Source organism: Streptomyces sp. NRRL F-5126 (genome assembly GCF_000721265.1).
In the GTDB taxonomy this organism is placed as follows: Bacteria; Actinomycetota; Actinomycetes; order Streptomycetales; family Streptomycetaceae; genus Streptomyces.
Genome location: NZ_JOFZ01000014.1, coordinates 1 through 111,755 on the forward strand (window position 1 = coordinate 1; position 111,755 = coordinate 111,755).

Consider the following 111,755-nt stretch of genomic DNA (forward strand, 5'->3'; position numbering starts at 1 on the left):
ACCCGATGCTTCCTCGACAGTCGCATCCTTGCAGCTCAGCGGCACCTTTCTGCTACCAGGGCATCAGCTCAACCAATTCCGCTGAATAGTCGAGGTTGGCTCTGCTCGGACACGTCTCGCCACCAACAATCCAGGCCCGATGCGCGGAAGTCAGTAGCCTCCGTCCGCCGAGGCAATGACGCCAGCTGCGGCGAGCTCCGGCAGGCACGGCCGGACCAACTGCAGTGCCCGGTCCCAGGCTCGCGCGCCGAGATGGTGACGATCAGCCGTAGTGATCGCCTTCGCCCAAGCGCCCGGGCCATCTGGCGGCAGAATCAACCCACCGTCGGCGACCGCCTCGGGGATGCCGCCCCGGTCAGAGCCGAGCGTAGCCACACCGTGGAGTCCAGCCTCGATGATCACCCGGGGGAAGGCGTCTTCCACCTGAGAGGGCACCAGTAGCAGCCGGTGAGAGGCGTACACGGACACCATGTCGTACGTGCGTGGGATGTAGCGGACGTTGGGGTAGTGCATGAACTCGGGGGCGGTGTCCCACCAGCCTTCCACGAGGGTGAAACGCTGTTCGGGGAGCCTTCGGATCAGCTCGTGCACGAGCGCAGACCCCTTCGCGGGGACGGGGTTGACCATGAGCACCCCGTCCCCGGGCGTCCTCCGGTCGCGACCCGCCGGGGCGAAGGGCGGGTAGAAGATCACTGGTTGCGTTCCGGCCGGGCAGTGCGCCCGACCTGCCACGAAGCGCGACGTGGCCAGAGCGACGTGCGGACGACCTTGCAGGACGTTCATACCGGTGGTCGAAACGGAGTGGAGCCAACCGGCCACGCGCGGGCTACGAATCCGGGCAAGGGCTGCCAAATCGTCCGATCCCTCCAGCGAGGTGATCACGAGCTCTGGCGCAAGAGTTCTGACCAGGGCCGTAAGCGCCGTGCACACGCGGTCCTGGCTGACGGCGTGGCAGTCGACGCCGTTCCACCGGTAGCGGATCTGGCCTGCGGCCTCCTCCCAGGGGACGTGGTTGGCATCGAGATGAGTGCGTAGGACGGTCGCCTGGCAGGATCCGTCCCACGGGGCTTGGTGGCTTCCCAGGTAGATGACGTGCCAGCCGGCGCGAGCGAACTCCTCGGCCAGCAGTTGTTGGGAGACCTCCGCGCCGCCGATCAGCAGCGGTGGAGGGGTGCGCCGCCAGGCGAACAGCACCGCAGGCCCGTTCATGCCGCCACCCAGAGGCCGACCAGGGCCTGCACGAGGGCGGCGTTCTCCTCGCGGCTCCCGTCGCTGGGAACGATGGTCACCTCGGCAGCGATGGGGGTGCGGGCCGGGCGACAGAAATAGTCACGGGTGTGGCCGAGAAAGGCGCTGTCGTGGAGGAAATAGTCCGGCTCGACGGCTTGGTGTCCGGCGGCCTTGCGGCGCGAGGCCAGCACGTCCGCGGGGGCGTCGAGGTAGAGGGTGTGGTCGGGTCGCAGGTGCGGCAGTCCTGCGACCCGAACGCGGGCGACATCGTGGACGCCGAAGCCGTACATCTCGTCCAGTGCGTAGGCGTGGGCCAGGAGGGTGTCCACCGACCGGTCAAGGATCACCGGGCCCTGGTGGGAGACCAGGTGCCGGGTGCGGTCGGCTTCGATGCTCATGAAGGTATCGAACGCGGCGAGTTGTTCGGCGGCGGAGGTGGTTGCGGGCCGCGGGATGTCCTCGGCGCGGGGTATGGACTTCACGTAGCAGTCGGCGAAGACCGCTTCCCGCATGTACGGCGCTTCCCTCAGCCGACGGAGGGCGGTGGTCTTCCCCGCGTAGGACGGCCCTTCCACAGCGATGATCACGCGGTGCCTCCCAGGCGGTAGAAGCGTTCGGCGTACGTTCCGGAGCCGTTGTCTCGGCCGGCGGGCAACATGTCGGCGGCGACGGTGTAGGCGTGCCGAATGGGCCGGTACATCTTGGGCGCGGGGTTCATCTGTGATCCGTGCATGTGCAGCAGCGTGAGCTTGTCGAGCACGGCCCCCGTGATGTCTGCAATCTGGGGCGTGAGAGTGTCGCCCGTGCGCTGGTGGAACAGGTGCCGGTCACAGCCTGCGAGCGCGTAGGTGGGCCAGAACGCCACGTCTTCCCAGAACCAGCGGCAGCCAAGCCGCCGAGCCGCTTCGTGCGCCAGAAGGTGGTCCGGGTGGCGCGTCACCGCTGCCGGAGCGATCAACTCGGCCTCGGGGTGTTCCTTGAGCACTTCGGCGAGTTCACCGGTGATCGTGCTCGTGAGCAATTGGGGGTGCGCCCGGTAGGGCGGGTCGGCGTCTTTGTGTCCGAGCGGTACCCGGTCGGCGGCCAATGGTCGCAGAGCCGAAGCTGCCTCCTGATCGCGCAGACGGGAGACTGACTCGACATCCGAGTGGAGCGGTTCCAGGGACGGATGGACGCTGCGGGATCGAGTGAAGACCGTGATGACGGTCAGCGGGCGGGGGTGTGTGAGGAAGTGCCCGGCGGCCGAGAGGACGAAGTCGTCGTGGTGTGGCTCGATCACCACAACCGGTCGGCCCGTTGGACGACGGGCCGTGATGCGGTAGGCGGCACCGGTCAATGGGGCGGTCAGGTCCATGATCTGGCCACCTTCGAGTGCGGCCATCCATGCCTGGTGGGCGCCCAGCAGGTCGGTAGGGAATCTGTAGATGCCGTCGGTGTCCGGCACGGGAAGTTGCGGCACGAGGCGTCTCCTTGTCTCAGCGGACGGTGGTGGTGCGCCAGTGGCGCCAGAATCGCGGCGAGGTCAGGGCCAGGCGGGCAGTGAGCGGGTTTTGCCACCACAACATCCGCAGACTCGACCACTGGTCGTAGCGGCGGGTGGAGGGCCGGACCCGCAGCTCGTCCAGGAGGGCGACGGGAGCGCCGGTACGGTGGCCGTGGCGGGTCAGGCGGGCGAAGAACTCGACATCTTCGCTCATGAAGTAGTCGGTGCGGTAGCCACCTACGGCCTCGAAGGCTTGCCGGGTGCAGAACTGGGCAACACCCTGGGCGCCGCCACGACGAGTGCGGTAGTGATCCCAGTAGGCGCACAGCAGACGAGCAGCCAGCCGGTTCGGTGTATAGAGCGGCGGGATGGCACCACCGGCGGACCCGGTGCGCATCGCATGGGCTGCTGCGTCGATCGCCTCAAGCGGCACGGCGACGTCCGCGTCGGTGAAGAACAGCATCTCGCCCTGCGCCGCATTGGCCCCGGTGTTGCGTACCCGGCCGATTCCGCGGCCGGTCTCGCTGACCACGCGTACGCCGAAGGAGGCAGCCATGTCGGCGGTGGCGTCGGTGCTGGCGTTGTCGACGACGATGACTTCGCCTGGCAGACCGCTGATCCCCTGCCAGTGTCGCAGCGAGGCCAGGACGGTGGGCAGGTAACGGGGCAGGTAGGCGACTTCGTTGTAGGCCGGGATGATGATCGACAAGGCGGTCTGGCTCACGGAGCAGTCCTCTCTGTGCGTACGTCGAGGCTGAGGGCCTGGCGCATACGCGCTGCCCAAAGAGCGCGGTGGCGCCCTTCCCGCTGAGCGGCGTAAGTCCAGCCGCGTACGGCCTGGAACGCGGTGAAGGCGGTCACGAGTTGGAGGTTGACAGGCCGCCCGTAGGCGGCGGCCAGGAACAGCCGGTCGGCGGGTTCGAGCACGGAGCAGGTGACCAGCGTCTGGGCCAGGTCGTACTCGGCCACACACAAGGTGGTGGCCTCGAAGTCCACAAGACGTTCGGGAAGGCGGCTTCTGCCGCTGGTGACCGCGGGGGTAGCTGAGAGGACCGCGTTCTCCAGGTGCAGGTCTCCGTGGCACCACACCATCCGATCTTGGGAGACGCCTTGGGCGATGACCTCCAGCGCAGTGGTGAGCTGGGCGAAGACGGCACGTGGGCAGTGCCTGGCCAGCGCGCTGACCTGGTCGCTGAGGCAGGGTGCCAGCCGGACGCCGCGCGGTGGCGCGATGCTATGAAAGGCGTTCATCAGCAATGCCAGCCGGACGAGCGCCGCAGACTGCGGCATCTGGCCCGCCCGCACAGCGTCACCCAGAGTGCGGGATCCGGCATCGGTGGTGATCACGGCCGTGGTACCGAGCCCTGGGACCGGACCGCTGGCGACGACACCGGGCACGGCGATACGGCCATCGGCGGCGATCGCGTGCAGCAGGCGGGTTTCCTCGGCAGCACCGTGCCGCCGCCCCGCAGCGAACAGCTTGACGATCGTGCGGCGGCCATCGTCCAACCGCACCCGGTAGACGACCGTATCCGTTCCAACGGAGATCCGCTGCACTGCCGCCGGCGCGACCCGCACCAGCGCGGTGCACGCCGACTCGACCGCCGGCGCGCAGGCGGTCCCGGTCACCAGTCGCCTACCAGAGACAGGTGACCTGCGCGCCGCACGTACCGCAGTGTGCGCCGCATGTGCGACCGGTAGGCCGCCACCTCGCTGGTACCGGGGCACGAGGGTAGCCATGGCTTGTGCTCGCCCACGAAGTGCAGCACGCACGCGTCCTGGCAGTCCGCGGGACGGCGCAGCACTCGGCGCACCCAGTCACCGCGCTCCAGGAACCGGCCCACCTCGAACCGGTTAAAGACGGGCGCCACCGGATGCACCCGTCTCGAGGCCAGCAGCCACAGGTTCAGCGCGCACTGATCGTTGTGCAAAATGTGTCGGCGCCCAGCACGAAGCGCGTGACTGACGCCCGCGCGCATCGGTGCAAGCATCTGCCCGGGCGCCCACAGCATCCCTGCGTTGAAGTACGGACGGTCCACCAGGTGCGGCCACCGCTCGGACACACCCGGCAGAGCCCGGCCCCGGCCCACAGCCGGGTTGAACTCGTCCACCACCGCGCCGACCTGATCCGGTGGAAGGCCGTCCAGCGGGACGGTGACATCACCCGTGACGAGGACATCAGCGTCCACGTAGATCAGATACGGCCTGTTCACGAAGCCAGTTGTGAAGGCGAACCGCAGGTACGTCGTCACCGAGATGTAGGCCCCGTCCACCATGACACTCTCGGTGGGCGGTACCTCCCAGCGGATGTCGAAGGAACCAAAACCGCACCGATGAGCCATGTCCGCCATGACCTCCGCGTCCTGTCGGCGAAAGTCCAACGTCAGCACCCGGACGGCTGCTTCCCGCCGCTGTGCGGCGTCCAGTCCGTCGGCCAGGGAGGTCAAGGCCACCAACGACGGGACCAGGTAACGCCGGTCTACACACATCCCTATCGCGTACACGTGCAACCCTCCACAGGTCTCGGCGCCGCAAGCGGTCGCCCAGCATCGGAATCCCGCGATTGGCCGGCTGGGTGTCCGGGGAAGATGACCCGGTGCCGGTCGAGGTCGCCGACTCGGCGAGGACGGTGATGCCCACAAGGTTGATCGTGAGCAGGGCAATGCCAGCGAGGGTGCCGTCCAACGATGGCCTTCTGGCGCGGCTGTGGCGGGTGATCATTCGCCCGCCTTCTGGATCGCGCCAAGGTGCGTTGTCCACTCCATGCCGCCACCGGGCGGCAGCAACCAGGCCACCGGTGCCCCCTTGCCGTTTGGTTCGGGGCACACTGCCCGTAGGAGGCCTGTGCGACCAGAGGCAGCGTCCACCACCTCCAAGCCGATCCACGGGTGTTCGTGATGGCCGAGTCCCACACCCCGTTCGGCGCTCACCGCGCGCTCTCCGGCGGTTGTTCAAGGTCGGCGACGGATGCCCACCACGGCTGTCCCTGACCAGTGGGCCGCAGCAGGACGCGCGTAGGTCGCTGTATCGACGCCGATGCGTTGACCTCCCCCAACTCGTCGCGAAAGAGCTGCACGAACCCCAGCTGCCGACGGCCGGTGTCCAGCACAAGGACGCCGACGGTCAGCCAGGGCGGCACGGAAACGGGTGCGGGCTCATACAGGGTCATGGTCATCGCCATCGCCTCGGTCTCGGGCAGGGGGAAGCGCACAGCACGGCGGTACGGCTGTCAGCCGCAGCCGGCACTCGACGCTTCCGGGGGCTCACTTACCGTGACTCAGGAGCCGGCTCGGGAGCAATAGAATCTGCTGGGAATCAGCCCCAGCAGGGAAATTGGCACATGCCGAAGCAAGCTCATGGCTTCCGCTGCGCGCGCAACGGCTGTCAGGCTGGACACATGTCGGCGACGGCGCGCACATGCGCCAGAAGAGAGGGCACATGGCCGCGAGACCGCAACCAACGGCCAGGCGTATCGGCCTCGGTCACGAACTGCGGCAGATGCGCAAAGACGCCGGTCTCACCATCGCGGAGGCTGCCAAGGGCCTGCGCTTCGATGAGAGCACGCTCCAACGCGTCGAGGCAGGCTGGAAATCGTTCCGGCAGGCTGGGCACCTCCGAGACCTGCTGGAGCGGTACGGGGTCACCGACGAGGACGAAGTCGACCGGCTGGTCGCCCTCCAGCGCGAAGCCTCCAGCCGTGAGTGGTGGACCGGCACCGGAACGACCATGCTCTCGGGCATGCCTCGCTTCCTCGGCGTGGAGTCGGCTGCCCGGGAGATCCGAATCTTCCATCCCACGGTCCTGCCGGGGCTGCTCCAGACCGAGGCTTACGCGCAGGCCGTGCACGAGGCGCACAAGCCCATCGATGAGTCGACCACCGAATTCATCCGCCAGAGCGTGCAGTTGCGCATGAAGCGGAAGGAGGCGCTGACTCGCGACGAGGACCCGTTGAAGGTCTGGGCCGTCGTGTACGAGCCGGCTCTCCGCTACAACCTGGGCGGCGCCGAGACCATGCGGGAGCAGTACGCCGCGCTGGCCGACCTGGCCGGGATGGAGAACGTGACGCTGCAGGTCCTTCCCCAAAGCGCGACCGGCTACGTTGCGTTCCATGATGTCAACATCATGATCCTCGGCGACGGGCTGCCGACTACGGTCCAGACCGACACGGCCTGGTTCACCGTGGCCGTGACCGACAAGCCTCGTGAGGTCGGCCGGTTCTCCCGCATGTTCGACGCGATGGTGGCGGCAGCCCTGCCACCGAGCGACACCACGAAGTTCCTGCACCAACTATCGAGAGAGATCGCAGAATGAGCACTCACCCTGTCGCGGTGGCGGCATCGGACCTGGAGGACGCCAATTGGATCACTTCGTCCTACAGCAACGGCGGGGGCAACTGCGTCGAGGTGGCTGAACTCGCCCACGCCGTCGCCATCCGCGACTCGAAGAACCCCACCGGCCCTGCCCTGACGCTCTCTCGGCATGCCTTCGCCGCTCTGCTCGCCACGACCCGCACGGAAGGGTAGGCACCCAGAGACACCGAGGCAGCCGCCTTCCCCCGATCGGCTAGGGGAAGGCGGCTTCGCCATATCTCACGAGACCAAAAAGCGCTCGTCTGCACGAAGTCTTTGTCACGCAACAAATCGGCCAGGCCGCTCTGAGAGAACATGACTCTTGCAGCGCCACATGCACACCTCAAGGAACCGCTTTTACAGTGCGCAATTTAATGGTGCTTCCTGAGCTGTAGTCTCCGTGCTCCCACTCTTTCCGCAGAAGGTCTACCGCACGCCGGTTTTCGCACGCCGTCACGATCCGGTCTCTCCTTTCTCCGGTTACGCCCGTCGCACGTCCAGGCGCCGCTGCACACGCCTGTTGCCAGTCAACGGAGGTTCGCAGCATGGAGGAAGGCAAGACGCGGCCGTGAGGTGCGATGCGATAGCGGCGTGGCCGTCGGCCACGTCAGGGACGGAGCTGCTGTGGATCAACTGGAGATTCCCGAGGGGTTCGAAGAGCAGAAATGGCGATCACTGGTCCGTCGCGGCCGCCGGGACATGCGGACCAAAGGAATGGCCAACTTCAGTCTGGGAGATACGGCGCTCGAAATTTCACAGACGGACGGCTACGATGAGCAACGGGTGCGCAGCGTAACCAAACTGTGGGCGAGGCAGATCAATTGTCCCTATGAGCAATTGGTCACATACCGGCGCGTTGCCGCCGCCTGGTCACCTGAGCATCGCCGCGAAGACGTCTGCTGGACCGTGCACCAAACGCTGGCCCCACAACCGAACCGGTTCGAACTGCTCGCCAAGGAGCCCTCGGACGACCTGGACGTCGAGGGTCTGGGCCGTTGGCACACCGACGCGGCTTCCCGTGCCCGGCAGAACCTGCCGGGCAGCCCCAGCGGCACCGAGGAGCGCATCGAGCACGTCAAGCACATGCTCCGCAAGACGCCGGAGGCGGCGGCAGCACTGAACGCGCTCTCGGATCGGCCCGACGTCATCGAGGCCGCCTTGGAGTACCCCACCTTCCGACGGGCGTACCGCGAGGCATCCGTCGCGCGCGGTAGCCGCCTGGCGCAACAGGCAGAGACGGTAGCTCCGGAGCCGAGGCTGGCACCTGATACCCCGGCGAGCAAAGGCACCGCGGAAGGGCACACGGCATCGGAGGAGGAATCCCCGCCGTTGGCTGACGTGCGTACAACGCCGTCCTCGGTGCTGCGCGCGATCGGGCTGAGCACCAACTTCGCGGTGGCCATGCAGAGGGCCGTCATCGACCTGCGCGACGAGATGCTGACCACTGAGGACGAAGCAGCGCTCACCGAGAGCATCCGGCGCGTACGCGCAGTCTGCGACTGGTGCGAGCACGTGGTCACCACAGGACAGACGGACATGGACGAGGGGCTCGCCCGGCTCCTGGGAAGTCAGGACGAGCGATGAACTCACCAAGGCGCAGGCGCGCCCCGTCCGACCTCGGCCCGGAGCTGTGGGATCTCGTCGTGGATGCCGGCGATGACGGGATGGAGCGGGAGAAGGCGCTGGAGTACATGAGCCCCGCTCAGTTCGATGTCGCGAAGGCATGGGATCGGGACGTGCTGTGCACGCTCAATCAGGAGTGCTTCCTGTACGCCCTGGGCCGCTACTACGTCACCCAGGACGTGGAGTTGGCGATTCTGGCGCTCAGCCGGGAGGTCGCTCTCCTGCATGGCCGGGCAGTGCGCCTCCACGTCAGCGCCATCCAGCCACTGCCGCCACAGGCACAGAACGACCCGCGTGTGCGCATCGCCCGATCGGCGCTGACCGAGATCATCAACGCCGTCGCTTCGCTCCGCCGAGCGGGCTTCTCCATCGGCACGGCAGCCACTCACGCTGCTGATTGATCAACGCGGCAAGAGGATACCTGCGCGCCGAAGCCTCTCAGCGGCCTCGAAATGGTCCACTTTGAACGCTGCGGCCATCATCGTGTGGACGCACTCCCAACCACGGTGTCACGTCGTCCCCATGCACCTTGTCGACCCGAGGTGCGCAATTACCACGCACCGAAATGGCGTGTGCCCATACCCTCGCACCATGACGACCACATCTGAGGAAGATCAGTACATCAGACGGGTTCTTGCGCTACTGGACCGCGCCAAGGCGTACCAAAACCTCACCGAATCCGACTCCAAGGAGTGGCAGGTGCAGCCCGGCAGTGCCCTCGCCGGGGACGACGCCAAAACCGACCCCTACCAGGTTTCCCACAACGCGTGGATCGCCCTGACCGTGGCGGTGGACCATCTCCACTGCTTCCGCTCTACGTTCGCCAGCAGCCCGCGGGACGATTCGGTTTCGATCACGCTCCACACCCACGGGCAGTACTCGCTGCTACGCGGCGCCTTCGAAAACAGCGCTCGTGCGGTATGGATGCTCGGACCCTCGCAGCGGCTCGTACGTGTACAGCGACGGCTGTGCATGCAGGCGGCCGAGAACAAGAACTCCGACCGTATGAACGGACTACTGAAGCAGCAGCCCAGGTGCCCTCTGAATGTAAGAATGCAGCAATTGACTGACCTCGTCGTCAAGGCAGGAACGAAGCCCGACGACGCCAAGCAGGCCCTCAAGCCAGCAACGTACTCGGAGATCGTGCGCGAAGCAGGGGCTCTGGCCTCGATGCAGGGCACCGAAGCCGAGGTCGTGTGGAGCAGTTGCAGCTCGCTGGCACACGGCGATGTCTACAGCACGTTCAGCGTCTTGGAGCACGACATCGTCGACACTCAAGGACGCGTGAACCTTACGAAGATCACTAGTTCACCCAAGGTGCTGTTCTGGGCCACAGACCGAACTATCGCGATGATGCGACACGGCTTCGAACTGTTCAAAAAGCGTGCCGCCCGTCATCACTGACGCGGGAACCGGTACGACGGTCTCAGGGGTTGGTGTTGGTCGCCAAGCCGATGACAAGCTGAGGCCAGGGCACATCCGGGGCACATGAGCCCGGGAAACTGCGTTGACCCGTGGGAACTACCAAGACGAGTTTCCGCAGGTCAACACACATTTCCGTGCGAAGCCCCAGGTCAGGGCCACGCTGCCGCCAATCGCTCCACGAGTGGCAGGACTTCTCGAAGCGGCTGCACGAGGCGGGGCACCAGCCGTACTGCCTGGTGTGGCCCTGAGCGGGCCGCGCCGCGCGAGCACACCCGGCGGGATCGCGTGGATGGGCGCACACGCCACGACGGACAAGCGTGCCGGCCTGCCCGGGATGCTCGGCGGAATCTCACTCACGTGCGCCCGCGGCGTCGACGCGGACGAGTTCCTCATCGCGCTCGGCGCCGACTTCGACGAGCTCGCCGAGCGCATCCCGTACAAGGACCTCACCCGGCGGTTGGGACGCCTGGACAAGCCCTCGCCCCACGTCAACGCCGTCATGTACGGGACGTGCGGTGACTGGGTCCACGTGCTGGAGGACTGGGGTATGGCGACATGGGCAACCGGCTACCGAAAGGTGGACTCCATGCGGCCCGGCCCGGACGAGGAGGTCGTCTGCGCAACGATGAACTGGTGGAGTCCCCCGCAAACGATCATCCATGCGCCGGGCGACGGCCACGCCTGGCGGGCCGAGTTCGGAGAGGACACCGGCCGGGCGTCCGCCCTGGATGCGGCACTCCAAGCGGCGGGCGCGGTGTTCCCGTCCATCGGGGACACGGACGAAGCCACGGTGGCGGCGTACCACGAGGAGCACGGGGAACGCCTCCCCTCCGCCGTGTTCACAGCCGTCGGCGCCTACTGCGGCCTGTCCATCGACTCCGCGGCTGTCCAGGCCGGCGAACTGCCGTCGCTCCTGATCCCCATGGCCTGACGGGGCTGCCTGCCGAGGGCACCGCTCCCCCCAGGTCGCGCCGGGGGCACATCACGAAGGACTGGCATCCCCTTGGTACAGCCTGCTGTACCACCGATCGGGCTGCTTACGGGATCGGATCGAAGGGCGCCGCTCCCTAGCGTCGATGTCATCGCACACGTCGCTGAAGGAGTCCTCATGACGCACACCGATCCCTACCGTCTCACCCCTGGTGGCAAGCGGGACGACGCACCGGAGCGGACCGGTGGCGGTGCGGGCGTGGTTCGCGCGCTGCTGTGGGTGGTGCTCGTCGTCAGCGTGGTCGGGAACACCGTGGCATCGGCCGTCGGGGGCGGTACGGGCGTGCATCTGGCCGCCGGTGCGGTCACCGTGCTGTGCGCCGCTCTGCTGGTCGTGGGGCGCGTGCGGAGGAACCGGTGAGCGGCTGGGGGTTCGGGGGCTTCGGGCGTGGGGCCGCCGTGCGGACGGCCGAGGCAGCGCGGCCTGCCGTACGGCCGGAGGCCGCGGCGGACGGGCCCGCCGTCGCGTTGAGCCAGGTCAGCAAGGTGTACGGGGGCGGCGTCCGGGCCCTGGACGATGTGTCGCTGACCGTGTGGCCGGGTGCGTTCGTCGCCGTGATGGGGCCGTCCGGCTCGGGCAAGAGCACGTTGATGCACTGCGCGGCCGGTCTTGACTCGCCCACGTCGGGCAGCGTGCGGATCGACGGGCACGAGATCGCCGGGCTCGACGAGACACGCCGCACCGAACTGCGGCGCGACCGCGTCGGGTTCGTGTTCCAGGCGTACAACCTGATCCCGTCGCTGACCATCGCGGACAACATCACGCTGCCGCTGCGCCTTGCGGGCCGGGGCCCGGACCGTGAGTGGGTGCGTGCGCTGGTCGAGCGTGTCGGGATCGCCGACTGCCTCGACCGCCGGCCGGCCGAGCTGTCCGGCGGCCAGCAGCAACGGGCCGCCGTCGTGCGCGCCCTGGCGGCCAGGCCCGCGGTGGTGTTCGCGGACGAGCCGACCGGGGCGCTCGACCTGCACAGCGCCCGCCAGGTCCTGCAACTGCTGCGCGGGCTCGTCGACGAGTTCGGGCAGACCGTCGTGATGGTCACCCACGACCCGGCGGCCGCGGCCTGGGCCCACCACGCCGTGGTGATGGCGGACGGCCGGGTGGTCGAGGCGCTCGACGCGCCGACCGCCGCCTCGCTCGCCGACCGGCTCATCGCGCTCGGGGGACGCTGACTCATGCTGCATCTCGCTCTGCGGATGGCCGCGCACAGGCTCACCGCGCTGATCGCCGTGGCGTGCGCGGTACTCGGCGGCGCCGCTCTGCTCACCGGGACGGGCGTGCTGGCCGAGTCGGGCCTGCGCTCCCACGTGCCGCCGGGCCGGCTCGGCGGCGCGGACGTGGTCGTCGCGGCCGACCAGGAGTTCCACCCGAGCGGTGACCTGCCGATCGCACTGCCGGAGCGCGCCACGCTCCCCGCCGGTCTCGTCGGCCGGCTCGGCAAGGTCGACGGGGTCACCGCGGCTGTCGGCGACATCGGGTTTCCCGCCGCGCTCGTCGATGCCCGCGGCCGTGTGCTGCCGGCCGAGGACCCCGGGGCCTCCGGCCATGGCTGGTCGTCGACCGCGCTGCTGCCGAAGCCGCGGATCGAGGGCCACAGGCCGTCCGGAGCAGGCGAGGTCGCCGTACCCGCCTCGGCCGGTTTCCGGGTGGGCGAACGGGTCCGTGTCGTCACCGGGGACAGCGCGCGCAAGCCGTCCTCCTCCTACCTGGTGTCCGCCGTCGTGGACGCGCCCGGCGCCGGCGTCTACTTCGCGGACGGCACCGCGCGGCGGCTGTCGGGCCGCGAGGACGGGCCGCGGGCCGGGACGGTCGACCTGATCGGCCTGCGTGCCGCGCCAGGCGCCGCGGACTCCGTGGCGGCGGCGGTTCGCGAGCGGGTGGCGGGCACGGACCCGGTGGCGGGCCGGGACCTGAAGGTACTCACCGGCGAGGACCGCGGTACGGCCGTCGCCCCAGGGCTGAGCGCCGCGCGTTCCCTGCTGCTCCTGCTGGCGGGTTCGCTCGCCGGGATCCTGCTGATGGTCATCGGCTTCGTCACCGCGGGCGCGCTGAGCGCGTCGATCGCCGGGCAGCGCCGCGACCTCGCGCTGATGCGCGCCGTCGGCGCCACGCCGCGGCAGATCCGCCGCCTCGCCGCCTTCCAGGCCTCGGCGCTCACGGTCGCCGCCGCCGTGCCCGGCATCGCTCTCGGCTACCTGCTGGCGGGGAGTTTCTCGCAGGTACTCGTCGACCGTGACGTCCTCCCGCCCGGACTGCCGCTCACCGTCAGCCCGTTGCCCGCGCTCGCCACCCTCGTGCTGATGCTCGCCGCCGTGCAGGTGTCCGCACGCTGCGCGGCCTGGCGCACGTCCAGGCTGCCTGCCACCGAGGCGGTCGCCGAGTCACGCAGCGAGCCGCGCACACCCTCCCGCGCCAGGACGCTGACCGGCCTGCTGCTGATCGCGGCCGCGACCGCCTCGGCGGTCACCCCGCTGCTGGTGCGCACCGCGCTGGGCGCCACGTCCGCGTCCATCGCGGGCATCGTGGCCGCGATCGGTCTGGCCCTCGCGGGCCCCGCACTCGTCAAGTCCGCGGGCGGGGCGGCACTGCGGCGCATGCGGCCCGGAGCATCCGCGCCGAACTGGCTGGCGGTGTCGGGTCTGCGCGCGCACGCCCTGCGGTTCTCCGGGGTCATCAGCCCCCTGGCCATGGGCATCGTCTTCGTACTGACGTACACGATGACGCAGACGACGGTGCTGGCGGCGACGCGGCAGGACGTACGGGCCGGCTCACTCGCCCAGTACACACTGAGCGCGCCGCGGCTCGGCGGGGTGCCCGCGGACACGCTGCCGACCGTACGGCGGCTGCCGGGGGTGGTGGCCGCGGAGCCCGTCACCTCCACCACCGCGGTGTGGCAGTACCAGCAGTTCGGCGAGACAACGAGCGAGTCGGCGTCCGCGATGATCCTGCCGCCGGGTGCGGCCGGTGTGCTCGATCTCGACGTGCGGGAGGGGGATTTGACGCGCCTGAAAGGTGCCACGGTAGCCGTGAGCAGCGCGGTCGCCGGTGCACGCGGTGCCGAGCCGGGAAGGCGAGTGCGGCTGCTCCTCGGGGACGGCGCGCGGGTGACGGCCCGGGTCGTCGCCGTCTACGGCCGGGGTCTCGGCTTCGGCCCGCTGGTCCTGTCCCGGGATCTGGCCGCGGGGCACACCACCGTGGCCGCGGCGCAGAGCGTTCTGGTGAGGACCGACGGCAGGCCGGCGACCGAGGACGCGCTCGCCGCGCTGGCCGGGAAGCGTTCCGGCCTGGTCCTGTCGGGAGCGGGTGCGGGGGCCGGTGCGGGGCAGCACACACCGCCCGAGGTGTGGATCAACCTGGCCGTCATCGTGGTCCTGCTCGCCTACCTGCTGCTCTCCATCGCCAACAAGCTGGTCACGGCCACCGTCCAGCGGCGCACCGAGATCGCCGCGCTGCGTCTGGTGGGGACGACGCCCGGTCAGGTGCGCGCGATGATGCGCCGCGAGGCCGCGATGATCGCCGCGATGGCGTGCGGGGCGGGTCTTGTGGTGTCGGCCGTGCCGCTGGCGCTGCTGGGGCAGGGGTTCCTGGGCCGGCCATGGCCCGCGGGCCCCGCCTGGCTGCTGCCGGTCGCCGTCGTCGTCCTCACCGCGACGTCCTTCGTCACCATCGAGATCCCCACCCGGCGGGCCCTGCGCACCCCGCCGGCCGAGGCACTGCGCGCACCGTGAGGGCGCACCGTGAGGGCAGGCGCCGCGGCGTCCCGGTGGCGGCCGCGGGCGTGGGGCGCCCGGCGCCCGGCGCAGGGCGCCGGGCGTCAGGCGTCAGGCGTGCAGGTCGACCACGACCTTCACGTCGTCGCTCTTCTTCTGCAACGCATCCTTGAAGCCGCTCATGGGGACGCGCCGCGTGATGAGGCGCTCCAGCCAGGCGCGGTCGGCGCGGGCGAGCGCGTCGGCGGCCTGTTCGTATTGGCGGCGTGCGGCGTTGACCGTGCCGAACAGGACGGCGTTCTCCAGCACCAGGCTCTTGTTGACCTCGTCGGTGCTGATGGGCACCGCGTGGGTGCCGCCGGAGATGCCCGCCAGGCAGATGACGGCGTTCGGGGCGATGACGTCGGTGAGTTCGAAGACCAGCGGCCCGTGACCCGTGCACTCGATGACCACGTCGGGGCGCAGGCCGGTGTCGCGGGCGTCCCCGGTGTGGAAGGTGGCGCCGAGGTCCGCCACAAGGCCCGGCTTCGGGCCGCTGTCGTTGAGGTCGAGCACGTGGACGTCGAGGCCGCGTTGCATGCCGAGCAGCGCGGCGAGCAGCCCGATGGGGCCCGCGCCGGTCACCAGGGCCGTGCGGGGCCGCCAGGACGCGCGGGAGAAGATGCGTTCCGTCTGCTCCCAGGCCTTGGCGACGACGGACGTCGGCTCGAGCAGGACGCCGCAGTCGCCGAGCCCCGGGTCCACCTTGACGGCGAACTCCGGTTCCACACGCCAGCGTTCCGAGCCGTAGCCGCGTCGCTCCTTGATGCCGCGCTCGGTGTACTTCCCGTTGCGGCAGAAGTCCCACTCCCCGCGCGAGCAGGGCTCGCACGGTACGGGGTCGGGGCGCCGCACGATGCCCACCACGCGGTCACCCTCGGCGAAGGAGCTGCCCTGCGGCGCCCGCAGCACCGTGCCGAGCGATTCGTGGCCGATCAGCAGCCGGTCCTCGCCGGGCGGGGGCGTGCCGTAGCCCTGGTGCACGATGTCGGCGTCCGTGCCGCAGATGCCCAGCAGGTCGCCCTGGACCAGCAGGGCGCCCTCCGCCTCCGCGGGCTCCGCCACGTCCTCGGCCCGCACCTGGCCCACGTCGCCGGGCACCACCGTGATCGCCTTCATTCGTGCCGCCTTCCTCGCCCCGGGGTCTTCGGGTTCCGGCTTCCCGGGATCCCGCACCGCCACACCCGCGACGCGTCGCACCGGGCCATGCGCGCCGCGCCGTGCTCAGCGTCCAGCGTCACCGCTGCCGGGTGGGCACGCAAGCGCGGCGGGCGCCCGGCGGGTACCCGGGAGCTCTCGCGGGTACCCGCAGCGGTGCCGCGGCGCCGTGCGGGAGCGGGACGCGGCTCGTACGCTTGTGTCCGCGAATGCCGAAGGGTCGTGGCGCGGCAGCCCGGGGCCCGGGCGCCCTCGGCGAAGAGCCGCGGTGAGTCGCATCGGAGTGAGCCATGAGCTTCCACACGCGAGAAGCGGTCCGCCTGACCGTCATGCTGGACGACACCGACGCCTGGCACCACAAGCCCATGTGCAGCGAGATCGTCCACCGGGCCCACCGCGCGGGGCTGGCCGGCGCCTCGATCTTCCATGGCGTGGAGGGCTTCGGCGGGCGGCAGGTCGTCCACACGACCCGGCTGCTGTCCATGGCCGACGACCTCCCCGTGGCCGTGATCGTCGTGGACACCGATGAGCACGTCGAGGCGTTCCTGCCGCAGCTCGATGAACTCGGCATCGAGGGCCTGATCACCGTGGAGCCGGTCCGGGTCGTCTGCTTCGGCGACGATGACGAACAGGAGCCGAAGCGGTGACCGTCCGCACACCCGCTCGTCCTACGTCCCCGCTTGCGCCGGCGGCATGAGCCACCCGGCGCTCCCGGCCCCGCGGCGCGACGCCCGCGGTCGTCGGCACCGTCGCGGGCGTCGGCGAGGCGGCCGCGTGATGCCGGGCCCGGTTCTGGGGCGGGCCGGGGCAGCGTCTCGGGCTGAGTCCGGGGAGGGCCGTCGCGGACGCACACGCGCGGACGGGCGTGCACGCGGCTGACCGGGACACGGCGGGGCGGCGAAGCCCCGCGCCGGCCGGCGTACGACACGGGGCGCCGGGGGCGCGCCCGGCACGAACATCGCGGATCCTCTTCCCCAATCGCCTTGCTCCTTCCATGATTTGGTCGTCAATGCCCGGCCGCGGTTCGGCCGTGGGCCGGGAGACGCATAGGAAGGCCGACCACAGGCCTTCTCGTCGCGAAGCATGGAGGAATCATGTCCGCACGGCTTTCCAGACGGCTCGGTTCGGTGACATTGGTGAGCGCCTTGGCGATCGGAGGGCTGGGGCTGACGGCCGGCACCGCCCAGGCGGCCGGCTGCGACAGTCCGCCCCTGGGCTCCATGTGTGTCCACGTCCGCCACTCCAACGGCACCTACGACTGGCTGGGCCCCTGGTACTACTGCGAGGTCCACAACATCGCCCAGAGCGACGAGGTGACCTGGATCAGGGACAACCAGTACGCGGGGACGAAGTCCTGGGCCTATGTGGACCAGAACGGAGGGGGCGCGTCCGAGTCCTTCACAGCGCGCTACTACGCCAGGCCGCCATGGTGGGATGTCGCCGAGATGCCCGGCCCGTACTCGATCAGGGTCTGCTGATTCCGGACGCTCGCCTCGCCGGCGGATCGCTGTGACGTCCCGTCCGCGTCCGGTGTGAGACCCCGGCGGAGTCGTCCGGCCGCGAGGGCGGCGCGGCAGGCCGCCGTCGCCGCCCTCCCCGGCCCGTGCCGCCGGGTCTTCGGCTCCTGGCCCCTGCCCGGCCTCCGCGCCCCGTGCCCGCGGGTCTCATCCCGTCACCCGGCCCGGCCGCATCCGCGGTTCGCCGTGACTTCCCGCAGGCACCGCGAGTGCGACCCGGGTCAGGTCACCCCGGTGTGGCGCCGGTGAGACGGCCGACAGGGCAGGCCCTGCGCGATGGCACGGACGGGCGGTGCAGCTCCTGAAGGACCGCGGGCCGTGACGGGCGTCCCGGTCGCCCGCCGCGTCGGCGGGTGACGCGCCCGGCCTGCCCCGCTTCCTCTGCTTTCACGTAACGGCAGGTCGACCCGCATGTCACAGCCCCGTCTTGACGTCGCGCCGCCTGCAACGGCCGAGCCGACGGGCGATGTCCTATGGAGCAGCAACGCCCGCCGAGCCGGCGCGAGCGGGCGAGACGACACAACCCCCCAGGAGTACCGATGAGCGCCAAGAAGATCGCAGCCCTTGCCCTCACCGTCGCCGCGGCCGGCCTCTCGCTGACCGCGTGCGACAGCGGCGGCCAGCCGAGCGCTTCCGCCGGGAGCAGCACGTCCGCCACCGGGGGCAGCGCGCCTGCGGCCGCAAGCTCGACCGGCGGCAACGGCTCGGGCTCGGACTCCTCCGACTCCGGCTCGGGCTCCGGCTCGTCCAGCTCTGCCAAGGGGTCGAGCAGCGGCAGCAACCTCTCGGCCAAGGGGGGATCGGCGACGTCGGCCACCAAGTGCAAGACGGACGACCTCGGCTTCTCCGTCGCCTCCACACCGGGCTACAAGGACAAGGAGCTGGCCATCACGCTGACGAACAAGGGCTCCCGCACGTGCAGCATGCACGGCTACCCGGGCGTCCAGCTCGTCGGCCCCGACGGCCTGGGCGACAGGGGGCCCAACGCCGAGCGCAACACCGAGTCGGCGACGGCTTCCACGGTCACGCTCAAGCCCGGCGAGGAGACCGGCTTCACCCTGGGCTACATGCCGGACCCCAACAACTCCGGCAAGAAGTACACCCGGCTGGACATCACCCCGCCCGACAACACGGTCTCGGACACGGTGGAACTGCACAGCCTGGCCTTCATCCCCGCCAAGGCCTCCAAGGACATCCGCAGCCTCGTGGTCAACCCGGTCGGCTTCCACTGGGGCACCGGAAAGTAAGCAGACCCGCGGGCGTGGGAGTCGGCGCGGGCGCCCGGCGCGGCGCCGTCCCGGCGCTGCCTCAGGTGGCCGACGCGCGCGAGGCGCGCCACATGGTGTGCTCCCGGCTGATGGCCTCCTCCGCGTCCGCGACCTCCGCAGCCCACGTCTCCTCGTCGTCGATGTGTGTCAGCCGGGCGTGGATGGCGAGCAGTTCGTGGCTCGCGATCGTGTAGTTGCGGGCCAGCGGCTGGTGCTGCTTGGTGCCCAGCCACGCGGCGCCCGCGCCGACGATCGCCGCCGCGATGCCGGACAGGTCCCACGACCACGCGTCGTACGCCCGTGCCAGCGCCAGGGCGATTCCGCAGACCTCAGAGGCGACCAGCACCATCCGCCAGGCCTGCGCGCGCGAGGCGTTCCAGCGGGCTTTGCGGGCGTACCAGTCGTACTGCTGCATGATCCGGGCCGAGAGGTAGCCCTCCTTGCGTGTGGCGAGGTCTTCCGAGCGCAACCGCCGCATGCCCGCGCTCACCTGCGTGGTGACCGGAGGTATCAAGGTGGCCTCGGGGACGGACAGCAGCAGGTCGTTCTGGCGGTGTTTCAGTGCCTCCTCGGCGCCCTCGTCCGAGCAGGTACGCGGAAACGGATGCGCCCCAACGGCGAACCGCCACGCCAGTGTTTTGACGGACTCGGCCACGGCCCTGCCGTTCACCCACTCTTCCTCGGGCCTTTGCAGGGCCAGCCACACCTCGACCATCAACGCGAGCGCGAACGCCACCGCCACGCCGAGTGCGCCGGCCTCGACGCCGGCCACGTGCAGGGAGACGACGCCGACGACGGCGGCGATCAGGGCGAGCGCCAGTCGCAGCGAGGACGCCCTGAGGTAGTGCCGCTGTGCGCGCAGAGAGGCGGAGTCCGCGGCGTGGAAGAGGCCGGGCAGGTCCGCGTCGGACAGTGCGACCGTGCTCGGCGCGCCACCGCCGCCCTGTGCCGGCCGGGGCGGCGGCCCAGGTGTCTGTGTCGGTTCGGACATGCTCGCTCAATGTTCCTTTCCGCGTGGGCTGCGGCCCAGTTCGCCGAACTTCTCACTGAATCGGGTGAGGAAGGAGTACGTGATCCGTCTGCCAGGATGCGGGTACGCGGTGGCGAACGAAACGAACTGCGGTGCCCAGTCCGCGTCGAAGTGCACCGCGCCGCGGATCCCGTACCGGTACCGCCGCCGCCTCTTGGGCGGGGGTACCGCCGGCAGCGGTTGTGGAAGAGCGCCCCGGGCGCGGACGGCCTCACGCAGCTCGGCGTACGCGTTCTCGTCGTACGGGACGAGCAGGATGATCCGCTGCGGCGGGACGTGCACGGCGGCCTGCTCGAGTTCCCAGCGCAGTTGCTCGCCCGGGCCGAGCCCCACCAGCAGCAACTGGGTCGTGGACATGAGCCGCACCACGGTCTCACGCCACCCCGTGTCCGGGAGGTAGACCCGTGACGCCCCGGCGTACGGGAGCCGCTCCCGCGGCCGGCCCACCGCGACCATGGGCCCGAACCACCTGACCGAATGGGCCAGTTGTTCCTCGTCACTCAGCAACGACCTTGCCGGGCCCCCGATGGCGGCGAGCAGCGACGGGGCGAGGCGGGCGCGCTGCGGATCGTCGGAGAAGCTCCGCAGGTACAGGACGAACGGCCCCTCGCCCAGCTCGTCTTCCACCAGAGCCACCGTCAGATGGCGCCGGCCCCTGCGCCGCGTCCATGCGGCGAGGAAGTACAGCGGGACGGGCAGCACGAACGAGGCGGCGAAGACGGCCAGGCCGATCGTCCCGACGGACCGAAGCGTCGTATGGAGGTGTTCGGCCAGCAGCAGGAGGATCACCACCAACCGCAGTGGCCACCCGATCGCCACCAGGACCCAGCCCAGCGGCCGGGACTGGTGTGGCACCGTCACGGTCACCGACGCGCCGTCGCCCCGGTCTCGCCCGTCGCCCATCCACACCCCTCCCCCGCCGCCAGGGCGGCGCGCAGCCGAAGGCGGCCCCCGCCGATCCTCACGCGGGAGGAGGCGCGCGCGCAACAGCCCCCGGCCTGTGGCCGGAGGCGGAGCTGCGGGGGCTCGGGGATACGCGAGCCGGGGAGAGGGTGTCAGCCGGTGGTCGCGACGAACTCGGGCTGGTCGAGCAGGCGCAGCCAACTGCCGCCGGGCTGGCGGCGGACGACCTGCGCGCGGGCTCCCGCCCCGTCCTTCGGCGGGGTCGAGGTGAGGGCGACGCCGTCGCTGACCAGCGTCGGCAGCGGCTGTTCCGGCTCGAAGTGGGGGCGGTTGGCCAGCACCTTCTCCCACAGCACGCGGATCGCCTCCCGGCCCACCGTCCGACCGCCCGGCGGGTAGGCCATCACCGCGCCCTCCTCGTAGAGAGCGGCGACCCCGGCGGCGTCCCCGGCGTTGGACCGCTCGACGAACAGGCGGGTGATGTCCTCTGGCCGCATGGCCTTCTCGTACTCCGGCATGGATTCCTCCTGACATCGGCGCTCCGGCACTTCGACGCTCTCCAGCATGACCACCCATCGACCAGTAGTCCAACAGATGGATATTCTGAATGCCAGAAGCTACAGTCATGATGTGGAACTCAGGCAGCTCGAATACTTCATCGCTGTCGCCGAGGAGCGGAACTTCACCCGGGCGGCCGAGCGCGTGCACATCAGCCAGTCCGGGGTCAGCGCGCAGATGCGCACGCTGGAACGCGAGCTCGGCACCGAGCTGTTCGACCGTTCGGCCCGCATCGTCACCCTCACCGCCGCGGGGAAGGCGGCGCTCGAACACGCCCGCGCAGCGCTCGCCGCCGCCGGGGCCGTCGGGCGGGCGGTGGACGAGGTGACCGGCCTGCTGCAAGGCCGGCTCACGGTCGGAATGGTCATCGGCTGCACCATCACCCCGCTTTTCGACGCCCTCGCCGCGTTCCACCAGGCGCATCCCGGTGTGGAGGTCTCACTGCGCGAGGACAGCTCCGACCGGCTCGCAGACGGGGTGCGCGAAGGCACCGTCGACCTGGCACTGATCGGCGCAGCGGCCACTACCCCCGAGGGGCTCGACGCGCTGACGATCATCAGCGAGCGGCTCGTCGCGGCCGTACCGGCCGGGCACCCGCTGCGGGAACAGCGGCACATCGCCCTGCGCGACCTGACGGCCCATCCGATCGTGTGCATGCCGCCGGGCACCGGCCTGCGCGCGGTGTTCGACCAGGCCTGCGCCGCCCAGGGCCTCAAGCCCGAGATCGCGCTGCAGGCCAGCGCCGCGGACGCCATCGCCGACCTCGCGGCCCGCGGGCTCGGCGTCGCCGTTCTCAGCGAGTCGATGGCCGCGCGCTACAGCGACCGGCTCACCGCGCACACCATCGAGGACGTCACTACGCCCGCGCTGCTCGCCCTGATCTGGAAGCACACGCACAGCCCAGCCGCGCGGGCCCTGCTCGCGCACAGCCGCCGGGCCTTCGCCGCACCCGGCCCGACGGCGCCCGTCAATCGTTGAGGTCAGGAATCGCCGGCGGTTGGTCAACCGCCTGGTCAGCTGGTACTGGTGCGGTGACCGGGTGCGTTCGGTCAGGCGATGCCCGGCGGGTTGGCGATGATCATGCGCCAGCCGAGCCCTGAGGTGTGCCGAAGGACGTTGGTGGCGGTGCCCTGGGTGTCGACTCGCTGCCCGTCGGGAGTGGTGATGTGCAGCGTGTAGTCGACCACGATCAGGACCACGTCGTTCTGCCGGAACACGTGCCGGGTCCGGTTCTCCAGCCGCGCGTCGGCCGCGATGAGTCGCTTCAGCTCCTGGCCGACCTGTTCGTGCCCGTGAACCACCGATCCATCGGAGGTCCGCATGGTCGCGTCCGGGTCGTAGAGGCTGTGCAGCCGGTCCAGGTCGCCCGCGTTGAGTGCCTGGTCGAACGCGCCGGCGAAGGTCGCCGGGTCGGTGATGATCGCGTGGTCCACCGGTGTTTCCTTTCCTTGGCCCACCGACGCGATCAGCGCCCGCAGCGTGGCCAGAGACGTGGCCTGTCCGCCGACGACGAGGTCACCGTCGGCGATGTCGATGAAGCGGACCCAGGTGCGCTGGGTGTTCTCGTCGGTCGGTGCGCAGCCCTCGACGGCCATGAGCTCCCGGGTGATCCTCGCGCCCAGGTCCAGCTTCGCGTCCTCGGTGAGAGCACCACGCAGTGTGCTGACCTCCACGTAGTAGTGCGGCTTCCGCGGGAGGCCGGTCGCCTTGAGGAACGCGGTCGCGGGCAGCTGCTCGAACAGCACCCAGGTCAGTTCGGGTGCGATGGCGCTGTCCCCGAATCCCTCGGCGGCACAGGTCAGCCCACCGAGCACGGCGGCGATCCGCGCCGGGTCGTGACCGTCGAACGCGGCTTCGCTCGTGGTGATCTTGACCAGTGCCATGTCAGCCGACCTGCTCGACATACGGCGTCGCTGTTCCGGTGGTGATGCGAGAATCGGTCATTCGCAGCTCAGTCATACCTGTGGCGCCTCCTCGTACGATCGCTGAATACAGTGATCAGAGTAGGGATCAGCGCTGGTGGAGAAGGGACGTTGTCTGGTGAAAACAAGACAGGCGATCCGCCGGGTGCCGTTCCAGGCGCCGACACCGTTCGGTATCGAGGTGATGACCATCGCGCAGCTGTGGGCGATGGCACCTCCGGGCTACCTCAGCTCGCCACAGCGCCCCGCCTTCCACCTCCTGGTGTTGGTGACCAGCGGCTCCACGACGCACACCGTCGACTTCGAGAAACACCACCTGGCCACGGGGTCGATGCTGTGGGTGCGGCCCGGCCGGGTCCAGGAGTTCGGCGAGCAGGCCACCGGCGACCTGGTGTTGTTCCAGCCGGACTTCCTGATCCCCGGCACGCACGCGGCGAGCCTCGCCGGCGACCACGGCGGCCCGGTCGAAGCCACCGGTCCGTTCGAGCCGGCCCGGCGCGCGCTCCGGCGTGAATACACCCGGGCGGCCGGCTCCGGGCGGCCCACGGTCGTGCAGACCGAGACACTGCGCCACCTGCTGTCCCTGCTCATCCTGGAACTGGCCCGGCACGCTCCGGACCCCAGGCGGCCCGATCCCATCGGACTCGACGCGCGGTTCCGGGACCTCCTGGAGCGGGACTTCGCCACGGCCCATGATGTCGAGCACTACGCCCAGCGGCTCGGCTACTCCGCCCGCACGCTCAACCGGGCCACCCAGGCCGCCACCGGGGAGTCACCGAAGCAGGCCATCAACCGCCGGCTCGTCCTCGAAACCCGCCGGCTGCTCGCGCATACCGACCAGCCCGTCGCCCGCCTCGCCCGCCGCCTTGGTTTCCGCGACCCGTCGAACTTCTCCGCCTTCTTCATCGTCCACACCGGACAGTCACCCACCGCTTTCCGCGCCACTGCCCGGCCGGCGGGCGGCAGCTGAGGGGGCGTCCATAGACTGACACACCCCCTGCTGCGGCGTTCGGCAGTGCGGCCGGCAACGCGCTTTGTTCACCGATCCGGTGCCGAAGCAGCAGGAGCCGGCCTCGGGACTCGATCTCACGGCCTGCCGATGTCCACCGCCCAGACCCCCGTGCCGTCGTACGCCTCCGGGATCGCGGTGAGTACCTGCCCCCCGCCCTGGTCGGCAGCCGAGGCGTAGACCGCGTGGGCGTGCCGCCAGTCGACGCCCGCCACCGTTGCCTGTTCGACGGCGGCCGCGCCGGCGAAATCGAGGGGCAGGAACTCCAGGCCGGGAAGCGCCCCCGTGTGTGCGGCCGCACCTGGAAGCTCCACGCTTGCCGCGATCAGGCACAACGCGGGGACATGCACGCGCCGAAGCGGGTCGTCGACCTCGACCACGGCCAGTCCGGACAGCAGGCGGTGTCCCTTGCACAGGGCGATCACCGCCGTGTGATCCAGGACGATCACCGACGTCCTCCCAGGCGACCGGCGGCTATTTCGTCTCGCCAGGCCTGAGCCTCACGTACGTCCGCGTCGGTCAGCTCGGGCCGCAGGTTCGCGCGGACGTACGCGATCGCCCGTGCCGTGCGCTCGGCCCGTTCGCCTTCGGTGGGAGTTGCCGCGACAACTCGTTCCACGTACGCGCGAGTACTGAGGCCTCGCTCCTCGGCCAGCGTACGAAGGCGATCTCTTATACCCTCATCGATCTTGATCGTGGTGTCGGCCATGAAACCAGAATACCGATGAATACCTCGGTTGGCGTCCACGCCTCGAAATCGTGGAGCCAATGAGCGCTTCCCAGGAGCGAAGCTCGGTACGCGCGCGGTCCACGTGGTGAGCGATCGCGTCGACCGCGTCATCGCCGAAGGGCAGGCAGGGGCGGTTCGTCGGCATGCAGAGCGGCGAGGGCGGCGGCCTCGGCCCTGGCCGGGGGCCCTGGATCGGCGCGCGAACTCACCTGCCCGTTCGGAGGAAGCGCCACCGGGGTCGGCGCTTCAGGAAGGCGCGCCCATCGCCGCGCTGTCCTCATCGGTGACCTGGACGCCGAAATGCTCGGCCAGGCAGGCGCGGGACCGCTCGGCCCGCCCCTGCCTCTCCTCCTCGGTCAAAGTCGACTCTGCGACACGACGCCCGTCAGGAACGCGTGGAAGCCGGCGGGCGCGAACGCGAGGACCGGGCCGTGCGGGTCCTTGCTGTCCCGGACGGCGCGCCCACCCCGGGGCAGCGCGGCGACCTCGACGCAGTTGCCGTTGTTGCCGGAGTACGACGACTTCACCCACGCCGGCCCAGCCGCCGGAACGGGCTTGGTGTTCGACTGCATGATCTAACCCATCTGTTTTGCGGCGTCCGTGATCAACGCCCGCGATGCCCTGACGTTAGCAGCGGCCATGTTGAGGCGGCGGAAGAGCGTCGTGTACACCTCGACCTCGGCCGGCTCCTCGTAGTACAGCGTGCTTGTCGGAGATTCGCTATAGGCAATGTCGGTTTCGGACGCCGCGGGGAAGCCCATCACGACGAACGGGCCGAAGAGACACGCGTTCATCGGGTCCTCCCGCGGCAGCACCTGGAGTTGGACGTTGGACCTGCGACTGTCCGCCAGCAGTGCCTCCAGCTGGGCCTTCATCACGGCCCGCGTACCGACCCGGTGGTACAGCACACTCTCCGAGACGATCACCCAGAGCTGGAGCGGGTGTTCCTTCGTGAGGACCTGACGGCGCTCGCCGCGCACCGTGACCTGTGTCTCCACATGTTCCGACGTGGCGTCGGGGACCTGGAGCCCGATCACTGCCCGGGTGTACTCCGGCGTCTGGAGCAGCCCGGGGACGAGGTTCGTCTCGACGTTGTACAGCTCGCTCGCGTCGGACTCGACGGCGGCGTACGCGGCGTAGGCGCCGTCGACGGCGTTCGCGTACCGCGACCACCAGCCCTTCTGCTTCGACTCCCGGGACAGCTTCTCGATCTCGGCACGCTCGTCCGGGTCGGTGACCCCGTACAGGTCCATCAACGCACGGAGGTCCGGGAGGCGGACGCCGGACTGGGCGTTCTCGATCCGGCCCACCTTGGACTTGTCCGAGTCCAGCACCACGGAGGCGTCCGCATGCGTCATCCCGGCGGTGGTACGCAGCTCGCGCAGGCGGCGGGCGAGCCGGCGTTGACGGATCGTCGGGTTGGTGTTGAGCGGCATGGCGGGTCCTCCCTCGGCCCTTCAGGAGCAACCAGTGTGACGTGGCATCACCACGCAGGCAAGTAATAGTACTTTCCATGAAAGTGTTGACTTGACACTTTCACTGAACCACGCTGCATCATGTGTCCATCACAGCGGTGCGTGACGGCGTCACCACACTCCGGTCAAGTGCCGCCGCGCGAGGAGAAAACCATGACGGAGCCTGTCCACGGCTACATGCGGGCATATCCCGGCACACCGGACGACGAGATCGAGGCCGACCAGGAGCGGATGCGCGCGTGCGCCGTCGAGCGTGGGTGGGAGTTGGTGGAGATCCACGAGGAGACCACAGCGGGCAGCCTCGCGGCTCTGGACGAACTCGTCGTCTCGTTACGGCGTACCGGAACGCGGTCGGTGCTCGTACCCTCCTTTCAGCACCTCGGGACGAGCCTCGTGCTCCAGGCCCACATCGTCGACCACCTCCTGTGGGCCACGGGTGCCGAGGTGTACAGCGTGGGAGCGCGCCGATGAGGGGCCGACACCCCGCCACAGCGCACGTGGTGTGCCGCGTCGCGGGGGTTCGGCTTCCGGCGGTGCTCGAAGCGGCTGCCCTCGCACGCGAGTTCGTCCGCCAGACGCTGACCGCCTGGAGCCTTCCCGATCAGCGAGGCGACACTGAACTGATCGTCTCGGAGCTGGTGGCGAATGCCGTGACACACACCAAAGCCGTCGACGTCATGACCGGCCCGTCGGTCGAGGTGCGGCTGCGGCTGCTCGGCGCCGGCAGCCTGTGCGTCGAGGTGTGGGACGCGGGGGACGGCGACCCCGGCGTCCCCGACCAGAGCGACGAGGCGGAGAGCGGCCGGGGCCTCTTCCTCGTGGAGGCGCTGAGCCACCGGTGGGGCACCCGGCGCATGGACGGTCCCGGCAAGGTCGTCTGGGCCGAACTCCCGCCCGCATTCGACCCGTTGCCCGGACCAGACCTCGGCGTGGCGAGTGGAGCACCCCCGAGCGGACCCGGCGCGGCCGTGCTCCGCCGCGTACTGGGCAGCCTGAGACGTGCGCACACGCCGTGCTGACAGCACCAGTAGTGCGACAAACCCTTCAGGTCGCGCGCAGGCGCCGTGAGGGGGACGGAGGCCTCAGCCACGCCGGCGGAGGTACGCCTCCAGCTCGGCGGCACCCGTCAGCATCGCCCGCCCGCGGGCGGACAGCCGGTTGCGCCAGGCGGAGAGCGTGGCCTCCAGCGGTTCGAGGCCGCCGGCGGCCCGCACCTGGGCGATCAGTGGGGCGATCTGCTCCAGCAGGTAGCCGCCGCGCCTGAGCTGGTGGGCCAGGCGGGCGTCCCGTACATCGGCCTCGGCGTAGACGCGGTATCCGGTCTTCGGGTCCCGGCTCGGGCTCACCAGGCCTGCGCTCTCCCACTTGCGCAGGGTCGCGGGACGGAGGCCGAGGCGTTCCGCCAGCGGGCCGATGAACATCTCGCCCGCGCCGGGCACGCGCGCCTCGGCCAGATTCAGGTCGCGTAGGGCCCTCTCCACGGCCCGGAGCGTCCTGCGGTCGTCGAGGAGCTGGGCGTGGCTCTCGTCGATGAGGCGGAACGCCTCGTCCGGCATGCTCTCGTTCACGGCCCGCATGATCGACGCCGCCGTCCGGTGGCCGTGGCCCGGCAGCAGGGCGAGGAACGCGCGCAGGGCTGCCGCGTGCAGGGGCGTGTAGGTCCGGTAGCCGTGGGCCGTGCGGTCGGCGGCCGGGAGGATGCCGGCCTCCTCGTAGTTCCTGACCGCCTGCGTGGACAGACCGTGCCCGCGCGCCAGATCGACCGGCCTGAGACGCTCACCGCTTTGAAGCTTTTGTGCCACGAATCCGGACAGTACCGCGTCGAAGTCTCCATTGAAAGTTCAACGATACGGTTGAATCCATGGCTACTGACATCGAGGACGCCCTCCATGCCGTCGACGCATCGGCCGTCATGCGGCTGCTCCCTCGCCGGCCGGAGTTGCTCGCCCTGGGCGAGCCCACCCACGGTGAGGACGCTCTGCTCGACCTGCGCAACGAGCTGTTCCGGCAGCTCGTCAAGCAGGAGGGCTACCGGACGATCGCGATCGAGAGCGACTGCATGCGGGGGCTGGTCGTGGACGACTACGTCACCGGGGGCGCGGGCACCCTCGACGACGTCATGGCGCACGGTTTCGGCCACGGCTTCGGCGCCTCCGCCGCCAACCGCGAACTCGTGGGCTGGATGCGCACGTTCAATGACGGCCGGGCCGCACAGGACCGGCTGCGCTTCGCCGGGATCGACGGCCCGCTGGAGATCACCGGCGCCGCGAGCCCCCGTCAGGCACTCACCGCACTGCACCGCTACCTCTCGGCCCATGCGGACCGGCACCTGCTCCCCTGTACCGCCGAAACCCTCGACGGCCTGCTCGGCGCCGACGACCCGTGGGTCGACTCCGCGGCGATGACGGACCCGGCCAGGTCCGTGGGGCAGTCGGCCGAGGCCGCCCGGCTGCGGCTGATCGCCGACGACCTGGTGGCGGTACTCGACGAGCAGGCGCCGCACCTGATCGCGCGGACGTCACGGGACGACCGGGACCGCGCCCGCCTGTACGGGCGCACCGCCACAGGCCTGCTGCGCTACCACCACTGGATGGCCGAGGCCTCACCCGCCCGCATGGCGCGACTGCTCGGCGTGCGGGACTCCATGATGGCCGCCAACCTCCTCGCACTCGCCGAACGGGGCCCGGCACGCCCGGCACTCGTCCACGCGCACAACGGCCATCTCCAGCGGCCCAAGAGCTCGATGCGGATGTGGGAGGGGCCGGTGGAGTGGTGGAGCGCCGGTGCGCTGGTGAGCGCACGCCTCGGTGAGGGGTACGCGTTCGTGGCCACGGCCCTCGGCACGCTCCCGCACCGGGGCGTGGGCGCCCCGCCGCCGGACACCGTCGAGGGCCTCCTCTACGCGCTGCCGAAGGAACGCTGTCTCGTCGACGCACGGCAACTGGCCACCGTCATCACCGACATGCGGCCCGAGCCTCGCGAGTCGCCCTGGTTCGGCTACGCCCCGCTCGACCCGGCCCACCTGACCGCGAGCGACGGGCTCGTGTTCGTCAAGGACGTCTCGCGGCGCTAGCGGTCCGACCAGGCGGGCCGGGAACGGGGATGCGCCCCACGGGGTGCGCCTCGTCAGGGGTGCGGCCCGTTCCCGGCCCTCCCGCTCAGCCTCGGAGCAGTTCCTCCCGCACACTCCGCGCACCCGCGATCAGGTTGTCCAGGGATGCCCGCGTCTCGGCCCAGCCCCGCGTCTTCAGCCCGCAGTCGGGGTTGACCCAGAGCCGGTCGTCCGGAATCGCCCGAAGTCCCTTGCGCAGCAGGGCGATCACCTCGTCCGTGGACGGCACGCGCGGCGAGTGGATGTCGTAGACGCCCGGTCCCGCCTCGCGGGGATAGCCGTGCCCGGCGAGCTCATGGGCGACCTGCATGTGGGAGCGGGCGGCCTCCAGGCTGATGACGTCGGCGTCGAGGTCGTCGATGGCCTGGATGATGTCGCCGAACTCGGCGTAGCACATGTGGGTGTGGATCTGGGTGTCGGGCCGCACACCGCCCGTGGTGAGCCGGAACGCCTCGGTGGCCCAGGCCAGGTAGTCGGGCCGCCCCGCGGCCCGCAGCGGCAGGGTCTCACGCAGGGCGGGCTCGTCGACCTGGATCACGGCGGTGCCCGCCGTCTCCAGGTCGAGCACCTCGTCGCGCAGGGCCATGGCGACCTGCCGCGCGGTGTCGGCGAGCGGCTGGTCGTCGCGGACGAAGGACCAGGCCAGCATCGTCACCGGGCCCGTGAGCATGCCCTTGACGGGCTTGCCGGTGAGTGACTGGGCGTAGGTGGTCCAGCGGACCGTCATGGGCTCAGGGCGGGAGATGTCCCCGGCCAGGATCGGCGGGCGCACGTAGCGCGTGCCGTACGACTGCACCCAGCCGTGGCGGGTGGCGACGTACCCGGTCAGCTGCTCGGCGAAGTACTGCACCATGTCGTTGCGTTCGGGCTCGCCGTGCACCAGCACGTCGAGGCCGGCCTTCTCCTGGAAGGAGATCACCTCGCCGATGGCGGACTTGATGTGCTCCTCGTATCCGGCGGTGTCGAGCCGGCCCGTGCGCAGGGCGGCACGGGCGGCGCGCAGGTCGTCGGTCTGCGGGAAGGAGCCGACGGTGGTGGTCGGCAACGGCGGCAGCCCCAGCCGGGCCCGCTGCGCGGCGCCGCGTTCGCCGTAGGTACGGGACCGGCGGGAGTCCGCGTCGGTGACCGCGGCGGCGCGGGCGCGTACGGCCGGGTCGCGGGTGAGGGCGGAGGCGGCGCGCGAGGCCAGGTCGGCGCGGTTCGCGCTCAGTTGGTCCGCGATGGCGGTGGTGCCCTCGGTGATGCCGCGGGCGAGGGTGACGACCTCGGTGGTCTTCTGCCGTGCGAAGGCGAGCCAGCGGACGATCCGCGGGTCGATGTCGTGCTCCAGTGTCACGTCGAGCGGCACGTGGAGGAGCGAGCAGGATGTCGCGACGTCCACCCGGTCGGCCAGGCCGAGCAGGGTTGCGAGGGTGGCGAGGGACTTCTCCAGGTTGTTGATCCAGATGTTGCGTCCGTCGACCACGCCCGCGACCAGGGTCTTGCCGGGGAGGCCGCCGATCGACGCCAGATCGTCGAGGTTGCGGGCGGCCGGGCCCGTGAAGTCGAGGGCGAGGCCCTCGACGGGTGTGGCGGCCAGCACGGGCAGTGCCTCACCGAGACGGTCGAAGTAGGAGGCGACCAGGAGCTTCGGCCGGTCGGCGAGTGAGCCCAGGTCGCGGTAGGCACGGGCCGCGGCGTCCAGTTCCGCGCGGGTGCGGTCCTGCACGAGCGCGGGCTCGTCGAGTTGCACCCACCCGGCGCCTGCCGCCCGCAGGTCGGCGAGGATCTGCGCGTAGACCGGCAGGAGCCGATCCAGCAGCGTGAGGGGCTCGAATCCTGCCGGGGCGCCCGGCGCGGCCTTGGCCAGCAGCAGGTACGTGACGGGGCCGACGAGTACGGGCCGAGCGGCCAGGCCCAGGTCGAGGGCCTCCCGGATCTCTCCCGTCTGCTGGGAGGAGTCGGCGGTGAAGACCGTGTCAGGGGACAGTTCGGGCACCAGGTAGTGGTAGTTGGTGTCGAACCACTTCGTCATCTCCAGCGGCGCGGCCTCCTGCGTGCCGCGTGCCATGGCGAACATGCCGTCGAGGCGGTCGGTGTCGACGGCGCGCCTGTGGCGCTCGGGGACGGCACCGACCATCAGGCTGGTGTCGAGCACGTGGTCGTAGTACGAGAAGCCGCCGGTCGGCACCTCGGTCAGGCCCGCCTCGGCCAACTGACGCCAGGTGGCAAGGCGCAGGTCGCGCCCGATCCGGCGCAGCTCGTCGGCGCCGATTCGGCCCTTCCAGTACCCCTCCACGGCCTTCTTCAGTTCCCGGCCGGGGCCCTGGCGCGGGTAGCCGTGGACGGTCGCCCGTACGGCGGGGGGCTTCGCTGTCACAGAACTCTCCTTCGCGAGTCGCTCTCGTGCGACCCGGCGGCGCCGTGCGACGTGAAGGAAGGATCTGCCGGAGGCACACCGCGCGACCCTCGCGCCGTGTCCTTCCGACGAGTACCAGACCCACCCACGAGGCCACCGGTGTCTCCGCGCACGGATGGCCGCACGCGGGCAACGGGCAGGTCTTCGGACTCGCGAGCACGGACACCTCAAGGCGCGGGCGTCCACCTACTGGCCGTCGCTTCCCAGGCCCGACGGGCCCAGTGCGTGTGACGGCGGTCGTTCCCGCTCACCGCTGCGGGGCAGTCCCGGATTCCCACCGGGTTCCCTCTTACGACGCTCCCGCCTGGCGGACGGATGCGAACCAGCTGCGCCAGTCAGCGTAACGCGCGCCTGCCGTCATGCGCGGCCGGCAAGGACGCAGTCGCCGCAGACGGCCTCCCTGCGGCCGCCCGGAGGCGCTGCCCGGTAGATGAGGCAGCAGCTACGGCGGCGGAACCGCACGCGCCCTTCGCCGCCCGTGAACGTCCCGCGCAGGGGCGGCTGCGCCAGAAAGGCCCTGACAGCCGTGGTGACTTCGTCCCCGCGCGCAGGTGCCGCTGCCGCCAGGGCGGCGCCCGCGCCGTTCACCGCGGAGGCCACGTTGCCCCACAACGTGGCTCGCGGCACGGACAGTTCGGCCGCCGCTTCCAGGAGAGGCACCACGAGCTGCGCCACTACCCGGCCGGCGGTCACGGTCGGTGGACCGGGCGGTGGACCGGGCGGTGGACCGGGCGGTGGACCGGGCGGTTCAGCGCCCGGCGCACCGGGGTGCGGCAGGGAGAGCGGGAACGCGGAGCCGAGCTCGGGCTGCCACCACAGCTCACGAAGCGCGGGGACGGGCACCGCGCCGTACAGGGCGGTGAGCGCGAGGAACGGCGAGACGACGCGGGCGGTCAGTCCCAGGTGGGTGACCGACGCGGCAACACGCCGGCCGGCGGCGTCGGGCCGCAGCCCGCCGGCCGCCGCGAGATGGCCGCGTACCGCCTCGACGCGTGCGGCCAGCGCGGACGCCTGGGTCACCAGTTCGCCCAGGGGTTGCCACGGCGAGCGGCACGCCGATCCCGGGGTGTGCGAGGCGACGGCGAAGAACGGCCCGCAGGCCGCGAGCTCGTCGAGCACCGCGGCCCGCGAAGGGCTGTCCGTCATGCTCCGGTGGCCGGCTGGGTCTGCCCCGGGCGCCCCGCGGCTGTGGAGGGGGACGGTACCGAAGCGGGTTGGGCACGGCGCGCCAGGAGACGCTCGGCCATGGGCGCGAAGACCAGCCCGAGGACTCCCCACAGCAGCAACTGGGCCGCGACCGAGTAGAAGCGGAAGGAGAACAGCACGTCGGCCGGGAACCCGGGGTAGACGATCGTCCCGTGGGGGTCCTTCAGCGACAGCGGCGTCTCGGTGGCGTGGTGTCCGTACTGCTGGACGTTCACGGACAGCTCGCCGAGTGAGGGCAGCAGCGCCATGACGGCGCCGATCACCACGATGTACCCGAGACCGGCGAGCAGGGTGGCGTTCCAGTTGCCGAACCGTTCGGCGAGCCGCCTGCCGGCCCAGACCGCCAGGATCAGCAGCACCAGCGAGCACCCCACCATCACCAGGTACAGGTTCCCCCGGTCCCTGATGGTGTCGGGATGCCCGATGGCGGGCGGGTTGGCGGGGTACTTCACGAACGGTACGAGGTAGAAGCCGAGGAACCCGCCGAGCGCGACGAGCATGGCGAGGTTGCGGGCACGCAGCTTGCCGACCCGGCCGAGGCAGATGGTGTAGGCGACGGCGAACAGCGCGCCCATGGCCATGCCGAAGAAGATCATGCCGACGCCGATACCGACGTCCGCCTGGATCGTGCGGCTGAAGATGTCAGGACCCGCGGCCTCGGGTGCCAGCCCGGCGGCCTTGTCCAGCACGCCCTGCGCCGCGTCGCGGCCGCTCTCGTAGTCGATGGCCCTGTCGATCTGCGGTTCGGCGAGGATCCGGGCGAAGATGAAGGCGAGCACGCCCGCCACCGCGCCGGCCAGGATGCCGCGCAGGATGAGTCGTTTCTCCATGTTCAGATGTCCACTCTCTCGTACTGCCGGCGGCCGGCGCGGGCCGGTCAGTGGCAGGGGAAGCCGAGGAAGTGGCGTGCGTCGTGCACGAACTCGTGCACGTGCATGTCATTGCCGAACACGGAGTAGGCGCCCTGGTCGACGCCTATGAAGTAGTACACCGCGAATGCGACGACCGCCGTGCCCACCAGCCACATCACGGCCTTGGAAACGGGCAGGACGAGCGGCGTGGCGGACGAGTTGGCGCTGGGCGCGGACATGCTGCTCACGGGGAGTCTCCTTCGGGGATCGTGCGTCCCACAGTCGGTGGAGCGTCGTGATGGCGAAGTGTCTGACTGCGGGCCGAAGGCCCGATCACAGTGGCGCGACCGTGCTGGAATCTCACCAGCTTCCTTATGCCATCCCTACTCCATGAGCGTACGGAGCGGACCGGCGGTGAGTCAATCGGCGTTCGAGCCAGAATGCGCGAGCCGTCCTGCGACGCCGGCGCGCCCGGTGCGGCTCAGCCCTCCTCGTCCGACTCCAGGTCGCCCTCCGTCTCCAGGAGGACCTGCCGCAGTTCCGCCAGCACGCGCGGGTCGGGCTTCGCCCACATGCCGCGTGACTCCGCCTCCAGGAGGCGTTCCGCCATGCCGTGCAGGGCCCAGGGGTTGGCCTGCTGGAGGAACTCGCGGTTCTGCTCGTCGAGTACGTACGTCTCCGTGAGCTTGTCGTACATCCAGTCGGCGACCACGCCCGTCGTCGCGTCGTAGCCGAACAAGTAGTCCACGGTCGCGGCGAGTTCGAACGCGCCCTTGTAGCCGTGGCGGCGCATCGCCTCGATCCAGCGCGGGTTGACGACCCGCGCGCGGAACACCCGGGACGTCTCCTCCACCAGGGTGCGCGTGCGGACGGTCTCCGGGCGCGTCGAGTCGCCGACGTACGCCTCGGGGGCCGTGCCCTTCAACGCGCGGACCGTGGCGACCATGCCGCCGTGGTACTGGTAGTAGTCGTCCGAGTCGGCGATGTCGTGCTCACGCGTGTCGGTGTTCTTCGCCGCCACCGCGATCCGCCTGTACGCGGTCTCCATCTCCTCGCGCGCCGCCCGCCCTTCGAGCCCGCGCCCGTACGCGTAGCCGCCCCACGCCGTGTAGACCTCGGCGAGGTCGGCGTCGGTGCGCCAGTCGCGGCTGTCGATGAGCTGGAGCAGCCCAGCCCCGTACGTGCCGGGGCGTGAGCCGAAGATGCGGGTGGTGGCGGCGCGTTCGTCGGCGCCCGCCGCCATGTCGGCGCGCGCGTGCGCCCGTACGCGGTTGTCGTCCGCCGGCTCGTCGAGCGACGCGGCCAGCCGCACCGCGTCGTCCAGCAGGCCGATCGCGTGCGGGAACGCGTCGCGGAAGAAGCCGCTGATGCGCAGGGTGACGTCGGTCCTGGGGCGGCCCAGCTCGTCGAGGTTGATCGGTTCGAGACCCGTGACGCGTCGGGACGCGTCGTCCCACACCGGCCGGACGCCGAGCAGCGCGAGCGCCTCGGCGATGTCGTCGCCCGCCGTGCGCATGGCGCTCGTGCCCCACAGGGACAGGCCGACGGAGTCGGGCCACGTGCCGTTGTCGTCGCGGTAGCGCGTCAGCAGCGACTCGGCGAGCGCCTGGCCCGTCTCCCACGCGAGGCGGCTCGGCACCGCCTTCGGGTCGACGGAGTAGAAGTTGCGGCCCGTCGGCAGGACGTTGACGAGGCCGCGCAGCGGCGATCCCGACGGGCCCGCCGGCACGAAGCCGCCGTTCAGCGCGAGGACCGCGTGGTCGATCTCGTCCGTCGTCCCGGCGAGGCGCGGCACGACCTCCTGTGCGGCGAACGTGAGGATGTCGGCGACCGCCTCCGGCTCGCCCGCCGCGACCTCGGCCACGGCGGACGGCGCCCAGTCGGCGTCCTCCATGCGCTGGACGAGGGCGCGCGCCCGCGCCTCGACGTCGTCGGCCGCCGTGCGCGTGGCCGCCGACTCGTCGAGGCCGAGCGCCTCGCGCAGGCCCGGCAGCGACCGGGTGCCGCCCCAGATCTGCCGGGCGCGCAGCACGGCGAGTACGAGGTTGACGCGGGGCCCGCCGGTGGGCGCGGCGCCCAGCACGTGCAGGCCGTCGCGGATCTGCGCGTCCTTGATCTCGCACAGCCAGCCGTCCACGTGCAGCACGAACTCGTCGAACCCCTCGTCGTCGGGGCGCTCGCCGCCGTCGAGCCCGAGGTCGTGGTCGAGCTTCGCGGCCTGGATCAGCGTCCAGATCTGCGCGCGCACGGCGGGTAGCTTCGCGGGGTCCATGGCGGCGATCTGCGCGTGCTCGTCCAGGAGTTGTTCGAGGCGCGCGATGTCGCCGTAGGACTCGGCGCGCGCCATGGGCGGGACCAGGTGGTCGATCAGGGTGGCGTGCGCGCGGCGCTTGGCCTGCGTGCCCTCGCCCGGGTCGTTGACGAGGAACGGGTAGACGAGCGGCAGGTCGCCGAGCGCCGCGTCGGGCGCGCAGGCCGCGGACAGGCCCGCGTTCTTGCCGGGCAGCCACTCCAGGTTGCCGTGCTTGCCGAGGTGCACCATCGCGTCGGCGCCGAAGCCGCCATCGGCGCGCGGCGCGGAGATCCACCGGTAGGCGGCCAGGTAGTGGTGCGAGGGCGGCAGGTCGGGGTCGTGGTAGATCGCGATGGGGTTCTCGCCGAAGCCGCGCGGCGGCTGGATGAGGATGAGCAGGTTGCCGCGGCGCAGGGCGGCCAGCACGATGTCGCCGTCCGGGTCGCGCGAGCGGTCCACGAACATCTCGCCGGGCGCGTCGCCCCAGTGGTGCTCCACGGACTGCCGGAGCTCGGAGGGCAGCCCGGCGAACCAGCGGCGGTAGTCGGCGGCCGGGACGCGCACCGGGTTGCGCGCCATCTGCTCCTCGGTGAGCCACTCCTGGTCGTGGCCGCCCGCGTCGATGAGCGCGCGGATCAGCTCGTCGCCGTCGCCGGAGGCGAAGCCGGGGATGTCGTCCGTGTCGCCGAAGTCGTAGCCCTCGGCGGCCAGTCGGCGCAGCAGCGCGACCGCGCTCGCGGGGGTGTCGAGCCCGACGGCGTTGCCGATGCGTGAGTGCTTCGTCGGGTACGCGGACAGGACGAGCGCTATGCGCTTGTCCGCGTTGGGCACGTGCCGCAGGCGGGCGTGGCGCACGGCAGTGCCCGCGACGCGCGCGGCGCGCTCCGGGTCGGCCACGTAGGACGGCAGGCCGTCCTCGTCGATCTCCTTGAACGAGAACGGGACCGTGATCAGCCGCCCGTCGAACTCGGGCACCGCGATCTGGCCGGCCGCGTCCAGCGGCGACAGGCCCTCGTCGTTGGCCTCCCAGTCGGCGCGCGAACCGGTCAGGCACAGGGCTTGCAGGATCGGCACGCCCAGCGCGGCGAGCGCGCCCGCGTCCCACGACTCGTCGTCCTCCCCCGCCGACGCCCCGGCGGGCCGGGTGCCGCCGGCCGCGAGGACGGTGGTGACGAGCGCGTCCGCCGGGCGCAGCGCGTCGAGCAGCTCGGGCTCGGGCGTGCGCAGCGACGCCACGTACAGCGGGAGCGCGCGGCCGCCCGCCGCCTCGATCGCCGTGCACAGGGCGTCGACGAAGGCGGTGTTGCCGCTCATGTGGTGGGCGCGGTAGTAGAGCACGGCGACGAGCGGCGCCGCCTCGCCCAGGGAGGCTTCGGGCGCGGTCTCGCGCTCCAGCACGCCCCAGGACGGCGCGGGCGCGGGCGGTTCGAAGCCGTGTCCTGTCAGCAGCACGGTGTCGGAGAGGAACCGCGCCAGCCGGTCCAGGTTCGCCGGGCCGCCGTGCGCGAGGTAGGCGTGCGCCTCGGCGGCGATCCCGATCGGGACGGTGGACGCCTCCATCAGCTGGGCGTCGGGCGCCTGCTCGCCGGTCAGGACGACGAGGGGCTTGCCGCAGGCGCGGAGCGCGTCGATCCCGTCCTGCCAGGCGCGCACGCCGCCGAGGAGTCGCACGACGACGAGGTCGGCGCCGTCGAGCAGCCCCGGCAGGTCGCCGAGTGGCAGGCGGGCGGGGTTGGCGAACCGGAACGGCACGGGGCCGCCTTCGGCGTTCGCGGCGCGGGCGGAGAGCAGATCGGTGTCGGACGTCGACAGGAGCAGGAGCATGCGGCGTCTTGCCTTCCTCGGGGTCCGCGCCCCGGGCGGTGGGAGGACGGCGGGAGTTCCTGGCTCGCCCGGCAGGTGCTGCCGGGCTCACAGTGGCGGGACCGCGCCGGATTCGCACCGGGCTTCCTCCCAGACGCCGTCGCTGGTTGTGTCGATAGTAGGCGCTCCTGGTCAGGCGTGGGGAGGGCGCACATCCGGGACAGAGCCGTCCCGGGGGGACTCCCGGGTACGTGGGTATGCTCGCCGCCATGCCAGCCACCACCCCGCCGACCGGCGCGAACCCGCACGGCCAGGCCGTGCGCGAGCGCGGCGACGCCTGCCCGGGCGCGCTGCGGCTGCACGCGGCGGACGACGGCCGGCTGGCCCGGCTGCGCCTGCCCGGCGGGCTGTTGACGCCCCATCAGGCGATGGCGCTCGCCGACGCCGCCGAGCGGCTCGGCGATGGCGGGATCGACCTCACCTCGCGTGGAAACGTTCAGCTGAGAGGGCTCTGCGACGCCGGCGCGGGCCCTCTCGCCGAGGCGCTGCACGCCGTCGGGCTGCTCCCCTCCGAGCGGCACGAGCGCGCACGGAACATCGTCGCGTCGCCGCTCGCGGGAGAGGACCAACACCCCTTCGCCGACGTCCGGTTGTGGGTACGCGCACTCGACGCCCTGATATGCGGGAGCGGCACGGCGGCGGGCCTTTCCGGCCGTTTCCTGTTCGCGCTCGACGACGGCCGGGGGGATGTGGCCGGGCTCGGCGCGGATGTGACGTTGCTCGCAGAACCGGCCGGCGCGACCGCGCTCCTGCGGGTCGGCGGCGACCGGCTCCGGGTGCCGCACGCCGACGGGCCGCGCGCCGCGCTGGCCGCCGCCGAGGCGTTCCTCGGAGCGGCGGCCGCCTCCGGTGCCTGGCGCGTGCGGGAACTGCCCGAGGGGCACGATCTGTCCGCGCGCCTCGCCGCCGCGCTCGCGGTGGCGGGCGTCACCGCGTGGCCCGCGCAGCAGGGCGGGCCCGAGCCGCAGGGCGGGTCTGATCCGCAGGGCGGGCCGCCCGCGCTGGGTGTCATCCGGCCCCCGGGACAGGTACGCGCGGCCGTCTCCGTCCAGCCGCGGCTCGGCAGGGCGACCGCCGCGCAGTGGCGGCTGCTCGCGTCGGCGGGCGGCGACGACGGCGAAGGTGACGGCGGCGGTGACGGCGACGGCCTGCGGATCACGCCGTGGCGCGGAATCGTCGTCCCGGGCCTGACGCCAGGCGCCGCGGACGAACTGCTCGCACGTGCGGCGGCGGCCGGACTCGTGACGAGCGCGGACTCCCCCTGGTACGGCGTCGGCGCCTGCACCGGCCGCCCCGGCTGCGGCAAGGCGCTCGCGGACGTGCGCGCCGACGCCGCGGCATCCCTCGGCGCGCACGCGCCCGGCCTCCCCGTGTACTTCTCGGGCTGCGCGCGCCGCTGCGGGCACCCGCAGGGCCGCTACGTCGACAAGGTGGCGACGGCCGGGGGCACGTACACGACGACCACGACCACGACCACGACGGGGACAGGAACGGGTACGGGATGACGACGCCCACAGGATTCGACTACGAGAAGGACGGCTCCGAGATCTACCGCCGCTCCTTCGCGACCATCCGCGCCGAGGCGGACCTGTCAGGGCTGCCGGGCGACGTGGCGCAGGTCGTGGTCCGCATGATCCACGCCTGCGGGATGGTCGACCTCGTCGAGGACGTCGGCCACACCGCCGGCGTCGTCGCGCGCGCCCGCGAGGCGCTGCGCGCGGGCGCGCCGATCCTGTGCGACGCGAAGATGGTCGCCAGCGGCGTGACCCGCAGGCGGCTGCCCGCGGACAACGAGGTGGTGTGCACGCTCGGCGACCCGTCCGTGCCCGCGCTCGCCGCCGAACTCGGCACGACGCGCAGCGCGGCCGCGCTCGAACTGTGGCGGGAGCGCATGGGCGGCGCGGTCGTCGCTGTCGGAAACGCGCCGACCGCGCTGTTCAGGCTGCTGGAGATGGTGGAGGACGGCGCGCCGCGCCCGGCCGCCGTCATCGGCGTGCCGGTGGGCTTCATCGGCGCCGCCGAGTCCAAGGACGCGCTGGCCGCGCACCCGTCGGGCCTCGAACACCTGGTCGTACGGGGCAGGCGCGGCGGCAGCGCGATGGCCGCGGCGGCACTGAACGCGATCGCGAGCGAGGACGAACGGTGAGCACGCACCTTGAACTGCCGCAGAGCGCCGGTACAGGACGCCTCTACGGCGTCGGACTCGGCCCCGGCGACCCGGAGTTGATGACCGTGCGCGCGGTGCGCGCGATCGCGGAGGCCGACGTCGTCGCGTACCACAGCGCCCGCCACGGCAGGTCGATCGCGCGCGCCATCGCCGCCGGGCACCTGCGCGCCGACCACATCGAGGAGCCGCTCGTCTACCCGGTGACGACCGGGACGACCGACCACCCCGGCGGCTACCAGGGCGCCATCGACGCGTTCTACGAGGAGGCGGCCGCGCGCCTCGCCGTCCACCTCGACGCGGGGCGCACGGTCGCGGTGATCTCCGAGGGCGACCCGCTCTTCTACGGCTCGTACATGCACATGCACAAGCGCCTCGCGCACCGCTACCCGACGGAGGTCATCCCGGGCGTGACCTCCGTGTCCGCTGCGGCGGCGCGCCTCGGTGCGCCGCTCGTCGAGGGCGAGGAGGTGCTGACGGTCCTCCCGGGCACGCTGCCGGAGGAGGAGCTGGCCGCACGGCTCGCCTCGTCGGACTCCGCGGTCGTGATGAAGCTGGGCCGCACGTTCCCGGCGGTGCGGCGCGCCGTGGAGCGGGCGGGGCGGCTGGACGACGCGCGGTACGTGGAGCGCGCCACGATGGACGGCGAGCGGACGGGACCGCTCGCGGACACCGACCCGGAGTCGGTGCCGTACTTCGCGGTGACGGTGCTGCCGAGCCGCGTCGACGCGCGGCCGCGGCCGCAGGCGTCCGGGCAGCCTCCCGCGGCCGGGCGCGGCGAGGTCGTCGTCGTCGGCACGGGCCCGGCGGGCCCGCTGTGGCTGACGCCCGAGGCACGCGGCGAACTGGCCGCCGCCGAGCACCTGGTGGGCTACACGACGTACCTCGACAGGGTGCCCGTACGGCCCGGGCAGCGGCGCCACCCGTCGGACAACAAGGTGGAGTCGGAGCGCGCCGAGTTCGCGCTCGACCTGGCGCGGCGCGGCCACCGGGTCGCCGTCGTCTCGTCCGGGGACCCGGGCGTCTTCGCGATGGCGACGGCGGTGCTCGAGGTCGCGTCGTGCGACCCGTACAGGGACGTGCCGGTGCGGATCGTGCCGGGCGTGACGGCCGCCAACGCGGCCGCGTCACGCGCGGGTGCGCCGCTCGGCCACGACTACGCGGTGATCTCGCTCTCCGACCGGCTCAAGCCGTGGGAGGTGGTCGCGGCCAGGCTGCACGCGGCGGCCTCGGCCGACCTGGCGATGGCGCTGTACAACCCGGGCTCGAAGTCGCGGACCTGGCAGGTCGGCAAGGCGCGCGAGCTGCTGCTCGAACACCGCACGCCCGACACGCCGGTCGTCCTGGCACGGGACGTGGGCGGCCCGCAGGAGAGCGTCCGCATCGTACGGCTCGGGGACCTGGACCCGGCGCAGGTGGACATGCGCACGATCCTGCTCGTGGGCTCGTCCCAGACGGTCGCCACGCGGCGCGCGGGCGGCGAGATCGCGTTCACGCCACGGCGCTACCCGGAGCCCCCGCGAGGCCCACGGGGTCCCCAGGGCTGAGCGCCGCGCAGTGCGCGCGGCCGCCCGCGCCGCTGCCCCGGGGCCGGGAGCGTACTGCCTCCGCACGCCTACAGTCCGGGTATGGCAGACGCCACCTACCCCCTCACGCAGACACGCGACATCGCCGAGGCGGAGCGCCGCGGGAACGACCACGGCGGGGCCGGCATGACGCACGAGTCGTTCATGGCCGAGCTCGAAGCCGAGGACCTGCGCGGGCGGACCACCGCCTGGTGACGCACGCGCGCAGGTGACGCGAACGGGGCCGCTCCCCGTTGCCTCGAACAGGTCATTCTCGGTCCGTCCGGTGGCCGCGCGCCGCCGCGGCGGGAAGAGGTGTGGGGCCCCCACCGCACCAGCGAGCAGAGGACCCGACAGCCATGCGCGACTCAAGCGACTCAAGCGGCTCGAAAGACTCCTTCGTCCTGGACGTCACCAGGATCCGTGAAGAGGCCCGCAAGAAGATGGACGCGGGCCCGATCACCAACACCTACGGCCTCGACAAGGACCGGGTCATCGCCGTACTCAACGACGTGGTCGCCACCGAGGTGGTGTGCTGGCTGCGCTACACCCGCCACGCGATCTCCGCCGTCGGCATCGACCGCGCCCAGGTGTCCGCGGAGTTCACGGAGCACGCGGCCGAGGAGATGCAGCACGCCGTCCGTGCCGCCGAGCGCGTCTCGCAGCTCGGCGCGGACCCCGACTTCGACCCCGCGACCCTGGTGAGCCGCTCCCACACGGACTACACCACTCCCCCGCACGACGACCTCAAGGCGATGCTGAAGGCCAACCTCCTCGCGGAGAGGATCGTCATCTCCACCTACCAGGAGATCGTCCGCTGGCTCGGGGACGACGACCCCACCACGCGCCGGCTGATGGAGTCGATCCTGGAGGAAGAGGAGGAGCACGCCGACGACCTCACCGACCTGCTCGGCGTCTGACGGCTTCGAGCCAGGCCAGCGCCTCGGCGACGGTGTCCGCTGTCCGCACGCCCTCGGGCGCGGGCGGGCGGCACACCACGAGCACCGGCAGCCCGGCCTCGCGGGCGGCGGCCAGCTTGGGCGCGGTGGCGGACCCGCCGCTGTCCTTCGTGACGACGACGTCGATCGCGTACCGGCGCAGCAGCGCGCGCTCGCCGTCCAGGGTGAAGGGGCCGCGGTCGAGGAGCGTGTCCAGGTGGCGGGGGTGGGGCGGCTCGGGCGCGTCCACCGACCGTACGAGGAAGCGCAGGCCGTCCAGGTGGGCGAAGGCGCCGAGGCCCATGCGGCCCGTGGTGAGGAAGACGCGGCGCCACGGCCCGGCGGCGAGCGCCTCGGCGGCGCCGTCCAGGGACGCGACCCGGCGCCAGTCGTCGCCCGGAACGGGGACCCACCCGGGGCGCCGCAGCCGCAGCAGGGGAACATGGCTGGTGGCGGCGGCGCGCGCCGCGTTGGCGGAGATGGTTACGGCGAAGGGGTGGGTGGCGTCGATGAGTGCGTCCACGCGATGCTCGCGCAGCCAGGCGGCGAGGCCGCCGGCCCCGCCGAAGCCGCCGATCCTGACCTCGCCGGGCGGCAGCACGGGGCGGGCCACGCGGCCCGCGAGGGAACTGGTCACGCGCAGGCCCGGCGCCACCCCGGCCCCGACTCCCGCCAGCGCCTCGGCGAGGCGGCGGCCCTCGGTGGTACCGCCGAGTATCAGCACGTGCCGCATCGGACGCCTCCATGGCTAGGCCCGCCGGGGCCGGCGGCCGGGACGCCCAACTCAAACACACCGGCCTGCGGCCCGGCTGGACGACCGGGGCCTGCGCGACCGCGGCCGCGACCGCCGCGTACACCGCGCTGCTGTCCGGCGGGTTCCCGGACCCGGTGACGATCACGCTGCCGCGCGGCCAACGCCCGTCGTTCGCACTGGCGATCGAGGACTGTGCCCAGGACAGTGCCACGGCGGGCGTCATCAAGGACGCGGGCGACGACCCGGACGTCACGCACGGGGCGCTGGTACGCGCGACGGTACGGCGGCTCGCGCCGGGCGCGGGCGTGGTCTTCCGCGCGGGCCCCGGCGTCGGCACGGTCACCCGCGCGGGGCTGCCGCTCGACGTGGGCGAGCCGGCGATCAACCCGGTGCCGCGGCGCATGATGACCGAGCACATGGCCGAGGTCGCCGCGGCCCACGGCGACGGCGCCGCGGCCGACGTCGAGATCACCGTCTCGGTGGACGACGGCGAGGAGATCGCCCGCTCGACGTGGAACCCGCGCCTCGGCATCCTCGGCGGCCTGTCGATCCTGGGCACGACGGGCATCGTGGTGCCGTACTCGTGCTCGGCGTGGATCGACTCGATCCGCCGAGGCGTGGACGTGGCACGCGCGGCGGGCCGCACGCACCTGGCGGGCTGCACGGGCTCGACGTCCGAACGCACCGTCACCGAGGTCTACGGCCTGCCGCAGGACGCCCTGCTCGACATGGGCGACTTCGCGGGCGCGGTCCTCAAGTACGTACGCCGCCACCCGGTCGACCGCCTCACGATCTGCGGCGGCTTCGCCAAGCTGTCGAAGCTGGCCGCCGGCCATCTTGACCTGCACTCGGCGCGCTCGCAGGTGAACAAGGCCCTGCTGGGCGAACTCGCCCGCGAGGCAGGCGGCAGCGCTGACCTCGCGGCGAGCGTCGCCGCGGCGAACACCGGCCTGGGGGCGCTGCGCCTGTCGGAGGCGGCGAACGTCCCCCTGGGCGGCGCGGTGGCGGCACGCGCCCGCGACGAGGCGCTCACGGTCCTGCGCGGCGCGGCGGCGCCGATCGCGGTGGACGTCATCTGCATCGACCGCGCGGGCACGATCGTCGGCCGCGCGGAGCCGCGCTGACGGACGGGGCAGCCCGCTCCGGCGGCCCGGCCCGGCCCGGCCCCGCCACGGCAGTGGCGCGGCACCCGGCACGCCGACGCACTGGAAATGCTTGTAGGGAACGCTTTCAGTGTGGCAGCGTCCAAGGCTGGGCCCGTTCAGCTGCGCGCGGAACGACCGTGACGCGCAGGGGGCGTTGACAGCGAGTGAGACGGGGGTCTCTCACGTGAACCATCAATTCGCCGGATCAAGGCCGCGGAATTTTGCGACCGTGCTTGTTGCCCTCTCCGTCACTTTCCTGGCGGCTCTGACCTTTGCCACCCCCGCGTCGGCCGGCAACGGCCCACCGTGGGGAACGATCGTCAACCACACGGGAAGGCACCTCGGCGGCGCGCACTTCGGCCACGGCAAGTCCGAGTGCAAGATCTGGAACAAGTACGAAGACCGCCGCTACGCCCCGACAAAAATGGCGTGTGACATCGACACGATCGATCCGCACACGACCACGGGGACCTTCGACGACATGGACGGCGTCACCGTTCGCACGAGCGGGTACTACTACGTCCGGTTCTACTTCGTGTACTCCAGCACCACCAGCGGGTCCACGCACATGACGTCGTACCACAAGGCGCATGAGAACGTGTGGACGAAGTTCCCGGGGAACGGCACCGCCAACTGCTACAGCGGCACGCACGCGAAGTGCACCATCACTGTCGTCTACTGACGATCGGCATTCCGAGAGGAACCCGGGGCTGAGCCATCCCGTACAGCGGACGGCTCAGCCCCGCCGCATCACGCGGCAACGCTGACGATCCGGGAGAAGCGCCCCCGAGCAGCCGCCGTCACGAACACGTCCCAACTTCCCGCCGGGAAAACCAGAACGCCGGCCGAGAGCGACTTGCTGTCACGCACCGGCACCGCGCCGCTCGCGGCAGCGAGCGCAGGCGCCCATTCCAGGCAGTTGCCGCCATTGCCGTTGCTGTAGCTGGACTTCACCCAGGCCTCACACCGGACGTCCGAGGCAGTGGTGTTCATCTGACAGAGCCTCCCGGGCCGAACGGATCATGGCCGCCGAGTCCCGCGGCGGCAGGGCGTGTCCCCTGATGCGATCGTAAGCCCGGCGCCTGCCGGTGGCCTCCTCCAAGTCCTCGATCAGCGTGCCCGTTCCGATGCTCTCCTCGTACGCGACCGTTGTGCGGTCGTCCAGGGTCAGCAGGGTCAGCGAGCCGCCCAGCAGGGCGTGCGCCCCGTGGCTGAACGGCAGCACCTGCACACTGGTCGTTGGCGTGTCCGCCAACTCGATCAGGCGGGCGAACTGTGCGCCCATGATCTCCGCGCCGCCGACCGGCCGCCGCAACACCGCCTCGTCCAGGATCATCACGAGCTCAGGCGCCGGGTTCGCCGTCAGCAGCTTCTGCCTGCTCAGCCGGGCGTTCACCAGCGACTCGACGTGCTCCTCCGGGGCCCGGGGATCGCTCTCGCGGAAGATCTCGCGCGCGTAGTCCTCCGTCTGCGCGAGGCCCGGAACGGTGTGGCCTGAATACTCCTCGATCACCCGTGCCCGCGCCTCCAGCTCCATCCGCCTGCGGTACTGGTCCGGATGGATCTCGCGGCGCGCCAGCGCGTACAGCTCCTGGAAGATGCCGTCCGTCCCGAACGCCGCGTCCAGGGCGGGCGGCAGGTCGGCGGGCGGCATGTACTCGGCGCACTCGACGCGCGACAGGTGGCTCCTGCTCATGTGGACGACGGCCGCGAGGCTGTCGAGCGTCATGCCGTTCCTGTCCCGGAACACCCGCATCTTCGCGCCGAACAGGTGGCGCGCCGAGAGGTCGGGTGTGAGTTGGCGCGGTGGGCGGGCCATGTGCGTACTCCCGTGGGCTCGTTGGAACGGCGGCTCACGAGAGGCGGGCGCCCGCGATTTCTCACGTTCGGACCCACGACCGCGAACCCTTCCGAGGCTAGGTCAGTTGCGAGCAGATTGTGAGGAGTTCGCCACACTCCGCAATCACGAGAGGTACGTGCCGCCGCAATGAGCCGAAGCCCCAGCCGACGCATGCTGTCCACCCTGACCGAAGCCTTCGGCGCCGATGGGGCGTTGATCGTCCCCAAGGGCGGCATCGCCTCGGACGGGGGCGAACTCCCGCCCGGGTCCGCGCTGGAGTGGCCGCCCTGCCGGTGCGGGGGCCCGACGTGCCCGGACCGGGGCCACGACGACGAAGGCGGCGCACAGGACTCGCACCTGCGGCTGCGCGCCCGCCTCGACGAGGTCAACAAGCGCAGCCGCGCGGGCAGGGACGGGCTCGGTGTCTATCGGGGTTGACCCCCGGCATACACCGGGCCTATTTTCGTTACGTACCCGTTTCGTTTCATAAATGGAGGTGAGTGGGTGAGCATGCCTGGCAACCACGGCGCGGAGCCCGCCCGAGGCAGGCCTCGCGACTCCGGCCGGGATCTGGCGATCCTCGACGCGACGCTGAGGCTGCTGGTGGAGGTCGGATACGACCAGTTGTCCATCGAGTCGGTCGCGGCCGAAGCGGGAGTGGGCAAGCCGACGATCTACCGGCGCCACGCCGGCAAGGCCGCGCTGGTGGCCGCGGCGGTCGAGCACCGCGCGGGGAGCACCCCGCCCGCGGTCCCGGCCGGTGACCTCCGGCAGGCGCTGCTGGCGACCGCGGGGTGGCTGGCCGAGCAGATCGCCGAGCAGGAACTCGGGTTGCTGGGCGCACTGTTCGCCGGCATGCGCGGCGATCCGGACCTGGCGGCGGAGATGCGGCGGATCCTGCGGCGCGACGAAGCGGCGATGACCGAGCAGCCGTTCGGCGGGGTCCAGGACGAGCACCTCGTACCCGGAGCCGCCGGGCTGTTCGCCGAGATCGTCCCGGCGCTCATCGTCCACCGGCTGGTGTTCGTCGGGGAGCCCTGCGACCAGGGCTTCGTCGAGCACATCGTCGACGACATCGTGCTGCCGCTGATCCGGCGCCGAGGAACACAACACAACGGAGGCGACACAGCATGATCGTCATCACCGGCGCGACCGGCGCCCTGGGCGGCGCAACCGTCCGTCACTTGCTCGAACGCGTTCCCGCGGCCCGGATCGGCGTCAGCGTCCGCGACGTCACCAAGGCACAGCACCTCGCCGATCGCGGCGTGCGCGTACGGCGCGCCTCCTACGACGACCCGGCCGCGCTGCGGGACGCGTTCGAGGGTGCCGAACAGGTCCTGCTGGTCTCCCAGAACGACCCCGCCGCCGACGGCATCGGCCTGCACCGCAACGCGATCGAGGCCGCGGTCGCCGTAGGCGCGCAGCGCGTCCTGTACACCAGCCACCAGAACGTGCGGCCGGGCAGCCCGTTCGCCCCCGCGCACGAGCACTCCGCCACCGAAGCGCTGCTCGCAGCATCGGGGATCGCCTGGACGTCGCTTCGCAACGGCTTCTACGCGCACAGCCTCGACTGGCTGCTCGGCCCCTGGCAGCAGACGGGCACGATCGCGGCACCGGCCGACGGCCCCGTCTCCTGGACCGACCGCGCCGACGCCGCCGAAGCCGCCGCGATCGTCCTCGCCGGCCGCCGCCCCCTCGACGGCCCCGTCACGCTCACCGCGCGCCGCGCCGTCACCTTCGGCGACATCGCCACGACCGCGGCCGAGCTCACCGGCCGCGACGTCACCCGGGTCGTCCTGGACGACGAGCAGTGGCTCGCCGACCGGATCGCCTCCGGCACACCCGAGCCGATGGCCCGCATGCTGCTGCCGTTCTTCGACGCGGCGCGAAGCGGCCACTTCGCGGAGACCGACCCGCTGCTGGCCGAACTCCTGGGCCGCGAACCGCACACGGTCGCCGACCTCCTCGCCGAGCGGGCCAACGCCTGAGTTCAGGGCGCGGCTTCCATCACCTCGCGTGCGCGCCGGGCGAACTTCTCGCGGCTCACCTCCACCGCGTCCACAGCGCGTTCGAGGCCGGTGCGGTAGCCGGCGTCCGGTAGCTGCCCCTGGAGCGCCCGCTCCAGGTACGTGCGCAGGGACCGCACCTCCGACCACACGTTCACGGCCTCCACGGCCACGGCCTCCGGCCCCATGAGGTCCAGCCGTGCCTGGGCCTTGTAGAGCGTGTCCACCGCGGTGCCGAGTTCCTCGACGGCCTCGCGCAGCACGTCGGCCGGGGGCTGAGCATCCCGGACGGCGGCCGGTACGCCGTCCTGGTGGGCGATGCGGTGCAGCACGGCGTCGACCGGCTCCGCGGCCTCCATGAGGGCGAGGTACACCTCGCGGCGTTCACTCCGCAGCTCACGGCCGTGCTCGGCCTTGCCCTGGTCGCGCGCCAGACGCCGATCCGATGAGGACGTCAGCCACGATGTGCACAGCGTGCCGACGACACCCACTGTGGCTCCCACGATGGCCGCCCAGCCCTGGTCCATGCACACATCCTTCCGCCCGGACGGCCACGCGAAGCCTCTTGCCCTGTAACTTCCGCGGTTCCGGGGCTTGTTCGGCGGAACGATCGACTCGGTTTGTCGCACAACACACCTAGACTCGGAGGAGTCGTCCGCACATCGTCCGAGGGCGACCAGGGGCCGTGGCCCGGCTGGAGGCGAGCAGATGACCGCAACATCAGCGCACCCGCCAGGCGATCCGTCGGATGATGCAGCAGGGCGGTTCGCCTCTGGGTTACGGGCGCTGCGCCACTCGGCGGGCAGCCCGACCTACCGGCAGATGGCCGCCCGCACGGGGCAGTCCACCAACGCTCTGTCCGCGGCCGCGCAGGGCGGGCGACTACCGCCCCTGGAAGTCGCTCTGGCTTACGCCGAGGCCTGCGACGGGGACCGTGCGGAATGGGAGCGGCGGTGGCGGGCGGCGAGGGACGAACTCGGCACGGCGCCCCCGCCGACACGGCGTCCGCGGTGGTGGGCCGTTGCCGTCATCGGTGCTGTCACGCTCGGCCTGGCCATCACCGGCGTGCTGATCGTGAGCCCCCCGCAGGACAAGCCACCGTCGCCCGGCCACGCCAAGGCCGCACGCCTCTTCGCCCCGGACGACGTCTTCAACCGGCCGCACCCGCATCCCCACCTGGCACCCGACTCCGCGGAACTGGTCGACGACCTGCTCGCGCCTGGCAAGGTGCAGTTGTACGCCGGCACGGCCGGCTTTCCGGTCTACCGGGCCACGTCGCGCACCCCGACCTACAGGGTCACCCCGCGCGAGCACCTCGGCAGTTGGGGTCCCGACCCGTTCGCAGGCATCCGCTTCCCCTGGGACGCGGCCTGGAAGGCGCCGAAGCGCGAATGGACGGTGGTGATCGCACCTGACGGACGGGCGATGGAGTGCTGGCGGATCAAGGTGCAGGCAGGCAGGCCCAGCTGTGAGTGGGGAGCCGTGACCGACACGCGCCGCGCGTCGGTCGTCGAGAAAGGGCAGGCCACCGGGAGCGGTCTCTCCCGCCTCGCCGGAATGGTCACACGTGACGACTGGAAGGCCGGCCGTATCGAGCACGCCCTGAGCTTCGGCGCTCCTGACAACGACGGCCGGCACGTGTTCCCGGCGGTGGCGAGCGACGGCCGGGAGCAAGGCCGCTGGCACGAGGGGCAGTTCATCTGGCTCGATCCCGCGTACGACATCGACTCCGATCCCACGCTCAAGCCGTACGAGCGGATGGTCGCGAAGGCGCTGCAGGACTACGGCGCCTTCGACGTCAAGAACGCCGACAGGTTCGGCTTCATGTCCGAGTACGGGTCGAAGCCGCCGGGCGACGGCGATGACACCGACGTGTCCCTCGCCGACATCAAATTCGCGAAGTACCTGCGGGTCGGCACGGTCCCGCCCGCCTCGTAGGAGGCTGAGCTGCGCAGAGCACGCCACTCCTGGAGTTCCAAGAGGTTCCCCTCCGGATCCGGTGGTAACAGCCGGGCAGGACGGCGGCGGCCGTCACGGGGCATATCTTTCTCCCCTTGCGTAACTGCCTACTGCTAACCTGCGGCTTCACACTCCGGTCATCATCCGCACACCCCGACATCACCGTGCCGAGGTGTGCAGGGCGCGCCCCGCCCCTGCATCCCGAGGACCCGCCATGCCTCCAGCTGAGCCATCGCCTTCCGTCGAGCCGCCGTCTGCCGTCCCGACGCCGACCGGTCCGCAGTCCGACCCGTACGTCACCATGCCCGCGCTCGTCCCGCTGCGTACCGCCGCGCAGGCCGGGGACTGGCCGGCGACCGAACGGTTCCTGACCGGCCTCGGCGACGACGACCGGGCGTACGCCGTGCGGATGCTGACGGAGATCGAGGACACGGAGGGGTACCTGGAGCGTGCCGCGGCCGAGAATCCGGACGATCCGCTGGCCAGGACCCTGGTCGCAGCGCGCTACGTCGTCGTCGGCTGGAACATCCGCACCCATAAGATCCCCAAGTACGTGTCACGGGATCAGTTCAAGCGCTTCCACGAATGGCTGCGACGCGCAGAGGAGTTGCTGATCGGCATCTGCGCCGACCACCCCTCGTACGCCCTCGCCTGGAACGCACGCCTTGCCACCGCCCGAGGCCTCGAACTCGGCCAGAGCGAGGCGCGTCGCCGCTACGACCGGCTGGCCGCGCACCATCCGTACTACTTCGCCTCTCAGCGCCATCTGCTGCAGAAGCTGTGCCCGAAGTGGGGCGGCACGTACGAGTCGCTGCACGAGTTCGCCCGCACGTGCGCGGACGCCGCGCCGCCGGGGGGCCTGGCGGGTGCGCTGGTCGCCGACGCGCACCTGGAGCACTGGCTCGAACTGGACGAGCCGGCGGACGCCGAGTACATCGCCTCCCCCGAGGTGCGCGACGAACTGACCGAGGCCGCCGCCCGATCAGTGCTGCACCCGGACCACCGACCGGGTTTCTGGGACGTGACCTGCCACTCCCTGTTCGCCATGGTGCTGTCGGCGGGCGGCCATCACGCCGAGGCCGTCCCGCACTTCAAGGCGCTCGGCGAACGGTTCGACAGGCACCCTTGGGGCTTTCTGCCCGGCGATCCGGAGAGCCAGTTCGTCAACCACCGTACGACCGCGCTGACATTGACAAGCTGACAAGCTGAGAAGGGGCTGACCGATGCCGGAGAACACCACCACAGTCGCCGGTGCGGCGCGGGCGGACGGCGTGCGGGAAACGGAAGTGTGCGGCATACGCGCCTTCCTGGCCTCGCCGGACGCGAAGGAGTCGACCGAGGGCCGCGAGGTCTCCGCCGGGCTCGCCTTCCGCGTCGGTACGGTGGACGAGACGTACGCGACGCACGGCATATCCCACCTGGTGGAACACCTGGCGCTGCACCGCCAGGGTGTGACCGAAGCACACTACAACGGCGCCACGACCAGCACGGCCACGGTCTTCCACGTATCGGGGACCGAGGAGGAAGTGGTCGCGTACCTGAACGGCGTGTGCGCGTCCCTGCGGGACCTGCCGCTGGACAGGCTGGAGACCGAGCGCGAGATCCTGCGCACGGAGGCGTCCGGCCGCAGCGATGGCCCCAACCAAGCGCTGCCATTGTGGCGTTACGGCGCCCAGGGCTACGGGCTTGCGAGCTACACGGAACTGGGCAGCTGGCACCTGGGCGCGGATGCCGTACGCGACTGGGCCCGTACGCGGTTCACCCGCGGGAACGCCGTGCTGTGGATCACCTCGGACACCGTGCCCGGCACCCTGGAACTCGCCCTGCCCGACGGCGAGCTGCTGCCCACTCCGGAAGCCACTTCGGCGCTGCCCGTCACACCCGCCTGCGTCCGTGGTGGCGATGGGGTGGTCGTGGCCGACGGCGTGGTGCGCAGGTCTGTGGCGGCCACCGTCTTCGCCGACGTCCTCGGCCGTGCCCTCTACACGGACCTCCGCCAGACGGGCGGCTACTCCTACACCGCGACTGCTGCCTACGTTCCGCGCGACGCGGAGTACGCGACCATCACGGCGTACGCCGACGCGCTGCCGAAGAAGCAGGACGCGGTGGTCGGCGGATTCGTGGACGCCCTCGCACGGCTGCGCACCGGTCACGTCGAACAGTCGGAACTCGACTCGGTGCGCGCCAAGCGCCTGAGGTCGGCCGAGAGCCAGACGCGCGAACCGGACGCGCTCGTCGTGTCGCGTGCGATGAACGCGCTCACGGGACACGAGTCCCTTGCTCCTGCCCAGTGGAGGGCGGAACTCGAGGCCCTCACCGTCGGGGACGTTCGCGACGTGGCACGCGCCTGGTACTCCACGTCGCTGCTCCAGGCACCGGGGCGTGGCGCCGACTGGGCGGGGTTCACCGAGGCACCCCAGTTCTCGGTCCCTGAGTCCGCCGTCACCGGGACGCGGCACCGTTCCATCGAGGACGCCGAGTGGACGCTCGTCATCGGGGAGGACGGGGTCGGCTTCAACGGCCCAGGGGACCGGGTGACGACCGTTCGCTACGCGGACTGCGCCGCCCTCGTGGCCTACCCGGACGGCGGCCGCCTCCTGACCGGCCTCGACGGGTTCCTTGTCGCCGTCGAACCGACGATGTTCGCGAACGTCACCCAGAGTCGCATCGCCCTCATCGACCGGTCGGTGCCGCCCGCGGCGCTGGTACTGATGCCGATGCGCGACCCGGAGCGCATCCCCAGACCGGACGTTCCGGCCGCCGCATCGACCGTCGCCTCGGCCGCCTCTACCGCCGCCGAGGGCTCCCGCCCGGTGCCGCGGTCCCGCCGGTGGCGGGCCGTACTTGTGGGGGCGCGCATCCTGACACTCTTCTTCGGTCTCGCCGCCGCCTTCTCAACGCTGGGAGAGCTGGACAGCCCCGACAAGAACTATGCCGAACCCGTGGTCCTCTGGGTGCTGGCGATCGGGGCCATGCTGCTGGCGCAGGCGGCCATGCGTCGGCGCGGGCGCACGCGGGGACGAGCGGCCAAGTCCTGACGTCCGACTCCGGCGCAACGCGCGTGCTCAGCGCGCCCGTTGCGCCGAGTACAGGTGGCTGTCGCGGAAGCTCGTCGCGCCGAGGACCCGGCCGACCAGGATCACCGCCGTCTTCGTGATGCCCGCCGCCCTTACCTGGTCCGCGATGTCCGACAGCGTGCCGCGCAGCACCAGTTCGTCGTCCCTGCTCGCCATCGCGACCACCGCGGCCGGGCAGTCCGCGCCGTAGTGCGGCAGCAGTTCCGCGGCCACGCGGTCCGCGTACCTGGCCGCCAGGTGCAGGACGAGCAGCGCGCCGCTCGCGCCCAGCGTCGCCAGGTCCTCGCCCGGCGGCATGGGCGTTGCCTGCTGGGCGACCCGCGTGAGGATGACCGTCTGACCGACCGTCGGGACCGTCAGCTCGCGCTTGAGCGCCGCGGCCGCCGCCGCGAACGCCGGTACGCCGGGGACCATTTCGTACGGCACGCCCGCCGCGTCGAGGCGCCGCATCTGCTCGGCGACGGCGCTGAAGACGGACGGGTCGCCCGAGTGCAGCCGTGCCACGTCGCGGCCCTCGCCGTGCGCACGCACCATTTCCGCCGTGATGGCGTCGAGGTCCATGCGCGCCGTGTCGACCAGCCGGGCGCCGGGCGGGCACTCGGCCAGCAGGTCGGTCGGGACCAGGCTGCCCGCGTACAGGCACACCTCGCACCGCGCCAGCAGCCGCGCGCCCCGCAGCGTGATGAGGTCGGCCGCTCCCGGGCCCGCGCCTATGAAGTGGACCGTCATGTCGTGTCTCCCGGTGTGTCGTCCGCCGTGCCGTTCGCCGCCGGCTTCGTGACCGACCACTGCGTCACCGGCATCGCCTGCCGCCAGCCCGTGAACGTCCCCACGGGCACCGCCGCCGCTACCGCCAGCCTGACCAGTTCGCCGCCTTGCCGCCCGTACCAGCGCGCGAGCAGCGCCTCCGACTCCAGCGTCACCGTGTTCGCGACCAGCCTGCCGCCCTCCCCGAGCGCTGCCCAGCACGCGTCGAGCAGGCCGGGGGCCGTCAGGCCGCCGCCGACGAACACCGCGTCCGGCGGGCCGGGCAGCGCGTCCAGCGCCGCGGGCGCCGCGCCCGTCACGACCGTGAGGCCCGGCACGCCGAGCGCACGCGCGTTGCGGCCGATGCGCTCCGCACGTACGGGGTCGCGCTCCACCGCCACCGCACGGCACGACGGGTGCGCGCGCATCCACTCGACGCCGATGGAGCCCGAGCCGCCGCCGATGTCCCACAGCAGTTCCCCGGGCGCGGGCGCGAGCGCCGCGAGCGTGGCGGCGCGCACGTGGCGCTTCGTGAGCTGGCCGTCGTGCTCGTACGCCGAGTCGGGCAGCCCCGGCACGGCGCCGAGCCGCGGGGCGCCCGGAGCGCGCGCGCATTCGACGGCGACGATGTTCAGCGGGTCGCCCGGCGGCTCGTTCCACGTGTCGGCCGTGCCGTGCAGGTGCCGCTCGTGCGTCGCGTGCGTCCCGTCTGGCCCGTCTGGCCCGTCCGGCCCGTCCGTCTCGTCGCCGAGGCGCTCCAGCACGTGCAGCGCGCTCGGCCCGAACCCGCGCTCGCGCAGCAGCGACGCGACGGTGGCCGGCGTCGTGGCGTCGGCGCTCAGCACGAGGATCCGGCGGCCGCCGTGCAGAGCGGCCGCGAGCCGCTCGGGCGGCCTGCCCACCAGGGTGACGACCTCGACGTCCTCCTGCGGCCAGCCGAGCCGCGCGCAGGCGTACGACAGCGACGACGGATGCGGCAGCACGCGCAGCCGCCCCGCCCCGACGGTCTCGGCGAGCAGGCGGCCGATGCCGTAGTACAGCGGGTCACCGCTCGCCAGCACGCATACGTCGCGCCCCGCGTGCTCGGCGAGCAGCCCGGGCACGGCGGGGCGCAGCGGCGAGGGCCAGGCGACGCGCTCGGCGCGGGCCTCGGACGGCACGAGGGCGAGCTGACGCGGCGCGCCGATCACGACGTCGGCGGCGAGCAGCGCCCGCCGGGACGCGTCGGGCAGCCCGGCCCAGCCGTCGGCGCCCACGCCGACGACGGTGATGGAGCCGTGGGACGGCGCGTGGGGCGGCGCCGGGGTCGTCGTCATCGGGGGCCGTCCTCGCCGGCCTTGCCGTCCTCGCCGGTGACGTCCTCGCCGGTCCCGTCCCCGGCGTCCCCGGCGCCCCCGGCGGGCTTCGCCCCTTCCTCGGCTTTACCCGACACCAGCAGCAGCTCGTCGCCCGGGCGCAGCACGGTGTCCTGGCTCATGGGCAGCAGGTGCCCGTCGCGCAGGACGGTGCTGACCCACACGTCGCCGTTGGTGACGACGTCGCCCAGCGTCGTCCCGTCGGCGTCGTCACCGGTCTTGACCGTGTAGTGCCGCGTGCCCACGGGCTCGTGCGGCAGGCGGACGCCGAAGGTCCACGGGGTGGGCGTGGTCTCCTCCATGGGGACGCCGAAGCGCTTGGCCGCGAAGCCGATGCTGCCGCCCTGGACCAGCACGGAGAAGGCGACGACCATGAAGATGATCTCGTAGATGCGCCGCGAGTCCGGCACGCCCGCCGAGATCGCGAAGCCGCCGAGCAGGATGGGCACCGCGCCCTTCAGGCCCGCCCACAGCACGAACGCCCGCTCGCCGTGCCGCATGCGCACCGGTAGCAGCAGCGGACCCACGAGCAGCGGGCGCACGACGAACGCGAGCAGCACCGCGAGCACGAGACCGATCAGCCAGGCGTTGTCCCTGCCGAGTGCCTGAAGTCCGATCGTCGCCCCCAGCGCCACGAACACCACGATCTCGGCCAGGCTCGCGAGCGCCGAGCACACCTGCCGGATCTCCAGGCGGTAGGGGACGGACTCGTCCCCCAGCAGCACGCCCGCGACGAGCACCGCGAGGAACCCCGAGCCGTGCGCGACGGTCGCGGCGCCGTAGATGACCCCCGCACCGGCCAGCGCACGCACCGGGTGCAGGCCCGCGCCGGGCAGCGGCACCTTGCGGATGAACCAGAGCAGGGCGAACCCGCCCACGGCGCCGACCGCGACACCGACGGCCATCTGCTCGACGAACGTGACGAGTACCTGGCCCACCTGCGAGCCCGTGCTGCCGCCCGCGCCGAGCAGGGCGACCATGAGGGCGATGCCGACGGGGTCGTTGGCGCCGGACTCGCCCTCCAGGATCGTGCCGGTCCTGCCGGTGATCTCGCGTCGGCCGAGTACGGAGAAGACGACCGCCGGGTCCGTCGGGGCGAGCGCGGCCCCGAGCAGCAGCGCGGTGTGCCAGGACAGGCCGCAGACGAAGTGCGCGAGCAGCGTGACCGCTCCGGTCGTCAGGATCGTGCCCGCGACGCCGAGGGAGACGATGGGCACGGCAGCGCCGCGGAAGCGCCCCCACCCGATGCCGAGGCCGCCGTCGAAGAGGATGACGATCAGCGCGACGGTGACGACCTGCTCGACCAGACCGATCGGCACCTCCCTGCCGACGGCGGGGAAGAAGTCGGAGACGGCGGCCGCGCACACGAGGAAGAGGAACGGCGCCGGGATGCGGATGCGTTCGCTGAGACGGTTCGACACCACCGCGACGAGGACGACCGCCGCAAGGATGAGGATCGTCAGACTGGTGCTGTCACTGCTGTTCACCGCCCCATCCAATCAAAGAGGGTGCGAGCGGCGGCCCGGCCGGGTGCGGATCGGCAGGGACATGCGGCGCGCAACGGCGGGGCGGCCGCCGAGTCGTCCTCGGCGGCCGCCTGCCCGCTGCTCTCGCGCGCTGTGCGCGCGGTGTCACCTGCGGTGGCCCCGCGGGCGGTCGAGCGCCGCGATGCCGATCGCCGCCAGGCCGATCTGGATGAGCCACTCGATCCAGTCGACGCCCTTCGTGTCGGCGACGCCCGCGGCCGACGCGATCCAGGCGCCGATGAACGCCGCGACGATGCCGATGATGATCGTCCACAGCACACCGATGTGCTGGCGCCCCGGGACCACGAGGCGGCCGAGGACACCGATGATGATGCCGATGACGATCGCCGAAATGATGCCTGAGATCTCCATGCCCGCTCCTGTTCGCCCCACTGCCGTCGGCAGTGCGTCCCGTCGGAGCTTGTGCCCGCACGTCAGGCGTTCACTCCCCGCAGCAGGCGGGGCATGGGCGCACCGGGGGCGCGGGCCTCTCGGTCCGGAAGGCTCAGCCCGCGCGGCGGCGCCTGCGCCAGTCCGCGACGATCTCCTCGACGTCGAACGGGCGGATCCCGAGCGGCGGCCCCGGCGGCGGCTTCGCCAGCAGCGCGCCGATCTTCTCGTTGATCTCCGCGACGATCCGCCGGACCTTCCCCTCGGACGGCGCCCGCTTCGCGGCGACGAGCGCGTCCTCGGCCTCCTTGCGCAGGGCCGGCGTGGGCGGCAGGTAGGACAGGTTCTCCTGCCGCATCTTGTCCTTGACCCACCACAGCTCGTCGTACGGCTTGTCGAGCCCGGGGAGCGGCTTGCCCGCGCCGGTCAGGCCGTCGAAGACGCCACGCTCCTGGGCGTCCCTGATCTGCCGGTCCACCCACGTCTCGAAGTTGACGCCCGGCGGCTTGCGTTCGGTCATCGGTGAGCCTCCTCCGGCGGGGTGGCCGCGGGTGCCGCGGCGCGCGCTGACGGACTTCGCACTCTCAGCGTACGGGGGCGCGTGCCCGCGCCGTCGAACCCGTCAGGGCCCCGTCACGGCCCCGTCACGCCCCGGCGCGCGCCCCGGGCGCCCACTCCGGGTCCCGGCCGGTGAGCCCGAGCAGCCGCTCGAACCTGCCCGCCCCGGGCGGCACGGGGACCTCGGGCCCGAACACGCCCATCTTCCGCCCGGTCGGTGCCAGCTGCGCCCACTGCTGACCGAGCTCGTCCAGCAGCGTCGCGTCCACGCCGGACGGGGCGTAGGTCCTGCCCGTCGCGCGCGCCAGGTCCCAGCCGTGCACCACCAGGTCGCCGAGCACCATCGACCCGACCGTGCGCGCGGGCATGGCCATCGCGCCGGTCGTGCCCTCCTCCGCGCCGGGCTCGGCCCAGGCCGCCACGAGGCGCCGCGTCTCCTCGGCGAATCCGGCCCGCCAGTCCCCTTCGAGCGGCACGGGCTGCTGGGTGAAGTCCGCGTCCCGCTTGGCCGCGAGCTCGCGGAAGTTGACCACCACGCGGTAGAGGTGGCCCACCAGCGTGCGGACGTCGTAGTCGCCGCAGGGCGTCGGCCAGGACAGCTGCTCGTCCTCGATGCCGCGGACTACCGGCACGGTGCGGTCCGCGGCGCGTTCCACCAGGTCACTGATCTTCTCGCTCATGCGGCCGACGCTAGGCGCCGCCGCGCGGCATGTCTTGAACAAACGCGCCACGTGCGGCGCCCCCGCCCCGCGAGGCCGCGCGCATCCCACGGCCGCCGCCTACGATCGGACGCATGGCAGGCCCACGCCGCGATACGCGAGGCATCGTCGACGCCGGGGGCCTCTTCGTGCGCGTGCGTTTCCGGCGCAGGGAGCCCGCGCCCGCGCTGCGCCCCTACCTGGAGCACTACTGGCTGATCGACTGGGATCTCGACGAGCCGTACACGTCCCAGGTCGTGCCCCACCCCTCGGTCAACGTCGTCTTCCAGCACTTCGCGCGGGAGAGACCGGGCAGCGGGCCGGGCAGCGGGCCGGGCAGCGGGCCAAGCACGCGCGAGAGCCGCCCGTTCGCCGAGATCGCGGGCATCCGCGACGAGCTGTTCGTGCAGGAGCTCGCCGGTCGCGGCCGCGTGTGCGGGGTGCAGTTCCGGCCGGGCGGCTTCCGTCCCTTCTCCCCCGCGCGCTCCGTCGCCGACTGGACGGGGAGGCAGGTCCCGCTGGCCGAGGCCATGCCCGTGACGGACGCCGACCTCGCGGCCGTCCTCGGCCCCGAGGACGAGGACGAGCGGGTCGCCGCGCTGGACGCCTACCTGCTCGCGGTGGCGGCGGCCGCGCCCGCGCCGGAGCACGCCGCGCCCGTGGCACGCGCGACGGGCCTGGCCGACCTCGTACGCCGCGACCGCTCGATGCGGCGCGTCGACCGCCTGGCGCAGGCCGCGGGCCTCTCGCCGCGCTCGCTGCAACGGCTCTTCGCCGGGTACGTGGGCGTGGGCCCGAAGTGGGTGATCCTGCGGTACCGCATCCACGAGGCGCTCGAACGGGCCGAGGCGGCGGGCGGCGCGGCGGACTGGACGGCGCTCGCCGCGGACCTCGGCTACAGCGACCAGGCGCACCTGGTGCGGGACTTCACGGCCACGGTCGGGGTGTCACCGGCCGCTTACGGGCGCGCGGTCTGAGCGTTGCCCGCGGCGGTCGCGGACGACGGTGACGATGATGATCGCGATGCCGAGCAGTGCCACCGTGGTGTTGGCGGTGGTCAGGAGCAGCGCGAGGCCATGCCCACCGCTGCTGAGGGTCTACGGGTCATGACCGGGCGGCGCACTGCTTTGTGAGGTCCGCCCGCCTCCCTCACATTCCGGTCGGCTGCCCGGTCGTGATCTGTGAGGCCGGCGAGCGGAACGACAGCCGGCCGGAAGGAGAACAGTCATGAGCGGCGGCACCGAGCGCCGGATCGCGACATCCGTGCTGGTGATCGGGACGGGCGGATCCGGTCTTCGGGCCGCGATCGAGCTCGCGTCACTCGCTGCCGGCGGCATCAACGCGGCGCTGGGGACGATGGACCCCGCCGATTCCTGGCAGCAGCACGCAGCGGACACGATCAAGGAGAGCTACTTCCTCGCGAACCCGCACACGGTGGAGGTCGTCACCCGCGGCGCCGAAGAGGGCCGGATGCGGCACGCGACCATCCTGCGCCACGGGATGCTCTACGGTCCCGGGACGTGGTACGCACCGGGCGCCCGCATGGCCAACGGCGTGACCGCGGGACTCGTCGACGACGAACCCGCCCCCGCGACCGAGTGGCTCCCCGCGTACGCCAGGGGGCTCGGCGCCCCGGCCCCCGCGATCGCCCCGCTGCCGCAAGGAACACCACGGGGCCGGGGAGCTGCCAACACGAAGGCGTGGCTGCCGACCCGTAGCGCGAGCGCCCGGCGAGGAGACAGGGTGGGCCGGCATGGAGAAGAAGGCGCCGCGCGTGCTGCTCGAACCGTGGTCCGAGGCCGACCTCGGGCTCCTGCGCGCCCTGAACGCCCCGGAGCTGATGACCCACCTCGGCGGCCCCGAGACGGACGAGCAGGTGCTCGCCAGGCACTGGCGGTACGTGGGCATGAGCGCGCAGAGCGCCGCCAGGGGCAGGATGTTCCGGGTCGTGCTCGTGCCGGACACCCCACACGCGCCCGCGCTCTCCGTGGGCCTGGTCGGCTTCTGGGAGAACGTCTGGCAGGGCCGGGAGATGTACGAGTCGGGCTGGGGGCTGCTCGCCGCCTTCCAGGGCAGGGGCATCGCGGCGGCGGCCCGCGCGGCCGCCGAGCAGGCGCGCGCCCAGCGCACGCACCGCTTCCTGCACGCGTTCCCCTCGGTGGCCAACCCGGGCTCCAACGCGGTGTGCCGCAGGGCGGGCTACGCGCTGCTCGGGGAGTGCGCCTTCGAGTACCCGCCCGGCAACGTGATGCGCTGCAACAACTGGCGCCTTGACCTGGACGCCTCCCCCGAGGAGCGGGCGGAGGCGCTGAGGGCCGCGGAAGGTCCGCCCCCGTCCTGAGCGCCGATGGGATGCTGACGAGGTGAACGGGCCCTCGATCCACCTCGGCGTCGCCCCCGAGCTGCGACTCTTCGTCGCCGCCGAGCGCCGCCACGGCGTCTCCACCGTGGTCACGGACGGCTCCTCCACGCTCGGCCACGTCGTCCAGTCGCTCGGGATCCCGCTCACCGAGGTGGGCCGGCTGCTCGTCGACGGGCGGCCCGTGCTCGTCTCGCACGTGCCGTCCGCCGGGGAGAGCGTCGAGGTGGGGCCGCGCCCCCGCCCCCAGTCCGTGCCCGGCGCGCCGCTGCGCTTCCTGCTCGACGTGCACCTCGGGACGCTCGCCCGCAGGTTGCGCCTGCTCGGCGTGGACGCGGCGTACGAGAGCGAGGACGCCGGCGATGCGGAGCTCGCGAGGCTGTCCGCCGCCGAGCGCCGTGTGATGCTCTCCCGCGACCGCGGGCTGCTGCGCCGCAGCGCGCTGTGGGCGGGCGCGTACGTCTACAGCGACCGGCCCGTGGACCAACTGCGCGACGTGCTGGGACGGTTCGCGCCCGCCCTGGCGCCCTGGACGCGGTGCACGGCGTGCAACGGCGTGCTGGCGGCTGCCGACAAGGACGACGCGTCCGTGCGGGCCGCGCTCCAGCAGGGCACGGCGCGGACGTACGACGTGTTCGCGCGGTGCACCGCCTGCGGCAAGGTCTACTGGCGCGGCGCGCACCACCGGCACCTGGCGGAGATCGTGGCCGAGGCGGTCCGGGAGTTCGGCGACGGGACGGCCGCCTGAGGCGCACGCGGCCGACGCGGCGCGGCGGCCGCGCACCCGCATGGCAGGCTGTGGCCATGTTCGTGCTCCGCTCCGCCGCACTCTACGTACTCGCCGCACTGTTCGAGATCGGCGGCGCGTGGCTCGTGTGGCAGGGCGTGCGCGGCGACGGCGACGCGGGCGGGCGCGGCTGGCCGTGGATCGTCGCGGGCGTCGCGGCGCTCGGCGCGTACGGGTTCGTCGCCACGCTCCAGCCCGACGGCCAGTTCGGCCGCGTCCTCGCGGCGTACGGCGGTGTCTTCGTGGCGGGTTCCGTCGTCTGGGGCGTGGTCGCGGACGGCTACCGCCCGGACCGCTGGGACATCGCCGGGGCGGCCGTCTGCCTGGTGGGCATGGCGCTGATCATGTTCGCACCGCGCGGCCGCTGACCGCGCTGCCGCTCATCGCGCTGCCGCTGACCGCGCTGCGAACGCCGGGCAACGCGCAGGAGCCGGTCGCGACCGCCCCTCCGGTCCCTTGAGCACCCTGCCTATCCTGGGGTTTCCGCAGAGACCACACGCGCGAGGAGAACACCCATGACCGCCGCCGCCGACCGTCACACCGCCGTCGTCACCGGCGCGAGCAGCGGCATCGGCGCCGCGACCGCGCGGCAGCTCGCCGCCGCCGGCTACCACGTCGTGGCCACCGCGCGCCGCGAGGACCGCCTCGCGTCGCTCGTCGAGGAGATCACCGCGGCCGGCGGCAGCGCGAGCGCGCACGGACTCGACGTCACGGACCGTGCGGCCGTCGACGCGTTCGCCGCGCACCTCGCGAAGACGGCGCCCGGCGCGGTCGAGGTCCTGATCAACAACGCGGGCGGCGCGCTCGGCGCGGACCCGGTCGCCGGCGGCGACGCCGCCGAGTGGCGGCAGATGTACGAGACGAACGTCCTCGGCACGCTCAACGTCACGCAGGCGCTGCTGCCCGCGCTGACCGGCAGCGGCGACGGCACGGTGGTGATCGTCTCGTCCACGGCGGGGCACGGCACGTACGAGGGCGGCGCGGGGTACGTGGCCGCCAAGCACGGCGAGCACGTGCTCGCCGAGACGCTGCGCCTCGAGATCGTCGGCACGCCGGTACGCGTGATCGAGATCGCGCCCGGCATGGTCAAGACCGAGGGCTTCTCGACCACGCGCTTCCACGGCGACACGGCGAAGGCGGCGAAGGTGTACGAGGGCGTCGCGGCGCCCCTGACCGCGGACGACGTCGCCGACACGATCACCTGGGCCGTCACCCGCCCGAGCCACGTCAACATCGACCTGCTGGTCGTCAGGCCGCGCGCGCAGGCCTCCAACACCAAGGTGCACAGGGAGCTCTGAGAGGAGCGAGTGATGACCGACAACTTCACCACGCGGGCCCACGACGAGGGCGCGAGGCGCGGCGGCGAAGCCGTCGAGACGTACGCGTACTCCGGCCACACCGCCAGTGGCCAGAGCTGGCGGTCGAGTCCGGGCGAGAACCTGACGAGACTGCTGGCGGACCTGCTGCACTGGGCGGACGACACGCAGCGGGACTTCGACAGGGCGCTTGAGCGTGCGAGGAAGCTGCACGACACCGAGCTGTGAGCCAGATCATCACATCAACTGAACGCCTGATCGAAAGATCATCAGTTCAGGTGATGGGACGGCAACCTACTGGCGTGGGCACCCCCGAATGGATGATGCTCACGGTGTGCGAGTGACCGGCCGCGGACCGTCACAAGCACTCCCGCGCAGTCCCACGCGGCGGGAACAGTCCCAGTAGTGCGCCCTCAGGGCAGCACACAGCAAGGAGAGAACGAAACATGAACATCCTCACTGGTGTCCTCGCCGGCCTCGTCCACTTCGTCGGCTGGCTGATCTGACACACGGCGAGCACGGCGCCGGCTTCCCCCGAGGAGGCCGGCGCCTTCGCGTACGCCCCGCCGGTGGTTCACCACGCACCCGCCCGCCGCGCCCTGCGGGCAAGCACACCCTCGCTCAGTTCCTCCATCTCCCGCAGCGCGCCGACGCGTTCGCGCCGGGAGAGCCGGTCGAGGTAGAGCCGTCCGTTGAGGTGGTCGGTCTCGTGCTGCAGGCACCGGGCGAAGTAGCCGCGCCCCTCCACGACGACCGGCCCACCGCCCTTGTCGAACCCGCGCACGACTGCCCTGTCGGTGCGCGGGACGACGCGCTGGGGTCCGGGCACGGACAGGCACCCCTCGCGCTCCTCGACGAGCCGGCGCTGCCCGGGTGGAAGCTCGTCGAGCACCGGGTTGAGTACGTGCCCCACGTGGCGCACGCCCCAGTCGTCGTCCATGTCCCAGACGAACAGCCGCAGATCGACGCCCACTTGGTTCGCGGCGATGGCAGCGCCCTCCGCGACGGAGTTGGTGGCGAACATGTCGTCGACGAGCGCGGCCAGTTCCGCCGACCCGAAGTCGTCGGCCCCGGCGGGACGGCACTGCCGCCGCAGGATCTCCTCCCCGACGAGCGTGACGGGCCGCGGCGTTCCGCGCCGCTCGGTCTCGGCCATGCGTACTCCTCGGGAAACGGCCCGCAGCGCGCTCGCCGGAGAGCGCGGCTTGCACAACTCTTTGCAAAGTAGCACGCTTTGCAAAATGAGTGACGACCCACTGCCACGCTTCGCCCCCTCCGCCCCGCGCCTCCTCCCCGACCACCCCGTGCGCCTCGCACTCCTCGACCTGCTGGCGGAGCGCGGCACGCTGACGGCGACACAGGCCGCGCGGCGCCTCGGGCACAGTTCCGGCCTCTGCTCGTTCCACCTGCGCCAACTCGCGCGCTACGGCCTGATCGAGGAGGCCCCGCACTCGGGCGGCCGCGCCAAGCCGTGGCGGCTTCGCTGGGAGGACGCCGGCGACGGGAGGACCCCGGCGGACGACGGCCCGGGCGCCGAATTCAGCACGCTGACGCGGGCGTTGGAGAACGAGAGCTACGACCGCTGGCTGGCGCACCGGGACCGTGCACCGCTGGAGTGGCGTGGGCGCGAGAGCGAGGCGGTCAGCGCGGTCGTGTATCTGACCCCGTCGGAGGCGGACGAGCTGGCACGCTCCTTCGAGGAGCGACTGCGCGCCTACGCGGCGCGCGACGCGTCCCCGTCCCGCCGGCCGCGCCACGCGGTGGCGGTCGCCGCGATCGCCCGCCTCTTCCCGCTCCTGACGCCGCCCCCCGACCGGGAGTAGGCCGGCCGGCCGTGCTCGCGGGACCTGCTACACGGGTTCCGCGGGTGTGCCCGCGTCCTCTTCCGGGGCAGGCGGGAGGGGCAGCCTGGCCAGGAGGCGCAGTGCGGCGTCGGCGGCCCCGTTGTCGCCGACAGCGCGGAAGAGGGCGATGGCGCGGAGTTGGCTTTCCGCCGCCTCCAGGACGCGACCCTCGGCCTCGTAGGCGCGGCCGAGGTTGGTCAGTTCGGCACCCTGGGCGTGGCTGTCGCCGGTCTCTTCGAAGGTGGCGGCGGCTTCGACGTGCAGTGGGATCGCCTCGGCGGGCCGTCCGGCCTCCTGAAGCGCCCCAGCACTGTTCCCGACCGCCATCGCCTCCGCGTGCCGATCGCCGACCGATCGAAACAGCGCCGCGGCCCGTACGTGGTCGGCCAGGGCCTCCTGCGGACGGTTCAGGCGCCGCAGGCACAGGGCGAGGTTGTCCAAGGACTGGCCTTCGGAGTAGGGGTCGCCCATTTCGGCGAAGACGAGGCATGCCTGCCGATGGGCGTCGACCGCATCGTCCAACCGGCCGAGGTGGCGCAGGCACAGACCCAGGTTGCTCAGTGTCTCCGCCTCGCCGTAGCGGTCGCCGGTCTCCCGGCAGATCGCCAGGTCCCGGCCGAGCACCTCGTACGCTTCCTCGTCGCGGTCGAGGCGCATGAGCGCGGTGCCCAGATTGGCCAGTGACCGGCCCTCGCGGCGCAGATCGCCGGCCTCGCGGTGGATGGCGGCAGCCACGCGGAGCGGGGCGACGGCATCACCGAAACGACGCACCCGAAGCAGGACGAGGGCGGCGCCGTTCAGGCAGTCGGCCTCCAGGGTGCGGTCGCCCAGCCGCTGGGCGACACCCAGGGCCTCGGCGTGTGCGGCCATCGCCTCGGGATAGCGGCGAGCCTCGCGCAGGCTGTTTCCGAGGTTGTTCAGCGCACCGGCCTCCAGGACGCGGAATCCGTCCATGAGGTCGTCAGGCGCGGACACACCGGCCGTCCCCGCGGCGAGCCTGCGCAGACCCTCCAGCGTGGCCCGGGCGATGGCGATCAAGTCCTCGACCCGGCGGTACCGCAACAGGAACACCCGCAGGTCTTCACCGAGGGCCACCACGGCCTGCACATGGCCGGCCGCGCAGTCGGTGACGGCCGCGACCAGGTTCGGCCGTTCCGCCTCGAGCCAGCCCATGGCCTGCTCCCGGCCCGCGAACCGGCTGTCGGGGGAACTCCCCTCCAGGTGGGACGTCGCGGCCCGGGTCTCGGCCATGTAGTGGTCCAGCAGACCGCTCAGTGCTTCCCGCCGGCGGTCCGAGTGCGCGTGCTCGGCGCCGAGTTCAGCGGCATAGAGCCGTACCAGGTCGTGCATCGACCAGCGTTCGGCGGCCGGGTGCTCAAGCAGGTGCGCGCGGGCCAGGTCGCGCAGCAGCCGGCGGGCGCCCACCGGGTCACCGAGCAGCACGGCGGCGGCCGGCGTGCCCACGTCGGGCCCCGGGGCCGCCGACAGCAGCCGGAAGGCGCGCGCCTGAGACGGCGGCAGATGCCGGTAGGACAGGTAGAAGACGGTGCGCACTTCCAGCGGGCGGCCTTGGTCGTCGGTGTCTTCCAGGGCCAATACGTCCAGGCGTGCCGCGGCCAGTTCCTCTGCCTGGTCGCGCAGCGGTCGGTCCCGGTCGTCGGCCAGCAGAGCCCCCATGATGCGCAGCGCCAGCGGGAGCCGCCCGCACAGCTCCGCGATCCGGGCCGCGTCAACGGGCTGCGCGGTGGCGCGGTCGTCGGCCTCGCCATCCGGACGGCCGTCGCCGCCGAGCCGCAAGACCTGGTCGAGCAGCGCGACCGCCTCCGGCGGTGCCAACGGGGCGAGTTCGATCCGCCGGGCACCGAGAGCGGCCAGGGTCTGCCGCGAGGTGACCAGCACGCGGTGCGGCCCGGCGGCGGGCAGCAGCGGGGAAGCCTGGCCCGCGGTGCGTACGTTGTCCAGCACGGCAAGCAGCGGGCGGCCCTGCTCGGCGAGCTGGGCCAGCACGAGCCGCCAAGCGTCGATCTTCTCGGCGGGAGTGGTGGGCAGGTCCTTGCCCTTGAAGCCGAGTGCGCGCAGCAGTTGATCGGCGACGGTGGCCGCGTCCACGGGGCTCTCGTGGCTGTACCCTCGCAGGTCGGCGAAGAGCACGCCGCCGGGAAACCATCCGTTGCGCGCGGCGTGGTGCGCGGCGTGCAGAGCCAACGCGGTCTTCCCGACCCCGCCCATTCCGGTCATTGCTGAGACGACGACCGCTGGCTGCGCAGGGTCGGGCCCCTTCCCCGGGGCGTCCTTGCCCGGGGCGCCCTTGCCCGAGGTCCCTTCGCTCGCGTCCCACTCCGGGGCCAGCCATGTCAGGAGTCTCGTGACCGCCTCGTCCCGGCCGCTGAAAACGGCCGACTCGGCGGGCAGCGTGACCGGTCCCTGCTCCGAAGCCCGTTCGGAGCCGCGGGCCTTTCCGCCGCGCCGGGCGTCCCGTTCGGTCCGGGCGCGGTCCAGTAGCAGCGTCCAGTCCCCGGTGGACGGCCCGGACTTGGCGCGGGCCCGCAAGAAGGCCACCAGCACCATGAAATAGGGCGTGGAGGACCGGCCGGGGACGGCCTCACCGGTCAGCCACGCGCTGAGCGTTGTGTCGGAGATGGTCAGTGGCGGCCGTTGCTCGGTCCCGAGCGCGACCAGCCGACTCAGCGTCGGGGAGCGCGCAGCCTCGTACAGGGCGCGCAGTTGCTGGTGGAACCGGTCCGCTTCCCTGCCCATGCCGACCCCGCCTTCCGGACAACACCCGACCCCGGAAAAACCGCGCACCCCGGCCGACCAGCGTATCCATCCGGAGCGGCTCCGGGGGGACTTCGCCGGATACCCCCCGGAAGTCGCGCCATGGGCCGCAACGCCAACGGCACCCCGCCGGCGCCCCGCCCAAAGGAGCCCACCATGCCCACCAGCCCGGCCGCCACGTCCCGCGCTCTGCGCCTCCAGCTCATCGCCCGCATCGCGGCCGGCGCCGCATCAGGCGCGGCCCGCGCTCTGGTGGCCTGGCTCCTGACCCGCTGAACGCTGCCCCGCCTGCCCGGGGAGACACCAAGTCGCCGCGCCGCCTGCACCTGGCAGGCGGCGCCCTCGTGCGCGGCGCGAGCAGATCGGCGTGTCCGGCTCCGGACTCGCACGTGACAGCGTGTGGAGTTCCGGTGGCATGTGATGGAAAACTATCGGAAAAGTTCGTAGTTGTTCATGACGGGCCGTCAAGTCCCGGAGGGAGCACACATGCGACCCATGCGCGAAAGATTCCGGCGGGCCGTTTCCGGTGTGGCGCTGTCGGCGCTGCTGGGCAGCGGGCTGGCCGTGGCGGCCGCCGCGCCGTCCACCGCCGCACCGCGCCCCGCGAACACCTGGACGGTGAACGAGCCCGGCCGCTCGGCGCTCAGCGCCGAACTCGGCCTCGACCCGTCGGGCGAGCTGCGCCTCGCGGTCGACCGCGGCGGCGCACCCGTGCTGCTGCCCGGCCGGCTCGGGATCCGCACCGCCAGCCACGATCTGACGAAGGGCCTGCGGTTCGTGAAGCGACGCGAGCGCACCGTCCACGAGTCCTACCGGATGACCACCGGCAAGCAGCTGCGGCGTTCGGCCACCATGCGGGAGTCGACGTTCACCTTCCGCGGCGCCGACGGCGCGCGCCTCGGCGTGGTGGTGCGGGTGTCGGACGACGGCGTCGCCTACCGCTACCTGCTGGACGACCGCGGCCCGGTCACCGTCGAACGCGAGGCGTCGACGTTCGAGGTGCCGACGGACGCCAGGGCCTGGGTGCAGCCGTACGTGACCAGCTACGAGACCGAGCGGACCGAGACCACCGCGGGCGCGGCCAACGAGGCGCGGCCCGGCACGTGCACGGGCGACACGTGCTCGTTCGGCTACCCGACGCTGTTCGAGGTCGGCGGCACCTACGTGCTCCTCACCGAGGCGGACGTCGACGGCCGGTACTCAGGCAGCCATCTCGACCACGCCGACGGCACCTCGGCCTACTCGGTGGCGCTCGCGGACGGCGCGCCCGTCACGTCGGACGGGCCGCTGGCGACGCCGTGGCGCACCGCGATCGTGGGGAGCCTGGACACGCTGGTCGCCTCCACCCTCGTGGACGACCTCGCCCCGCCGTCCAAGGTCGAGGACACCTCGTGGATACGTCCCGGCGTGGACGACTGGTCCTGGCTGAGCGACGGTTCGAGCCCCGGCGACTACAACCGTCAGCGCGACTTCGTCGACTACGCGGCCGAGCACGGGCTCCAGTACACGCTCGTGGACGCCGGATGGCAGGCGAGCTGGGTGCCCGAGCTGGTGCGCTACGCGCGCGCCAAGGGCGTCGACGTGATCCTCTGGTTCGACTGGAACGACCTGAAGACCCAGCAGCAGCGCGACGCCTGGCTCCCCAAGGTCAAGGCCTGGGGCGTCGCGGGCGTCAAGGTCGACTACATGTACTCGGACTCGCAGTCCACCTTCCAGTGGTACGACGCGATCCTGCGTGACACGGCCAGGCTCAAGCTCATGATCGACTTCCACGGCGCGACGATCCCCCGCGGCCTGCAGCGCACCTGGCCGCAGGTGATGAGCGTCGAGGCGGTGCGCGGGGAGGAGAACGGGCAGCATTCGACCCGCGACATCTTCCTCGCCTTCACCCGCAACATCGTCGGCTCGATGGACTACACCCCGACCTGGTTCTCCCGTCCGAACCGGCAGGACTCCCTGGGGCACGAGCTGGCGCTGCCCGTGGTCTTCGAGTCCGGCTGGACCAGCCTCGGCGACAATCCCGAGGGGTTCGCCGCGCATCCGGTGGCCGAGCGCTTCCTCGAACAGCTCCCCACGACCTGGGACGAGACGCGGCTGGTCGCCGGCGGGCCCGGCGCGCAGCCGGCCGGCGACCGCCAGGCCGTCATCGCACGCCGCAGCGGACACCGCTGGTTCGTCGGGGGCATCCTCGCCGGCGCGAGCGACACGATGAAGGCGCCGCTCGGCTTCCTCGGCAAGGGCACCTGGCTCGTCGAGACGATCGGCGACAGCGGCGGCCGGCTGCGGCGCACCGTGCGCACAGTGACCGCCGCGGACACCCTCGCGGTCCCCGCCGCCGCCGACGGCGGCTTCGTCGCGCTGGCCTGCCCCGCCACCAGGGGCCGCACCGACTGCGCGGACCCGGTCGTCACCGCGCCCGCCACTTCCCTCACCCTCGACCCCGCGGCCGTGACCGCGGGCCCCGGGCAGCGGGCCGGGATCGGCGCGACGTTCACGCTGCCGGAAGGAGCCGCGCTGCACAAGGTGCGGATGACGGTGGACCGCGACCGGCTCCCCGCGGGCTGGACCGCCACCGGCCGCGACGTCAGGGCCGGGACGCTCCCTGCCGGCAGGGCGCTCGACGGCCACTGGACGGTGACGGTCGGCAAGGACCAGCCCGGCGGTGAGGTCGACGTGCCCGTCGTCGTCACCTACGCCGACCCGGCCGGCGGGAAGGCCCCGCCCATCCACGTCGAGAAGGTCGTCAAGGTCTCCGTTCCGCTGCACGGCACGGTCTACGCCAGTGACCAGCCGTTCCTCACCGAGACCAACGGCTACGGGCCGGTCGAGCGCGACCAGTCCAACGGCGAGGCCGGCGGGCAGGACGGGCACCCGCTGACGGTGGGCGGGGCCGTGTACGCGAAGGGCCTGGGCATGAACGCGCCGGCGCAGGTCCGGATCGACCTCCAGGGCCGCTGCACCCGCTTCGAGGCCCGCGTCGGCGTCGACGACGAGACGAAGGGGCAGGGCAGTGTGACGTTCACCGTGCTCGGCGACGACGGCCGGCAGCTCGCCGCCACCGGCGTGCTGCGCGGCGGCGACAGCGCGGTCGACCTGACCGTGGACGTCACCGGCGTGCACACGCTCGGCCTCGCCGTCGGCGACGGGGGCGACAACAAGAACTACGACCACGCGGACTGGGGCCTGGCCCGGCTCACCTGCGCCAACTGACGCGGGCACGCCGCGAGCCCGGAGCCGTCCGGGCTCGCGCGCGGCCCGTCACCCCTTCACGCACACCACCTGCCGCAGCCTCGTGACCACTTCGACGAGGTCCGTCTGGCGCTCCATCACCTGCTCGATCGGCTTGTACGCGCCGGGGATCTCGTCCACCACGCCCGAGTCCTTGCGGCACTCCACACCCCGCGTCTGCTCCTCCAGGTCCCTCGTGGAGAAGCGGCGCTTCGCCGCGTTCCTGCTCATGCGGCGGCCCGCGCCGTGGGACGCGGAGTTGAACGCCGCCGCGTTCCCGAGGCCCCGCACGATGTACGAGCCCGTGCCCATGGAGCCCGGGATGATGCCGAGGTCGCCGCCGCCCGCGCGGATCGCGCCCTTGCGGGTGACCAGCAGGTCCATGCCGTCGTACCGCTCCTCCGCCACGTAGTTGTGGTGGCAGCTGATCTCCTGCACGAACGTGACGCCGGCCTTCTTGAACTCCCGCCGCACGACCTCCTTCAGGAGCCCCATCATGATCGACCGGTTGTACCTGGCGTACTCCTGCGCCCAGTACAGGTCGCTCCGGTAGGCGGCCATCTGCGGCGTGTCCGAGATGAACACCGCGAGGTCGCGGTCGACCAGCCCCTGGTTGTGCGGCAGGCCCTGCGCGACGCCGATGTGGTGGTCGGCCAGCTCCTTGCCGATGTTGCGCGAGCCGGAGTGCAGCGTGAGCCACACCGCGTCGTCGTGGCCGATGTTGACCTCGATGTAGTGGTTGCCGGAGCCGAGCGTGCCGATCTGCCTCCTGGCCCGCCCCTCCCGGTGCCGCACCGACTCCGCCAGGCGCCCGAACCGGCTCCAGAGGTCGTCCCAGCCGGCCGTCGCGAGCCCGTGCGCCCCGTGCGGGTCCACCGGCTCGTCGTGCAGCCCGCGGCCGACCGGGATCGCCCGCTCGATCCTGCTCCGCAGCCGGGACAGGTCGCCGGGCAGGTCGGACGCGGTCAGCGACGTCTTCACCGCCGACATCCCGCAGCCGATGTCCACACCGACCGCGGCCGGGCACACCGCGCCCTGCATCGCGATGACGGAGCCGACCGTCGCCCCCTTGCCGTAGTGCACGTCCGGCATCACGGCGAGACCCTTGATCCACGGGAGCGACGCCACGTTCCGCAGCTGCCCCATCGCCGCGTCCTCGACGCCGCGCGGGTCCGCCCACATCCGGATCGGGACCTTCTGACCCGGAACCTCTTCATATGCCATGGTGCTCGATACCCCCGATTGTCGCTGCGCGCCGGAACGAGACAGGCCGAAACCACCCGTACCGGATTCACCCGATTCACGCGCTTCAACCCGTTTCGACGGCTTCCCCGGCTCCCCGTTCCCGCCGACGAATTACGATGCACACGGCGCACCGGCCACCCCACCAGGGCACACGGTGCGCACCGCGCCCACGAGGTGCCGAATGGTGGCGAAAGGGCCGCCCATCAGCGCCGACGGCGTGTGCGGTACACATTGTGTCCACCGTCCGCCCCACCGCGGCAAACGCTTTTCACCGTCGGCCGCCATCACCGACACGTCCCCCAGGAGGCTCCGCACCGTGCAGCGAATCGCGCACAAGGCGCGCCGTGGCGTACAGCGCGGCGCGCTACGCAAGGTGTACGCGCCCGGTCTCGCGGCGCTGCTCGTCGCGCTCGTCGCAGGCGGCTGCACGGCGGGCGGCAGCGGCAGCGCGTCGCCCACCGATCCCAAGCAGGGCGACCCGACGCTGTCGATGCCCGCGCCCGGCAAGTACCGCACGCTGCTCGAACCCTGCGGCGCCGTGCCCACGTCCATGCTCAAGGACCTGCTGCCCGGCATCTCCTCCCTCAGCCCCGACCAGCAGGAACGCGCCCTGGAGGGCACCCCGGCCGTGACGTACGACACGGACCGCAGGGTCGGGTGCGGCTGGAAGGCCGACTCGCCAAGCTCGTCGCACCGGCTGTCGCTGGACATCGAGCGCGTCGTCTCGTACGACCCGTCGGTCAGCGACGCGGACCGCGCGAAGCAGGTCTTCACGAAGAAGCAGCAGGCCGCGCACATCCCGACCGCCGGCGGCTCTCCCTCCGGGTCCCCGTCGGGGACTCCGTCGGGCTCGCCGTCCGCCACGGCCACGGCCACGGCGGGGTCGTCGGGCGAGGGCGCGGGCGACGGCAGTGACGGCGGCGGCGCGGGCGGCGGGGGCGGGGCCCCCGACCTGCTGCCGCGCACGCTGAGCGGGGTCGGCGACGCCGCGTACGTGAACGACAGGCTCACCCAGTCCGGATCGGCCACTCAGAACCGGACGGTGAGCGTGGTCTTTCGCACATCGAACGTGATCGTGACCGTGACGTACACGCAGCAGCCGACGCACCCTGACGAGGTCCCCGACAGCAAGGAACTGCAGGACAGGGCGCAGGCGCTGGCCAAGAAGCTGGCCGACGAGTTCGACCAGTAGGGGGCGGACGGCGGCCCGCGCGCACCCCTGCGTGACGGGACGCTCTCCGGTGCGCGGGTCCTGCGCGGGCCTCCCTGCGGTTAACGTGGCGGCTCGGACACGACAGCAACGACTGAAGGAACCATGCGCCGATCAGCCTCGCGACTCCCCCGCATCCTCGCCGCCGCGGCCGTTCCCGCGCTGCTCGTCGTCGCCGGCTGCTCGTCCGGCTCCGGCAGCGGAGGCGGCAAGGACGCGGCGGACGGCTCGGCGTCGAGCAAGTCCGCCAAGGCCTCGCCGTCCGTCGCGCCGGCGAAGTACCGCACCCTTCCGGACGCCTGCAAGATCATCGACTCGAAGACGATCGGCAAGCTCGTGCCGTCCGCCAAGGACAAGAGCGGCACGGCCGGCACGTCGACGGACGTGAACGCGCACGGCAGCTGCCACTGGAACGGCCTGAAGAACAAGGGCGTCGACGGCTCCCAGTACCGCTGGCTCGAGGTCTCGCTGCAGCGCTACGACTCCCAGTCGACGATCGGCAGCGGCAACGCCCAGGCGTCCAAGCAGTACGCCAACGCCATCGAGGTCGCGCAGACGACGTCGGGCGCCAAGAGCGTCATGACGCACCCGGCCACGGGCATCGGCAGCCAGGCCACCACGGTCACGTACACCCTGCGCAAGACGGACGAGGACTTCTCCTACGCGACGGTCGTGGCGCGCGCGGACAACGTGGTCCTCGCGCTGACGTACAACGGCGCCGGGTACGCGGGCGAGAAGTCACCGAGCGTGTCGGACATCTCGAAGGACGCGGTGTCGGCCGCGAAGAGCGCCGTCGAGGTGATCACGAGCGGCGGCAGCGGCTCGGGCTCCGGCACGACGTCCCCGTCCTCGGGATCCTCGAAATCGTCCTCGCCGAGCCCGTCGAAATCGAGCGGCAAGTCGAGCGGCAAGTCGGACAAGAAGTCCGGCTCGAAGCCGTCCGGCTCGGCGTCGCCGTCCACGAAGGCGAGCACGGCGGGCTGACGCCCCGGCCCCCGCCTGGGGCGGAGCGCCGCTGCCCACTCCCGCGCCCGCGGCACCCGTACGCGTGTGCAAGGCTGTTGCACCGCCGGAGGGCGGCAGACGGGGGCCCGGTGGGTTCCCGAGGCCTTGAGGACGACAACGGGAGGGGATCGCGCGTGGCCGCGATGCAGCTGTCACGGACGCATCGAATACTGGTCGGCGTCGTCGTCAGCGGCGCGGTCATCATCGCGGGCATCGGCTTCGCCGGCTCGTACGCGGCCGTGCGCGCGCTCGCCGAGAGCAAGGGCTTCGGCGCCTTCGCGGTCGTCTTCCCCGTCGGCATCGACGCGGGCATCTGCGTCCTGCTGGCGCTCGACCTGCTGCTGACCTGGATCCGCATCCCGTTCCCCCTGCTGCGGCAGGCCGCCTGGGTCCTGACGGCCGCGACGATCGCCTTCAACGGCGCCGCCGCCTGGCCCGACCCGCTGGGCGTCGGCATGCACGCCGTCATCCCGCTGCTGTTCATCGTCACGGTGGAGGCGGCGCGGCACGCGGTCGGCAGGATCGCCGACATCACCGCGGACAAGCACATGGAGGGCGTGCGGCTGACCCGCTGGCTGCTCTCGCCCGTCCCGACGTTCCTGCTGTGGCGGCGGATGAAGCTGTGGGAGCTGCGCAGCTACGAGCAGGTCATCAAGCTCGAACAGGACCGGCTGATCTACCAGTCGAGGCTCCAGGCACGCTTCGGCCGCGCCTGGCGCAGGAAGGCCCCGGTGGAGTCGCTGATGCCGCTGCGCCTCGCCAAGTACGGCGTGCCGCTGGCGGACACGGCCTCCGCCGGGCTCGCCGCCGCGGGCATCGACGCGGCGGCGGCGATCGTCCCCGCCGCGCCCGGCGCCGGTGCGGCGGCCGGGGAGCTCACGGCCGGCACGGCAGCCGGCGGCGTCGACCTGGCGAAGCCCCCGGCGGCCCAGGCCGTCGAGCCGCCACGCGCCCACCTCCCGGGCCAACGCCAGGCGCCGCCCGCGCAGTTCGGGCAGTTCGGGCAGCAGGACTGGCACGGCCAGGAGCGGTACGAGGAGCAGTACCAGGACCCGCAGTGGGAGCAGGCGGAGTGGGCCGCGCTGCAGGACGGCCCACAGCAGGACGGCCGGCAACTGGACGGCCAATCGCAGGACGCCAACCCGTGGTTCGCCGCGCAGAGCCTCCCGCAGGCCGCCTACGAGGGCGCGTACAACCCGACGTACGTCGAAGGCCTCGAACCGACGCCGGTACGCCCCCCGTCGGGCCCGGTGGGCCGCGGCGCGCCCGGTCCGGAGCAAGCCCAGCAAGCCCCCGGGCCCGAGCCCGAGCCGGAGTTCGGCCCCGAGGCGGAGCCTGAGGCCGCGGACGCACCCGAGCCGGCGACGACGTCCCAGGCCGCCCAGGCCGAACAGGCCGCCCAGGCGCCCGACACCTCGCACCGCGACGAGCAGTACTACAACGCCTTCAGGAAGTTCATCAGCGAGAACGGCGACGCGCCCAACGAGCGCCAACTGGGCCGCTACCTCATGGAGATGTACGACATCAGGGGCCGCGCGGGCGGCCCGCTCAGCGAGAACACACTGCGTGGGCCGCTGCGCGAGGCGTACCGCCGCTTCCAGGAAGAGATGGACGCGGAACACATCGCCTGACCCGCCCGGGACGGGCGGGTCGGCCACCGTCGTCGAGGCGCCCGCCGTACCGTCGCACCGGACCGCTGCCCGTGCCCGCGCACCGCGCAGCCGCGTGCGCGCCCGTGCGAGCGAGCGCGGCGCCCGGCCGCGCCGGGCCTGCGCGCCGACGCACACAGGGCGAGCCCCAGGCGCACGCGGCCCCTGCGGCCGCCGCGATGCGCGGCCGCAGGGGCCGGCGTCACGCGCCGAGCAGTGTCCGCACCCTGTCCTCGCCCACCGCGAGCAGCAGCGTGGGCAGGCGCGGGCCCGTGTCCCTGCTCACCAGCAGGCGGTACAGCAGCGCGAAGAACGCGCGCTGCGCCGCCTTGAGTTCGGGTGTCGGCTTCGCGTCGGGCGCGAGGCCCGCGATGACCTTCGGGACCCCGTAGACGAGCGTCGTCAGCCCGTCGAGCGACCAGTGCTCGCCAAGCCCTTCGAGCAGCAGCCGCAGGGACTCGCGGCTCTGCTCGTCGAGCGAGCCGAGCAGTTCCTTGTCCGGCTCGCCCCGCACGACCGTGCGCGCCTCGACGGGCACCTGGCTGCTGATCCAGTACTCGGCGCGGTCCAGCCGCGGCCTGACCTCGTCGAGCGACGCGAGCGGGCGCGACGGGTCGAGCTCGCCGAGGATGCGCAGCGTCTGCTTCTCGGCCCCCGCCGTCACGTCCGCGACCGACGCGAGCGTCCGGTACGGCAGCGGGCGCGGCGTGCCGGGCAGTTCACCCGCGGCCGTGCGGACGGCGCGCGAGTACGCGGCCGCGTCGGCGGGCAGCACGGTGCCGTCGGCGACCTTGCGGCCGAGCGCGTCCCACTCGTCGTAGAGCCGCTGGATCTCCTGGTCGAAGGCGATCTTGAACGACTGGTTGGGCCTGCGGCGCGCGTACAGCCAGCGCAGCAGCGGCGCCTCCATGATCTTCAGCGCGTCCGCGGGCGTCGGCACGCCGCCCTTGCTGCTGGACATCTTGGCCATGCCGGAGATGCCGACGAACGCGTACATGGGCCCGATGGGCTGCACACCGTCGAAGATCTCGCGGACGATCTGCCCGCCGACGACGTAGGACGAGCCGGGCGAGGAGTGGTCGACGCCGGACGGCTCGAAGACGACGCCCTCGTACGCCCAGCGCATCGGCCAGTCGACCTTCCACACGAGCTTGCCGCGGTTGAACTCGCTCAGCCGCACGGTCTCGCCGAACCCGCACGCCGTGCAGGTGTAGGTGAGCTCGGTGGTCTCGTCGTCGTAGCCGGTGACGGTGGTGAGGTCCTTGCCGCACTGCCCGCAGTAGGGCTTGTACGGGTAGTAGCCGCCCGCGCCGCCCCCGTCGTCCTCGGCGGCCGCGCCCGAGCCCTCGGCGGCCTCGATCTCGGCCTCGTCGACCGGCTTCTGCTGCTTCTGCTGCTGCTTCGGCCCCTGTCCAGGGCCCTTGCCCTGGCCCTTGCCCTGGCCCTTGCCCTTGCCCTTGTCCTTGGTGCGGTAGCGGTCGAGGATCGCGTCGATGTCGCCGCGGTGCCGCATCGCGTGCAGGACCTGGTCTCGGTAGGCGCCTGAGGTGTACTGCGCGGTCTGGCTGATGCCGTCGTAGACGACGCCGAGCTCGGCGAGCGCGTCGGTCATGGCCGCCTTGAAGTGCTCGGCCCAGTTCGGGTGCGGGGAGCCGGCCGGGGCGGGCACCGAGGTCAGCGGCTTGCCGATGTGCTCGGCCCAGGACGCGTCGACGCCGGCGACACCGTTCGGCACCTTGCGGTACCGGTCGTAGTCGTCCCACGACAGCACGTGGCGCACCTCGTACCCGCGGCGCCGGATCTCGTCCGCGACGAGGTGGGGGGTCATGACCTCGCGGAGGTTGCCGAGGTGGATGGGGCCTGAGGGCGAGAGCCCGGAGGCGACGACGACCGGTTTGCCCGGGGCACGTCGCTCCGACTCGGCGATGACGTCGTCGGCGAAACGGGAGACCCAGTCGGTCTCTGTGCTCTGAGCCACGGTCGGCACGTCCTTCTTCCCTGCTCGCGCGTTGGATCGCAACCATGCGGTCTGCTGTGTCGCCCCAGTCTCCCAGGTCGCTCAGCCGTCGCGAAAACGACTTGTCCGACCATGAAAGAATGGCGGCCGAGCCGGTGGACCCCGACGCGTCCTGGCCCCCGCGCTCGCACCAGCACCCCGACAGAAACGGCAGCCAGCCCATGGCCTCGGTTCCCTCCCTCGCCTCGACCGTCGAACAGCACATCGCCTCCGCCCTCTCGGCAGCCCTGCCGGAGGCCGGCGCGGCGGACGTGCTGCTGCGACGCAGCGACCGGGCGGACTTCCAGGCCAACGGCATCCTGGCGCTCGCGAAGAAGCTGAAGGGCAACCCGCGCGACCTCGCGACCCGGGTGGTCGCGGCGCTCTCCGCACCCGGCGTCGTCGAGGACGTCGAGGTCTCGGGGCCCGGCTTCCTGAACATCACGGTCGCCGACCGGGCGATCACCGACACGCTGGCCGCCCGCCTCGCGGACGACCGGCTCGGCGTGGCGCACGCGCCGAACGCCGGCACGACGGTGATCGACTACGCGCAGCCCAACGTCGCCAAGGAGATGCACGTCGGGCACCTGCGGTCCGCCGTCATCGGCGCGGCGATGGTCGAGATCCTGGAGTTCATGGGCGAGAAGGTGATCAGGCGCCACCACATCGGCGACTGGGGCACCCAGTTCGGCATGCTCATCCAGTACCTGATGGAGCACCCGCACGAGCTGGACAGGAGCGAGGACGCCCCCGCCCCCGTGACCGCCGGCACCGCCGGGGCCTCCGGCACCGCCGCGGCGCCCTCGGAGGAGGCCGGCGAGGCCGCCATGTCGAACCTGAACCGCCTGTACAAGGCCTCGCGGGCGGCCTTCGACTCCGACGAGGAGTTCAAGGCGCGGGCCCGGGACCGCGTGGTGGCGCTCCAGGCGGGCGACGAGGAGACGCTGGCGCTGTGGCAGCGGTTCGTGGACGAGTCGAAGGTGTACTTCTACTCGGTCTTCGGCACGCTCGACATGGAGGTCCGCGACCCCGACATCGTCGGCGAGTCCGGGTACAACGACATGCTCGCGGAGACGTGCCGGATCCTGGAGGAGACGGGCGTCGCCGTCCGCTCCGAGGGCGCGCTGTGCGTGTTCTTCGACGACGTGAAGGGCCCGGACGGCAAGCAGGTCCCGCTGATCGTGCAGAAGTCGAACGGCGGCTTCGGGTACGCGGCCACGGACCTCTCCGCGATCCGCGACCGGGTGGGGAACCTGGGCGCGGACACCCTGCTGTACGTGGTCGACGTGCGGCAGTCGCTGCACTTCAAGATGGTCTTCGAGACGGCGCGCAGGGCGGGCTGGCTGAACGACGAGGTGCACGCGTCGCAGCTGGCGTTCGGCACGGTGCTCGGCAAGGACGGCAAGCCGTTCAAGACCCGTGAGGGCGAGACGGTGCGGCTCGTCGACCTGCTGGACGAGGCGGTCGACCGGGCGACGGCCGTCGTCAGGGAGAAGGCGGAGAAGGCGGGCCTCGGCGAGCGGGAGATCGAGGAGAACGGCCGGTACGTCGGCATCGGCGCGGTCAAGTACGCCGACCTGTCGACGTCGGCGGTGCGCGACTACAAGTTCGACCTCGACCAGATGGTGTCGCTCAGCGGCGACACGTCGGTGTACCTGCAGTACGCGTACGCGCGCATCCGCTCGATCCTGCGCAAGGCCGGCGACGTGTCCCCGGCCCCGCACCCGGAGCTGGCGCTCGCGCCGGCCGAGCGGGCGCTCGGCCTCCACCTGGACCGCTTCGGCGAGACGCTCGCCGAGGCGGCGTCCGGCCACGAGCCGCACAAGGTGGCCGCGTACCTCTACCAGCTCGCGTCGCTGTACACGTCGTTCTACGACCAGTGCCCGGTACTGAAGGCGGACACGCCCGAGCAGGTGGCGAACCGCCTGTTCCTGTGCGAACTGACGGGCCGCACCCTGGAGAAGGGCCTCGCGCTGCTGGGCATCAGGGCGCCGGAGCGGCTCTGAGGCGCCTGCCCCGGTCCGGGCCGAGCCCGTGCGTCACTTCGGCACGCGGACGGAGACCGTCCAACCTTCGCCGAGCTCCGCTCGCAGCCGCGCGGCGAGACGTTCGCCGTCCGCCATGAAGGCGCACTCCTCGTCGTCCGAGGCGAAGCCCGCGCCGAGCGGGTCGCCAAGGTCGTACGTGGCGTCCCAACGAGCCCGCCAGTCGTCGAGGTCAGCGATCAGACCGGCTGACAGGGGAAGGGCGCCGGGGTCGGTGTTGTCCGCGGCCCCGCCTCGGCCCGCCCACAGCGGGAAGCATTGGACCTCTGGCCTGAGGATCAGCAGCAGCGGCTCGGGCATGGGGTTCCTGTGCGCGGACACGGATCAGTCGTCGGCGAAGGTGTAAGTCGTCCGGTGATAGGGATGGTTCAGCAAGGCCAGCCGATGCGAAGGCCACAACTCGTCGTCCTCGCTGAGAGCGAGGACGCCGGCCCGGCGCAGCAGCCAGATGTCCTCTGATTGGTGTTCGAGCACCGCGTCACCCGGGATCCGGGCAAGCAGCGCGTCCACCACACGGATCATGTCGTCCTGCTGGCCCGGCAGGTCCGTGAACTTGCCGAGACGGAACGACACCGACACGGTCGGTGTGAATCCGAGGTCGCTGACCACTGGGTGCCACGGCTGCGGCCGCTCCTCGAAGGCCTGGACAAAGGTGCCCCGTATGGTCTCGGCTCCCTTTTCCAGCAGCTCTTCCGGAGTGACCGGCGCATGAAGAAGACCGGCTTCCTGAACCGCGCGGCCGAGGACCGCTGCTACATCGTGCACCGGCAGGGCCGCCGCGATCTCGAAGTCGTAGGAGATTGCCACTGCGTTTCCTCTGCGATAGGGATTTACGGGTAGAAGTTCACTACGTTTCCGTCGCCGTCGATCATCAGCACCTCCTTGAGTCCCTTTATCGGCCAGTCCCGCAATTGCGCTCTCATCTTTGCCAGGTCGACCGAACTGTCCTTCAGATTGAGGACGATGCGGTCGGTCTGGCCCTTCACGACTTTCTTCTCCATCTCAGTGGCGATGTTACGTGCGTTGCTTGTCGAAGGCGCATAGTTGTCAAACACCTGCCCTTCGACGCGATAGTCAGGGTTTTTAGGCCCCGCGACATCCGGGTTCTGTTCGACGTCGTACCCCTTCTGCGCCAAGATGTCCGCCGACTCGTTCTCCCGCTCCAGAGATCGCGTGGTGGCCGCGTCGTCCTTCGTGCTGATGGACGTGCGACGGCCTCCGGGCTTCGCGGCCGGGTCGGGTTCCTTCGACGGTTGGGTGTACTCGCCGTCTCCGCCGGTCCCGGCCGGTTCGCGAGTCTCCGTCTCGGTGAGTTCGCGGTCGAGGGTCTCCTCGACCTCGGTGACCTCGGCGTCGACGGTCTCGATCTCGGGAACGGCCTCGGCGGCGGCTTCGAGTTCCGTGCTGACGTCCGCGATGACGGCGGTGTCGATCTCCGCGACCGCCGCATCCGCCGCGACCTCGACACCGCCCAGGATCGCCCCGGCCTCCGCACCGTCCAGCGCGGCCGCACCCGCATCAGAACCGCCCCCGGTGAACGGGGTCAGCAGGATGCCGACGACCGTCGTGAGACCGATCGCGATGCCCGCCCCGGCAAGCTTGTGCTCGGTGCTGCTGTGCGCCTCGTCGATCGCGTGCGCGAACTTGTCGCAGGCCGAGGCCAGCTTCCCGCACGCCTCGTGCGCGGCGGACAACGGCGCCTTGTGCGCGTTCCCGCCGTCCTGCCAGATCGTGGCCCAGAACGCGGCCATGGCGTGCACGGACTCGTCCGAATTGTTGTCTGTCAGCGACTCCACCTGCGTGTGCAGCGTGTGCCCGATCCCCTGGAACGCCGTCTCCGCCGTCCGATACGCCGACGCCGCATCCCGCAACTTGTCCTGATGCCCGTTCGGCCAGTACTTCGCGATCACCGACGGCACCGACGAATGCCCAGGACCCACCGCCGAATCCGGATCCGGATACATCACATCCGTGAACACCGGCGGCGACGGGTACAGCTTCGGGGCGCCCTTGCCCTTCTTCTTCACGTTCGAGTGGTGATCGGCCTTGAGGTAGTTGTTGGCCGTCGTCACCAACGCGTCCGACGCCTGCCCGATCGCCCGGATCCCCGCCGACAAGGTATGGAACAGCGACTTCGCGGCCGGATCGTACTTGCGGGCGAACTTGTGCCCGTAATCGTCGTTCCCCGCCATCCCCGCCGCGTTCTGCAACGCCGAGTTCAGCGTCGACGCCGCCTTGTCCAGGTTCATCTGGCCCGTGGCGAACTTCCCCGCCACCGAGTTCAGATCGTCCGGGTACAGGTCGATCGGCTGATCACCACCACTCCCCGGATGCGTCACCGCCCGAACCACCCTGCGGTGCGGCCGTCGCGTGCCGTCTCGGTTCCGTCGTGCCTCATCGAGCCCCCGTCTCAGCCGACGGCTTCCAGGATTGCCGCAACTACCGTGCGGGGCAAGATGCTTCGATCGTGGCGTGTCCTCAGCGCCCGGCGCGCGTGCCGCCCTGCGCCGGCGGTGCGGTGTGGCGCCAGGTGTCGAGCGTGACGCCGCCGCGCTCGATCGGGGCAGTGTCCGCGATCGCGAAACCCGTGGCGCGGGCGACCGCGCGGCTCGGGGCGTTGGCCGCCTCGATGCGCAGCAGCACGCGCCGTGCGCCGAGCGCGCCGTACGCGTGGGCCGTCGCGAGCCGCACGGCGCGGGCCGCCAGCCCCTGGCGGCGGTGGCGGGGGCCGATCGCGTAGCCGATCTCGACCGCGTACGGGTCGTTGTCCGTCGCGAACATCAGCACCTCACCGAGCGGCTCGGCGCCGTCCGTCGTGATGGCCAGCTGGATCCTGCGCCCCGTGGCGCAGGCCTCGCGTGCTCGGTCCAGGTAATCGCGCGCGGCCTTCGCGTCGAAGGGCGAGACTAGCGGGGTGAACCTGGCGACCTGCGGGTCGTCGAACAGGACGGCCATGGCGGGTACGTCGTCATAGGTCCACCCACGCAGGACCAGGCCCTCGCCGGCAAGGCGCACGTCGGAAACGGTCACGGGACCGGGCTCCCTTCTCCGCGCGCCGCTCGGTGCTCGGCGCGTACGGCCTGATCGTGCCACGCGCCTCGTCCGTCGGCCGCGCGGCGCCGCCGACGCGTCCGAGGGCGGCACGCCGGCCTCACACCGATCGCTCCGGCCGCCGGTCGGCGGCCCGCCCGTGGTGGTGATTGAGCAGCTCACCATTGCAATCCTCGACCGTCCACCGTGTTCGTGAACTGCGCGCCTCCTCCCGCTGCTTCGCCAGCGCGGCGCACAACTCGGGAGGATCGTTGCGTGACGCGGTCGACCTGGCGGACCAGCGCCGGCCCGCTTCTGCCCCGAGACCGAGGCGCGCGGAACGGTTGACACGGCACATGAGACCCCGCCGGACCGTCGGCCCACGGCCCTGTGGTGGGGTCCCGCTCCCACGACTCCGTGAGCGGGACGCCAGGGGACACGGTCGGCCGCTGTACAGGCAAACTAGGCGCTCTGGTGAAGGGCGCGCCACTCACGGTCGAGGATGGCGTGTACGACGGAGTCACGCCAGACGCCGTTTTTTTGGATGTGCTCGCGGATGATGCCTTCCTCCGTCATCCCTGCGGTACTCATGGTCCTGGCGGATGCCTCGTTGAGCGGGGATCGGGCTCCCCATACGCGGTGCAGTCCGATCTCCTCGAAGCCCAGTCCCAGCAGCAGGTCGACCATCTCCTGCCCGTATCCGGCACCCCAGGTGTCGGGACGTAGTGCGAAGCCGAAGGTGGCCGCGCCCGGCTGGTGGGGGTCTGTGGCGAGTCGGCCGAAGCCGATGACCTCGCCGCTTTCACGCTTCTCGACCGCGACAGCGTACTCGCTGCGTGGACTGGCCGTGGCCGACGTGATGGAGCGACTCACAATCCTGCCGACGTCGTCGTGCGACCGCGGCTCGAAGCTGAGATGCGCGGTCGCCTCCGGACTCCCGTAGATCGCGTAGACCGCGTCTACGTCCCCAACGGTGAGTTCCCGCAGACGAAGACGCGGACCTGAACGATCAACGGGGCTCATGCCCGAACCCTATTACCCTCGGGTCGTTGCGGGGAGCGCGAGCCTACGGGGCGGGAACGAGGCAATCTCGTCCCGCAGTTGGCCGGCTACTCGGGCAGTCCGTGTGGGGCCCGTCGTCAGCGCGGCACGCACCCGCTGGGCCGACACGATGATCCCGATGTTGCGGTACCCAGGCGCCAGGTCCAGGACGGGACGGATCGCTTCGGCTGCTCCGTCGATGTCACCGGTGTGAAGGTGGACGAGGGCCTGGTTGCACTGGGCGCCGGCCAGGTCACCGAACGCCCAGTCTTCGCTGTCGCGGTCAGCGAAGCCGTCTACGGCTTGTGCCGCCTGAGCCGCCAGGTCGACGCTGCCCTGCCCCAGTAGGGCAGCGGCCTCGACGTGGTAGTACTCCTGCTTGCGCTGCGAGTAGGTGAACAGACCGCCGAGTTGGTCGAGGTCGTCGGCGACGACGCTCTGACGCAGATCGGTGGCGGCCTGCCCGGCGGCCTGCGCTGTCACGTTGTCTCCCAGCACCGCGGCCGCGCGAGCCTGGAGGCCGAGAAGCCACAGGCCAACCGTGCCGTGCAGGTTCTGTGCGCTCTCCGCTCCCTTCTCGGCGTAGAAGAGTGCATCGCTTGGCCGGTCGGCCCAGTACTCGATCAGAGACTGGAGGCCGTTCACAGAGGCGATCAGCGGCTGGTGCTCCGCGTCCTTCGCGAAGGCGAGAGCGAGCATGCTCATCGTCCGGGCCGCGTCCCGGTCCTCCATGTCGTTGAGCCCCTTGGCGACCAGGAACGACAGCACACCCGCCAGGAAGTTCAGGTCCTTGAGCTGAGACGGTCGGTGTCGCCGTGTCTCCAGAACCGCGATGATCTGGTCCTGGGCGTCCAAGAGGTCGTCCCAGATCACCGACAGCGGCACCCGTGGGTAGTCGCGGACGAGTCGTGCGACCTGGTCGTGAAGCAGGGGGAGAGTGTCTTCTCCTGCCCTTTCGCTGTCCGCCTTGAGGATGTAGCTCCTCGCACGCCGTACGGCCATGGCACCGCTCCTTCTCATCTCGCCCAGGTCCATGCCGGGATCGGCATGGGGTGCTTCGGGTGACGTGCCGGCGAGGCGGACGGTGGGCGGAGGCCTCTCGGTGTCGTCCGCCCACAGGTCGTCTATGTCGTAGCCGAGCATGCTGGTGATGACCGGCCGGAAGGCCCGTTGGGGCTTACGTCCCGTATAGATCCAGCCCTCGACCGTCTTGATGGCGGGGTCCGCGTCCCGGCTGCCCAGCCTTCTGGCTTCGGCCCGGTACACCTCCTGGAACCGTGCGGGATCGAGGAGACCTCGCCGTGCAAGCTCGCTACGGAAGAACAACATGTCGCCTCCGACGACGTCCGCCTGACGCATCAATGCTCCGACACTAGGTCGTTACACATCTCAACCTGGCCGTTATGAGGGCTACTTAGCTTTCCGAGGCCATTCAGAGGGCATTGCGAGGATGCGTCATCAGATTGGGCGGTGACTCCGTCCACCTCCGGGGCCGCCTTGGGGGTAGATCCGTCCGTCGCCGGTTGCCACGCTCATAGCTCCCTCGCTGAGCGTGTCCGAGCAACTACAACCACGGGCAGGAGCAACTCCCATGCACTCCTCTATCGGCGGAGCCCGCGTCATCAACGCGGCCTGTCACACGAGTGATGGTCAGTCGTCGGCATCGGCCTCCTCTGTAGGTCGCTCGGCGTTACCTTCCCCGATCGCGGTGAGCGTCGAACGAGATGCCAAACAGGTTCGTACTGTGCGCGATATCAGCGGGGCATGGCTCCGAACGGTCTGCGGCATGCAGGAATCGCGGGTCCATGACACGCTCGTCGTGCTGACTGAGTTCCTGTCGAACGCCGTGCGGCACGGGGCGGGTCCATCGATCCATTACCGAAGCTACTGCCCGCGCGCTGGGTGGGTGCAGCTCGAAGTGTGCGATGGAAGCCCCAGTCTCGTTCCTGAGCCGGTTCAAGCCGATGTGCTGGACGAGTCGGGTCGTGGACTCGCCCTTGTGGACGCGCTCGTGACGGATCTGAACGGCCTATGGGAGTTCAGCGAAGACGGCACAACCGCCCGCTGCTCCCTGCCCCTGGCTGACGGACATGCGCGGGTGGGCTTGTGAACGGCTTCGCACGCACCGCTGAGGCGATGATGGAACACCTCATCGCCTCGACTGACGCTGCTGAGAGCCCAGCCGAGGACATGGCAGACCTTGCGGAGATCATCCGCACGCTCATCGCCGTCGATGCCGAGTCACCACCCGCGTTCGTCTCGGCGGTGGCGTCCTCGACGTCGGGATCACCAGCTCCGGCGGTCCTGGGCGAAAGGCCGGACCGCCGAGCGGCACCCCAGAGCTTCCCGGCTCGACCATCAGACCGGGATGGCCGGATGTGTGGTCGCCCCTCAGGTTGTCGGCAGTCTGCGTAGCAGGTTCATTACTCTCTGCAATGCCGCGTAGGTTCGCCCGCGCAAGTCTCCTTGCCGAAGCACAGAGCAACAGGAACACCGCTGAAGGAGTAGTTCTATGCACGGAACTCCGGTCGACACGGACCGCGTGGCACAGCTGCGCGCCGAGCTGGTCGCGCGGGTCACCGCACAGTTCGAGAGGTTGGGGTGGGTGCTGGCGCCTGAGGTGGAGCAGGCGCTGCTGACCGTGGACCGGCACGTGTTCACCGGTGCCGCTTCGCTGGAAGAGGCATACGGCGACAATGCGGTGATCACCAAGCGGGACGAGCGGGGCGTATCGCTGAGTTCGGTCTCGGCGGCGTGGCTGCAAGCGGCGATGCTCGGCCAGCTCCGGATCCGACCGGGTGATCGCGTGTTGGAGATCGGCAGCGGCGGTTACAACGCGGCGCTCATCGCGGAGCTGGCCGGCCTCGACGGCCAGGTCACGACGGTCGACATCGACCGTGAGGTGACCGACCGGGCACGCCAGTGCCTCGCGGAGGCGGGATACGACCAGGTTGAGGTGATCTGTCAGGACGCTGAGTTCCCCGTCCCGGGGGACCGGACCTTCGACAAGATCCTGATCACGGTCGGGGCCTGGGACATCCCACCGGCCTGGACGTCCCAGCTCGCCGAAGGCGGACGGCTGGTCGTACCGCTGCGCACGATGGGCACCACCCGATCGTGGGTGCTGGAGCGCCGAGGCGACGCACTCGAAAGCCACGGCCAGTTCACGTGCGGGTTCGTACCGATGCAGGGGGCCGGAACCAGCCGGGGGACCGGTGTCGCGCTACTGCCCGGCGACAAGGTCGGTCTGTGGCTGGACGAAGGCCAGCGCGTGGACACGTCGGCCCTGGACGGTGTCCTGTCGGCGCCGCGTGCGGCCGTGTGGTCGGAAGTGACGATCCCTGAGGGAACTTCCTACAGCGACCAGGACCTGTGGCTGGCCCAGCTCCCGGGCTTCTGCCTGATCACCGCGGACCAGGAGGCGATGGACAGCGGCATCGTGGACCTGCCCTGGCGCTACGGGACGCCCGCTGTCACCGACGGCCCGACGCTGGCCTACCGGGCCACACCCCGCCCCGTCGACGGCGACCCGGGCCACGTCGAATTCGGCGTATACGGGCACGGACCACAGGCCGAGCAAGCAGCCACTCTTCTCGCCGAGCAGATCCGGGCCTGGGACCGGGCCGGGCGCCCGGACCCACACCTGAGCGTCTTCCCGTCCGGCACTCCCGACACTGCTGTGCCGGACGGGCTGACTGTGGACAAGCGGCACAGCCGCGTCGTGATCTCCTGGCCGACCGCCAGGTAGCCCCACCCACCGAAAGGATCCTGTCATGAACGACACCACCAGGGACGATGACGAGTTCGTCCTGAACGTCAGGCTCGTGGACGCCGGCCCGGTCGCTTCGGTCGTCTCCTCGGAGGACTGCACCGGTGACGGCTGCGGTCCCACCCCGTGCGGGCCTGGCGCCGACCTCTGATGCACAGGTTGGTCCCGGCCCCGGCACAGGACCGGGGTCGGGACCAACCCCTTCCACCACCTGCCGAAGGAAGGGCCACCTCGTGAACCAACCGGAGTTCCGCGCGGAGTTTCGTGCGATGGACGTGGCACTGATCCGAGCCGCCGCCTACCCCGACGGCCTGACCGTGCCCGCGTGGCCCGATCTGACGAGGGAGGACCTGCCCGGCTGGTTGACGTGGATCAGGCGGGTGTGGGAGTTGGACACGCTGGCCGAGGCGGTGCGCGCGGCGAGCCCTGACCTCGCCGCGCGCGTCACCGATCTGTGCCGGGACGCAAGCAAGTTCACGGCGCGCCAGGTGCGGCGCATCACCGTGTCACTGGCCCGCTACCTCCTACGGGCCACGAGCCGGCCGGTACCGTTCGGCCTGTTCGCCGGAGTCGCACCGGTCACCCTCACCGACCGTGCATCGGTCCGCTGGGGCGGCGCGCACTCCCCGCACCGCCGACCCGACGCCGTCTGGCTGGACGGCTTCATCACGACTCTGGAGGCCCGGCCCGACGTCCTGCGGACCCTGCCGGTGACCGCCAACAATCTCGGGTTCGCGCGCGGCGACGACTGGGTGATTCCCTGCCGGCACGTTACCGACACATCGGTGTCCGACGTGGTCATCCGGCGCACGGGCGCCGTGCGCGCCGCCCTCCACCACGCCCAGGTTCCGATCGTCCTCGGAGACCTGGCGGCGAAGCTGCGGGCCGAATACCCGGCCGCTCCCGCCGACGCGGTGGAGGGCATGCTGACCGAGCTGGTGCGCCGGCACGCGCTGATCAGCAGTCTGCGGCCGGCGATGACCGTCACCGATCCGCACCTCGCCCTGGCCGGCCAGGTGCCCGAAGCCGTCCCGGACCTGCGCGCAGCTCCCGCAGCGGTCGATCTGCGGCTGGACTGCGCGGTGAGCCTGCCCCCGGCGGTGCTGCGCGAAGCCGAGGCCGCCGCGTCGGCGCTGGTGCGCCTGGCCGCGCCCCGGCCCATCTGGGATGCCTACCACGGCGCCTTCCTCGACCGGTACGGTCCCGGCGCTGTGATCGGGGTGCGCGAGCTGGTGAATCCCGACACCGGCCTGGGCTTCCCCGCCGGATACCGCGGATCCTTGGCCCGCGTTCCGCAGCCGCTGCTGCCCCGCGACACCGCGCTCGCGGCTCTGGCCCAGAGGTCCGCGCTGGAGGGCTGCCGGGAGATCCTGCTCGACGACCGGACTTTGGCCGAGCTGACGAGCACCGCCACGGCCCGGACAGCGCCGCCGCACACCGAACTGCGATTCAGCGTGCAGGCCGCCACCGTGTCCGATCTGGACCGCGGCGCGTTCACGCTGACCGTCACGGGCGCGGCCAGGCACGCCGGCACGTCGATGGGGCGGTTCCTGTACTTACTGGAGCCCGGCGAACGCGCGCGGTTCACCCGCGCGTTCGCGACGCTGCCGACGGCCGCACCCGGTGCACTCACCGTCCAGATCTCCAGCCCGCCGTTGAACGCCAAGATCGGCAATGTCGCCCGGACTCCCGTGCTCGCGCCGCTACTGCCGCTGGGCGAGCACCGGCGCGAGGACGAGAGCCACCTGCGCCTGGACGATCTGGCGGTCACCGCCGATGCCCACCGTTTCTACCTGCTGTCCCGATCCCGGGGCTTCCCCGTCGAACCAGTCATGTTCAACGCGGTCGGGCTGCGGCACCACACCCATCCGCTGGCCCGGTTCCTGTGTGAGATCACCACGGCCCGCGCCGCGCCGTGCACTCCGTTCTTCTGGGGTCATCTCCTCACCCGGCAGGTTCCGTTCCTGCCCCGCCTGCGCTACGGCCGTACCATCCTCGCCCCCGCCCACTGGAACCTGAACCAGGGCGACCTGCCCGGACCCCTCGCACCCTGGCCGACCTGGGTCCGCGCGCTGGAAAGCCTCCGAGACTCCCGTCACATCCCGGCTCTCGTCCAGCTCGGTGATGACGATGTCCGCATCCGCCTGGACCTCACCGAGTCCGCCCACCGGGCACTGCTGCGCGACCACCTGGACCGGCGCGGCCGCGCCACCGTGACCGAGACCGACGCCGAGCACGGCTGGATCGGCGGGCGCCCACACGACATTGCCCTGCCCCTCGCCTCCCGGTCACCGTCCCGGTCTCCAGCCCGGCCCCTGCCGACCCGCGGCTATCCGCCCCCGGAGGAGCACTCCCCAGGAGCCGGCGCGTGGCTGTACGCCAAGGTCTACGGGCACCCCGACAGCCACAGCGCACTGCTCACCGGCGCCCTTCCGGAACTGATGGCCCGATGGGAGCACGGCCCGCGCGACTGCTGGTGGTTCATCCGCCATCCCGAGCCAACCCCCCACCTGCGGCTGCGCATCCGCCTGCACCACCCCGACCGGTACGGGGACGCCGCCCGCACCTTCGGGACCTGGGCCACCGACCAGCGCCGCACCGGCCTGATCGGCGACACCACCCTCGACGTCTACCGCCCGGAGACCGGCCGGTTCGGCTCTGGCCGCGCACTGGAAGCTGCCGAGAGCGTCTTCGCCGCGGATTCGGCCGTCGTGGTCGCCCAACTCACCACCCGGCTGCACCGCCAGGCCCTCATCGCGGCGAGCTACCTCGACATCGCCACCGGCTTCCTCGGCACCGCCGGGACAGCATGGCTGATCGAACACGCGGCCCACGGCGGCACACCGCCCCTGGACCGCGACGTGCTCCACCAAGCCCGCCGACCCCAGCCCGCTCTGACCGACATCCTCGAACGGCGCCGCGCCGCGTTGCGCCGGTATCGAGCCCACCTGGACGACGACCGGCTCAGCCCGGCCCTGGACGACCTGCTGCATCTTCATCACGCCCGCATGACCGGCGCTGACCCCGACTCCGAACGGATGTGCCTGCGGATGGCCCGGTCTCTGGCCCAGCAGCAGCACGCGCGGACAGCAGGCGACCCACGATGACCGCTGAAGACACTTCCGCACACGCCACGGCCCACACTCCGAACCGCCCCGCGCAGTCACTCAGCGGCGGGGCCGCCGGCATCGCCCTGCTGCACCTCGAACGCGCTGTCACAAGCACCGGCTCCTGGCCGCAGGCCCACGCATGGCTGGAACGGTCGGCCCGCGACGGTCTCAGCGTCGCGGACAACGCGAGCTTGTACTACGGCGCCCCGGCGCTGGCCTTCGTCCTGCACAGCTGCGCGCGCAGGCCCGGACTGGCCGGCGCCCTGGCCACCGCCGACGCCGGAACCCAAACCGTCCTACGCCGCAAACTCGACGCCGCACACCGGCGCATCGACGCCGGCGCCCGGCCCCTGGCCGCCGAGTTCGACCTGATCAGCGGACTGACCGGACTGGGCGTCTGCGTACGCCGCCGCGGACGCCCGGACCTGCTACGACAGATCCTCACCTACCTCGTACGGCTCACCGAACCAATCCAAGGACTTCCCGGCTGGTGGACGCACCACAGCGACCACGGGATGGCGCACGGCATCACCGGCCCCCTCGCCCTGTGCGCACTCGCGCTGCACGACGGAGTCGAAGTCGACGGCCAGACGGCGGCCATCCGACGCATCTGCGCGTGGCTGGACACCTGGGAACAGCGAGGCGCGAGCGGCGCATGGTGGCCGGCCACCGTCAGCGCCGCCGACGTCAACCGGGGCGACACGCACCAGGACGGCCCCCTCCGGCCGTCCTGGTGCTACGGAACCCCGGGAATCTCCTTCGCCCAGACACTCGCCGCCCGCGCCGTGGGCGATCGCGCCCACCAGCGCCGAGCCGAGCGCGCGCTCGCCAACTGCGTGAGCGACCCGGCGCAACTGGCTCGCCTCACCGACCGCAGCCTGTGCCACGGCACCGCCGGCCTGCTGACGGTCGCCCGCCGGATCTCCGCCGACGCCCTCACCCCCATGCCCCTAACTCCCGCACTGGGCGCGCATCAACGAGCCACTGCCGCGCCCGACGAACCCCCCGGGTTCCTCGTGGGAACCGCCGGCGCCGACCTGGCCGCCGCCATCACGACCCAGACCGCCTGGGACGCCTGCCTCCTGCTCAGCTGACCGGAAGAGGGGATATGAACGAGACGCCCTGGAAACAAGTGAACATCGCCTACCCCGGCGCGGGCCCCCGCGAGCGTGAACCCCACGCCGTCGCCCACCTTGCCCGCATCCTTCCCCGCGCCGAGGCGGGCGGTCTCATCACCGCGTGGTTCTTCATCCGCAAAGGCCCCTGGCGCATTCGCTACCTCCCGGCCATAGACAACAGCAGCATCGATCCGGTCCACCCTCTGCTCACCGCCGGAGTCACCTGGACCCCCGACATCTACGAACCGGAAGTCCACGGCTTCGGTGGTCCCGGCAGCATGGACGCCGCACACACCCTTTTCCACCAGGACAGCCGCCACCTGCTGTCCTTCCTCTCCCTTGACCCTGCCGACCGGCAGGAGCATTCGCTCGTGCTGTGCACCGCGCTCATGCGGGCCGCGGGGCTGGACAGCAACGAGCAGGGCGACGCCTGGGCCCGGGTTGCCGAGCAGCGCGCCGGGCTGTTCACGGCACCGTCCGACGCGCGGGTATGGGCGTCCTTCGTCGGCGACGTACGCCGACTCCTCCTGGGCACAGCCCGCACCGACGCCATCGCGAGCGACTGGCTCAAGGCGTTCGAGGACACCGGCACGGCCCTGCGTACCCTGCGTGAACAAGGCAATCTCACCCGCGGGATACGCGCCGTCATCGCCCTGCATGTGATCTTCCACTTCAACCGGATCGGACTTACAGCCATCACGCAGGCCGCACTCGCGCAAGCGGCGAAGCAAGCTGTCTTCGGCACCATCAGTCCACTGAGGGGCACCGCAGTCGACGGACCTCCCAAGGGCCCAGCAGCTCCCCGACCAAGTGGCAGGTGCGCCGGGTAACTGCGGGTCCAGGTCGCGATTTCAGGGCACGCGACAAGACACGCCCCGAACGGAGAAGGGCCCGGCGTGGGAATCGCATCGCAGGACGATCCCGTGGCCAGTTGGTGGGCTCTTCCGCTCTACCCGGCCGTAAGCCTGGGCGCCTGGCCGGCCAGTGCCGTTCTGTTCGCAGTGGCGCTCTGGTTGTACGTCATCACCGCCGACCCGGTCCGGACGCGCGATTGACGGCGCCGCCGGGCGCTGACCATCGCCGGATGGGCGGCGCACAGCCTCACTCGTCGAGGGCCCGCGCCACGCGGTCGAGGTCTTCGAGCAGCGCGGCCAGGCGGTGCCCCGGGAGGGCGCGGACCATGCGCGCCTCGATCGCGTAGACGGATTCCTGCGCGTCCCGCAGCAGGCGCCGGCCCTCCGCCGTGAGGGTGGTCGGGCGTGCGCGGCCGGAGGCGACGGTGCCGGGGCGGTCGATGAGCCCGGCGTCCTGCAGCCCGCGCATGACGACGTTCATGGACTGCCGGGTGACGAAAGTAGCGCGCGCGAGGTCGGCGTTGGACATGCCCGGCCTGGCGGCGAGCACTTCGAGGCACGAGTACTGCGGCACGGTCAGTCCGTGCTCCCGCAGTGCCTTGTCCATGGCCGCGCGCAGGGCCGCATGGGCGCGTTTGAGCCGGTAGCCCACGTGGTCGAGCACGTCGTCTGCGGGGTGCGGCGGTTCCGCGGGCATCCTGTTCTCCATGTCAGCATTTTGACATCAACGGTGGGGCGCCGTACCGTCGGTTATGTCAATATCCTGACATGCAAACGGGAGGCACCCCATGTCCGTCACCATCAGCGGCCCCGACTTCGTAGCGCTCCAGGTCCGTGACGTGGCGGCCGCCGCCGCCTTCTGCGAGGAGCACCTCGGCCTCGTCCGCACCCCCGCGTCCCCGCCCGGCGCGGTGGTCTTCGACACCAAGCCCTGCCCGTTCGCGGTGCGCCAGCCGCTGCCCGGCACGGACCTGGACGCGGGCCGCCCGGGTCTTGGCGTAGCCCTGTGGTTCTCCACGCCGGACGCCCAGTCCCTGCACGACAAGCTCGCCGCGGCCGGCATCGAGATCGTCGCGCCTGTCAGGGACAGCCCGTTCGGCCCGGTGTTCTCCTTCGCAGGACCCGAGGGGTACGTCATGACCGCGCACGGGGCCTGACCGCGCCGTACTGCGCCGTACTGCGCCGCGACAGGCGAACGTTTGGCACTCCCAGTACAGGAAACTAGTTTCCTGAGAGGAAACTGCTTCTCTCCAAGAAACTACTGGAGGTCGTCATGACCGACCGACCGGCACCGGCCGAGGCCGCCCGCGCGCTGCAGGACGCCGGCGCACGCAGGGACCAGGCCTTCGACTCCGCCACCGACGCGCCCTGGGTCTACGCCGTGTTCGGGGCAGCGCTCTTCCTGCTCATGGCCGCGCCCGACTTCCTCGGAGACGGCGCCGACGCGTGGACGTCCTGGGCTCTGGCCGCGCTCGCCATCGGTTACGCGGCCATGCTGCGCACCCGCCGCGGCTCCACCCTGCTGGGCAGGCCGAACCGCCTGCGCAGGGAGGAGATCTCACCGAAGTTCACGCGGTACCACCGCCTGGGGATCCTCGCGGTCGTGGTCCTGGGCCTCGTGCTCACGTTCGTGGCGCACGGGGACCTGTCGGTCCCTTACCTGCGGACGATTCTCGGGGCTGTGCTCGGCGGCGTGTGCGTCTTCTTCGGCCGCCGGCTCCAGCGGTCGCTGCTGGCGGCGGCACGGTCGGGGGCGCCGGGAGGGACAATGACCGGTCATGGCAAGAAGTGACCTCGACCCGCTGCTGCTCGATCCGACACGCCTGTCCATCGTGTCGCTGCTCACGGGGGTGGAGTGGGCGGAGTTCTCCTGGGTCCGCGAGTCGGTGGGCCTGTCCGCCTCCGCCCTCTCCAAGCAGGTAACCACGCTCGGCGACCGCGGTTACGTGGAAGTGGACAAGGGCTACGTCGGCAAGCGCCCCAGGACCTGGCTGAACCTGAGTGCCGAGGGCCACCAGGCACTCCAGTCCCATCTCGCCGCGCTACAGGCGATCGTCGACGAGTCACGCCGGACGGCCGAGGCCTACCAGCCGGAGCCGACGAGCACCGCGCAACCGCGACGCCGGCGCCCCGGACAAATCGGCCGGGCCAAGGGCGAGCCCGCCTAGCACCACAGATCGGCGAGCAAGCGGTTCACGGAGTCGGGCCGATCCTGGTGCGGCGAGTGGCCGGCGCGCGGAACCCGCACGTGACGGGCACCGATCCGGTCCGCGACGGACTCGCCGCAGGCCATCAGGGCCTCGCCGGAGAAGGCGCGGTACTCCGGGTGCGCGGTCTCCCAAGTGCCGTTGACCACCAGCTTCGGGTAGTCGGCCCCAGCAAGAGCAGCCAGCGGTATGTCGGCGTCCCACACCGGGCGCTCGGCCATCGCCGACACGGCGGCACGCAGCAGGCCGGGCGTGAACTCGGGTGCCGGAAGGCCATAGTCCTCGGTCGAGTACCGCAGGTACTCCTCCGGGCTCATCGGCTCACGCGCCTCGCCGAAGGCGGCCCGGATACGGGCCAGCGCCTGCCCGACCACCGGGTTCTCCTCGGCGATGCGCAGCGTGGACGGCTCGATCAGCGTCAGCGAGTGGACGACATCCGGACGGCGCGCCGCCGCGAGCATCGTGCCGGCGGCACCGTAGGAGTGGCCCACCAGGTGGGCCCCGGAGCCGAGCAGCACCGCGATGTCCTGCCCATCCACCTCGTAGTCACTGCGCTCGATGTCCGGGCTCCGCCCGAACCCGCGCCGATCCATCAGCTCCAGCCGGAACCGCTCCGCGAGCGGGCGCTGGCCCCGGAAGGAGTCGGTGCCCCAGGACATCGTGCCGTGCACGAGAAGCGCCCGGGGCGCGGTCGCCGCCGCCCCGTCCTGCCACAGCGTCACATGAACCGGCCCGTCATCCATGCGTCCGACACTACGGGGCACCAAGACGGCCCGGCACCACAACTGAGCCGAACAAAACGGCCCTTCACAACACCCCGGCGCTCCCCTGCGTCGGCTTCGCCAGCGGCCGGGCCCTGAATCCCGCCGCCGCGCGGAGCTCGTCGGCTCGGCGCGCCACGTCCACCTGCGCCGGGATGCGGCGGAAGGTGTCGGGGACACGGTCGATGACGATCCCCGCCTCCTCGGCCGCCTCGTAGGCGGTCATCTCCTCGCGGCACTCGACGCACACGCCGTTGATGAGCGGGCTGACGTTGTCCGGTACGTCGCAGCCGATGCAGACCATCACCACACGGTCGACGTAGGCGCGTTCCTGGATGGGCTCGGGGGGCATCTTCTTCTCCAGTCGGGTACGGGCGATCGCGCCGGGGCTGTGCAGCGTGGGCGGCAGGCCCTCGGTCAGCGAGCGCGTGAGGTGTTGCGGTGTGGCGACGCGCGCGAACCACTGCGCGGCCAGGGGCTCCAGCGCCGCGCACTCGGCGGCGGAGAGCGTCATGCGGGGCTCGGCGCGGCCGAGCCGCTGGAGCGCGCGGTAGGCGTCGGAGGGCGTGGGCGATGTGGTCATCGGGGGCGCCGGGTCCGGGGGCGTGGGCGTGGGCTCCGCGTCGGACTCTCCGCCCGCCTCGGCCGCCCGCGCGCGCCGCGCCCGTTCGGTGAGGTCGATGCCGCGCATGCTGTCCACGAACGTCCGCCACCAGTCGTCCTCCCGCGGCGTGCGGGAGAAGAACGTGTGCGTCACCCAGCGGAAGGTGTTGTCGTCGAGTTGCAGGTGCTCCTTGATCCGGCGCAAGTGCCCTGCCTCCGAGAGGAAGTTGAGCGCCTTGCCGCACGCCTGCTGGCCGTAGTCGGCGAGCTGGGACGCGAGGGCCTTGTAGCCGATCGCGGTGCCCTCGGGCATGCGGTCGATGTACGCGGCGATGGCCGCTTCCCTCGTGCGCAGGTGTGCGAAATCGTGGGCGCCGCGCGGGCGCTGGTCGGGGGCGCTCCGCTTGCCGTATCCAGGCTTGGCCTGGGGGTGTGCGGGCGCGGGCAGGGCAGCATTAAGGTTGGCGGCAGCCATCGTCGAAACGCTCTTTTCGGTGCGTGGTCAGGCTCCGCGCCCGGTGTTCTCAGCACCGGCCGGGGCCGCTTAACGCTTCGTACGCTAAACGGTGGACACGCTCCGGCGCAAGCCGATCACGGAAAGCGATCCCTCCTCGTCAGCGGGGGCTTGGGGGGAAGGGTGGGTATCCCAAACCACCCCTTCAACCAACAGGGAGCCCGAGGCCCGGCGCCCGGGACCCGGGGCTCAAGCTCCGGGCCGACCTGCGCACACGGCCCGGCGGGTGCGGGGGCCGTCGCTCGTGTGACCACACGGCCCGGCACGATCCGGTCTCGTCCTTCGCCACAGCCTTACGCCGCGTTATCACCTCTTCGATGTGTTTTGGATCGGTACGACCGATCTCGCCCTGTTTGGCTTGTAGCGTGGGCCAAGATCGTTCGATCCGCCCGGCCCTGGACACGGCCGACTGGCGGGCCAACGACCAAGCACAGTGCCGAAATGACGCCCCATCACCTTGAGGGCCGGCCCCTGAGGCCCTGCCCTCGCACGAAGGGAAATCTGTGATCTCGAAGAGCAAGAGGGTCGCGCGCGCCCTGGCGGTCTCGCTCGCCACGGCCGCCGCCCTCACCATCTGCACGAGCGGCAATGCCTACGCCATCAACCACGTCGAATGCCGTGGCGGGGAGCACTTCCTGAAGATCTGGTCGCACAGCGGCGGCAGACAGAGCGTCGACTGCTACGCGAACGCCGGGCGGACGGACTTCGGCAACTGGTGGGTCGACAAGATCTCCACCGGCAACAACGACCTGATCTACTACGACGCCAACGGCGACTCGGTGAAGATCAAGCGCTGGACCGTGATGACGTTCCCCAACCGCCCGCCCAAGGTCAAGTCCATCGAGATCCTGTGACGCGTTGACACCGGATCGCCGGGACGTGCCGTCCGGTCACGCTTCTACGGGCGTGACCGGACCGGCCGCCCGCTCGCGGCCCCACTCGGCCAGCGGCCGGAGGGCGTCATTGAGGCGCGTGCCGTCCTCGGTCAGCGAGTACTCGACGCGGGGCGGCACCTCGTCGTAGGAGACGCGGCGCACGACGCCGTCCGCCTCCAGTTCGCGCAGGTGCGAGGCCAGCACCTTCTCGGTGATGCCGGGAAGCAGTCTGCGCAGCTCGCCGAATCGGCGGCATGGGTGCTCGTGGAGCGCCCAGAGGATCAGCACCTTCCACTTGCCTCCGATCACCTCCATCGCGGCGTCGATCCCGCACACGTGTCCGCCGGGTGCGCCCGGCCGGTTCAGCGTCGCCATTCCCCCACCCCTCCTACGTGCTCGCTCACCCCCGGGTAACCACCCACCCTCAAGTGCGTACTTGATCGCTCCGGGGCCGGCGACCAGCCTCATCAGCATGACACGCAACAGAGTTGAGAAGACTTCCTGCACGCTGCTCGGCCTCGGCTCGATGGGTACCGCGCTGGCGCGTGCCTGGCTTGCCGCCGGACACCCGCTCACCGTCTGGAACCGTACACAGGCCCGTGCGACGGCACTCGCCACCGAGGGGGCACAGCTCGCGGACAGCGCCGCCGAGGCGGTCCGGGCGAACACCCTGATCATCCTTTGCCTGCTGGACGACGCCTCGGTCGAGGAGGCGCTGGCCGGGACCGACCTGACCGGCAGGGACCTGGTCAACCTGACCACCAGCATCCCTGCCCAGGCCCGCGCACGCGCCCAGTGGGCGCGCGAGCGCGGCGCCCGCTACCTGGACGGCGGGATCATGGCCGTCCCCTCGGTGATCGGCGTCCCGGGGGCAGGCGGCTACGTCCTCTACAGCGGCTCGCGGGAACTGTTCGATCAGTACGAGGAGATCCTGGCGGCCCCGGCGGGCGCCACGTACGTCGGCGATGACGCCGGTTTCGCGGCGCTCTACGACGTCGCCCTGCTCAGCGCCATGTACGGAATGTTCGCCGGGGCCGCTCACGCGTTCGCCCTGATCCGCGAGGAGGACATCGACCCCGCCTCGTTCGCCCCGCTGCTCGCAGGCTGGCTCGCCGCGATAGCCCCGTCGGTCCGCCAGACGGCCGAGCAGCTGCGCAGCGGCGACTACACCCGGGGCGTCGTCTCCGACCTCGCCATGCAGGTCGCCGGCACGCCGACCTTCCTGAGCACCGCCGAGCAGCAGGGCGTCAGCCCGGAGCTGCTCAGCCCGTACTTCGAGCTGATGCGCCGCCGCCTGGCCGAGGGCAGCGGCGATGAGGGCCTGGCGGGCGTCATCGACCTGCTGGTGCGCTGACCGGTACCGCCGCACGGGAGTGGGCGCCCACGGGTGGGGCTCCCGGGCCGCCCGGGTACAGCCGCCGTCGCCCTCAGCGCGCCAGCCGCCGCGCCGCTTCCGTCGCCCAGTACGTGAGGATCATGCTCGCGCCCGCGCGCTTGATGCCCGTCAGCGTTTCCAGGATCGCCGCGTCGCGGTCGATCCAGCCCTTCTCCGCGGCCGCCTCGATCATCGCGTACTCGCCCGAGATCTGGTACGCGCAGACCGGCACGTCCGACTCGTCCGCGATGCGCGCCAGGATGTCCAGGTACGGGAGGGCGGGCTTGACCATCACGATGTCGGCGCCCTCCTCCAGGTCGAGCGCCAGCTCGCGCAGGGACTCGCGGGCGTTCGCCGGGTCCTGCTGGTACGTCTTGCGGTCGCCCCGCAGCGACGAGCCGACCGCCTCGCGGAACGGGCCGTAGAAGGCGGACGAGTACTTCGCGGTGTACGCGAGGATCGACACGTCCTGCTTGCCGATCGCGTCGAGCGCCTCGCGGACCACGCGGATCTGGCCGTCCATCATGCCGCTCGGGCCCACGACGTGGACGCCCGCCTCGGCCTGGACCCTGGCCATCTCCGCGTACCGCTCCAGCGTCGCGTCGTTGTCGACGCGGCCGTCGGGCGTGAGGACGCCGCAGTGGCCGTGGTCCGTGTACTCGTCGAGGCAGAGGTCGGACATGACGATCAGGTCGTCGCCGACCTCCGAGCGCACGGCCCGGATCGCCTGCTGGAGGATGCCGTCCGGGTCGGTGCCCGCGGTGCCGAGCGCGTCCTTCTTGGCGTCCTCGGGCACGCCGAACAGCATGATCCCCGAGACCCCCGCCGACACGGCGTCCACCGCCGCCTTCCTGATCGTGTCCAGGGTGTGCTGCACGACACCGGGCATCGCGGCGATCGGCACGGGCGCGTCGGCGCCCTCACGCACGAACGCGGGCAGGATCAGGTCGGCCGGGTGCAGCCGCGTCTCGGCGACCATCCGCCGCATGGCGGGCGTGGTGCGCAGCCGCCGGGGGCGGACGCCGGGGAACGAACCGTGGACAGTCATGGAAGTCGCCTCGTGCCAGTCGGATCGGGTCGGTGTGATCGGCCGGGTCGGTCGGACCGGTCGGGTCGGTCGGACCGGTCGGGTCTCTTACACGCTACGCCCGGCCGGACCGGGCATTTGCCGACGGCGCGTCGGCCCCGTCGAGCAGCAGTCTCGCGGCCACCGACGCCCCGTCCCCGCGGAGAGTCCCGGCCACCGTCCGCGCCCGGTCCCGGGTACGCGGCGCCAGGGCCGCGGCGAGCGCGGCGGACAGCGAGCCGGCGGTCGGCACGGGGCCGTCGTGCGCTGCGCCGATGCCCAACTCGGCCACGCGGTCCGCCCAGTACGGCTGGTCCGCGATCTGCGGGACCACCACCTGCGGCACGCCTGCCCGGGCGGCCGTCGCCGTGGTACCCGCACCGCCGTGGTGCACGACGGCGGCCACCCTGGCGAACAGGGCCTGCTGGTTGACCTCGCCGACGACGACGCAGTCCCCGGCGCCGTCGACCGGGGCCATGCCCGCCCAGCCGCGGGCGAGAACGACGCGGTGGCCCTGCGCGCGGACCGCCTCGATGGCCACCCGGGCCATGTTCTCCGGGAGGTGCGAGGCCATGCTGCCGAAGCCCACGTACACGGGCGGCGCGCCGGCCGCCAGGAACGCTTCGAGCTCGTCCAGGAGCGGGCGGTCGTCCGGGAGGGCCCAGGCCCCGGTCTGTACGACGTCGAGGTCCGTCATGCCCTGCGCCGGGCACAGCACCGGGTCCGCCGCCAGCCACGGCCGGGCGGTGAAGACGTGGTCGCGGACGTTGACCACCGGTGGCAGGCCGATCGCCGCCCGGTGGTTGTTCACCGCCTCGCCGTACAGGGCGTTCACCCGCTGGGCGTCCTGCTCCCACAGGGTCCGGTTGTCGGTCTCGTCCGGGGAGGACTGCCTGCCAGGACGCGCCCCCGGCGGGAAGTGCCGCGACGGCAGTCCGAAGATCTGGAGGCACGCGTGCACGTAGCGGATGCCCAGCTTCTCGGCCACGTCCGGTGCGCCGGCCGGCATCAGCCCGCTCGCCAGCAGCACGTCGCACCCCTCGGCCTCGGCGGTGAGCGTGCCGAAGCGCGCCGCGACCAGCTCGCGGGCCAGCCGGAACGCGTCCTCGGGCGTCGGCCGGCTCGGCCGGGCGACCACCGAGTGGACCGTCGGGCCGAGCGGCACCATCGGCACACCGGCCCGCTCAAGCAGGGCCACGAACTCCTCGTCGGGCGGCGCGCACACCGTCGCCCGCGCGCCGAGTTCCCGCAGCGCCACCGCCAGTGCGGCCAGCGGTTCGACATCACCGCGCGAACCCCACGTCGTCAACAGCACACGCACTTCGCCACTCCCGGTTTCCGTAGGTTCTGTCCTTGAGGTTCCGTCCTTCGGACGCCGATTTTGCGGTATTACGGGGGTCTTGCCACAAGCCCAGGGGTGCGCTATACGTTGAGAGTGGCGAGGAGAGCGAAGCTCCCTCGCCTTCACCGTCTCCACGCACGACTGAGGCCCCCGGGGCGGTTCCCCGGGGGCCTCAGCGGTGTGCGGCAGTCGTCAGGTCGTGCGCCGCCTGCGCGCGCCGGGGCGGCGCTCGCTCGGGCGGGTGACCGGGTCGCCCGCCTCCAGCGCGGCCGTGCGGCGGGCAGCACCGAACGCGGCCAGCGCCTCCGCCAGTCTGTGCACCGACGGCTCGGGGGACATGACGTCGACCCGCAGGCCGTGCTCCTCCGCCGTCTTCGCCGTGGCGGGGCCGATACAGGCGATCACCGTGACGTTGTGCGGCTTGCCCGCGATGCCGACGAGGTTGCGCACCGTCGAGGACGACGTGAACAGCACCGCGTCGAACCCGCCGCCCTTGATCGCCTCGCGGGTCTCGGCCGGCGGCGGCGACGCGCGCACCGTCCGGTACGCGGTGACGTCGTCGACCTCCCAGCCCAGCTCGATCAGCCCGGCGACGAGCGTCTCCGTGGCGATGTCGGCGCGCGGCAGGAAGACGCGGTCGATCGGGTCGAAGACCGGGTCGTACGGCGGCCAGTCCTCCAGCAGCCCCGCGGCCGACTGCTCGCCGCTCGGCACCAGGTCCGGCTTGACGCCGAAGTCGATCAGCGACGCGGCCGTGGCCTCGCCGACCGCCGCGACCTTTATGCCCGCGAACGCGCGCGCGTCGAGCCCGTACTCCTCGAACTTCTCCCGCACCGCCTTGACGGCGTTGACGGACGTGAAGGCGATCCACTCGTAGCGGCCCGTCACCAGGCCCTTGACCGCGCGCTCCATCTGCTGCGGCGTGCGCGGCGGCTCCACCGCGATCGTCGGCACCTCGTGCGGCACCGCGCCGTACGACCTGAGCTGGTCGGACAGCGAGGCCGCCTGCTCCTTCGTGCGCGGCACGAGCACCTTCCAGCCGAACAGCGGCTTGGACTCGAACCACGCGAGCTGATCACGCTGGGCGGCGGCGCTGCGCTCGCCCACGACGGCTATCGCCGGCTGGTGGCCCTCGGGCGACGGCAGCGCCTTCGCCTGCTTGAGCGTCACCGCTATGGTGCCGAGCGTCGCCGTCCAGGTGCGCTGGCGCGTCGTCGTGCCGGCGATCGTGACGGTCATGGGGGTGTCGGGCTTGCGGCCCGCCGCGACGAGCTCGCCCGCGGCGGCCGCGACCGTGTCGAGCGTGGTGGAGACGACGGCCGTCGCGTCGCTCGCGCCGACCTCCGTCCAGCACCGCTCGCTCGCGGTGCGCGCGTCGACGAACCGTACGTCCGCGCCGTGCGCGTCCCGAAGCGGAACGCCCGCGTAGGCGGGGACGCCGACCGCGGCGGCGATACCGGGCACGACCTCGAAGCGGATGCCCGCGGAGGCGCAGGCCAGCATCTCGCGGCCCGCGTCACCGTCGAGCCCCGGGTCGCCGGGGACGGCACGGACGACCCGCTTGCCGCCCCGCGCGGCCTCCATGACAAGATTGGCGGCATCCCTGATCGCGGGGATACCGGCGGCTGTTGACGCGTCATCAACAACCGTCAGTGCGGGCGTGCTCACACCGGCGCGGGCATGGGTGCGTACGACGTCGAGCACCTCGGGCTCGGCGATCAGTACGTCCGCCCCCGCAAGCGCCTCGACGGCGCGCAGAGTCAGCAAGCCCGGGTCTCCGGGTCCGGCACCGAGGAAGGTGACGTACCCCGATGCGGAGTAGGCCGGAAGGTCAGTCGTGGTGGGGCTCAAAGTGCTCGCTCCCCCATAAGACCGGCCGCACCTTTGGCAAGCATCTCGGAGGCGAGTTCGCGGCCGAGCGCGATGGCGTCCTGGTGCGACACGGGTACGGGACCGGTGGTGGACAGCTGCACGAGCGTCGAGCCGTCGGCGGTGCCGACGACGCCACGCAGGCGCATTTCGTTGACAATCTGCCCGTCGGCCAGCAGGTCGGCGAGTGCTCCCACGGGAGCGCTGCAGCCGGCCTCCAGGGCGGCGAGCAGGGACCGCTCGGCGGTCACGGCGACCCGGGTGCCCGGGTCGTCGAGCTCGGCGAGCAAGGCGGCGAGGTCTACGTTGACCGCGGCGCACTCTACAGCGAGCGCCCCCTGGGCGGGGGCGGGCAGGACGGTGCCGGCCGACAGTACGTCGGTGACCTCGCCGCTCCTGCCGAGGCGGTTCAGGCCCGCGGCGGCGAGCACGACGGCGTCGAGCTCTCCCCCGCGGACGTAGCCGATCCGGGTGTCGATGTTGCCGCGGACCGGCACGATCCTTATGGCGCGGCCGATGCCGCGCGCGTGGGCGTGGAGCTGTGCGGACCTGCGCGCGGAGCCCGTGCCGACGCGGGCGCCGTCGGGCAGGGCGTCGAACGTGAGCCCGTCGCGCGCGACGAGCACGTCACGCGGGTCCTCGCGGCGTGGCACGGCGGCGATGACCAGCTCCTCGGGCTGCGCCGTCGGCAGGTCCTTGAGGGAGTGCACCGCGAAGTCGATGTCGCCGCGCAGCAGCGCGTCACGCAGGGCGGTGACGAAGACACCGGTGCCGCCGATCTGCGCGAGGTGCGCGCGGTTCCTGTCGCCGTACGTGGTGATCTCGACGAGCTCGACGGGGCGGCCCGCGTGTGCGGCGACGGCGTCGGCGACCCGTTGGGACTGTGCCTTGGCGAGCGCGCTGCGCCGGGTGCCGAGTCTCAGCGGACGGGCGGCGCCCTCGGATGCGTGAGCGGTGGGTGTCGTCGTCATGCCCGGCCTCTGTCGGCGCGGCTGACGGCGGCGACCGTCTGCGGGTCCAGGTCGAACAGCTCGCGCAGCGCGTCCGCGTACCCGGCGCCGCCGGGCTCGGCCGCGAGCTGCTTGACGCGCACGGTCGGCGCGTGGAGCAGCTTGTCGACGACGCGCCGCACCGTGTACGTGATCTCGGCGCGCTCCTTGTCGTCGAGGCCAGGCAGCCTGCTGTCGAGGCGGGCGATCTCGCTGCTGACGACGTCGGCGGCCATGGCGCGCAGCGCGACGACCGTCGGCGTGATGTGGGCGGCGCGCTGGGCGGCACCGAACGCGGCGACCTCCTCGGAGACGATCGCGCGCACCCGGTCGACGTCGGCGGCCATGGGCGCGTCGGCGGACGCCTCGGCGAGCGTCTCGATGTCGGCGAACGTGACGCCGTCGACGCGGTGGGCCACCGCGTCGATGTCGCGCGGCATGGCGAGGTCGAGCAGGAAGAGCCTGGCGGCGTCCGACCGCGCGGCCGCGGCGGCGCGCACGGCGTCGCCGGTCAGGACGAGGCCGGTGGCGCCGGTGCAGGACACGGCGATGTCGGCGGCCGCGAGCTCGCGCTCGACGGCGGCCATCTCGACGGCGCGTGCGTGCACGCCGGTGCCGCCTGGCTGCTGGAGGATCTCCACGAGCCGGTCGGCCCTGGCGGCCGTGCGGTTCGCGACGACGATCTCGGCGACGCCCGCCCTGGCGAGGGTGGCGGCGGCGAGCGACGACATGGACCCGGCGCCGACGACGAGGGCGCGCTTGCCCCTGGCCCACGCGTAGACCCCGTCGGCGCCCGCGAGCTGTTCGAGCCCGAAGGTGACGAGCGACTGGCCCGCGCGGTCGATGCCCGTCTCGCTGTGGGCGCGCTTGCCGACCCTGAGCGCCTGCTGGAACAGGTCGTTGAGCAGGCGTCCCGCGGTGTGCAGGTCCTGGCCGAGCGCGAGGGCGTCCTTGATCTGGCCGAGGATCTGCCCCTCGCCCACGACCATGGAATCGAGGCCGCAGGCAACCGACAGCAAGTGGTGTACGGCCCTGTCCTCGTAGTGCACGTAGAGGTGGGGGGTGAGCTCGTCGAGCCCGACGCCGCTGTGCCTGGCGAGGAGCATGGACAGCTCGGCGACGCCCGCGTGGAACTTGTCGACGTCCGCGTACAGCTCTATGCGGTTGCAGGTGGCGAGGACGGCGGCCTCGGCGGCGGGCTCCGCGGCCAGGCTGTCCTGCAACAGCTTGACCTGGGCGTCCGCCGGGAGCGACGCGCGCTCCAGGACGCTGACGGGGGCGCTGCGGTGGCTCAGTCCCACGACGAGGAGGCTCATGCCGGCATCACCGCCGGCAGCTCGCCGTCGGGACCCTCGCGGTCGGTGCGCGCACCGTCGCCCGCGGGACTTGACGATGCGCCGTCCTGCGCGACCGTGGTCGGTGGCGGCGCGGCCACGTCCCGCACGTCCTCGCCGGCCTTGCGCTGCTCGTGGAAGGCGAGGATCTGGAGCTCGATGGAGAGGTCGACCTTGCGCACGTCCACGCCGTCGGGCACGGAAAGGACGGTCGGCGCGAAGTTGAGGATGGACGTCACCCCGGCGGCCACGAGCCGGTCGCACACCTGCTGGGCGGCGCCGGCGGGCGTGGCGATGACGCCGATGGAGACCCCGTTGTCCCGGATGATCTCCTCCAACTGGTCGGAGTGGCGCACCGGGATGCCCGCGACGGGCTTGCCCGCCATGGCCGGGTCGGCGTCTATCAGCGCGGCGACCCGGAACCCGCGCGAGGCGAACCCGCCGTAGTTGGCGAGCGCAGCGCCGAGGTTGCCGATACCGACGATGACGACGGGCCAGTCCTGGGTGAGGCCGAGCTCGCGGGAGATCTGGTAGACGAGGTACTCGACGTCGTAGCCGACGCCGCGCGTGCCGTAGGAGCCGAGGTAGGAGAAGTCCTTGCGGAGCTTCGCGGAGTTGACCCCGGCGGCCGTCGCGAGCTCCTCGGAGGAGACCGTCGGCACCGAGCGCTCGGAGAGTCCGGTCAGGGCCCGCAGGTACAACGGGAGCCTGGCGACGGTGGCCTCGGGAATGCCACGGCTGCGCGTCGCCGGTCGGTGCGTTCGGCCAGTTGCCACGGTGCTCCTGCGGGATGAGCGGGGTTGCAGGCGGTCGTGCGTTGGGTGGCCGCCCCGTCGAATGCAGGCTATGTCTTTGTGAACGCGTGCACAAAGATGGTGTCCGTTTTGTCCGACCAAAGTGACCGGGGTCACGCGCATTGATCGCCTCGCGATGGAACCACCAACGAGGTCAGGCCATTGCCCCCGGCCGAGCCGCGCGTCCGCCCGCGCCCCGCGTCCGGGAAGCCTCGCGCCGGGGTCCGGGACCGGCCGCGCCCCGCACTCAGGACCCGGCCAGCTCACGGCGCAGCCGCGCTTCGTCGACCCGCCAGAACGTGTGCTGCTCGCCGTCGACGAACACCACGGGGATCTGCTCCCAGTGGGCCTCGCGCAGCGCCTCGTCCTCATTGATGTCCTTCTCCTCCCACCTCGCGCCCGTCTGCGCGCACACCCGCTCCACCACCGCACGTGCGTCATCGCACAGATGGCAGCCCGGTTTGGACAGCAGCGTCACCGTGCGCACGCGCGCGCCCGCCGCGGCGGGCGCCGCCCCCGCACCCTCGCCGTCCTTCTTTCTGCGCCGCATCAGAGGAGTCATGACGCCATTCTCCGCCTGCGCGGGGCCGCGGCCCGCCGGTTGTCCACAGCCGGCCCGCGTTCTCCATATGTGCTGATGAACACATCGGACAGCGGGTGTTCACCTCCCGGGCGTCCCTTCGCGACGGGAGAGCGGAACGGACTGGCTATGCTCACCACATGGCCGCATGGGGATGGCTCACTCCGCGCAGGCGCTCCGCCACAGCCAGGAGCGTCCTGGCGGGCGAGGCCGCGGCGGAGGCAGCACGCAAGTCGACCGCCGACGTCGCGCTCGCGGAGCCGGAGACACTCAAGGAACCCCCGGGGACACTCGCGGAGGCCCCGGAGGAACGGGTCCCCGACTTCCCGGTGTTCGGGGACGTACGCGCCGCCGCGTTCTTCGACCTCGACAACACCGTGATGCAGGGCGCCGCGATCTTCCACCTCAGCAAGGGCCTGTACAAGCGAAAGTTCTTCCAGCGGCGCGAGCTGGCCAGGTTCGCCTGGCAGCAGGCGTGGTTCAGGCTCGCGGGCGTCGAGGACCCCGACCACATGCAGGACGTGCGGGACTCCGCGCTGTCCATCGTCAAGGGCCACCGCGTGGCCGAGCTGAGAGCCATCAGCGACGAGATCTACGACGAGTACATGGCCGACCGCATCTGGCCCGGCACGCGCGCGCTCGCCCAGGCCCACCTCGACGCCGGCCAGCGCGTCTGGCTCGTGACGGCCGCGCCCGTGGAGACCGCGACGATCATCGCGCGCAGGCTCGGCCTGACCGGCGCGCTCGGCACCGTCGCCGAGTCGGTCGGCGGCGTCTACACCGGCAGGCTCGTCGGGGAACCGCTGCACGGGCCCGCGAAGGCGGAGGCCGTCCGCGCGCTCGCCGCGGCCGAGGGACTCGACCTCGCGCGCTGCGCCGCGTACAGCGACTCGCACAACGACATCCCGATGCTCTCCCTCGTCGGGCACCCGCACGCGATCAACCCCGACGCGAAGCTGCGCAAGCACGCGCGCGAGCGCGGCTGGCGGCTGCGCGACTACCGCACGGGCCGCAAGGCCGCGCGCGTGGGCATCCCGGCGGCCGCCGGCGTGGGCGCGCTCGCGGGCGGCACGGCCGCCGCCGTCGCGCTGCACCGCCGCAGGCGCTGACCGCCCGCCGGAACCGCGCAACGCCCGGGGTGCGTCACCACCCCGAGGAATGTGCCGCGAGTCACACCGCCCGTGCGAATACCGGCGCTCTGTCCGATTACCGAAGCCCGCCGACGCCCACGTCACCGCCATAGCGATCAGATCTTGGCGCAATCCGATCAGTAACCGGTCACCATCCGCTATCGGAACCATCGGGGAGCCGTCACCGAAGCGACCTAACCGGTGAATTTAGCAACTGGGTGTAGCACGCCCTGTACGAAGCGTTATTCTCCTCAGACGCATAACGGACCCCGCGCATCGCCACGATGAGTGAAAGGTCCCGCACTGCACGTGATGGAAGCTCTGCCTCTGGGAGTCCCGTGTACCCACACGTCGGGGTTGACGCCTCGGGCCTGGCTACGCTGCGCGCAACGGTCCTCGACCATTTGCGCGGTCTTGTCCCCACCGCGTACGCCGTCCCCGCTATTGCCGTTTCCGCCGTCCCCACCGGTTTCGCCGCATCGGCCGTCCCGGCCCCTGCCGTGAGCGGCCCTGCCGGACCTTGCTATGCCCTCGCGAGCGGCGGCGCCGCGGTCGGCAGACGAAGCGGCCGCGCCCGCAGCGCGTCCGGCACCGCCACGGCCACCGCGCGCCGGCCGACCGCCGACAGCGACAGCGGCCGCATGATGGAGCTGGTCGAGCGCGCCCAGGCCGGCGAGGCCGAGGCCTTCGGCCGGCTCTACGACCAGTACAGCGACACCGTCTACCGGTACATCTACTACCGGGTCGGCGGGCGGGCCACCGCCGAGGACCTCACGAGCGAGACGTTCCTGCGCGCCCTGCGCCGGATCTCCACGTTCACCTGGCAGGGCCGCGACTTCGGCGCGTGGCTGGTCACGATCGCGCGCAACCTGGTCGCCGACCACTTCAAGTCCAGCAGGTTCCGGCTCGAAGTGACCACGGGCGAGATGCTGGACGCCAACGAGGTCGAGCGCAGTCCCGAGGACTCCGTCCTCGAGTCCCTCTCCAACGCGGCCCTCCTCGAAGCCGTGCGCAGGCTCAACCCGCAGCAGCAGGAGTGCGTGACGCTCCGCTTCCTCCAGGGCCTCTCGGTCGCCGAGACCGCCCGCGTCATGGGCAAGAACGAGGGAGCGATCAAGACCCTCCAGTACCGCGCCGTGCGGACGCTCGCCCGGCTGCTGCCCGACGACGCGCGCTGAGCCGGGGCCGCCCGGCGAGCAGTTCCCAACGCCCGTTTCATCACGCTCCGTTGATGACCCATCGACGCTCCGATTCGGGAGATTCCCGCGCGTAACCCAAGTGCCGGGCCGCTCGTTGTGCGGGATGCAGGCTCCCTGTGGCCCCCGCGGACGGGGGGCGATCCCGACCCGGACCCCCAGGGGAGTCGACCGTCATGACGAGAGGAGGTGCCGCCAGTGATCGCGAACGTCTCGGCACACCGGCGGGCGAACGCCTTCGCCCAGGCCCTGGAAGACAGGACAGGCCGCGGCTCGACGACGCCGCGGGCCGAGTCCGCCGACCCGGCAGAACCGGCCGGGCAGGGGCGGTTGTTGGGCCTGGCGAACGGCCTCGGGGCCGTGCCGAAGCCGGCGCTGGACCCGGAGGTCAAGGTGGTGCAGCGGGCCCAGCTCGTGGCCGCCATGCAGGCCATGGTCCAGGAGGGCGCGGCCGGCCTGGGAGCGGACCCTACGGTGCCGGAGCAGCGGACACCGAGGGGCGCGCACCGGGCGTCACCCCTCGGGCGGCTGCGGCCGAGGTCCCGCTGGTCGAAGAGTCTCGCCGCGGGCGGCCTCACGGTCGGTGTCGCGGCGGGCGCCTTCAGCGGAGTCGCCGCTGCCAGCTCCGACGCACTGCCCGGTGATTCGCTGTACGGGCTCAAGCGCGGCATGGAGGACATCAGGCTCGACCTGGCGGACAACGACTCCGCGCGCGGCGGCCTGTACCTCGACCATGCCTCCACCCGGCTCTCGGAGGCGCGAAGACTCATGGAGCGGGGCCGCGGCGGCTCCCTCGACCACGAGTCGCTCGCGGAGATCCGCCGCACCCTGACCGGGATGAAGAACGACGCATCCGAGGGCCACCGGCTGCTGCACGCCGCGTACGAGAAGAACGGCTCGCTGGCGCCCATGGCCACCCTGTCGTCGTTCGCCGCCGCGCACCGCCAGGCGTGGGAGGGGCTGCGCGGGCGGCTGCCCGTACAGCTCACCGACGTCGGCGACCAGGTCGACTCGGTCTTCGTCGCCATAGACGAGGATGTCGCGCCGCTCAAGTCCAAGCTGCCGCGGCCCGTACGGCAGCGGCCCGGCGCCGACGGGACGGGCGACTCCGCCGCCACCGGCTCGCCGGGCACCGGCAAGCACCGCAAGCCCTCGTCCGCCACCCCGAGCTCGGGCGAGAGCAATGGCCACAGCGGCACCGACGGCCACGGCACGCCGTCCCCGTCGGGCTCGAACGGCTCCGCGGGCTCGTCCCAGAAGGACGGCCTGCTCGGCGGCGCCGCCGGCGGCCTCGTCGCCCCGCCGTCCCAGGGGGCGACGGACCCGTCCGCGCCGCCGCAGGACGACGCGCCGGGCGCCCCCGGGCCCGACGTGACGATCCCGCCGCTGCTGCCCGGGCTCCTGCCCGGACTCGGCATCGACGAGCACGACGCGGACCAGTAGCGGCACGATCCGCAGGCGAGGGTGGCGGCTCCCGAGCACGGGAGCCGCCACCCTCGCGCATGGGGCGCGGTAGGTTGCCCGCCATGACCGAACTCGGCTCCGTCGCCTGGCCGCCCGCCCCGCTGAGAACCGAACGGCTCGTGCTGCGCGAACGGGAGGACCGCGACACCCCGGCCTTCATCGACCTGCTCGCCTCGCCCGAGGTGCACACCTACCTCGGCGGCCCACGCCCACGCGGCGAACTCGAACGCACGCTGCCCGGAGAGGTACGGCGGCGCCCCGGGCTCTTCGTGATCGAACGCGACGCGCGGATGATCGGCATGGTCCAGCTCGTCAGGTTCGAGGCGGAGGGCAAGGAGCACACCTGCCCGGACGTCGCGGAGGCCGAACTCGGCTACCTGCTCCTGCCGCACGCCTGGGGACGCGGCTACGGC

Annotated in this window: 110 protein-coding genes, 1 pseudogene and 3 riboswitches (1 of these 114 running past the window's edge); of the genes and pseudogenes, 58 read left to right on the top strand and 53 right to left on the bottom strand. The window is 71.8% G+C overall.

Going from position 1 to position 111,755, the window contains the following annotated elements:
- Positions 1-150: 150 nt before the first annotated feature.
- The 7 genes from IH48_RS0128905 to IH48_RS0128935 form a co-directional block, all read right to left on the bottom strand.
- Positions 151-1,209: a glycosyltransferase gene (locus IH48_RS0128905; RefSeq protein WP_030911031.1), complete on the bottom strand. Its 1,059-nt coding sequence runs from the start codon at positions 1,207-1,209 to the stop codon at positions 151-153.
- Positions 1,206-1,817 (bottom strand): dTMP kinase, encoded by a 612-nt coding sequence (locus tag IH48_RS0128910; protein ID WP_030911033.1) that lies wholly within the window; start codon positions 1,815-1,817, stop codon positions 1,206-1,208. Before IH48_RS0128910 ends, IH48_RS0128905 begins: the two co-directional genes overlap by 4 nt.
- Entirely contained in the window at positions 1,814-2,689 is an 876-nt protein-coding gene (locus tag IH48_RS0128915) for a PIG-L deacetylase family protein (protein ID WP_234434417.1), read from the bottom strand. Before IH48_RS0128915 ends, IH48_RS0128910 begins: the two co-directional genes overlap by 4 nt.
- A 16-nt stretch (positions 2,690-2,705) precedes the next feature.
- Complete coding sequence (locus tag IH48_RS0128920) at positions 2,706-3,437, bottom strand: glycosyltransferase (protein ID WP_030911037.1); 732 nt, start codon at positions 3,435-3,437, stop codon at positions 2,706-2,708.
- On the bottom strand, positions 3,434-4,342 hold the full coding sequence (locus tag IH48_RS0128925) for a phosphotransferase family protein (protein WP_030911040.1): 909 nt from the start codon (positions 4,340-4,342) through the stop codon (positions 3,434-3,436). The genes IH48_RS0128920 and IH48_RS0128925 overlap by 4 nt, the downstream gene beginning before the upstream one ends.
- Entirely contained in the window at positions 4,339-5,202 is an 864-nt protein-coding gene (locus IH48_RS0128930) for a glycosyltransferase (RefSeq protein WP_267885333.1), read from the bottom strand. The genes IH48_RS0128925 and IH48_RS0128930 overlap by 4 nt, the downstream gene beginning before the upstream one ends.
- 437 nt (positions 5,203-5,639) lie before the next feature.
- Positions 5,640-5,924 carry a hypothetical protein gene (locus IH48_RS0128935; protein ID WP_030911044.1) on the bottom strand — a complete coding sequence of 95 codons (285 nt, stop codon included), beginning with the start codon at positions 5,922-5,924 and terminating at the stop codon, positions 5,640-5,642.
- Positions 5,925-6,151: 227 nt separating this feature from the next.
- On the opposite strand from IH48_RS0128935, the gene IH48_RS0128940 reads away from it, so the two are divergent.
- From IH48_RS0128940 to IH48_RS0128980, 9 genes are all read left to right on the top strand, one after another.
- Entirely contained in the window at positions 6,152-7,024 is an 873-nt protein-coding gene (locus IH48_RS0128940; RefSeq protein ID WP_030911046.1) for a helix-turn-helix domain-containing protein, read from the top strand.
- Positions 7,021-7,236 carry a DUF397 domain-containing protein gene (locus IH48_RS0128945; protein WP_030911048.1) on the top strand — a complete coding sequence of 72 codons (216 nt, stop codon included), beginning with the start codon at positions 7,021-7,023 and terminating at the stop codon, positions 7,234-7,236. Before IH48_RS0128940 ends, IH48_RS0128945 begins: the two co-directional genes overlap by 4 nt.
- Before the next feature lie 450 nt (positions 7,237-7,686).
- Entirely contained in the window at positions 7,687-8,646 is a 960-nt protein-coding gene (locus tag IH48_RS33720; protein WP_037843652.1) for a DUF6192 family protein, read from the top strand.
- Complete coding sequence (locus tag IH48_RS0128955) at positions 8,643-9,086, top strand: hypothetical protein (RefSeq protein WP_030911050.1); 444 nt, start codon at positions 8,643-8,645, stop codon at positions 9,084-9,086. The genes IH48_RS33720 and IH48_RS0128955 overlap by 4 nt, the downstream gene beginning before the upstream one ends.
- Positions 9,087-9,276: 190 nt before the next feature.
- Positions 9,277-10,089: a hypothetical protein gene (locus IH48_RS0128960; protein WP_030911052.1), complete on the top strand. Its 813-nt coding sequence runs from the start codon at positions 9,277-9,279 to the stop codon at positions 10,087-10,089.
- Between the two features lie 310 nt (positions 10,090-10,399).
- The gene (locus IH48_RS0128965; protein ID WP_199810028.1) at positions 10,400-11,041 is read left to right on the top strand and encodes a hypothetical protein; all 642 of its coding nucleotides are present in this window, start codon (positions 10,400-10,402) and stop codon (positions 11,039-11,041) included.
- A gap of 177 nt (positions 11,042-11,218) precedes the next feature.
- Entirely contained in the window at positions 11,219-11,461 is a 243-nt protein-coding gene (locus IH48_RS0128970) for a hypothetical protein (protein ID WP_030911055.1), read from the top strand.
- Positions 11,462-11,499: 38 nt separating this feature from the next.
- Positions 11,500-12,270, top strand: coding sequence for an ABC transporter ATP-binding protein (locus IH48_RS0128975; RefSeq protein ID WP_030911058.1), 771 nt, complete (start codon positions 11,500-11,502; stop codon positions 12,268-12,270).
- 3 nt (positions 12,271-12,273) lie between these two features.
- A complete protein-coding gene (locus IH48_RS0128980) occupies positions 12,274-14,826 on the top strand; it encodes an ABC transporter permease (RefSeq protein ID WP_030911061.1) in 2,553 nt (850 codons plus the stop codon).
- Positions 14,827-14,919: 93 nt separating this feature from the next.
- Here the strand turns inward: IH48_RS0128980 and IH48_RS0128985 are convergent, their stop codons facing one another.
- On the bottom strand, positions 14,920-15,966 hold the full coding sequence (locus IH48_RS0128985; RefSeq protein ID WP_030911064.1) for a glucose 1-dehydrogenase: 1,047 nt from the start codon (positions 15,964-15,966) through the stop codon (positions 14,920-14,922).
- 329 nt (positions 15,967-16,295) lie between these two features.
- Between IH48_RS0128985 and IH48_RS0128990 the strand changes: the two genes are divergently transcribed.
- The 3 genes from IH48_RS0128990 to IH48_RS0129000 all read left to right on the top strand — a co-directional run bounded on the left by IH48_RS0128990 (position 16,296) and on the right by IH48_RS0129000 (position 18,769).
- Positions 16,296-16,652, top strand: coding sequence for a DUF190 domain-containing protein (locus IH48_RS0128990; RefSeq protein WP_030911067.1), 357 nt, complete (start codon positions 16,296-16,298; stop codon positions 16,650-16,652).
- 447 nt (positions 16,653-17,099) lie between these two features.
- Positions 17,100-17,483 (top strand): hypothetical protein, encoded by a 384-nt coding sequence (locus IH48_RS0128995; protein ID WP_158710366.1) that lies wholly within the window; start codon positions 17,100-17,102, stop codon positions 17,481-17,483.
- Between the two features lie 578 nt (positions 17,484-18,061).
- A complete protein-coding gene (locus tag IH48_RS0129000; protein WP_030911073.1) occupies positions 18,062-18,769 on the top strand; it encodes a DUF4232 domain-containing protein in 708 nt (235 codons plus the stop codon).
- Between the two features lie 61 nt (positions 18,770-18,830).
- On the opposite strand, the gene IH48_RS0129005 is transcribed toward IH48_RS0129000, so the two are convergent.
- The 3 genes from IH48_RS0129005 to IH48_RS0129015 form a co-directional block, all read right to left on the bottom strand.
- Positions 18,831-19,781, bottom strand: coding sequence for a DUF4231 domain-containing protein (locus tag IH48_RS0129005; RefSeq protein ID WP_051840808.1), 951 nt, complete (start codon positions 19,779-19,781; stop codon positions 18,831-18,833).
- A 6-nt stretch (positions 19,782-19,787) separates the two neighbouring features.
- Positions 19,788-20,723, bottom strand: coding sequence for a hypothetical protein (locus tag IH48_RS34585; RefSeq protein WP_051840810.1), 936 nt, complete (start codon positions 20,721-20,723; stop codon positions 19,788-19,790).
- Between the two features lie 152 nt (positions 20,724-20,875).
- Complete coding sequence (locus IH48_RS0129015) at positions 20,876-21,241, bottom strand: YybH family protein (protein WP_030911082.1); 366 nt, start codon at positions 21,239-21,241, stop codon at positions 20,876-20,878.
- 112 nt (positions 21,242-21,353) lie between these two features.
- Between IH48_RS0129015 and IH48_RS0129020 the strand changes: the two genes are divergently transcribed.
- Positions 21,354-22,259: a LysR family transcriptional regulator gene (locus tag IH48_RS0129020; protein ID WP_030911085.1), complete on the top strand. Its 906-nt coding sequence runs from the start codon at positions 21,354-21,356 to the stop codon at positions 22,257-22,259.
- 71 nt (positions 22,260-22,330) lie between these two features.
- On the opposite strand, the gene IH48_RS0129025 is transcribed toward IH48_RS0129020, so the two are convergent.
- On the bottom strand, positions 22,331-23,164 hold the full coding sequence (locus IH48_RS0129025; protein ID WP_030911089.1) for a nuclear transport factor 2 family protein: 834 nt from the start codon (positions 23,162-23,164) through the stop codon (positions 22,331-22,333).
- A gap of 157 nt (positions 23,165-23,321) precedes the next feature.
- On the opposite strand from IH48_RS0129025, the gene IH48_RS0129030 reads away from it, so the two are divergent.
- Complete coding sequence (locus IH48_RS0129030) at positions 23,322-24,173, top strand: helix-turn-helix domain-containing protein (RefSeq protein WP_234434418.1); 852 nt, start codon at positions 23,322-23,324, stop codon at positions 24,171-24,173.
- A 116-nt stretch (positions 24,174-24,289) separates the two neighbouring features.
- Here the strand turns inward: IH48_RS0129030 and IH48_RS0129035 are convergent, their stop codons facing one another.
- The 4 genes from IH48_RS0129035 to IH48_RS0129050 form a co-directional block, all read right to left on the bottom strand.
- Positions 24,290-24,661: a hypothetical protein gene (locus tag IH48_RS0129035; RefSeq protein WP_051840815.1), complete on the bottom strand. Its 372-nt coding sequence runs from the start codon at positions 24,659-24,661 to the stop codon at positions 24,290-24,292.
- The gene (locus tag IH48_RS36400; RefSeq protein ID WP_158710367.1) at positions 24,658-24,921 is read right to left on the bottom strand and encodes a hypothetical protein; all 264 of its coding nucleotides are present in this window, start codon (positions 24,919-24,921) and stop codon (positions 24,658-24,660) included. Before IH48_RS36400 ends, IH48_RS0129035 begins: the two co-directional genes overlap by 4 nt.
- Before the next feature lie 377 nt (positions 24,922-25,298).
- Positions 25,299-25,514, bottom strand: a complete 216-nt coding sequence (locus tag IH48_RS0129045; RefSeq protein WP_030911096.1) for a DUF397 domain-containing protein — start codon at positions 25,512-25,514, stop codon at positions 25,299-25,301.
- Positions 25,515-25,517: 3 nt separating this feature from the next.
- A complete protein-coding gene (locus IH48_RS0129050; protein ID WP_030911099.1) occupies positions 25,518-26,378 on the bottom strand; it encodes a helix-turn-helix domain-containing protein in 861 nt (286 codons plus the stop codon).
- 192 nt (positions 26,379-26,570) lie between these two features.
- On the opposite strand from IH48_RS0129050, the gene IH48_RS0129055 reads away from it, so the two are divergent.
- Together IH48_RS0129055 and IH48_RS0129060 are read left to right on the top strand one after the other, a co-directional pair.
- Positions 26,571-26,888, top strand: coding sequence for a recombinase family protein (locus IH48_RS0129055; protein WP_030911102.1), 318 nt, complete (start codon positions 26,571-26,573; stop codon positions 26,886-26,888).
- Positions 26,885-27,436 (top strand): ATP-binding protein, encoded by a 552-nt coding sequence (locus IH48_RS0129060; RefSeq protein ID WP_078850122.1) that lies wholly within the window; start codon positions 26,885-26,887, stop codon positions 27,434-27,436. Before IH48_RS0129055 ends, IH48_RS0129060 begins: the two co-directional genes overlap by 4 nt.
- A 63-nt stretch (positions 27,437-27,499) precedes the next feature.
- Here the strand turns inward: IH48_RS0129060 and IH48_RS0129065 are convergent, their stop codons facing one another.
- Positions 27,500-28,219 carry a TioE family transcriptional regulator gene (locus tag IH48_RS0129065; RefSeq protein ID WP_030911107.1) on the bottom strand — a complete coding sequence of 240 codons (720 nt, stop codon included), beginning with the start codon at positions 28,217-28,219 and terminating at the stop codon, positions 27,500-27,502.
- Between the two features lie 59 nt (positions 28,220-28,278).
- Between IH48_RS0129065 and IH48_RS0129070 the strand changes: the two genes are divergently transcribed.
- On the top strand, positions 28,279-29,490 hold the full coding sequence (locus IH48_RS0129070) for an erythromycin esterase family protein (protein ID WP_030911109.1): 1,212 nt from the start codon (positions 28,279-28,281) through the stop codon (positions 29,488-29,490).
- Positions 29,491-29,575: 85 nt separating this feature from the next.
- Here IH48_RS0129070 and metE read toward each other — a convergent pair whose 3' ends face one another.
- The 5 genes from metE to cobN all read right to left on the bottom strand — a co-directional run bounded on the left by metE (position 29,576) and on the right by cobN (position 38,101).
- Entirely contained in the window at positions 29,576-31,888 is a 2,313-nt protein-coding gene (gene metE, locus IH48_RS0129075; RefSeq protein ID WP_030911111.1) for a 5-methyltetrahydropteroyltriglutamate--homocysteine S-methyltransferase, read from the bottom strand.
- A 177-nt stretch (positions 31,889-32,065) separates the two neighbouring features.
- A riboswitch (cobalamin riboswitch) is annotated at positions 32,066-32,219 on the bottom strand.
- A gap of 65 nt (positions 32,220-32,284) precedes the next feature.
- Entirely contained in the window at positions 32,285-33,073 is a 789-nt protein-coding gene (locus IH48_RS0129080) for a (2Fe-2S)-binding protein (RefSeq protein ID WP_030911113.1), read from the bottom strand.
- Positions 33,070-33,963 (bottom strand): CbtA family protein, encoded by an 894-nt coding sequence (locus IH48_RS0129085; RefSeq protein WP_051840818.1) that lies wholly within the window; start codon positions 33,961-33,963, stop codon positions 33,070-33,072. The genes IH48_RS0129080 and IH48_RS0129085 overlap by 4 nt, the downstream gene beginning before the upstream one ends.
- 47 nt (positions 33,964-34,010) lie before the next feature.
- A complete protein-coding gene (locus IH48_RS0129090; RefSeq protein WP_030911116.1) occupies positions 34,011-34,223 on the bottom strand; it encodes a CbtB domain-containing protein in 213 nt (70 codons plus the stop codon).
- A riboswitch (cobalamin riboswitch) is annotated at positions 34,215-34,392 on the bottom strand. It overlaps the preceding gene by 9 nt.
- Positions 34,393-34,465: 73 nt before the next feature.
- Entirely contained in the window at positions 34,466-38,101 is a 3,636-nt protein-coding gene (gene cobN, locus IH48_RS0129095) for a cobaltochelatase subunit CobN (RefSeq protein ID WP_030911118.1), read from the bottom strand.
- A 53-nt stretch (positions 38,102-38,154) separates the two neighbouring features.
- Positions 38,155-38,230: riboswitch (cobalamin riboswitch) on the bottom strand.
- Positions 38,231-38,349: 119 nt separating this feature from the next.
- Between cobN and cobG the strand changes: the two genes are divergently transcribed.
- The 5 genes from cobG to IH48_RS0129120 all read left to right on the top strand — a co-directional run bounded on the left by cobG (position 38,350) and on the right by IH48_RS0129120 (position 42,789).
- Complete coding sequence (gene cobG, locus IH48_RS0129100; RefSeq protein WP_234434419.1) at positions 38,350-39,645, top strand: precorrin-3B synthase; 1,296 nt, start codon at positions 38,350-38,352, stop codon at positions 39,643-39,645.
- Positions 39,642-40,286 (top strand): precorrin-8X methylmutase, encoded by a 645-nt coding sequence (locus IH48_RS0129105; RefSeq protein ID WP_030911122.1) that lies wholly within the window; start codon positions 39,642-39,644, stop codon positions 40,284-40,286. The genes cobG and IH48_RS0129105 overlap by 4 nt, the downstream gene beginning before the upstream one ends.
- Complete coding sequence (locus tag IH48_RS0129110) at positions 40,283-41,851, top strand: precorrin-2 C(20)-methyltransferase (RefSeq protein WP_078850123.1); 1,569 nt, start codon at positions 40,283-40,285, stop codon at positions 41,849-41,851. Before IH48_RS0129105 ends, IH48_RS0129110 begins: the two co-directional genes overlap by 4 nt.
- An 81-nt stretch (positions 41,852-41,932) precedes the next feature.
- The gene (locus tag IH48_RS36405; protein ID WP_158710368.1) at positions 41,933-42,085 is read left to right on the top strand and encodes a hypothetical protein; all 153 of its coding nucleotides are present in this window, start codon (positions 41,933-41,935) and stop codon (positions 42,083-42,085) included.
- A 143-nt stretch (positions 42,086-42,228) separates the two neighbouring features.
- Complete coding sequence (locus IH48_RS0129120; protein ID WP_030911126.1) at positions 42,229-42,789, top strand: DUF892 family protein; 561 nt, start codon at positions 42,229-42,231, stop codon at positions 42,787-42,789.
- On the opposite strand, the gene IH48_RS0129125 is transcribed toward IH48_RS0129120, so the two are convergent.
- A complete protein-coding gene (locus IH48_RS0129125) occupies positions 42,767-43,540 on the bottom strand; it encodes a cobalt-precorrin-6A reductase (protein WP_030911128.1) in 774 nt (257 codons plus the stop codon). The genes IH48_RS0129120 and IH48_RS0129125 overlap by 23 nt on opposite strands.
- A gap of 11 nt (positions 43,541-43,551) precedes the next feature.
- On the opposite strand from IH48_RS0129125, the gene IH48_RS0129130 reads away from it, so the two are divergent.
- Both IH48_RS0129130 and IH48_RS0129135 read left to right on the top strand, forming a co-directional pair.
- On the top strand, positions 43,552-44,685 hold the full coding sequence (locus IH48_RS0129130) for a cobalt-precorrin-5B (C(1))-methyltransferase (protein ID WP_030911131.1): 1,134 nt from the start codon (positions 43,552-43,554) through the stop codon (positions 44,683-44,685).
- 250 nt (positions 44,686-44,935) lie between these two features.
- Positions 44,936-45,388 carry a hypothetical protein gene (locus IH48_RS0129135; protein ID WP_030911134.1) on the top strand — a complete coding sequence of 151 codons (453 nt, stop codon included), beginning with the start codon at positions 44,936-44,938 and terminating at the stop codon, positions 45,386-45,388.
- 68 nt (positions 45,389-45,456) lie between these two features.
- Here the strand turns inward: IH48_RS0129135 and IH48_RS35365 are convergent, their stop codons facing one another.
- Positions 45,457-45,699, bottom strand: coding sequence for a DUF397 domain-containing protein (locus IH48_RS35365; protein WP_078850124.1), 243 nt, complete (start codon positions 45,697-45,699; stop codon positions 45,457-45,459).
- Complete coding sequence (locus IH48_RS0129140; RefSeq protein WP_030911137.1) at positions 45,668-46,525, bottom strand: helix-turn-helix domain-containing protein; 858 nt, start codon at positions 46,523-46,525, stop codon at positions 45,668-45,670. Before IH48_RS0129140 ends, IH48_RS35365 begins: the two co-directional genes overlap by 32 nt.
- A gap of 168 nt (positions 46,526-46,693) precedes the next feature.
- On the opposite strand from IH48_RS0129140, the gene IH48_RS0129145 reads away from it, so the two are divergent.
- The 3 genes from IH48_RS0129145 (at position 46,694) to IH48_RS0129155 (ending at position 48,534) form a co-directional block, all read left to right on the top strand.
- Entirely contained in the window at positions 46,694-46,984 is a 291-nt protein-coding gene (locus IH48_RS0129145; RefSeq protein ID WP_158710369.1) for a hypothetical protein, read from the top strand.
- A gap of 72 nt (positions 46,985-47,056) precedes the next feature.
- Positions 47,057-47,680 carry a TetR/AcrR family transcriptional regulator gene (locus IH48_RS0129150; RefSeq protein WP_051840846.1) on the top strand — a complete coding sequence of 208 codons (624 nt, stop codon included), beginning with the start codon at positions 47,057-47,059 and terminating at the stop codon, positions 47,678-47,680.
- A complete protein-coding gene (locus IH48_RS0129155; protein ID WP_030911146.1) occupies positions 47,677-48,534 on the top strand; it encodes an NmrA family NAD(P)-binding protein in 858 nt (285 codons plus the stop codon). The genes IH48_RS0129150 and IH48_RS0129155 overlap by 4 nt, the downstream gene beginning before the upstream one ends.
- A 2-nt stretch (positions 48,535-48,536) precedes the next feature.
- Here the strand turns inward: IH48_RS0129155 and IH48_RS0129160 are convergent, their stop codons facing one another.
- Positions 48,537-49,079, bottom strand: a complete 543-nt coding sequence (locus IH48_RS0129160) for a hypothetical protein (RefSeq protein WP_234434420.1) — start codon at positions 49,077-49,079, stop codon at positions 48,537-48,539.
- Positions 49,080-49,374: 295 nt separating this feature from the next.
- Here IH48_RS0129160 and IH48_RS0129165 point away from each other — a divergent pair, with 295 nt between their 5' ends.
- From IH48_RS0129165 to IH48_RS33725, 3 genes are all read left to right on the top strand, one after another.
- Positions 49,375-50,490, top strand: a complete 1,116-nt coding sequence (locus IH48_RS0129165) for a hypothetical protein (protein ID WP_030911152.1) — start codon at positions 49,375-49,377, stop codon at positions 50,488-50,490.
- A 235-nt stretch (positions 50,491-50,725) separates the two neighbouring features.
- Positions 50,726-51,712: a hypothetical protein gene (locus IH48_RS0129170; RefSeq protein WP_030911155.1), complete on the top strand. Its 987-nt coding sequence runs from the start codon at positions 50,726-50,728 to the stop codon at positions 51,710-51,712.
- A 22-nt stretch (positions 51,713-51,734) separates the two neighbouring features.
- Positions 51,735-53,549 carry a M16 family metallopeptidase gene (locus IH48_RS33725; RefSeq protein ID WP_107059405.1) on the top strand — a complete coding sequence of 605 codons (1,815 nt, stop codon included), beginning with the start codon at positions 51,735-51,737 and terminating at the stop codon, positions 53,547-53,549.
- 27 nt (positions 53,550-53,576) lie between these two features.
- Here the strand turns inward: IH48_RS33725 and cobM are convergent, their stop codons facing one another.
- The 6 genes from cobM to IH48_RS0129205 all read right to left on the bottom strand — a co-directional run bounded on the left by cobM (position 53,577) and on the right by IH48_RS0129205 (position 58,844).
- Positions 53,577-54,317, bottom strand: coding sequence for a precorrin-4 C(11)-methyltransferase (gene cobM, locus IH48_RS0129180; protein WP_030911162.1), 741 nt, complete (start codon positions 54,315-54,317; stop codon positions 53,577-53,579).
- Positions 54,314-55,651 (bottom strand): bifunctional cobalt-precorrin-7 (C(5))-methyltransferase/cobalt-precorrin-6B (C(15))-methyltransferase, encoded by a 1,338-nt coding sequence (locus tag IH48_RS0129185; protein ID WP_030911165.1) that lies wholly within the window; start codon positions 55,649-55,651, stop codon positions 54,314-54,316. The genes cobM and IH48_RS0129185 overlap by 4 nt, the downstream gene beginning before the upstream one ends.
- The gene (locus IH48_RS0129190; RefSeq protein ID WP_078850125.1) at positions 55,648-57,177 is read right to left on the bottom strand and encodes a cation:proton antiporter; all 1,530 of its coding nucleotides are present in this window, start codon (positions 57,175-57,177) and stop codon (positions 55,648-55,650) included. Before IH48_RS0129190 ends, IH48_RS0129185 begins: the two co-directional genes overlap by 4 nt.
- 144 nt (positions 57,178-57,321) lie before the next feature.
- A complete protein-coding gene (locus IH48_RS0129195; protein ID WP_030911171.1) occupies positions 57,322-57,588 on the bottom strand; it encodes a GlsB/YeaQ/YmgE family stress response membrane protein in 267 nt (88 codons plus the stop codon).
- Between the two features lie 133 nt (positions 57,589-57,721).
- Positions 57,722-58,126, bottom strand: coding sequence for a DUF1992 domain-containing protein (locus IH48_RS0129200; RefSeq protein ID WP_030911174.1), 405 nt, complete (start codon positions 58,124-58,126; stop codon positions 57,722-57,724).
- A 124-nt stretch (positions 58,127-58,250) separates the two neighbouring features.
- On the bottom strand, positions 58,251-58,844 hold the full coding sequence (locus IH48_RS0129205; RefSeq protein ID WP_030911177.1) for a TIGR03086 family metal-binding protein: 594 nt from the start codon (positions 58,842-58,844) through the stop codon (positions 58,251-58,253).
- 113 nt (positions 58,845-58,957) lie between these two features.
- On the opposite strand from IH48_RS0129205, the gene IH48_RS0129210 reads away from it, so the two are divergent.
- The 7 genes and pseudogenes from IH48_RS0129210 (at position 58,958) to IH48_RS0129235 (ending at position 63,552) form a co-directional block, all read left to right on the top strand.
- Positions 58,958-59,839 (top strand): AraC family transcriptional regulator, encoded by an 882-nt coding sequence (locus IH48_RS0129210; RefSeq protein WP_030911180.1) that lies wholly within the window; start codon positions 58,958-58,960, stop codon positions 59,837-59,839.
- Positions 59,840-60,089: 250 nt separating this feature from the next.
- A pseudogene (locus IH48_RS37210) lies at positions 60,090-60,329 on the top strand (FAD-binding protein); the annotation flags it as partial.
- Positions 60,330-60,615: 286 nt separating this feature from the next.
- The gene (locus IH48_RS0129215) at positions 60,616-61,203 is read left to right on the top strand and encodes a GNAT family N-acetyltransferase (RefSeq protein ID WP_051840824.1); all 588 of its coding nucleotides are present in this window, start codon (positions 60,616-60,618) and stop codon (positions 61,201-61,203) included.
- Between the two features lie 22 nt (positions 61,204-61,225).
- Positions 61,226-61,969, top strand: coding sequence for a Mut7-C RNAse domain-containing protein (locus tag IH48_RS0129220; protein ID WP_030911186.1), 744 nt, complete (start codon positions 61,226-61,228; stop codon positions 61,967-61,969).
- Between the two features lie 56 nt (positions 61,970-62,025).
- Positions 62,026-62,376, top strand: coding sequence for a YnfA family protein (locus tag IH48_RS0129225; RefSeq protein WP_030911189.1), 351 nt, complete (start codon positions 62,026-62,028; stop codon positions 62,374-62,376).
- A gap of 147 nt (positions 62,377-62,523) precedes the next feature.
- On the top strand, positions 62,524-63,306 hold the full coding sequence (locus IH48_RS0129230; RefSeq protein ID WP_030911191.1) for an SDR family NAD(P)-dependent oxidoreductase: 783 nt from the start codon (positions 62,524-62,526) through the stop codon (positions 63,304-63,306).
- A gap of 12 nt (positions 63,307-63,318) precedes the next feature.
- Positions 63,319-63,552, top strand: coding sequence for a hypothetical protein (locus tag IH48_RS0129235; protein ID WP_030911194.1), 234 nt, complete (start codon positions 63,319-63,321; stop codon positions 63,550-63,552).
- Between the two features lie 346 nt (positions 63,553-63,898).
- On the opposite strand, the gene IH48_RS0129240 is transcribed toward IH48_RS0129235, so the two are convergent.
- Positions 63,899-64,480 (bottom strand): peptide deformylase, encoded by a 582-nt coding sequence (locus IH48_RS0129240; protein ID WP_030911198.1) that lies wholly within the window; start codon positions 64,478-64,480, stop codon positions 63,899-63,901.
- An 85-nt stretch (positions 64,481-64,565) separates the two neighbouring features.
- Here IH48_RS0129240 and IH48_RS0129245 point away from each other — a divergent pair, with 85 nt between their 5' ends.
- On the top strand, positions 64,566-65,147 hold the full coding sequence (locus IH48_RS0129245; protein ID WP_030911200.1) for a winged helix-turn-helix domain-containing protein: 582 nt from the start codon (positions 64,566-64,568) through the stop codon (positions 65,145-65,147).
- 27 nt (positions 65,148-65,174) lie between these two features.
- On the opposite strand, the gene IH48_RS0129250 is transcribed toward IH48_RS0129245, so the two are convergent.
- Entirely contained in the window at positions 65,175-67,925 is a 2,751-nt protein-coding gene (locus tag IH48_RS0129250) for a tetratricopeptide repeat protein (RefSeq protein ID WP_051840826.1), read from the bottom strand.
- 513 nt (positions 67,926-68,438) lie between these two features.
- On the opposite strand from IH48_RS0129250, the gene IH48_RS0129260 reads away from it, so the two are divergent.
- Positions 68,439-71,153, top strand: a complete 2,715-nt coding sequence (locus tag IH48_RS0129260) for a glycoside hydrolase family 97 catalytic domain-containing protein (RefSeq protein ID WP_030911205.1) — start codon at positions 68,439-68,441, stop codon at positions 71,151-71,153.
- A gap of 48 nt (positions 71,154-71,201) precedes the next feature.
- Here IH48_RS0129260 and IH48_RS0129265 read toward each other — a convergent pair whose 3' ends face one another.
- Positions 71,202-72,395, bottom strand: a complete 1,194-nt coding sequence (locus tag IH48_RS0129265; RefSeq protein ID WP_030911208.1) for an RtcB family protein — start codon at positions 72,393-72,395, stop codon at positions 71,202-71,204.
- Positions 72,396-72,732: 337 nt separating this feature from the next.
- On the opposite strand from IH48_RS0129265, the gene IH48_RS0129270 reads away from it, so the two are divergent.
- The 3 genes from IH48_RS0129270 to IH48_RS0129280 all read left to right on the top strand — a co-directional run bounded on the left by IH48_RS0129270 (position 72,733) and on the right by IH48_RS0129280 (position 76,262).
- Positions 72,733-73,608 carry a DUF3558 domain-containing protein gene (locus tag IH48_RS0129270; protein WP_234434421.1) on the top strand — a complete coding sequence of 292 codons (876 nt, stop codon included), beginning with the start codon at positions 72,733-72,735 and terminating at the stop codon, positions 73,606-73,608.
- 123 nt (positions 73,609-73,731) lie between these two features.
- Positions 73,732-74,610, top strand: coding sequence for a hypothetical protein (locus tag IH48_RS0129275; protein WP_030911215.1), 879 nt, complete (start codon positions 73,732-73,734; stop codon positions 74,608-74,610).
- Between the two features lie 155 nt (positions 74,611-74,765).
- A complete protein-coding gene (locus IH48_RS0129280) occupies positions 74,766-76,262 on the top strand; it encodes a DUF2637 domain-containing protein (RefSeq protein WP_030911217.1) in 1,497 nt (498 codons plus the stop codon).
- 220 nt (positions 76,263-76,482) lie between these two features.
- Here the strand turns inward: IH48_RS0129280 and lysS are convergent, their stop codons facing one another.
- Positions 76,483-78,267 (bottom strand): lysine--tRNA ligase, encoded by a 1,785-nt coding sequence (lysS, locus tag IH48_RS0129285; RefSeq protein ID WP_030911218.1) that lies wholly within the window; start codon positions 78,265-78,267, stop codon positions 76,483-76,485.
- 191 nt (positions 78,268-78,458) lie between these two features.
- On the opposite strand from lysS, the gene argS reads away from it, so the two are divergent.
- Positions 78,459-80,282, top strand: coding sequence for an arginine--tRNA ligase (gene argS, locus IH48_RS0129290; RefSeq protein ID WP_030911220.1), 1,824 nt, complete (start codon positions 78,459-78,461; stop codon positions 80,280-80,282).
- A 33-nt stretch (positions 80,283-80,315) separates the two neighbouring features.
- Here the strand turns inward: argS and IH48_RS33730 are convergent, their stop codons facing one another.
- The 6 genes from IH48_RS33730 to IH48_RS33735 all read right to left on the bottom strand — a co-directional run bounded on the left by IH48_RS33730 (position 80,316) and on the right by IH48_RS33735 (position 85,751).
- Complete coding sequence (locus IH48_RS33730; protein WP_051840828.1) at positions 80,316-80,621, bottom strand: hypothetical protein; 306 nt, start codon at positions 80,619-80,621, stop codon at positions 80,316-80,318.
- A gap of 24 nt (positions 80,622-80,645) precedes the next feature.
- Complete coding sequence (locus tag IH48_RS0129300; protein ID WP_030911226.1) at positions 80,646-81,128, bottom strand: SitI3 family protein; 483 nt, start codon at positions 81,126-81,128, stop codon at positions 80,646-80,648.
- Between the two features lie 23 nt (positions 81,129-81,151).
- The gene (locus IH48_RS36700; protein ID WP_051840830.1) at positions 81,152-82,660 is read right to left on the bottom strand and encodes a hypothetical protein; all 1,509 of its coding nucleotides are present in this window, start codon (positions 82,658-82,660) and stop codon (positions 81,152-81,154) included.
- 139 nt (positions 82,661-82,799) lie between these two features.
- Complete coding sequence (locus tag IH48_RS0129310; RefSeq protein ID WP_051840832.1) at positions 82,800-83,351, bottom strand: GNAT family N-acetyltransferase; 552 nt, start codon at positions 83,349-83,351, stop codon at positions 82,800-82,802.
- A 462-nt stretch (positions 83,352-83,813) separates the two neighbouring features.
- Positions 83,814-84,374, bottom strand: a complete 561-nt coding sequence (locus tag IH48_RS0129315; RefSeq protein WP_030911234.1) for a GNAT family N-acetyltransferase — start codon at positions 84,372-84,374, stop codon at positions 83,814-83,816.
- A gap of 12 nt (positions 84,375-84,386) precedes the next feature.
- Complete coding sequence (locus IH48_RS33735; protein ID WP_234434422.1) at positions 84,387-85,751, bottom strand: hypothetical protein; 1,365 nt, start codon at positions 85,749-85,751, stop codon at positions 84,387-84,389.
- 232 nt (positions 85,752-85,983) lie between these two features.
- Here IH48_RS33735 and IH48_RS33740 point away from each other — a divergent pair, with 232 nt between their 5' ends.
- The 6 genes from IH48_RS33740 to IH48_RS0129350 all read left to right on the top strand — a co-directional run bounded on the left by IH48_RS33740 (position 85,984) and on the right by IH48_RS0129350 (position 93,219).
- Positions 85,984-86,502 (top strand): ATP-binding protein, encoded by a 519-nt coding sequence (locus IH48_RS33740; RefSeq protein ID WP_078850128.1) that lies wholly within the window; start codon positions 85,984-85,986, stop codon positions 86,500-86,502.
- A 402-nt stretch (positions 86,503-86,904) separates the two neighbouring features.
- Positions 86,905-88,140 (top strand): methyltransferase, FxLD system, encoded by a 1,236-nt coding sequence (gene fxlM, locus IH48_RS0129330; protein ID WP_037843657.1) that lies wholly within the window; start codon positions 86,905-86,907, stop codon positions 88,138-88,140.
- A 25-nt stretch (positions 88,141-88,165) separates the two neighbouring features.
- Entirely contained in the window at positions 88,166-88,312 is a 147-nt protein-coding gene (locus tag IH48_RS36415) for a hypothetical protein (RefSeq protein ID WP_158710370.1), read from the top strand.
- A gap of 82 nt (positions 88,313-88,394) precedes the next feature.
- The gene (locus tag IH48_RS0129340) at positions 88,395-91,268 is read left to right on the top strand and encodes a lantibiotic dehydratase (RefSeq protein WP_051840834.1); all 2,874 of its coding nucleotides are present in this window, start codon (positions 88,395-88,397) and stop codon (positions 91,266-91,268) included.
- Positions 91,265-92,365, top strand: a complete 1,101-nt coding sequence (locus tag IH48_RS0129345) for a lanthionine synthetase C family protein (protein WP_051840836.1) — start codon at positions 91,265-91,267, stop codon at positions 92,363-92,365. The genes IH48_RS0129340 and IH48_RS0129345 overlap by 4 nt, the downstream gene beginning before the upstream one ends.
- 14 nt (positions 92,366-92,379) lie before the next feature.
- Positions 92,380-93,219, top strand: a complete 840-nt coding sequence (locus tag IH48_RS0129350) for a thiopeptide-type bacteriocin biosynthesis protein (protein ID WP_078850129.1) — start codon at positions 92,380-92,382, stop codon at positions 93,217-93,219.
- Between the two features lie 271 nt (positions 93,220-93,490).
- Here IH48_RS0129350 and IH48_RS0129360 read toward each other — a convergent pair whose 3' ends face one another.
- The gene (locus IH48_RS0129360; RefSeq protein ID WP_030911254.1) at positions 93,491-93,952 is read right to left on the bottom strand and encodes a MarR family winged helix-turn-helix transcriptional regulator; all 462 of its coding nucleotides are present in this window, start codon (positions 93,950-93,952) and stop codon (positions 93,491-93,493) included.
- A 79-nt stretch (positions 93,953-94,031) separates the two neighbouring features.
- Here IH48_RS0129360 and IH48_RS0129365 point away from each other — a divergent pair, with 79 nt between their 5' ends.
- The 3 genes from IH48_RS0129365 to IH48_RS0129375 all read left to right on the top strand — a co-directional run bounded on the left by IH48_RS0129365 (position 94,032) and on the right by IH48_RS0129375 (position 95,411).
- The gene (locus tag IH48_RS0129365) at positions 94,032-94,400 is read left to right on the top strand and encodes a VOC family protein (RefSeq protein ID WP_030911257.1); all 369 of its coding nucleotides are present in this window, start codon (positions 94,032-94,034) and stop codon (positions 94,398-94,400) included.
- A gap of 116 nt (positions 94,401-94,516) precedes the next feature.
- Entirely contained in the window at positions 94,517-95,035 is a 519-nt protein-coding gene (locus tag IH48_RS0129370; RefSeq protein WP_030911260.1) for a hypothetical protein, read from the top strand.
- On the top strand, positions 95,022-95,411 hold the full coding sequence (locus IH48_RS0129375; protein ID WP_078850130.1) for a winged helix-turn-helix domain-containing protein: 390 nt from the start codon (positions 95,022-95,024) through the stop codon (positions 95,409-95,411). The genes IH48_RS0129370 and IH48_RS0129375 overlap by 14 nt, the downstream gene beginning before the upstream one ends.
- Here the strand turns inward: IH48_RS0129375 and IH48_RS0129380 are convergent.
- Both IH48_RS0129380 and IH48_RS0129385 read right to left on the bottom strand, forming a co-directional pair.
- A complete protein-coding gene (locus IH48_RS0129380) occupies positions 95,408-96,193 on the bottom strand; it encodes an alpha/beta fold hydrolase (RefSeq protein ID WP_030911265.1) in 786 nt (261 codons plus the stop codon). The genes IH48_RS0129375 and IH48_RS0129380 overlap by 4 nt on opposite strands.
- A 64-nt stretch (positions 96,194-96,257) precedes the next feature.
- Positions 96,258-97,289: a hypothetical protein gene (locus IH48_RS0129385; RefSeq protein WP_051840838.1), complete on the bottom strand. Its 1,032-nt coding sequence runs from the start codon at positions 97,287-97,289 to the stop codon at positions 96,258-96,260.
- Between the two features lie 542 nt (positions 97,290-97,831).
- On the opposite strand from IH48_RS0129385, the gene IH48_RS0129390 reads away from it, so the two are divergent.
- A complete protein-coding gene (locus tag IH48_RS0129390; RefSeq protein ID WP_030911271.1) occupies positions 97,832-98,182 on the top strand; it encodes a beta/gamma crystallin domain-containing protein in 351 nt (116 codons plus the stop codon).
- A gap of 36 nt (positions 98,183-98,218) precedes the next feature.
- Here IH48_RS0129390 and IH48_RS0129395 read toward each other — a convergent pair whose 3' ends face one another.
- Positions 98,219-98,578, bottom strand: a complete 360-nt coding sequence (locus IH48_RS0129395; protein ID WP_030911273.1) for a winged helix-turn-helix transcriptional regulator — start codon at positions 98,576-98,578, stop codon at positions 98,219-98,221.
- A gap of 97 nt (positions 98,579-98,675) precedes the next feature.
- On the opposite strand from IH48_RS0129395, the gene IH48_RS0129400 reads away from it, so the two are divergent.
- A complete protein-coding gene (locus IH48_RS0129400; protein WP_030911276.1) occupies positions 98,676-99,557 on the top strand; it encodes an NAD(P)-dependent oxidoreductase in 882 nt (293 codons plus the stop codon).
- 73 nt (positions 99,558-99,630) lie between these two features.
- On the opposite strand, the gene hemB is transcribed toward IH48_RS0129400, so the two are convergent.
- The 7 genes from hemB to IH48_RS0129435 all read right to left on the bottom strand — a co-directional run bounded on the left by hemB (position 99,631) and on the right by IH48_RS0129435 (position 107,534).
- A complete protein-coding gene (gene hemB / locus IH48_RS0129405) occupies positions 99,631-100,626 on the bottom strand; it encodes a porphobilinogen synthase (RefSeq protein ID WP_030911279.1) in 996 nt (331 codons plus the stop codon).
- A gap of 94 nt (positions 100,627-100,720) precedes the next feature.
- Positions 100,721-101,965, bottom strand: coding sequence for a glycosyltransferase (locus IH48_RS0129410; RefSeq protein WP_030911282.1), 1,245 nt, complete (start codon positions 101,963-101,965; stop codon positions 100,721-100,723).
- Between the two features lie 213 nt (positions 101,966-102,178).
- On the bottom strand, positions 102,179-103,837 hold the full coding sequence (locus IH48_RS0129415) for a uroporphyrinogen-III synthase (RefSeq protein ID WP_030911286.1): 1,659 nt from the start codon (positions 103,835-103,837) through the stop codon (positions 102,179-102,181).
- Positions 103,834-104,826, bottom strand: a complete 993-nt coding sequence (gene hemC, locus IH48_RS0129420) for a hydroxymethylbilane synthase (RefSeq protein ID WP_030911289.1) — start codon at positions 104,824-104,826, stop codon at positions 103,834-103,836. Before hemC ends, IH48_RS0129415 begins: the two co-directional genes overlap by 4 nt.
- Positions 104,823-106,160, bottom strand: a complete 1,338-nt coding sequence (locus IH48_RS0129425; protein WP_030911292.1) for a glutamyl-tRNA reductase — start codon at positions 106,158-106,160, stop codon at positions 104,823-104,825. The genes hemC and IH48_RS0129425 overlap by 4 nt, the downstream gene beginning before the upstream one ends.
- Positions 106,157-106,954: a redox-sensing transcriptional repressor Rex gene (locus IH48_RS0129430; RefSeq protein WP_030911297.1), complete on the bottom strand. Its 798-nt coding sequence runs from the start codon at positions 106,952-106,954 to the stop codon at positions 106,157-106,159. Before IH48_RS0129430 ends, IH48_RS0129425 begins: the two co-directional genes overlap by 4 nt.
- 265 nt (positions 106,955-107,219) lie before the next feature.
- Positions 107,220-107,534 (bottom strand): glutaredoxin family protein, encoded by a 315-nt coding sequence (locus IH48_RS0129435; RefSeq protein ID WP_030911300.1) that lies wholly within the window; start codon positions 107,532-107,534, stop codon positions 107,220-107,222.
- Between the two features lie 158 nt (positions 107,535-107,692).
- Here IH48_RS0129435 and IH48_RS0129440 point away from each other — a divergent pair, with 158 nt between their 5' ends.
- The 4 genes from IH48_RS0129440 to IH48_RS0129455 all read left to right on the top strand — a co-directional run.
- Positions 107,693-108,661, top strand: a complete 969-nt coding sequence (locus tag IH48_RS0129440; protein WP_030911303.1) for an HAD family hydrolase — start codon at positions 107,693-107,695, stop codon at positions 108,659-108,661.
- Positions 108,662-109,020: 359 nt separating this feature from the next.
- Positions 109,021-109,860 carry an ECF subfamily RNA polymerase sigma factor, BldN family gene (locus IH48_RS0129445; protein WP_030911307.1) on the top strand — a complete coding sequence of 280 codons (840 nt, stop codon included), beginning with the start codon at positions 109,021-109,023 and terminating at the stop codon, positions 109,858-109,860.
- A gap of 216 nt (positions 109,861-110,076) precedes the next feature.
- Complete coding sequence (locus IH48_RS0129450; protein WP_030911310.1) at positions 110,077-111,321, top strand: DUF5667 domain-containing protein; 1,245 nt, start codon at positions 110,077-110,079, stop codon at positions 111,319-111,321.
- A gap of 83 nt (positions 111,322-111,404) precedes the next feature.
- Positions 111,405-111,755 carry the 5' portion of a GNAT family N-acetyltransferase gene (locus IH48_RS0129455; protein WP_030911313.1) on the top strand. It continues 198 nt past the right edge of the window, so the window shows 351 of its 549 coding nt (coding positions 1-351); it begins with the start codon at positions 111,405-111,407; its stop codon lies beyond the right edge, outside the window.

Bases quoted from the DNA above. Each gene is read 5' to 3' on its own strand.
- hemB (WP_030911279.1), bottom strand. From the start codon at position 100,626: ATGACTGTCCACGGTTCGTTCCCCGGCGTCCGCCCCCGGCGGCTGCGC.
- IH48_RS0128945 (WP_030911048.1), top strand. From the start codon at position 7,021: ATGAGCACTCACCCTGTCGCGGTGGCGGCATCGGACCTGGAGGACGCC.
- IH48_RS0129070 (WP_030911109.1), top strand. From the start codon at position 28,279: ATGGCTACTGACATCGAGGACGCCCTCCATGCCGTCGACGCATCGGCC.
- IH48_RS0128970 (WP_030911055.1), top strand. From the start codon at position 11,219: ATGACGCACACCGATCCCTACCGTCTCACCCCTGGTGGCAAGCGGGAC.
- IH48_RS0129165 (WP_030911152.1), top strand. From the start codon at position 49,375: ATGGCCGCCCGCACGGGGCAGTCCACCAACGCTCTGTCCGCGGCCGCG.
- IH48_RS36405 (WP_158710368.1), top strand. From the start codon at position 41,933: ATGGCAGACGCCACCTACCCCCTCACGCAGACACGCGACATCGCCGAG.
- IH48_RS0128940 (WP_030911046.1), top strand. From the start codon at position 6,152: ATGGCCGCGAGACCGCAACCAACGGCCAGGCGTATCGGCCTCGGTCAC.
- IH48_RS0129365 (WP_030911257.1), top strand. From the start codon at position 94,032: ATGTCCGTCACCATCAGCGGCCCCGACTTCGTAGCGCTCCAGGTCCGT.
- IH48_RS0129025 (WP_030911089.1), bottom strand. From the start codon at position 23,164: ATGGCACTGGTCAAGATCACCACGAGCGAAGCCGCGTTCGACGGTCAC.
- fxlM (WP_037843657.1), top strand. From the start codon at position 86,905: ATGCACGGAACTCCGGTCGACACGGACCGCGTGGCACAGCTGCGCGCC.
- IH48_RS0129195 (WP_030911171.1), bottom strand. From the start codon at position 57,588: ATGGAGATCTCAGGCATCATTTCGGCGATCGTCATCGGCATCATCATC.
- IH48_RS0128985 (WP_030911064.1), bottom strand. From the start codon at position 15,966: ATGAAGGCGATCACGGTGGTGCCCGGCGACGTGGGCCAGGTGCGGGCC.
- IH48_RS0129015 (WP_030911082.1), bottom strand. From the start codon at position 21,241: ATGCCGGAGTACGAGAAGGCCATGCGGCCAGAGGACATCACCCGCCTG.
- IH48_RS34585 (WP_051840810.1), bottom strand. From the start codon at position 20,723: ATGGGCGACGGGCGAGACCGGGGCGACGGCGCGTCGGTGACCGTGACG.
- IH48_RS0129435 (WP_030911300.1), bottom strand. From the start codon at position 107,534: ATGACTCCTCTGATGCGGCGCAGAAAGAAGGACGGCGAGGGTGCGGGG.
- IH48_RS0129395 (WP_030911273.1), bottom strand. From the start codon at position 98,578: ATGGCGACGCTGAACCGGCCGGGCGCACCCGGCGGACACGTGTGCGGG.
- IH48_RS0129260 (WP_030911205.1), top strand. From the start codon at position 68,439: ATGCGCGAAAGATTCCGGCGGGCCGTTTCCGGTGTGGCGCTGTCGGCG.
- IH48_RS0129375 (WP_078850130.1), top strand. From the start codon at position 95,022: ATGGCAAGAAGTGACCTCGACCCGCTGCTGCTCGATCCGACACGCCTG.
- IH48_RS0129350 (WP_078850129.1), top strand. From the start codon at position 92,380: ATGAACGAGACGCCCTGGAAACAAGTGAACATCGCCTACCCCGGCGCG.
- IH48_RS0129145 (WP_158710369.1), top strand. From the start codon at position 46,694: ATGAGCCGAAGCCCCAGCCGACGCATGCTGTCCACCCTGACCGAAGCC.
- IH48_RS0129385 (WP_051840838.1), bottom strand. From the start codon at position 97,289: ATGGCTGCCGCCAACCTTAATGCTGCCCTGCCCGCGCCCGCACACCCC.
- argS (WP_030911220.1), top strand. From the start codon at position 78,459: ATGGCCTCGGTTCCCTCCCTCGCCTCGACCGTCGAACAGCACATCGCC.
- IH48_RS0129380 (WP_030911265.1), bottom strand. From the start codon at position 96,193: ATGGATGACGGGCCGGTTCATGTGACGCTGTGGCAGGACGGGGCGGCG.
- IH48_RS0129120 (WP_030911126.1), top strand. From the start codon at position 42,229: ATGCGCGACTCAAGCGACTCAAGCGGCTCGAAAGACTCCTTCGTCCTG.
- IH48_RS0129000 (WP_030911073.1), top strand. From the start codon at position 18,062: ATGAGCGCCAAGAAGATCGCAGCCCTTGCCCTCACCGTCGCCGCGGCC.
- IH48_RS0129005 (WP_051840808.1), bottom strand. From the start codon at position 19,781: ATGTCCGAACCGACACAGACACCTGGGCCGCCGCCCCGGCCGGCACAG.
- IH48_RS0129125 (WP_030911128.1), bottom strand. From the start codon at position 43,540: ATGCGGCACGTGCTGATACTCGGCGGTACCACCGAGGGCCGCCGCCTC.
- IH48_RS0129055 (WP_030911102.1), top strand. From the start codon at position 26,571: ATGACGGAGCCTGTCCACGGCTACATGCGGGCATATCCCGGCACACCG.
- IH48_RS0128905 (WP_030911031.1), bottom strand. From the start codon at position 1,209: ATGAACGGGCCTGCGGTGCTGTTCGCCTGGCGGCGCACCCCTCCACCG.
- IH48_RS0129440 (WP_030911303.1), top strand. From the start codon at position 107,693: ATGGCCGCATGGGGATGGCTCACTCCGCGCAGGCGCTCCGCCACAGCC.
- IH48_RS0129185 (WP_030911165.1), bottom strand. From the start codon at position 55,651: ATGACGACGACCCCGGCGCCGCCCCACGCGCCGTCCCACGGCTCCATC.
- IH48_RS0128990 (WP_030911067.1), top strand. From the start codon at position 16,296: ATGAGCTTCCACACGCGAGAAGCGGTCCGCCTGACCGTCATGCTGGAC.
- IH48_RS0129235 (WP_030911194.1), top strand. From the start codon at position 63,319: ATGACCGACAACTTCACCACGCGGGCCCACGACGAGGGCGCGAGGCGC.
- cobM (WP_030911162.1), bottom strand. From the start codon at position 54,317: ATGACGGTCCACTTCATAGGCGCGGGCCCGGGAGCGGCCGACCTCATC.
- IH48_RS0128955 (WP_030911050.1), top strand. From the start codon at position 8,643: ATGAACTCACCAAGGCGCAGGCGCGCCCCGTCCGACCTCGGCCCGGAG.
- IH48_RS0129215 (WP_051840824.1), top strand. From the start codon at position 60,616: ATGGAGAAGAAGGCGCCGCGCGTGCTGCTCGAACCGTGGTCCGAGGCC.
- IH48_RS0129245 (WP_030911200.1), top strand. From the start codon at position 64,566: ATGAGTGACGACCCACTGCCACGCTTCGCCCCCTCCGCCCCGCGCCTC.
- IH48_RS0129060 (WP_078850122.1), top strand. From the start codon at position 26,885: ATGAGGGGCCGACACCCCGCCACAGCGCACGTGGTGTGCCGCGTCGCG.
- IH48_RS0128995 (WP_158710366.1), top strand. From the start codon at position 17,100: ATGTCCGCACGGCTTTCCAGACGGCTCGGTTCGGTGACATTGGTGAGC.
- IH48_RS0129160 (WP_234434420.1), bottom strand. From the start codon at position 49,079: ATGGACCAGGGCTGGGCGGCCATCGTGGGAGCCACAGTGGGTGTCGTC.
- IH48_RS33730 (WP_051840828.1), bottom strand. From the start codon at position 80,621: ATGCCCGAGCCGCTGCTGCTGATCCTCAGGCCAGAGGTCCAATGCTTC.
- cobN (WP_030911118.1), bottom strand. From the start codon at position 38,101: ATGCTCCTGCTCCTGTCGACGTCCGACACCGATCTGCTCTCCGCCCGC.
- IH48_RS0129130 (WP_030911131.1), top strand. From the start codon at position 43,552: ATGGCTAGGCCCGCCGGGGCCGGCGGCCGGGACGCCCAACTCAAACAC.
- IH48_RS0129205 (WP_030911177.1), bottom strand. From the start codon at position 58,844: ATGAGCGAGAAGATCAGTGACCTGGTGGAACGCGCCGCGGACCGCACC.
- IH48_RS0129240 (WP_030911198.1), bottom strand. From the start codon at position 64,480: ATGGCCGAGACCGAGCGGCGCGGAACGCCGCGGCCCGTCACGCTCGTC.
- IH48_RS0129400 (WP_030911276.1), top strand. From the start codon at position 98,676: ATGACACGCAACAGAGTTGAGAAGACTTCCTGCACGCTGCTCGGCCTC.
- IH48_RS0129275 (WP_030911215.1), top strand. From the start codon at position 73,732: ATGCGCCGATCAGCCTCGCGACTCCCCCGCATCCTCGCCGCCGCGGCC.
- IH48_RS0128965 (WP_199810028.1), top strand. From the start codon at position 10,400: ATGGGCGCACACGCCACGACGGACAAGCGTGCCGGCCTGCCCGGGATG.
- IH48_RS0129150 (WP_051840846.1), top strand. From the start codon at position 47,057: ATGCCTGGCAACCACGGCGCGGAGCCCGCCCGAGGCAGGCCTCGCGAC.
- IH48_RS0129360 (WP_030911254.1), bottom strand. From the start codon at position 93,952: ATGGAGAACAGGATGCCCGCGGAACCGCCGCACCCCGCAGACGACGTG.
- IH48_RS36400 (WP_158710367.1), bottom strand. From the start codon at position 24,921: ATGGCCGACACCACGATCAAGATCGATGAGGGTATAAGAGATCGCCTT.
- IH48_RS0129140 (WP_030911137.1), bottom strand. From the start codon at position 46,525: ATGGCCCGCCCACCGCGCCAACTCACACCCGACCTCTCGGCGCGCCAC.
- IH48_RS0129085 (WP_051840818.1), bottom strand. From the start codon at position 33,963: ATGGAGAAACGACTCATCCTGCGCGGCATCCTGGCCGGCGCGGTGGCG.
- IH48_RS0129265 (WP_030911208.1), bottom strand. From the start codon at position 72,395: ATGGCATATGAAGAGGTTCCGGGTCAGAAGGTCCCGATCCGGATGTGG.
- IH48_RS0129250 (WP_051840826.1), bottom strand. From the start codon at position 67,925: ATGGGCAGGGAAGCGGACCGGTTCCACCAGCAACTGCGCGCCCTGTAC.
- IH48_RS33740 (WP_078850128.1), top strand. From the start codon at position 85,984: ATGCACTCCTCTATCGGCGGAGCCCGCGTCATCAACGCGGCCTGTCAC.
- IH48_RS0129155 (WP_030911146.1), top strand. From the start codon at position 47,677: ATGATCGTCATCACCGGCGCGACCGGCGCCCTGGGCGGCGCAACCGTC.
- IH48_RS0128930 (WP_267885333.1), bottom strand. From the start codon at position 5,202: ATGTGTGTAGACCGGCGTTACCTGGTCCCGTCGTTGGTGGCCTTGACC.
- IH48_RS0129230 (WP_030911191.1), top strand. From the start codon at position 62,524: ATGACCGCCGCCGCCGACCGTCACACCGCCGTCGTCACCGGCGCGAGC.
- IH48_RS0129425 (WP_030911292.1), bottom strand. From the start codon at position 106,160: ATGAGCCTCCTCGTCGTGGGACTGAGCCACCGCAGCGCCCCCGTCAGC.
- IH48_RS0129105 (WP_030911122.1), top strand. From the start codon at position 39,642: ATGACGACGCCCACAGGATTCGACTACGAGAAGGACGGCTCCGAGATC.
- IH48_RS36415 (WP_158710370.1), top strand. From the start codon at position 88,166: ATGAACGACACCACCAGGGACGATGACGAGTTCGTCCTGAACGTCAGG.
- IH48_RS0128980 (WP_030911061.1), top strand. From the start codon at position 12,274: ATGCTGCATCTCGCTCTGCGGATGGCCGCGCACAGGCTCACCGCGCTG.
- IH48_RS0129090 (WP_030911116.1), bottom strand. From the start codon at position 34,223: ATGTCCGCGCCCAGCGCCAACTCGTCCGCCACGCCGCTCGTCCTGCCC.
- cobG (WP_234434419.1), top strand. From the start codon at position 38,350: ATGCCAGCCACCACCCCGCCGACCGGCGCGAACCCGCACGGCCAGGCC.
- IH48_RS0129080 (WP_030911113.1), bottom strand. From the start codon at position 33,073: ATGACGGACAGCCCTTCGCGGGCCGCGGTGCTCGACGAGCTCGCGGCC.
- IH48_RS0129200 (WP_030911174.1), bottom strand. From the start codon at position 58,126: ATGACCGAACGCAAGCCGCCGGGCGTCAACTTCGAGACGTGGGTGGAC.
- IH48_RS0129170 (WP_030911155.1), top strand. From the start codon at position 50,726: ATGCCTCCAGCTGAGCCATCGCCTTCCGTCGAGCCGCCGTCTGCCGTC.
- IH48_RS0129370 (WP_030911260.1), top strand. From the start codon at position 94,517: ATGACCGACCGACCGGCACCGGCCGAGGCCGCCCGCGCGCTGCAGGAC.
- IH48_RS33725 (WP_107059405.1), top strand. From the start codon at position 51,735: ATGCCGGAGAACACCACCACAGTCGCCGGTGCGGCGCGGGCGGACGGC.
- IH48_RS0129210 (WP_030911180.1), top strand. From the start codon at position 58,958: ATGGCAGGCCCACGCCGCGATACGCGAGGCATCGTCGACGCCGGGGGC.
- IH48_RS33735 (WP_234434422.1), bottom strand. From the start codon at position 85,751: ATGCGTCAGGCGGACGTCGTCGGAGGCGACATGTTGTTCTTCCGTAGC.
- IH48_RS0129225 (WP_030911189.1), top strand. From the start codon at position 62,026: ATGTTCGTGCTCCGCTCCGCCGCACTCTACGTACTCGCCGCACTGTTC.
- IH48_RS0128960 (WP_030911052.1), top strand. From the start codon at position 9,277: ATGACGACCACATCTGAGGAAGATCAGTACATCAGACGGGTTCTTGCG.
- IH48_RS0129345 (WP_051840836.1), top strand. From the start codon at position 91,265: ATGACCGCTGAAGACACTTCCGCACACGCCACGGCCCACACTCCGAAC.
- IH48_RS35365 (WP_078850124.1), bottom strand. From the start codon at position 45,699: ATGAACACCACTGCCTCGGACGTCCGGTGTGAGGCCTGGGTGAAGTCC.
- hemC (WP_030911289.1), bottom strand. From the start codon at position 104,826: ATGACGACGACACCCACCGCTCACGCATCCGAGGGCGCCGCCCGTCCG.
- IH48_RS0129045 (WP_030911096.1), bottom strand. From the start codon at position 25,514: ATGCAGTCGAACACCAAGCCCGTTCCGGCGGCTGGGCCGGCGTGGGTG.
- IH48_RS0129315 (WP_030911234.1), bottom strand. From the start codon at position 84,374: ATGAGCCCCGTTGATCGTTCAGGTCCGCGTCTTCGTCTGCGGGAACTC.
- IH48_RS0129050 (WP_030911099.1), bottom strand. From the start codon at position 26,378: ATGCCGCTCAACACCAACCCGACGATCCGTCAACGCCGGCTCGCCCGC.